The organism is Pseudogulbenkiania sp. AW2-16 (assembly GCF_056824575.1).
Genome location: NZ_CP157668.1, coordinates 1,129,464 through 1,241,567, shown reverse-complemented (window position 1 = coordinate 1,241,567; position 112,104 = coordinate 1,129,464). Strand labels below are relative to the sequence as shown.

The 112,104-nt window shown below is 67.0% G+C and carries 105 protein-coding genes and 6 pseudogenes (2 of these 111 running past the window's edge); 48 read left to right on the top strand and 63 right to left on the bottom strand.

All coding sequences use genetic code 11. The features are described 5' to 3' along the window. Positions 1–965 carry the 3' portion of a class II fructose-bisphosphate aldolase gene (gene fba, locus ABKF58_RS05940; RefSeq protein ID WP_014088755.1) on the top strand. The gene continues 100 nt to the left of window position 1, outside the view, so only the last 965 of its 1,065 coding nucleotides appear in the window; its start codon lies beyond the left edge, outside the window; it ends in the stop codon at positions 963–965. A gap of 190 nt (positions 966–1,155) precedes the next feature. Here fba and ABKF58_RS05935 read toward each other — a convergent pair whose 3' ends face one another. The 5 genes from ABKF58_RS05935 to ABKF58_RS05915 form a co-directional block, all read right to left on the bottom strand. Next, positions 1,156–3,279, bottom strand: a complete 2,124-nt coding sequence (locus tag ABKF58_RS05935; RefSeq protein ID WP_482583791.1) for a 3'-5' exonuclease — start codon at positions 3,277–3,279, stop codon at positions 1,156–1,158. A 19-nt stretch (positions 3,280–3,298) separates the two neighbouring features. Continuing rightward, entirely contained in the window at positions 3,299–3,667 is a 369-nt protein-coding gene (locus tag ABKF58_RS05930; protein ID WP_008955357.1) for a response regulator transcription factor, read from the bottom strand. 41 nt (positions 3,668–3,708) lie between these two features. Next, positions 3,709–6,342 (bottom strand): ATP-binding protein, encoded by a 2,634-nt coding sequence (locus ABKF58_RS05925; RefSeq protein WP_482583789.1) that lies wholly within the window; start codon positions 6,340–6,342, stop codon positions 3,709–3,711. 114 nt (positions 6,343–6,456) lie between these two features. Continuing rightward, the gene (locus ABKF58_RS05920) at positions 6,457–6,657 is read right to left on the bottom strand and encodes a hypothetical protein (protein WP_008955359.1); all 201 of its coding nucleotides are present in this window, start codon (positions 6,655–6,657) and stop codon (positions 6,457–6,459) included. A gap of 138 nt (positions 6,658–6,795) precedes the next feature. Further along, positions 6,796–7,959, bottom strand: coding sequence for an HPP family protein (locus tag ABKF58_RS05915; protein WP_008955360.1), 1,164 nt, complete (start codon positions 7,957–7,959; stop codon positions 6,796–6,798). A 113-nt stretch (positions 7,960–8,072) separates the two neighbouring features. Between ABKF58_RS05915 and ABKF58_RS05910 the strand changes: the two genes are divergently transcribed. Genes ABKF58_RS05910 through ABKF58_RS05890 form a run of 5 tightly spaced genes read left to right on the top strand, consistent with a single transcriptional unit; the run spans position 8,073 to position 10,332 of the window. After that, the gene (locus ABKF58_RS05910) at positions 8,073–8,210 is read left to right on the top strand and encodes a hypothetical protein (RefSeq protein ID WP_008955361.1); all 138 of its coding nucleotides are present in this window, start codon (positions 8,073–8,075) and stop codon (positions 8,208–8,210) included. Next, positions 8,211–8,462: a MoaD/ThiS family protein gene (locus ABKF58_RS05905; RefSeq protein WP_482583786.1), complete on the top strand. Its 252-nt coding sequence runs from the start codon at positions 8,211–8,213 to the stop codon at positions 8,460–8,462. Position 8,463: 1 nt separating this feature from the next. Continuing rightward, positions 8,464–8,922, top strand: a complete 459-nt coding sequence (moaE, locus tag ABKF58_RS05900) for a molybdopterin synthase catalytic subunit MoaE (RefSeq protein ID WP_008955363.1) — start codon at positions 8,464–8,466, stop codon at positions 8,920–8,922. Next, positions 8,919–9,506 (top strand): molybdenum cofactor guanylyltransferase MobA, encoded by a 588-nt coding sequence (mobA, locus tag ABKF58_RS05895; protein WP_482583785.1) that lies wholly within the window; start codon positions 8,919–8,921, stop codon positions 9,504–9,506. The genes moaE and mobA overlap by 4 nt, the downstream gene beginning before the upstream one ends. A 31-nt stretch (positions 9,507–9,537) precedes the next feature. After that, positions 9,538–10,332: a TIGR00266 family protein gene (locus ABKF58_RS05890; protein ID WP_008955365.1), complete on the top strand. Its 795-nt coding sequence runs from the start codon at positions 9,538–9,540 to the stop codon at positions 10,330–10,332. A 101-nt stretch (positions 10,333–10,433) separates the two neighbouring features. On the opposite strand, the gene aroG is transcribed toward ABKF58_RS05890, so the two are convergent. The 6 genes from aroG to ABKF58_RS05860 form a co-directional block, all read right to left on the bottom strand. Next, positions 10,434–11,510: a 3-deoxy-7-phosphoheptulonate synthase AroG gene (gene aroG, locus ABKF58_RS05885; protein ID WP_085276645.1), complete on the bottom strand. Its 1,077-nt coding sequence runs from the start codon at positions 11,508–11,510 to the stop codon at positions 10,434–10,436. 179 nt (positions 11,511–11,689) lie between these two features. Next, positions 11,690–12,100, bottom strand: a complete 411-nt coding sequence (gene dksA / locus ABKF58_RS05880; RefSeq protein ID WP_008955367.1) for an RNA polymerase-binding protein DksA — start codon at positions 12,098–12,100, stop codon at positions 11,690–11,692. A 207-nt stretch (positions 12,101–12,307) separates the two neighbouring features. Beyond that, positions 12,308–12,613: a c-type cytochrome gene (locus ABKF58_RS05875; RefSeq protein ID WP_008955368.1), complete on the bottom strand. Its 306-nt coding sequence runs from the start codon at positions 12,611–12,613 to the stop codon at positions 12,308–12,310. 73 nt (positions 12,614–12,686) lie between these two features. Continuing rightward, positions 12,687–13,268: a YggT family protein gene (locus ABKF58_RS05870; protein WP_008955369.1), complete on the bottom strand. Its 582-nt coding sequence runs from the start codon at positions 13,266–13,268 to the stop codon at positions 12,687–12,689. Between the two features lies 1 nt (position 13,269). Further along, positions 13,270–14,073 carry a pyrroline-5-carboxylate reductase gene (gene proC / locus ABKF58_RS05865; protein ID WP_482583783.1) on the bottom strand — a complete coding sequence of 268 codons (804 nt, stop codon included), beginning with the start codon at positions 14,071–14,073 and terminating at the stop codon, positions 13,270–13,272. 51 nt (positions 14,074–14,124) lie between these two features. After that, positions 14,125–14,820, bottom strand: a complete 696-nt coding sequence (locus ABKF58_RS05860; RefSeq protein WP_482583782.1) for a YggS family pyridoxal phosphate-dependent enzyme — start codon at positions 14,818–14,820, stop codon at positions 14,125–14,127. Positions 14,821–14,986: 166 nt separating this feature from the next. Between ABKF58_RS05860 and ABKF58_RS05855 the strand changes: the two genes are divergently transcribed. After that, entirely contained in the window at positions 14,987–16,024 is a 1,038-nt protein-coding gene (locus ABKF58_RS05855; protein ID WP_014088767.1) for a type IV pilus twitching motility protein PilT, read from the top strand. Positions 16,025–16,259: 235 nt separating this feature from the next. Beyond that, the gene (locus ABKF58_RS05850) at positions 16,260–17,396 is read left to right on the top strand and encodes a PilT/PilU family type 4a pilus ATPase (protein WP_008955373.1); all 1,137 of its coding nucleotides are present in this window, start codon (positions 16,260–16,262) and stop codon (positions 17,394–17,396) included. 139 nt (positions 17,397–17,535) lie between these two features. Here the strand turns inward: ABKF58_RS05850 and ABKF58_RS05845 are convergent, their stop codons facing one another. Beyond that, positions 17,536–18,750: an EAL and HDOD domain-containing protein gene (locus tag ABKF58_RS05845; protein WP_294866963.1), complete on the bottom strand. Its 1,215-nt coding sequence runs from the start codon at positions 18,748–18,750 to the stop codon at positions 17,536–17,538. 63 nt (positions 18,751–18,813) lie between these two features. Here ABKF58_RS05845 and thpR point away from each other — a divergent pair, with 63 nt between their 5' ends. Continuing rightward, positions 18,814–19,320, top strand: coding sequence for an RNA 2',3'-cyclic phosphodiesterase (thpR, locus tag ABKF58_RS05840; protein WP_482583781.1), 507 nt, complete (start codon positions 18,814–18,816; stop codon positions 19,318–19,320). Positions 19,321–19,559: 239 nt separating this feature from the next. Here thpR and ABKF58_RS05835 read toward each other — a convergent pair whose 3' ends face one another. From ABKF58_RS05835 to cyaY, 8 genes are all read right to left on the bottom strand, one after another. Beyond that, positions 19,560–20,294 (bottom strand): amino acid ABC transporter ATP-binding protein, encoded by a 735-nt coding sequence (locus ABKF58_RS05835; protein ID WP_482584334.1) that lies wholly within the window; start codon positions 20,292–20,294, stop codon positions 19,560–19,562. A gap of 5 nt (positions 20,295–20,299) precedes the next feature. Further along, a complete protein-coding gene (locus ABKF58_RS05830; protein WP_014088770.1) occupies positions 20,300–20,974 on the bottom strand; it encodes an amino acid ABC transporter permease in 675 nt (224 codons plus the stop codon). After that, on the bottom strand, positions 20,971–21,714 hold the full coding sequence (locus tag ABKF58_RS05825) for an amino acid ABC transporter permease (RefSeq protein WP_482583780.1): 744 nt from the start codon (positions 21,712–21,714) through the stop codon (positions 20,971–20,973). Before ABKF58_RS05825 ends, ABKF58_RS05830 begins: the two co-directional genes overlap by 4 nt. 243 nt (positions 21,715–21,957) lie before the next feature. After that, entirely contained in the window at positions 21,958–22,863 is a 906-nt protein-coding gene (locus ABKF58_RS05820) for a glutamate/aspartate ABC transporter substrate-binding protein (protein ID WP_482583779.1), read from the bottom strand. Between the two features lie 95 nt (positions 22,864–22,958). Further along, on the bottom strand, positions 22,959–23,693 hold the full coding sequence (locus tag ABKF58_RS05815; RefSeq protein WP_008955380.1) for an amino acid ABC transporter ATP-binding protein: 735 nt from the start codon (positions 23,691–23,693) through the stop codon (positions 22,959–22,961). Positions 23,694–23,836: 143 nt separating this feature from the next. Beyond that, on the bottom strand, positions 23,837–24,613 hold the full coding sequence (rsmA, locus tag ABKF58_RS05810; protein WP_482583777.1) for a 16S rRNA (adenine(1518)-N(6)/adenine(1519)-N(6))-dimethyltransferase RsmA: 777 nt from the start codon (positions 24,611–24,613) through the stop codon (positions 23,837–23,839). 287 nt (positions 24,614–24,900) lie between these two features. Beyond that, the gene (locus tag ABKF58_RS05805; RefSeq protein WP_482583776.1) at positions 24,901–25,317 is read right to left on the bottom strand and encodes a YqaA family protein; all 417 of its coding nucleotides are present in this window, start codon (positions 25,315–25,317) and stop codon (positions 24,901–24,903) included. Next, a complete protein-coding gene (cyaY, locus tag ABKF58_RS05800) occupies positions 25,314–25,631 on the bottom strand; it encodes an iron donor protein CyaY (RefSeq protein ID WP_482583774.1) in 318 nt (105 codons plus the stop codon). The genes ABKF58_RS05805 and cyaY overlap by 4 nt, the downstream gene beginning before the upstream one ends. 172 nt (positions 25,632–25,803) lie before the next feature. Between cyaY and lptM the strand changes: the two genes are divergently transcribed. Then, the gene (gene lptM / locus ABKF58_RS05795; RefSeq protein WP_008955384.1) at positions 25,804–25,929 is read left to right on the top strand and encodes an LPS translocon maturation chaperone LptM; all 126 of its coding nucleotides are present in this window, start codon (positions 25,804–25,806) and stop codon (positions 25,927–25,929) included. Between the two features lie 121 nt (positions 25,930–26,050). Next, a complete protein-coding gene (locus ABKF58_RS05790; RefSeq protein WP_482583772.1) occupies positions 26,051–27,619 on the top strand; it encodes an aminotransferase class I/II-fold pyridoxal phosphate-dependent enzyme in 1,569 nt (522 codons plus the stop codon). Between the two features lie 216 nt (positions 27,620–27,835). Here ABKF58_RS05790 and ABKF58_RS05785 read toward each other — a convergent pair whose 3' ends face one another. The 9 genes and pseudogenes from ABKF58_RS05785 to ABKF58_RS05745 form a co-directional block, all read right to left on the bottom strand. After that, complete coding sequence (locus tag ABKF58_RS05785; RefSeq protein ID WP_482583770.1) at positions 27,836–29,419, bottom strand: sensor domain-containing diguanylate cyclase; 1,584 nt, start codon at positions 29,417–29,419, stop codon at positions 27,836–27,838. Between the two features lie 197 nt (positions 29,420–29,616). Next, complete coding sequence (locus ABKF58_RS05780; protein WP_482584333.1) at positions 29,617–31,185, bottom strand: DEAD/DEAH box helicase; 1,569 nt, start codon at positions 31,183–31,185, stop codon at positions 29,617–29,619. A 1,756-nt stretch (positions 31,186–32,941) separates the two neighbouring features. Next, on the bottom strand, positions 32,942–33,730 hold the full coding sequence (locus tag ABKF58_RS05775; RefSeq protein ID WP_482583769.1) for a hypothetical protein: 789 nt from the start codon (positions 33,728–33,730) through the stop codon (positions 32,942–32,944). A 335-nt stretch (positions 33,731–34,065) separates the two neighbouring features. Beyond that, positions 34,066–35,344 (bottom strand): annotated as a pseudogene (gene hemL / locus ABKF58_RS05770) (glutamate-1-semialdehyde 2,1-aminomutase). Positions 35,345–35,444: 100 nt separating this feature from the next. Continuing rightward, positions 35,445–35,915, bottom strand: coding sequence for a CYTH domain-containing protein (locus ABKF58_RS05765; protein ID WP_482583768.1), 471 nt, complete (start codon positions 35,913–35,915; stop codon positions 35,445–35,447). 309 nt (positions 35,916–36,224) lie between these two features. Next, positions 36,225–36,641: a CopD family protein gene (locus tag ABKF58_RS05760; protein WP_008955391.1), complete on the bottom strand. Its 417-nt coding sequence runs from the start codon at positions 36,639–36,641 to the stop codon at positions 36,225–36,227. A 188-nt stretch (positions 36,642–36,829) separates the two neighbouring features. Next, complete coding sequence (locus tag ABKF58_RS05755) at positions 36,830–37,210, bottom strand: MmcQ/YjbR family DNA-binding protein (protein WP_482583766.1); 381 nt, start codon at positions 37,208–37,210, stop codon at positions 36,830–36,832. Positions 37,211–37,214: 4 nt separating this feature from the next. Further along, positions 37,215–38,024, bottom strand: coding sequence for a M48 family metallopeptidase (locus tag ABKF58_RS05750; protein ID WP_294866986.1), 810 nt, complete (start codon positions 38,022–38,024; stop codon positions 37,215–37,217). 32 nt (positions 38,025–38,056) lie between these two features. Beyond that, complete coding sequence (locus ABKF58_RS05745; RefSeq protein WP_014088782.1) at positions 38,057–38,209, bottom strand: rubredoxin; 153 nt, start codon at positions 38,207–38,209, stop codon at positions 38,057–38,059. Positions 38,210–38,285: 76 nt separating this feature from the next. Here ABKF58_RS05745 and thiD point away from each other — a divergent pair, with 76 nt between their 5' ends. Both thiD and thiE read left to right on the top strand, forming a co-directional pair. Next, on the top strand, positions 38,286–39,161 hold the full coding sequence (gene thiD / locus ABKF58_RS05740; protein WP_482583765.1) for a bifunctional hydroxymethylpyrimidine kinase/phosphomethylpyrimidine kinase: 876 nt from the start codon (positions 38,286–38,288) through the stop codon (positions 39,159–39,161). After that, positions 39,148–39,765, top strand: coding sequence for a thiamine phosphate synthase (gene thiE, locus ABKF58_RS05735; RefSeq protein ID WP_482583763.1), 618 nt, complete (start codon positions 39,148–39,150; stop codon positions 39,763–39,765). Before thiD ends, thiE begins: the two co-directional genes overlap by 14 nt. 254 nt (positions 39,766–40,019) lie before the next feature. Here thiE and waaA read toward each other — a convergent pair whose 3' ends face one another. Together waaA and waaC are read right to left on the bottom strand one after the other, a co-directional pair. Further along, positions 40,020–41,282, bottom strand: coding sequence for a lipid IV(A) 3-deoxy-D-manno-octulosonic acid transferase (gene waaA, locus ABKF58_RS05730; RefSeq protein WP_482583762.1), 1,263 nt, complete (start codon positions 41,280–41,282; stop codon positions 40,020–40,022). Further along, positions 41,279–42,241, bottom strand: coding sequence for a lipopolysaccharide heptosyltransferase I (gene waaC, locus ABKF58_RS05725; RefSeq protein ID WP_050773246.1), 963 nt, complete (start codon positions 42,239–42,241; stop codon positions 41,279–41,281). The genes waaA and waaC overlap by 4 nt, the downstream gene beginning before the upstream one ends. 72 nt (positions 42,242–42,313) lie before the next feature. On the opposite strand from waaC, the gene ABKF58_RS05720 reads away from it, so the two are divergent. From ABKF58_RS05720 to ABKF58_RS05695, 6 genes are all read left to right on the top strand, one after another. Then, on the top strand, positions 42,314–42,649 hold the full coding sequence (locus tag ABKF58_RS05720) for a hypothetical protein (protein ID WP_150105098.1): 336 nt from the start codon (positions 42,314–42,316) through the stop codon (positions 42,647–42,649). An 88-nt stretch (positions 42,650–42,737) separates the two neighbouring features. Further along, on the top strand, positions 42,738–43,496 hold the full coding sequence (locus ABKF58_RS05715) for a glycosyltransferase family 2 protein (protein ID WP_482583760.1): 759 nt from the start codon (positions 42,738–42,740) through the stop codon (positions 43,494–43,496). Then, positions 43,493–44,470 carry an NAD-dependent epimerase gene (locus ABKF58_RS05710; protein ID WP_482583759.1) on the top strand — a complete coding sequence of 326 codons (978 nt, stop codon included), beginning with the start codon at positions 43,493–43,495 and terminating at the stop codon, positions 44,468–44,470. The genes ABKF58_RS05715 and ABKF58_RS05710 overlap by 4 nt, the downstream gene beginning before the upstream one ends. Positions 44,471–44,828: 358 nt before the next feature. Next, on the top strand, positions 44,829–45,383 hold the full coding sequence (locus tag ABKF58_RS05705) for a hypothetical protein (protein WP_482583757.1): 555 nt from the start codon (positions 44,829–44,831) through the stop codon (positions 45,381–45,383). Between the two features lie 128 nt (positions 45,384–45,511). Further along, positions 45,512–45,979, top strand: a complete 468-nt coding sequence (locus ABKF58_RS05700) for a cupin domain-containing protein (RefSeq protein ID WP_482583755.1) — start codon at positions 45,512–45,514, stop codon at positions 45,977–45,979. 199 nt (positions 45,980–46,178) lie between these two features. Next, positions 46,179–47,159 (top strand): polysaccharide deacetylase family protein, encoded by a 981-nt coding sequence (locus ABKF58_RS05695; protein ID WP_482583754.1) that lies wholly within the window; start codon positions 46,179–46,181, stop codon positions 47,157–47,159. 59 nt (positions 47,160–47,218) lie between these two features. Here the strand turns inward: ABKF58_RS05695 and pqqD are convergent, their stop codons facing one another. The 12 genes from pqqD to ABKF58_RS05635 form a co-directional block, all read right to left on the bottom strand. Next, the gene (gene pqqD, locus ABKF58_RS05690) at positions 47,219–47,533 is read right to left on the bottom strand and encodes a pyrroloquinoline quinone biosynthesis peptide chaperone PqqD (protein WP_482583752.1); all 315 of its coding nucleotides are present in this window, start codon (positions 47,531–47,533) and stop codon (positions 47,219–47,221) included. A gap of 61 nt (positions 47,534–47,594) precedes the next feature. Then, positions 47,595–47,669 (bottom strand): pyrroloquinoline quinone precursor peptide PqqA, encoded by a 75-nt coding sequence (pqqA, locus tag ABKF58_RS05685; protein ID WP_081455968.1) that lies wholly within the window; start codon positions 47,667–47,669, stop codon positions 47,595–47,597. A gap of 107 nt (positions 47,670–47,776) precedes the next feature. Beyond that, positions 47,777–48,526, bottom strand: a complete 750-nt coding sequence (locus ABKF58_RS05680) for a dihydroorotate dehydrogenase (protein ID WP_482583751.1) — start codon at positions 48,524–48,526, stop codon at positions 47,777–47,779. Next, entirely contained in the window at positions 48,523–49,608 is a 1,086-nt protein-coding gene (gene serC, locus ABKF58_RS05675) for a 3-phosphoserine/phosphohydroxythreonine transaminase (RefSeq protein ID WP_482583749.1), read from the bottom strand. Before serC ends, ABKF58_RS05680 begins: the two co-directional genes overlap by 4 nt. A gap of 4 nt (positions 49,609–49,612) precedes the next feature. Beyond that, on the bottom strand, positions 49,613–50,119 hold the full coding sequence (locus ABKF58_RS05670; protein WP_482583748.1) for a urate hydroxylase PuuD: 507 nt from the start codon (positions 50,117–50,119) through the stop codon (positions 49,613–49,615). Positions 50,120–50,224: 105 nt separating this feature from the next. Continuing rightward, complete coding sequence (gene pqqE / locus ABKF58_RS05665; protein ID WP_008955408.1) at positions 50,225–51,370, bottom strand: pyrroloquinoline quinone biosynthesis protein PqqE; 1,146 nt, start codon at positions 51,368–51,370, stop codon at positions 50,225–50,227. A 261-nt stretch (positions 51,371–51,631) separates the two neighbouring features. Beyond that, positions 51,632–52,279 carry a response regulator gene (locus ABKF58_RS05660; protein WP_014088795.1) on the bottom strand — a complete coding sequence of 216 codons (648 nt, stop codon included), beginning with the start codon at positions 52,277–52,279 and terminating at the stop codon, positions 51,632–51,634. Positions 52,280–52,507: 228 nt separating this feature from the next. Further along, entirely contained in the window at positions 52,508–53,725 is a 1,218-nt protein-coding gene (locus tag ABKF58_RS05655) for a class I SAM-dependent methyltransferase (protein WP_482583746.1), read from the bottom strand. A 163-nt stretch (positions 53,726–53,888) separates the two neighbouring features. Further along, complete coding sequence (locus ABKF58_RS05650; RefSeq protein WP_482583745.1) at positions 53,889–55,190, bottom strand: hemolysin family protein; 1,302 nt, start codon at positions 55,188–55,190, stop codon at positions 53,889–53,891. 99 nt (positions 55,191–55,289) lie between these two features. Continuing rightward, positions 55,290–56,012 (bottom strand): uracil-DNA glycosylase, encoded by a 723-nt coding sequence (locus ABKF58_RS05645; protein ID WP_482583743.1) that lies wholly within the window; start codon positions 56,010–56,012, stop codon positions 55,290–55,292. Between the two features lie 168 nt (positions 56,013–56,180). Next, positions 56,181–56,507, bottom strand: a complete 327-nt coding sequence (locus tag ABKF58_RS05640) for a rhodanese-like domain-containing protein (RefSeq protein WP_008955413.1) — start codon at positions 56,505–56,507, stop codon at positions 56,181–56,183. Beyond that, on the bottom strand, positions 56,507–57,166 hold the full coding sequence (locus tag ABKF58_RS05635) for a protein-L-isoaspartate O-methyltransferase family protein (protein ID WP_482583741.1): 660 nt from the start codon (positions 57,164–57,166) through the stop codon (positions 56,507–56,509). Before ABKF58_RS05635 ends, ABKF58_RS05640 begins: the two co-directional genes overlap by 1 nt. A gap of 306 nt (positions 57,167–57,472) precedes the next feature. Here ABKF58_RS05635 and thiC point away from each other — a divergent pair, with 306 nt between their 5' ends. The 3 genes from thiC to ABKF58_RS05620 all read left to right on the top strand — a co-directional run bounded on the left by thiC (position 57,473) and on the right by ABKF58_RS05620 (position 60,667). Then, on the top strand, positions 57,473–59,383 hold the full coding sequence (thiC, locus tag ABKF58_RS05630; protein WP_482582427.1) for a phosphomethylpyrimidine synthase ThiC: 1,911 nt from the start codon (positions 57,473–57,475) through the stop codon (positions 59,381–59,383). Positions 59,384–59,602: 219 nt separating this feature from the next. Then, positions 59,603–60,166, top strand: a complete 564-nt coding sequence (locus ABKF58_RS05625) for a YIP1 family protein (RefSeq protein ID WP_014088801.1) — start codon at positions 59,603–59,605, stop codon at positions 60,164–60,166. A gap of 54 nt (positions 60,167–60,220) precedes the next feature. Further along, positions 60,221–60,667, top strand: coding sequence for a MarR family winged helix-turn-helix transcriptional regulator (locus ABKF58_RS05620; protein ID WP_482583740.1), 447 nt, complete (start codon positions 60,221–60,223; stop codon positions 60,665–60,667). Between the two features lie 76 nt (positions 60,668–60,743). Here the strand turns inward: ABKF58_RS05620 and ABKF58_RS05615 are convergent, their stop codons facing one another. Next, the gene (locus ABKF58_RS05615; protein WP_482583738.1) at positions 60,744–61,289 is read right to left on the bottom strand and encodes a cytochrome b; all 546 of its coding nucleotides are present in this window, start codon (positions 61,287–61,289) and stop codon (positions 60,744–60,746) included. 249 nt (positions 61,290–61,538) lie between these two features. Here ABKF58_RS05615 and ABKF58_RS05610 point away from each other — a divergent pair, with 249 nt between their 5' ends. Then, positions 61,539–61,991 carry a GNAT family N-acetyltransferase gene (locus ABKF58_RS05610; protein ID WP_482583737.1) on the top strand — a complete coding sequence of 151 codons (453 nt, stop codon included), beginning with the start codon at positions 61,539–61,541 and terminating at the stop codon, positions 61,989–61,991. A gap of 247 nt (positions 61,992–62,238) precedes the next feature. Here ABKF58_RS05610 and ABKF58_RS05605 read toward each other — a convergent pair whose 3' ends face one another. Then, positions 62,239–62,547 carry a hypothetical protein gene (locus ABKF58_RS05605; protein ID WP_482583735.1) on the bottom strand — a complete coding sequence of 103 codons (309 nt, stop codon included), beginning with the start codon at positions 62,545–62,547 and terminating at the stop codon, positions 62,239–62,241. Between the two features lie 88 nt (positions 62,548–62,635). After that, entirely contained in the window at positions 62,636–63,859 is a 1,224-nt protein-coding gene (locus ABKF58_RS05600) for a winged helix-turn-helix domain-containing protein (RefSeq protein WP_482583734.1), read from the bottom strand. Positions 63,860–64,014: 155 nt separating this feature from the next. Here ABKF58_RS05600 and ABKF58_RS05595 point away from each other — a divergent pair, with 155 nt between their 5' ends. The 6 genes from ABKF58_RS05595 (at position 64,015) to ABKF58_RS05570 (ending at position 68,193) form a co-directional block, all read left to right on the top strand. Beyond that, on the top strand, positions 64,015–64,245 hold the full coding sequence (locus ABKF58_RS05595) for a DUF2789 domain-containing protein (protein WP_085276589.1): 231 nt from the start codon (positions 64,015–64,017) through the stop codon (positions 64,243–64,245). 125 nt (positions 64,246–64,370) lie between these two features. After that, the gene (locus ABKF58_RS05590) at positions 64,371–64,685 is read left to right on the top strand and encodes a hypothetical protein (protein WP_482583732.1); all 315 of its coding nucleotides are present in this window, start codon (positions 64,371–64,373) and stop codon (positions 64,683–64,685) included. Positions 64,686–64,959: 274 nt separating this feature from the next. After that, entirely contained in the window at positions 64,960–66,945 is a 1,986-nt protein-coding gene (locus tag ABKF58_RS05585) for a peptidase U32 family protein (protein ID WP_482583730.1), read from the top strand. A 99-nt stretch (positions 66,946–67,044) separates the two neighbouring features. After that, on the top strand, positions 67,045–67,230 hold the full coding sequence (locus ABKF58_RS05580) for a hypothetical protein (protein WP_014088808.1): 186 nt from the start codon (positions 67,045–67,047) through the stop codon (positions 67,228–67,230). An 81-nt stretch (positions 67,231–67,311) separates the two neighbouring features. Further along, positions 67,312–67,674 (top strand): SpoIIAA family protein, encoded by a 363-nt coding sequence (locus ABKF58_RS05575; RefSeq protein WP_482583729.1) that lies wholly within the window; start codon positions 67,312–67,314, stop codon positions 67,672–67,674. A 189-nt stretch (positions 67,675–67,863) separates the two neighbouring features. Further along, positions 67,864–68,193 (top strand): nucleotide pyrophosphohydrolase, encoded by a 330-nt coding sequence (locus ABKF58_RS05570; protein WP_482583728.1) that lies wholly within the window; start codon positions 67,864–67,866, stop codon positions 68,191–68,193. 18 nt (positions 68,194–68,211) lie between these two features. Here ABKF58_RS05570 and ABKF58_RS05565 read toward each other — a convergent pair whose 3' ends face one another. Beyond that, complete coding sequence (locus ABKF58_RS05565; RefSeq protein ID WP_482583726.1) at positions 68,212–69,426, bottom strand: HD-GYP domain-containing protein; 1,215 nt, start codon at positions 69,424–69,426, stop codon at positions 68,212–68,214. 241 nt (positions 69,427–69,667) lie between these two features. On the opposite strand from ABKF58_RS05565, the gene ABKF58_RS05560 reads away from it, so the two are divergent. From ABKF58_RS05560 to ABKF58_RS05535, 6 genes and pseudogenes are all read left to right on the top strand, one after another. Then, complete coding sequence (locus tag ABKF58_RS05560) at positions 69,668–69,910, top strand: hypothetical protein (protein WP_482583724.1); 243 nt, start codon at positions 69,668–69,670, stop codon at positions 69,908–69,910. Further along, positions 69,868–70,839 (top strand): annotated as a pseudogene (locus ABKF58_RS05555) (HAMP domain-containing protein); the annotation flags it as partial. The gene ABKF58_RS05560 and the pseudogene ABKF58_RS05555, both read left to right, overlap by 43 nt. Before the next feature lie 214 nt (positions 70,840–71,053). Then, on the top strand, positions 71,054–71,746 hold the full coding sequence (locus tag ABKF58_RS05550) for a methyl-accepting chemotaxis protein (protein ID WP_482584332.1): 693 nt from the start codon (positions 71,054–71,056) through the stop codon (positions 71,744–71,746). A gap of 338 nt (positions 71,747–72,084) precedes the next feature. Continuing rightward, complete coding sequence (pyrB, locus tag ABKF58_RS05545; protein WP_008955431.1) at positions 72,085–73,005, top strand: aspartate carbamoyltransferase; 921 nt, start codon at positions 72,085–72,087, stop codon at positions 73,003–73,005. A 26-nt stretch (positions 73,006–73,031) separates the two neighbouring features. After that, positions 73,032–73,489 (top strand): annotated as a pseudogene (gene pyrI, locus ABKF58_RS05540) (aspartate carbamoyltransferase regulatory subunit). A gap of 339 nt (positions 73,490–73,828) precedes the next feature. Next, positions 73,829–74,836: a sodium:calcium antiporter gene (locus tag ABKF58_RS05535; protein WP_482583723.1), complete on the top strand. Its 1,008-nt coding sequence runs from the start codon at positions 73,829–73,831 to the stop codon at positions 74,834–74,836. 65 nt (positions 74,837–74,901) lie between these two features. Here ABKF58_RS05535 and ABKF58_RS05530 read toward each other — a convergent pair whose 3' ends face one another. After that, positions 74,902–75,414, bottom strand: coding sequence for a GNAT family N-acetyltransferase (locus ABKF58_RS05530; protein WP_008955434.1), 513 nt, complete (start codon positions 75,412–75,414; stop codon positions 74,902–74,904). Positions 75,415–75,587: 173 nt separating this feature from the next. Here ABKF58_RS05530 and ABKF58_RS05525 point away from each other — a divergent pair, with 173 nt between their 5' ends. After that, entirely contained in the window at positions 75,588–75,827 is a 240-nt protein-coding gene (locus tag ABKF58_RS05525; RefSeq protein ID WP_482583721.1) for a hypothetical protein, read from the top strand. Between the two features lie 302 nt (positions 75,828–76,129). Here the strand turns inward: ABKF58_RS05525 and ABKF58_RS05520 are convergent, their stop codons facing one another. After that, a complete protein-coding gene (locus ABKF58_RS05520) occupies positions 76,130–79,612 on the bottom strand; it encodes an indolepyruvate ferredoxin oxidoreductase family protein (RefSeq protein WP_482583720.1) in 3,483 nt (1,160 codons plus the stop codon). A 332-nt stretch (positions 79,613–79,944) separates the two neighbouring features. Here ABKF58_RS05520 and rarD point away from each other — a divergent pair, with 332 nt between their 5' ends. Further along, positions 79,945–80,850, top strand: a complete 906-nt coding sequence (gene rarD, locus ABKF58_RS05515) for an EamA family transporter RarD (RefSeq protein WP_008955441.1) — start codon at positions 79,945–79,947, stop codon at positions 80,848–80,850. A 260-nt stretch (positions 80,851–81,110) separates the two neighbouring features. On the opposite strand, the gene ABKF58_RS05510 is transcribed toward rarD, so the two are convergent. Then, positions 81,111–81,902, bottom strand: coding sequence for an inositol monophosphatase family protein (locus ABKF58_RS05510; RefSeq protein WP_482583719.1), 792 nt, complete (start codon positions 81,900–81,902; stop codon positions 81,111–81,113). 320 nt (positions 81,903–82,222) lie between these two features. On the opposite strand from ABKF58_RS05510, the pseudogene ABKF58_RS05505 reads away from it, so the two are divergent. Then, a pseudogene (locus ABKF58_RS05505) lies at positions 82,223–82,952 on the top strand (16S rRNA (uracil(1498)-N(3))-methyltransferase). Between the two features lie 95 nt (positions 82,953–83,047). Continuing rightward, positions 83,048–85,396, top strand: coding sequence for a sensor domain-containing diguanylate cyclase (locus tag ABKF58_RS05500; protein ID WP_482583717.1), 2,349 nt, complete (start codon positions 83,048–83,050; stop codon positions 85,394–85,396). Positions 85,397–85,454: 58 nt separating this feature from the next. Here ABKF58_RS05500 and ABKF58_RS05495 read toward each other — a convergent pair whose 3' ends face one another. The 8 genes and pseudogenes from ABKF58_RS05495 to ABKF58_RS05460 form a co-directional block, all read right to left on the bottom strand. Then, a complete protein-coding gene (locus ABKF58_RS05495) occupies positions 85,455–86,393 on the bottom strand; it encodes a hypothetical protein (protein ID WP_482583716.1) in 939 nt (312 codons plus the stop codon). Next, a complete protein-coding gene (locus tag ABKF58_RS05490) occupies positions 86,390–87,727 on the bottom strand; it encodes a glycosyltransferase family 2 protein (RefSeq protein ID WP_482583715.1) in 1,338 nt (445 codons plus the stop codon). The genes ABKF58_RS05495 and ABKF58_RS05490 overlap by 4 nt, the downstream gene beginning before the upstream one ends. A gap of 233 nt (positions 87,728–87,960) precedes the next feature. Continuing rightward, on the bottom strand, positions 87,961–88,512 hold the full coding sequence (locus tag ABKF58_RS05485; RefSeq protein WP_008955447.1) for a hypothetical protein: 552 nt from the start codon (positions 88,510–88,512) through the stop codon (positions 87,961–87,963). Between the two features lie 75 nt (positions 88,513–88,587). Further along, positions 88,588–89,442, bottom strand: a complete 855-nt coding sequence (locus ABKF58_RS05480) for a D-hexose-6-phosphate mutarotase (protein ID WP_482583714.1) — start codon at positions 89,440–89,442, stop codon at positions 88,588–88,590. Between the two features lie 318 nt (positions 89,443–89,760). Further along, positions 89,761–90,528: an ABC transporter ATP-binding protein gene (locus ABKF58_RS05475; RefSeq protein ID WP_482583713.1), complete on the bottom strand. Its 768-nt coding sequence runs from the start codon at positions 90,526–90,528 to the stop codon at positions 89,761–89,763. Between the two features lie 24 nt (positions 90,529–90,552). Beyond that, positions 90,553–91,266, bottom strand: coding sequence for an ABC transporter permease (locus tag ABKF58_RS05470; RefSeq protein ID WP_008955450.1), 714 nt, complete (start codon positions 91,264–91,266; stop codon positions 90,553–90,555). Next, a complete protein-coding gene (locus ABKF58_RS05465) occupies positions 91,263–91,952 on the bottom strand; it encodes an ABC transporter permease (protein ID WP_008955451.1) in 690 nt (229 codons plus the stop codon). Before ABKF58_RS05465 ends, ABKF58_RS05470 begins: the two co-directional genes overlap by 4 nt. Positions 91,953–92,124: 172 nt before the next feature. Then, a pseudogene (locus ABKF58_RS05460) lies at positions 92,125–92,896 on the bottom strand (ABC transporter substrate-binding protein). 553 nt (positions 92,897–93,449) lie between these two features. On the opposite strand from ABKF58_RS05460, the gene hutI reads away from it, so the two are divergent. The 8 genes and pseudogenes from hutI to ABKF58_RS05420 all read left to right on the top strand — a co-directional run bounded on the left by hutI (position 93,450) and on the right by ABKF58_RS05420 (position 105,040). Then, a complete protein-coding gene (gene hutI, locus ABKF58_RS05455; RefSeq protein ID WP_482583712.1) occupies positions 93,450–94,721 on the top strand; it encodes an imidazolonepropionase in 1,272 nt (423 codons plus the stop codon). A gap of 497 nt (positions 94,722–95,218) precedes the next feature. Beyond that, positions 95,219–96,888: pseudogene (gene hutU, locus ABKF58_RS05450) on the top strand (urocanate hydratase). Positions 96,889–97,155: 267 nt separating this feature from the next. Further along, positions 97,156–98,691 carry a histidine ammonia-lyase gene (gene hutH, locus ABKF58_RS05445; protein ID WP_008955455.1) on the top strand — a complete coding sequence of 512 codons (1,536 nt, stop codon included), beginning with the start codon at positions 97,156–97,158 and terminating at the stop codon, positions 98,689–98,691. Positions 98,692–99,634: 943 nt separating this feature from the next. Next, positions 99,635–99,832, top strand: coding sequence for a LacI family DNA-binding transcriptional regulator (locus tag ABKF58_RS05440; protein WP_482583710.1), 198 nt, complete (start codon positions 99,635–99,637; stop codon positions 99,830–99,832). 23 nt (positions 99,833–99,855) lie between these two features. Then, the gene (locus tag ABKF58_RS05435) at positions 99,856–100,650 is read left to right on the top strand and encodes a substrate-binding domain-containing protein (protein WP_482583709.1); all 795 of its coding nucleotides are present in this window, start codon (positions 99,856–99,858) and stop codon (positions 100,648–100,650) included. A gap of 308 nt (positions 100,651–100,958) precedes the next feature. Then, complete coding sequence (locus ABKF58_RS05430; RefSeq protein ID WP_482583708.1) at positions 100,959–102,662, top strand: PfkB family carbohydrate kinase; 1,704 nt, start codon at positions 100,959–100,961, stop codon at positions 102,660–102,662. 80 nt (positions 102,663–102,742) lie between these two features. After that, positions 102,743–104,026 carry an MFS transporter gene (locus ABKF58_RS05425; protein ID WP_482583707.1) on the top strand — a complete coding sequence of 428 codons (1,284 nt, stop codon included), beginning with the start codon at positions 102,743–102,745 and terminating at the stop codon, positions 104,024–104,026. A 15-nt stretch (positions 104,027–104,041) separates the two neighbouring features. Beyond that, the gene (locus ABKF58_RS05420; protein WP_482583705.1) at positions 104,042–105,040 is read left to right on the top strand and encodes a 2-hydroxyacid dehydrogenase; all 999 of its coding nucleotides are present in this window, start codon (positions 104,042–104,044) and stop codon (positions 105,038–105,040) included. 282 nt (positions 105,041–105,322) lie between these two features. Here ABKF58_RS05420 and ABKF58_RS05415 read toward each other — a convergent pair whose 3' ends face one another. Continuing rightward, positions 105,323–105,523, bottom strand: coding sequence for a DUF1059 domain-containing protein (locus tag ABKF58_RS05415; RefSeq protein ID WP_482583704.1), 201 nt, complete (start codon positions 105,521–105,523; stop codon positions 105,323–105,325). Between the two features lie 265 nt (positions 105,524–105,788). Between ABKF58_RS05415 and ABKF58_RS05410 the strand changes: the two genes are divergently transcribed. Then, positions 105,789–108,848 carry a transglycosylase domain-containing protein gene (locus tag ABKF58_RS05410; RefSeq protein ID WP_482583703.1) on the top strand — a complete coding sequence of 1,020 codons (3,060 nt, stop codon included), beginning with the start codon at positions 105,789–105,791 and terminating at the stop codon, positions 108,846–108,848. Between the two features lie 128 nt (positions 108,849–108,976). Here ABKF58_RS05410 and ABKF58_RS05405 read toward each other — a convergent pair whose 3' ends face one another. The 4 genes from ABKF58_RS05405 to ABKF58_RS05390 form a co-directional block, all read right to left on the bottom strand. Further along, positions 108,977–109,213: a hypothetical protein gene (locus tag ABKF58_RS05405; RefSeq protein ID WP_294867865.1), complete on the bottom strand. Its 237-nt coding sequence runs from the start codon at positions 109,211–109,213 to the stop codon at positions 108,977–108,979. Positions 109,214–109,480: 267 nt separating this feature from the next. Beyond that, the gene (locus ABKF58_RS05400; protein ID WP_482583702.1) at positions 109,481–110,500 is read right to left on the bottom strand and encodes a porin; all 1,020 of its coding nucleotides are present in this window, start codon (positions 110,498–110,500) and stop codon (positions 109,481–109,483) included. Positions 110,501–110,652: 152 nt separating this feature from the next. Continuing rightward, entirely contained in the window at positions 110,653–111,792 is a 1,140-nt protein-coding gene (locus ABKF58_RS05395; RefSeq protein WP_482584331.1) for an ABC transporter ATP-binding protein, read from the bottom strand. After that, positions 111,792–112,104, bottom strand: the 3' end of a protein-coding gene (locus ABKF58_RS05390; RefSeq protein WP_482583701.1) for an alpha-glucosidase family protein. The gene runs 1,316 nt beyond the window's last position; the window shows 313 of its 1,629 coding nt (coding positions 1,317–1,629); its start codon lies off the right edge, out of view; it ends in the stop codon at positions 111,792–111,794. The genes ABKF58_RS05395 and ABKF58_RS05390 overlap by 1 nt, the downstream gene beginning before the upstream one ends.

Genomic DNA, 112,104 nt, shown 5'->3' with positions numbered 1-112,104 from the left:
TCATGGAAGCCGCCGACAAGGTTGACGCCCCGGTGATCGTGCAGGCGTCGGCTGGTGCCCGCAAGTACGCCGGCGCGCCGTTCCTGCGCCACCTGATCCTGGCCGCGGTGGAAGAATTCCCGCACATCCCGGTGGTGATGCACCAGGACCACGGCACCAGCCCGGACGTATGCCAGCGCTCGATCCAGCTCGGCTTCTCCTCGGTGATGATGGACGGCTCGCTGAAGAGCGACGGCAAGACCCCGGCCGACTACGCCTACAACGTCGACGTCACCCGCACCGTGGTGAACTTCGCCCACGCCTGCGGCGTCTCGGTGGAAGGCGAGATCGGCTGCCTGGGCAGCCTGGAAACCGGCATGGCCGGCGAGGAAGACGGTGTCGGCGCCGAAGGCGTGCTGGACCACTCGCAGCTGCTGACCGACCCGGAAGAAGCCGCCCAGTTCGTCAAGGACACCGGCGTGGACGCGCTGGCCATCGCCATCGGCACCAGCCACGGCGCCTACAAGTTCAGCAAGAAGCCCACCGGCGACGTGCTGCGCATCGACCGCATCAAGGAAATCCACGCCCGCATCCCCAACACCCACCTGGTGATGCACGGTTCTTCCAGCGTGCCGCAGGAATGGCTGGCGATCATCAACGAATTCGGCGGCGAGCTGGGCGAAACCTACGGCGTGCCGGTGGAAGAGATCGTGGAAGGCATCAAGCACGGCGTGCGCAAGGTCAACATCGACACCGACCTGCGCCTGGCCTCGACCGGCGCCATCCGCCGCTTCCTGGCGCAGAACCCGAAAGAGTTCGACCCGCGCAAATACCTGGCGGCCAGCACCATCGCCATGCGCGACATCGTGATCGCCCGCTACGAAGCCTTCGGCGCCGCCGGCATGGCCAGCAAGATCAAGCCGGTGAGCCTGGACACCATGGCCAACAAGTACCTGAAGGGCGAGCTGGCGCAGATCGTCAAGTAAGCCGCTGGGAAATAAATCGGCTGCGCGGCCCCATACCGGCCCTGCGATTCTCGCCGTACCACTTGTACGGCTGTGCTTCTCGAACCGGCCTGGGGGCGCTCGCGGCGATTTCTTTCACCAGCGCCAAGCGCACGACCCGTCCAATCACACCGCCGCGGCTGAACAGCCCGGCGGTGTTTTTTATCCCCGCTCAGTAGCGGATGCGCGCGTAGTAGGTCCGCTCCGACGCCTCGCGCGCCTCGCGTAGCGTGCGGATGCCCTTTTCCGCCAGCAACGGGATCATCTTCAGGAACACCTCGCCGGTGACGATGGCGTCGCCCATCGCGGTGTGGCGCCCGATGATGCTCACCCCCAGCCGCTCGGCGATCGCCTCCAGGCGGTGCGACTCCTGGTTCGGGTGCAGCACCGCCGACAGCAGCAGCGTGTCGAGCACCGGCTGGTCGAAACGCACCCCGGTCGACGCCTCCTTCAGCTGCAGGAAGCGCATGTCGAAGGCGGCGTTGTGCGCCACCAGCACGGTGTCGGCGCAGTAGGCGCGGAACGCCGGCAGCACGGTGTCGAGGGGCGGCTGGCCCGCCAGCATCTCGGGGGTGATGCCGTGGATCTTCACCGAGTCCTCCGGCAGCGGCCGCCGCGGATCGATCAACTGCTCGAAGCCCTCGTGCTGCAGCAAGCGACGGTTGACGATGCGGGTGGCGCCGATCTGGATGATCTCGTCGCCGGCGGCGGGCTCCAGTCCGGTGGTCTCGGTATCGAACACGGTGTAGGACAGCTCCGACAGCAGGCGCTCGTCGAGGGCGTGGCCGCCCTCCGACCAGCGGAACAGGTCGAAGTCGTAGAATTCCGGCCGGCTGCCGCCGCGCAGGAAGCGCGTCTCTTCGTGACGCTCGCGGCGCGGCTCGACCAGCGGCAGCAGCAGCCGGAACAGGGCGCGGTGCGCGGCGCGCTGGCGCTCGAACCACATCTCGCCGTTGCAGCGCTCGACCACCTCGCGCACCGACGGCGCGCTGGTTCCGGCCCCCCGCATGGCGTCGAGCTCCCAGGACATCGCGGTCTCGGTGTTCATGGCGGTGCCGCTCCAGATCAGGTCGAGCTGGGCGTGGTGTTCGGCGCGCGACAGCGCCAGGCGCACCTCGCGCACGCCGTACTCGTCGTGCAGGCGGCCGGTGAGGTAGCTCAGCGCCTGCAACAGCGAGAAACTGTCGACCTTGATCCACAGCGCGTCGTCGAGCTCCTCGGCCTTGCACGGCACGCCGGTCTGCGCCGTGACCCGCTGCAGCGCGGCCGTCACCACGTCCACGCCGCGCACCACCTCCAGCGGCCAGCGCGCCTTGAGGGCGTCGCCGTAGTCGCTGGCGGCATGCTCCAGGCGCTGCGACAGCTGCTGCGCCTCGTCACGGATCACCCCGAGGAAACGGCGCCGCTCGTCTTCGCCCATGTCGCCGTAGTCCGACAACATTTCGGCGGCGGCACGCAGGCTGCCCAGCGGCCCACGCACGCCTTCGGTAAAGGCCTGGATCACGGTGTCGCGCCGCGACTCCTCGGCGAAGCTGGCGGTGATGTCGTCGAGGATCAGCACGAAGCCGGCGATCGTCGGCGCGGCCGTGGCCGCCTCCTGGACGTCGCCGCCCAGCACCGGCGCCAGGTGCACGCGCAGCAACCGGCCGGCCGCGGTGGCGGCAACGAACTCCGCCGCCGGCGCACTCTCGCGCCCGAGGCGCTGGCCCACGCTCTCCAGCGCGTAGGCGATCAGGCCATGATCGAAAATGGCGTAGATCGAGCGCCCCAAACCCAGCAACTCGTCGCCGACCTCGCTGCGCGCGTGCTGGTTGTAGAGCAGGATGCGGCCGTCGAGGTTGCACACCACCACGCTCTGGTGCAGCTCCGCCATCAGCGCCGCGAGGCGGTTCTTCTCGGCCTCGAGCGAGCGTTGCGCGGTGCGTACCTGTTCCGCCACGTCGCGCTGCAGCGCCGCGCGCGCCGCCGCCAGCTCGTTGATCGCCAGGACCAGGCCGTGCAACTCGCTGCCGCCGTCGGTCTTCACCCGGCGCGACGCGTCGGCCACCACGGTGGCAACCTGCTCGGCCAGGCGCAGCGGCGCCCGCACGTAGCGCGCCACCGCGTCGCGCAATGCCGCCACCGCGCTGCCGCACAACAGCAGGGCGAGGATCAGCAGCGCCGTCACCAGGTCGTTGAGGGCGAGCCCGGTGCCGCGGGCGGCGTGCCAGGCCAGCCACGCCGTGGCCGCCAGTGCCGCGACGAGGACGAGACAGACGGTGCCGGCAGCCAGCCCCAGTTTGCGCGACGGCGTCATCGGTTCGGCCTCCGGCAGCTCATTGACCGACCAGCTGGCGTACCTTCTCCACCAGCTCGCGGGTCGAGAACGGCTTGGTCATGTAGACGTCGGCCCCCAGCGCCAGGCCCTTGGCCACCTCGGTGTCGCGCCCCTTGGCGGTCAGCATCAGGATGCGCACCCCGGCCAGCGCCGGATCGGCGCGCACCGCCTGGCACACGTCGAAACCGTTCATCTTGGGCATCATCACGTCAAGCAGCACGATGTCCGGCCGATGCTGCCGGATCTTCGCCAGCGCTTCCTCGCCGTCGCCCGCCACCAGCACCTCGAACCCCTCGCGCTTCATCAGGTACTCGACGGAAATCACGATGTTGGGTTCGTCGTCGGCTATCAACAGTGTCTTGCTCATGCCCGGTCTCCTGTCGCAGTCTGAACGCTGCGTATGTCATGTCATTGTCCCACAGCCGCACGCGGCAGCACGAAGGAAAAGGTCGCGCCGGCCCCCGGGACGCTCTCCACCCACAGCCGGCCGCCGAAGTGCTCGATGATGTGGCGGCTGATCGGCAGGCCGAGGCCAGTGCCGGCGGGCTTGTCGGTCATGCCGCCGCCGCCCTGGCGGAAGCGCTCGAAGATCAGTTGCTGCTCCTCCGGCGCGATGCCCTTGCCGTTGTCGGCGACGTCCACGCGCAGCCCCTCCGGGGTTTCGGCGAGACGCACCGTCACCCTGCCGCCGCGGCCGACGAACTTGGCGGCGTTCGACAGCAGGTTGAGCATCACCTGGATCAGCCGGTCGCGATCGGCCAGGAGCGGTGGCACGCGGTCCGGCAGCTCGAGCGACAACGTCACCTCCTTGTCGCGGAACAGCTGCCCGGTCGCTTCGGCCGACTGCGCCACCAGTTGCTTGAGGTCGATTTCGGTGGTGTGCCACTCGGCGTTGCCCGATTCGATCTTGGCCAGATCGAGGGTCTGGTTCACCAGCCGCGTCAGGCGCTCGGTCTCGCCAACGATGATGGCATGGAAGTGCTGGCGCTCCGGCGGCGGGATGTCGGGGTCGTCGCGCAGGATTTCGGACAGGGCGCGGATCGAGGTCAGCGGCGTACGCAGCTCGTGCGTCACCGACGACATGAAATCGTCCTTGAGCCGGTCGAGTTCCTGCAGGCGCGCGTTGGCGGCGGTGAGTTCGCGCGTCGTCGCCGCCAGTTGCTGCGACTTGCGCTCCAGCTCGCGGCTGTAACGGCGCAGTTGCGAGGCCTCGTCGAGGATGTCCATCACTTCGGCCAGCGACAGCGGCTCTTCCTGCGCCACCGACGCCACCATCACCCGGGCCGAGGCGCTGCCGATGGCGCCGGCCAGCTGCGACTCGGCGAAATGCACCAGGTCGGCATCGGCCTCCAAGGCGGCGATATCCGCCACGCCACGCCGCCGGGCGTATTCGGCGAACGCGGTGCGCGCTCGCTCAGGGCCGAGAAAGCGCCCAACCAGCGTGACCAGGGCACCGCTCTCGGCGCGCCCGCGCCACAGCGCCACCCCGACCGGGCGGGTGTGCTTCAGGGCGTCGACGAACAGCCGCGCCTGACTCGCCTCGACGGCGCTCGGCGGGCGCCGCAGCGAGACCACGACGTAGGCGCCGATATTGGCGCAGAAACTCCAGAACAGGCAGTGCGAAATCTCGTCCAGCCCGGCGAGGCCGAACAGTTGCTGCGGCTTGAGCAAGGCGATGGCGAACGGCCCGTCGGCGAGGAAGCCCGCCGGCAGCCAGCCGGACTTGGCGAACGACGGCAGCAGCAGCGTGTAGCCCCAGACCAGGAAACCGGCGCTCAAGCCGGCCAGCGCCCCGTCCCGCGTGCCGCCGCGCCAGTACATGCCGCCGATCATCGCCGGGGCAAACTGGGCGACGGCGGCAAAGCTGATCAGGCCGATGCCAACCAGCGCATAGGCCTCGCCGGCAAGGCGGAAATAGAGATAGCCGAGCAGCAGGATGGCGACGATCGCGCCGCGCCGGATCGCCAGCAGCAGACCGGAAAGGTCACGCGAGGTGTCCAGCGCCAGCCCTTTCCAGCGCAGCAACAGCGGCATCACCAGGTCATTGCAGACCATGGTGGAGAGGGCGATGGTCTCGACGATGACCATGCCGGTGGCGGCCGACAGCCCGCCGATGAACACCAGCAAGGCCAGCGTTCCCTGCTGCTCGGCCACCGGCAGCGTCAGCACGAAGGTATCGGCGTCGACCCCTTGCCCGGCAAAGCGCAGCAAGCCACCGAGCGTGATCGGCAGCACGAAGATGTTGATCAGCAACAGGTAAAGCGGAAACAGCCAGATGGCACGCTTCAGATGCGCCTCGTTGACATTTTCCACCACCGCCACCTGGAACTGGCGCGGCAGGAACAGCATCGCCAGCGCCGCCAGCAGGGTCAGCGAGAACCAGGTGGCGTAGCCCTGGCTCGTCGCCAGCGACGCGGTCAGCAGGTGCAGTTGTTCCACTGCCTGGCTGCGCTGAAAAATGTCGCCGAAGCCGTCGTGGAGGCCGTAGGTGACGAACACGCCGACCGCGCTGAAGGCCACCAGCTTGACCACCGATTCCAGCGCCACCGCCGCCACCATGCCCTCGTGGCGCTCGGTGGCGTCGAGATGGCGCGTGCCGAACAGGATGGTGAAGACGGCCAGGATGAGCGCGATGTAGAGCGTGGTATCGGCAAAGAAGGGGGCGGCCGGCGCCTGCCGCGGCAGCAGCGCCTGCGGATAATGCAGCAGGATGTCGAAACTGCCGGAGACCGCCTTGAGCTGCAGCGCGATGTAGGGCACCACGCCGACCACCGCGATCACCGTCACCAGCCCGCCGAGCAGCTGGCTCTTGCCGTAGCGCGAGGCGATGAAGTCGGCGATGGAGGTGATGCGGTTGGCCTTGGCACTGCGGATCATCTTCAACAGCAGGAACCAGCCCAGCGCCATCACCAGGGTGGGGCCGAGGTAGATCGGAAGGAAGCCGACCCCTGAGCCGGCGGCGCGGCCGACGCTGCCGTAGAAGGTCCAGGTGGTGCAATACACCGCCATCGACAGGGCGTACACGGTGGGGTTGGCGATCACCGAGCGCTGCTGGTCGGCCCGCCGGTCCGCCCACCAGGCGACCGCGAACAGCAGCCCCAGGTAGAGCAGGGCGACGACGGCGAGGAGGGGGCCGGGATCAAGGTCGGTTCCGCCTCAGTCGCGCCGACGCTCGATGATCCACGCCATCAGCGCGATCAGGCCGAACCAGGCGGCGAACAGGTAGACGAACAGCAGGGGCAGGCCGAACAGCTCGGCCGGGCGATCGAACAGCGCCAACACGGGGTAGTTGAACAGCAGGCAACCGGCGAGAAACAACGCGACCAGGCGCGGTCCCCTGAGAATGCTGCCCTGCATGGCCCTCTCCCTGATATGGTTATGCTTGCATTATAAGCACAAGCCACCGGCCGCAGGCAGAGGGCAGCCGCCGGCGGGGATCCGTAGCGATGGGCGGGTGCGGCGGCGGATGTCGCCACACCCCGCGGCCACGTCGCCTCAGGCGGCCAGCTTGCCCTGGTACAAGGCGGCGATCAGATCGGACTGGCTGATCATGCCGGTGAGCGTGCCGTCCGCCCCCACCACCGGCACGTGGTGCAGGCCGCGGTCGGCGAACAGCGGCACCAGCTCGACCAGGTGCAGCGTCTCGCGCACGCTCACCACCGGCGTGCTCATGATCGCCGCCACGCGGTTGTCGGCACCGCGCCCGCCCAACAGCTTCGCCACGCGCTCGCGCAGGCCCTGCGGCGTGCCGTCCAGGCGCTTGAGGAAGTCCACCAGCGACACCATGCCCAGCACCTGGCCAAACTCGCCGAGCACCGGCAGCGCGCGCACCTTGTGCCGGCGCAGCAGGCGCCACGCCTCCTGCAGGCTGGCGTCCGGGCGCAGGCTGATCAGGTCGCGCGACATGATGTCGCGGCAGCGGATGTCGCCGAGCCGGCGCCGGTAGGAGTGCATCTCGGCCAGGGTCATCACCTGTTCCAGGTCGCTGCGGCTGATGTCGAGCAGGTGGTTGAAACCGGCCAGCGCGGCTTCGACGTCCTCGTCGCGGATGCCCATGCGTTCCAGCGGCTTGGGATCGCTGATCAGGTGGCGGTTGGGTTGCGGCAGCGGGCGCGGGTACGGGCGGCGCAGCACGCGGTTATTGAGCAGCAGCGCCAGCGCCAGCATGGCGAGCGCGTTGAGCAGTACCGGCCACAGCACGAAGCCGAAGCCCATGGCGTGGATCGCCGGGCCGCCGATCACGGCGTTGAGCGCGATCGCGCCGCCCGGCGGGTGCAGGCAGCGCAGCGAGATCATCGCAAAGATGGCGAGCCCGACCGCCATCCCGGCGGCGAGCCAGGGATTCGGCACCCAGCGCGCGCAGACGACGCCGATGGCGGCCGACAGCACATGGCCGCCGACCAGCGGCCAGGGCTGCGCCAGCGGGCTGCTCGGCAAGGCGAACAGCAGCACCGCGGCGGCGCCCATCGACGCCACCAGCCACGGCGCGTCGCCGACGGTCAGGTGGGTGATCAGCGCGGTCAAGGCGATGGCCGCCAGCGCGGCCACGGCCACCGCCAGCTGCTCGCGCCGGCTGATGACCAGGGGTTCGGGCCACCAGCGGCCGAGGCGGCGACGCAGGGTGGCGGACAAGGGGAGGGTGGGGGCGAAGGTAGTCATCCCGCTATTGTAAAGAACATGTATTCCAGATACCACTTCTACTACTTTCGGCCAGCCGGCCCTCTGCCACCCGGCGCATTGGCCTGGGCCGCCGGCTTGCGTACACTGGCACCATGAGCGAACTGCTATCTCCCCTGGAATGGGTTTTCGTCGTCATCATGGCGCTGGTACCACTGGCCGGGCTGGCCTTTCACCTGTGGGTGATGCTGGCCGGGCGCGGCAAGCCGGATGCCGACCCGGAGTCGAAATAGATGAAACTGAAGCTGTTGTATTTTGCGCGACTGAAGGACGCCTTCGGCCGTGATCACGAAACCCTGGAGAGCGATGCCGCCAGCGTCGGCGCGCTGCTCGCCGAGCTGCGCGCGCGCGGCGGCGCCTGGGCCGACGAGTTGGCCGAAGGCCGCGTGTTCCGCGTCGCGCTCAACCAGGAGCTGGCGACCGTGGATAGCGGACTCGCCGCCGGCGACGAAGTGGCGATCTTCCCGCCGGTCACCGGAGGCTGACATGGACGCCTTCACCATCCGCGTCGACGCCGCCACCTTCGACGCCGGCCAGGAAATCGCCCGGCTGTCGGCCGATCCCGGCGTCGGCGCCGTGGTCAGCTTCGTCGGCGTGGTGCGCCGCCATGGCGATGGCGACAACGTCGCCGCGCTGGAACTGGAACACTATCCCGGTATGACCGAGAAGTCGCTCGCCGCCATCGTCGCCGAGGCGCGTGCGCGCTGGCCGCTCTCCGCCGCGCTGATCCACCATCGCGTCGGCCGGATGGCGCTGGGCGAACCGATCGTGCTGGTGGTCACCGCCAGCGCGCACCGTGCCGCCGCGTTCGCCGCCTGCGAATTCCTGATGGACTTCCTGAAGACGCAGGCACCGTTCTGGAAAAAGGAAATCGACGCCGACGGCCACAGCCGCTGGGTCGAGGCCAAGTCCAGCGACGAGGGCGCCGCCGGACGCTGGCAATGAGCTACAGCGCGCTGATCCTGGCCGGCGGGCGCGCCACGCGCATGGGCGGCCAGGACAAGGGGCTGCTCGAGCTGTTCGGCCAACCCCTGATCGCCCATACCTTGGCCGCGCTGGCGGCGCAGACTCCCCCGGCGCGCATCCTGATCTCCGCCAACCGCCACCTAGACATCTACCGCGCCTTCGGCCACCCGGTACTGCCGGACACGCTGCCGGACTACCCCGGTCCGCTCGCCGGCCTGCTGGCGGGTCTTGCCGCCGCCCCGCACGACACCCTGCTGATGCTGCCCTGCGACGCGGTGCGGCTGCCGGCCGAGCTGGCGTCACGGCTGCTGGAGGCGCTGGAGGGCGGCCTCGCCGCCGCCTCGGCAAGCGATCCGGAACACTGGCATCCCACCTTGCTGGCGCTGCGTCCCGGGCTGCAGGGGGCGCTCGAAACCTACCTCGTCGGCGGCGGCCGCTCCATCCGCGGCTGGCTCGCCACGCTCGAACACCGCATCGTGCCGTTCGACCAGGCCCTGCCCAACCTCAACACCCCCGACGCGCTGGCGGCACTGGCCGCGGCCGGACCCGCTGGGCTAGCATGATGGAACAGCCACCCCAGTCAGGAGAATGCGCATGGCGATGGACGTGATCGATTACGAGATCTTCGGCGACGACATGCAGTACGTCGAAGTGGAGCTGGACCCGGGCGAGGCCGCCGTCGGCGAGGCCGGTACCATGTACTACATGGAGGACGGCATCAGCATGGACACCGTGTTCGGCGACGGCTCGGCGGCGCAGGGCGGTCTGCTCGGCAAACTGATGGGCGCCGGCAAGCGCCTGCTCACCGGCGAGTCGCTGTTCACCACGGTGTTCGTCAACCAGGCGCCGGGCAAGAAACGCGTCGCCTTCGCCGCCTCCTACCCCGGCAAGATCGTGCCGGTGCACCTGCTGGAACTGGGCGGCACGCTGTACGCGCAGAAGGACAGCTTCCTCGCCGCCGCCAAGGGCGTCAGCCTCGGCATCGCCTTGCAGAAGAAGATCGGCACCGGGCTGTTCGGCGGCGAAGGCTTCATCATGCAGCGCCTGGACGGCGACGGCTATGCCTTCCTGCACGCCGGCGGCACCCTGACCGAACGCCAGCTGGCGCCGGGCGAGACGCTGCGCGTCGACACCGGCTGCGTGGTGGCCTACCAGCCCTCGGTCGATTTCGACATCCAGTACGTCGGCAAGCTCAAGAGCGCGCTGTTCGCCGGCGAGGGGCTGTTCCTCGCCACCCTCACCGGGCCGGGGAGGGTATGGCTGCAATCGTTGCCGCTGTCGCGCCTGGCCGACCGGCTGATCGCCGCCAGCCCGAAAGCCGGCGGGCGCTCCAGCGAGCAGGGCTCGGTGCTGGGCGGGCTGGGCGACCTGCTCGACGGCCGGGACTGAACCTCAAGGTTGGCCGAAGCCCGCTGCGCCACAGCGGGCGCTCGTCCAGAAAAACAAAAAACCCGGCCTGAGCCGGGTTTTGTCATGCCGCGTAGCAGGGCTCACTTGCCCGCCGGCACGCCCACCTTGGCACGGCGCGCCTTGACCGCGTCGGCCAGGATCTGCACCAGATCCTCGGTATCCTGCCAGCCGATGCAGGCGTCGGTGATGCTCTGGCCATAGGTCAGCTCGCAGCCCGGCTTCAGGTCCTGGCGACCTTCCACCAAGTGGCTTTCCACCATCACACCGAAGATGTGGGTGTCGCCGGCGGCGAGTTGTCCCGCCACGTCGCGCGCCACTTCCATCTGGCGCTTGTAGTCCTTGCGGCTGTTGGCGTGGCTGAAGTCCACCATCAGCTTCTGCGCCAGGCCGACGCCGGCCAGCTCGGCCGCGGCGGCGCGCACGTGCTCGGCCGAGTAGTTCGGTTCCTTGCCGCCGCGCAGGATCACGTGGCAATCCGGGTTGCCGCCGGTGGAGACGATGGCGGAATGGCCGGTCTTGGTCACCGACAGGAAGTGGTGCGGCTGGCTCGCGGCACGGATGGCGTCGACGGCGATCTTCAGGTTGCCGTCGGTACCGTTCTTGAAGCCCACCGGGCAGGACAGCCCCGACGCCAGCTCGCGGTGCACCTGCGACTCGGTGGTGCGCGCACCGATGGCGCCCCACGAGATCAGGTCGGCGAAGTACTGCGGCGTGATCATGTCGAGGAATTCGGTGGCCGCCGGCATGCCCGCGTTGTTCAGGTTCAACAGCAGACGACGCGCCAGGCGCAGACCGGAGTTGATGTCGTACGACTCATCCAGGTGCGGATCGTTGATCAGCCCCTTCCAGCCCACCGTGGTGCGCGGCTTCTCGAAGTACACGCGCATCACCACGATCAGCTCGCGGGCATGCTCGTGGCGCAACTTCATCAGGCGTTCGGCGTACTCCTCGGCCATGGCCGGATCGTGGATCGAACACGGGCCGATCACCACCAGCATGCGATCGTCCTCGCCACGCAGCAGCGCGGCGATTTCGCGGCGGGTGTTGTAGATCAGCTCGGAGGCGGTTTCGGTGATCGGCAGCTCGTAGAGGTGCGCAATCGGAGGCAGGAGTTCCTTGATTTCGCGGATTCGGACGTCGTCGGTCTGTCGTTGCATGGTGATGTGCCTCGGGGCATTTTTCTGTGTATTGACTGCATCACACAATACCTGCATTTTGCGCACTGCGACAAGTCCCGCGCCCACCCGGCCGCATCTTGGCAGCGCCGCGCCAACCCGGATAAAAAACAAAAAAAGCGCCCTTTTGGGACGCTTTTTTCATTCACCCTCGCCGCGGATTAGTCGGCGTACTGGCGCTTCATGCGTTCGCGGCGCTCCTGTGCCTCCACCGACAGCGTGGCGGTCGGACGCGCCATCAGGCGCTTGAGCCCGATCGGCTCGCCGGTGTCTTCGCAGAAGCCGTAGGAACCGTCTTCGATATCGCGCAGGGACGACTGAATCTTCTGCAACAGCTTGCGCTCGCGGTCGCGGGTACGCAGTTCCAGCGCGTATTCCTCCTCGAGCGTGGCCCGGTCGGCCGGGTCGGGAGTGGCCTCCTGCTCCTGCAGATGGTTCGCCGTCGCGTTGGCGTTGCTCAACAACTCCTGCTGCATCTGCAACAGCCGCTCTTTGAAGAACTCAAGGTGGTCGGCGTTCATGTAATCCTCGCCTTCCCAGTTGAGGATATCCTGTTCGGTCAGCTTGGCCATAATTTAGTGCTTCCAGCATAGAGTTGGCAGACAAGCGCTGAAGATTACCGGTGGCATGGTCTTTGTGCAACTATATTGGACAGACGACTCGCCGGGAAAATCCCTCCTCATGTGCCCCGGTATAGTGCGATTCGCACACAATGACAAGCCTTATTACACGACAAAGGGCAGCCGAGGCCGCCCTTTGCGAATTCCGAGCCCGGCCGCTTATTTCAGCGACAGCACCCACTTCACCAGGGTTTTCAGGTCGGCATCGCTGACCTGCGGGTTCGGCGGCATCGGCACCGCGCCCCACACCCCGGAACCACCGGCCTTGACCTTGGCCATCAGCTTGGCTTCGGCGCCCTTGTCACCAGCATATTTCTTGGCGACATCCTTGTAGGCCGGACCCACTACCTTCTTGTCCACCGAGTGACAGGCCAGACAATTGTATTTCTGGGCAAGTTGCAGGTTGGCCATGGCCGGCGTGGCGACTACGCCCAGCATGACCGCAGCCAGCAGCGTCTTTTTCATACCTCTCTCCTTAAAGATTTGGATAGGACACACCCGTAATGTCGGGATTCAACCCGACAGCAAACCATAACAGCTATAACGCGACCTTGAGTTGCATCAGAAAAACGCTTTCCAGCGCCCGCACCGGCAGCATCAGGATCACCTGGATGATCAGGAACAGGATCAGCGGCGACAAATCCACCCCGCCGATGACCGCCCGGCGGAACGGCCGCAGGAACGGCCGGGTCAGCGCGTCCAGGATCGGTGTCAGCGGATTGTACGGATTCACCCAGCTCAGGATGGCCTGGACGATGACCGCCCCCATCAAAAGGTACAGCGACTGGCGGAACACGTCCAGCAGCGACAGGCACAACAGCCCTAGCCAGGTTTCCGGCGCGGCGAAACTGTACGGCAGGGGATTGAGCGCCAGCATCAGCACGTTGCTGAAGAGGCCGACCAGCAGCGCCAGCAGCAGCGTGGCCGTGTCATAGCCGTGCACGCTCGGCACCAGTTTGCGCATCGGCAGCACCGCGAAATTGCTCACCGCCATCACGAACTGCGACAGCGGGTGCTTGAACGGCGCGCGCGCCACCTGCAGGTAGAAGCGCAGCAGCAGCACCAGCACGAACAGGTCGGCCAGCGTCTTGATCAGGAATTGCAGGGTCTCGGCGATCATCTCAGTCCTGGCTCAGTAGCTGGCCCAACTCCACCGAACGCGCCCGGCAATCCTGCATCCCGGCCTGGATCGCCGCCTTGACGCCGTCGGCCTCGAAACGGGCGACGGCCCGCTCGGTGGTGCCGCCCTTGGAGGTGACGTTGGCGCGCAGGGTGGCCACGTCGAGATCGCTTTGCTTTGCCAGCTCGACGGCGCCATCAAAGGTGCCCAGCACCAGCTGACGAGCGGTGGCGTCGTCAAAACCGAGTTCACGCGCCGCCGCAATCATCGACTCGATGAAGTAGAACACGTAGGCCGGGCCGCTGCCGGATACTGCGGTGATGTCGTCGATGCCGCTCTCGTTCTCGAGCCAGAACACCTTGCCCACCGCCGCCATGATGGCGGCGGCGTTGTTGCGATCGCCTTCGGCCAGGCCGAGCGGAGCGAACAGCCCCGAGACACCCTTGCCGACCATGGCCGGAGTATTGGGCATCACGCGCACGATGCGCCCGGAACCGAGCCAGCGCGCCAGCGCCGCAATGCCGACGCCAGCGGCGATCGACACCACCAGGGCATTGCCCAGCACCGGGGCCAGGGCCAGGCACACGTCCTTCAGCTGCTGCGGCTTGACCGCCAGCACCACCACATCGTCGGCTGACAGGTGTTGCGGCGGCTGTTCCAACGCGGTCACGCCGTAGGCCTGTTCCAACTGGTTACGCTTGTCGGCGCTGGGCTCCACCACGCTGATGCGGTGGCCGCCCTGTTTGGCCAGGCCGCTGATGATGGCGGAGGCCATGTTGCCGCCGCCGATGAAGGTGATCTGCATGCTGAGTCCTCTATTTGTCGATTGTATATCGTAGCCAATTTGGCAAAACCATTATGATGGATACGTCCGGGAGCCGAAAATGGCCGTGCCGACCCGTACCAGCGTCGAGCCTTCCCGCACCGCCAGCTCCAGGTCGGCCGACATCCCCATCGACAGGGTGTCGAGCGCCGGGCCTTGTGCCGCCATCTCGTCGCGCAGCCGGCGCAACAGCGCAAACTGGCCCGTCAGCCGTGCCTGATCGGCGGTCGGCTCGGGGATGCACATCAGGCCGCGTAAGGTCAGACGCGGCAGGGCGGCGACGGCACGCGCCAGCGCCAGCACCTCGTGCGGTTCGCAACCGCTCTTGCTCTCCTCGCCCGAGACGTTCACCTGCAGGCAGACATTGAGCGGCGGCAAGGATGCGGGACGCTGCGACGACAAGCGTTCGGCGATTTTCAGACGCTCCACCGAATGCACCCAGTGCGCCAGCTCGGCCACCGGGCGCGTCTTGTTGGATTGCAGCGGCCCGATGAAGTGCCACTCGATGTCCAGCCCGCCCAGCACAGCGCCCTTGGCTTGCAGCTCCTGCACGTAGTTTTCGCCGAAAGCGCGCTGCCCGGCGGCGTACGCCTCCTGGATGGCGTCGGCCGGAAACGTCTTGCTGACCGCCAGCAGGCATACCGAGCCGGATGCACGCCCGGCGGCGGCCTCGGCCGCGGCCAGCCGCTGGCGGACCGCGGCCAGAGAGGATGAAATAGCTGAAGTCATGATGTCCTTGGTACAACCGCAACACTGCCGCCGCCCCACGTCGGGACGGCTCCCACTGCATCAGCATACCAAGTCCCGGCGCTTATGCTTACAATCAGGAAAGGTCATGCCGGTGGTCTGGCGCTGACGGCCCGCCGTAGCGGTATCGAATTGGGGAGAATTATAAATGGAAATTTCCGAGCTCTTGGCCTTCACCGTCAAGAACAAGGCGTCCGACCTGCACCTGTCGGCCGGCCTGCCGCCGATGATCCGGGTCAACGGCGACGTGCGCCGCATCAACCTGCCGCCGCTGGAGCACCACGAAGTGCACGACAAGGTGTACGACATCATGAACGACTTCCAGCGCAAGGCGTTCGAAGAAATGATGGAGTGCGACTTCTCGTTCGAGCTGCCCGGCATCGCCCGCTTCCGGGTCAACGCCTTCATGCAGAACCGCGGCATGGGCGCCGTGTTCCGGGTGATTCCGTCCAAGGTGCTGACGCTGGAGGAGCTGTCGGCGCCGAAGATCTTCCAGGAGATCGCCAGCTACCCGCGCGGCCTGGTGCTGGTGACCGGACCGACCGGCTCCGGCAAGTCCACCACGCTGGCGGCGATGATCGACTATATCAACGATAATGAATTCTCCCACATCCTGACCGTGGAAGACCCGATCGAATTCGTGCACCAGAGCAAGCGCTGCATGATCAACCAGCGCGAACTGGGGCAGCAGACCCACAGTTTCGCCAACGCCTTGCGCTCGGCGCTGCGCGAAGACCCGGACGTGATCCTGGTGGGGGAAATGCGCGACCTGGAAACCATCCGCCTCGCCATGACCGCGGCGGAAACCGGCCACCTGGTGTTCGGCACCTTGCACACCAGCTCAGCCGCCAAGACCGTCGACCGTATCGTCGACGTGTTCCCGGCCGGCGAGAAGGAGATGGTGCGCTCGATGCTGTCGGAGAGCCTGCGCGCGGTGATCTCGCAGACCCTGCTGAAGACCAAAGACGGCAGCGGACGGGTGGCGGCGCACGAGATCATGGTCGGCACGGCGGCGATCCGCAACCTGATCCGTGAGAACAAGATCGCCCAGATCAACTCGATGATCCAGACCGGCCAGCAGTACGGCATGCAGACGCTCGACCAGTGCCTGCAGGAACTGGTACGCCGCAACATCGCGTCACCGGCCGAGGCACGGCTGAAGGCCAGCAACAAGGATTTGTTCTAAGCGCCCCTTTCACGAGACGGCAACCCCTTGTCCCGGTGAGCGGCCGCGTGCCGCGCTCATCCCACCGAGCGAGTCGACGATTGGCCCGGCACAATGGGCGCCGCGACGCGGAATCTTCATGTGCTCCCGCTACCGTAAGATTCCGCCACTCCGGCGCCGCGCAACCGGCCGGGGACTCGCCTCGTGAGAAAGGCCTGACACCGGCGTTCAGCGCCGGCAACGATGGAAAACGATCATGGAAAGAGACCAGGCCTCGAAGTTCATCCACGACCTGCTCAAGCACGCCGTAGGCAAGAACGCTTCGGACATCTTCATTTCGGCCGACTTCCCGCCGGCCATGAAGATCGACGGCAAGATCATCCCGGTGTCGCCGCAGCCACTGTCGGCGCAGCACACCAAGGAGCTGGTGCGTTCGGTGATGAACGACCGCCAGATGGAAGAGTTCGAATCCTCGATGGAGGCGAACTTCGCCATCAGCCCGCCGGGCATCGGCCGCTTCCGCGTCAGCGCCTTCATCCAGCAGGGCATGGCCGGCATGGTGCTGCGCAAGATCAATACCGAGATCCCCACCTTCGACCAGCTACGCCTGCCGGAAGTGCTGAAGGACGTGGCCTTGATCAAGCGCGGCCTGGTGATCTTCGTCGGCGGCACCGGCTCGGGCAAGTCCACCTCGCTGGCCGCACTGGTGGACTGGCGCAACAGCCACAGCCAGGACCACATCATCACCATCGAGGACCCGATCGAATACGTGCACCCGCACAAGAAATCGATCGTGACCCAGCGCGAGGTCGGGGTCGATACCGACAGCTGGGACATTGCACTGAAGAACACCCTGCGCCAGGCGCCGGACGTGATCCTGATGGGCGAGATCCGCGACCGCGAGACCATGGGCTATGGCCTGCAGTTCGCCGAAACCGGCCACCTCTGCCTCGCCACCCTGCACGCCAACAACGCCAACCAGGCGCTCGACCGCATCCTGAACTTCTTCCCGGAAGAGCGTCACCAGCAGGTGCTGATGGACCTGTCGCTGAACATGCGCGCCATCATCTCGCAGCGGCTGGTTCCGCTCGCCACCGGGCGCGGCCGGGTGGCTGCGGTGGAGGTGATGCTCAACAGCCCGCTGATGGCGGACCTGATCTTCAAGGGCGAGATCGCCTCGATGAAGGAGGTGATCGGCAAGTCGCGCGAGAGCGGCATGCAAACCTTCGACCAGGCGCTGTTCGATCTCTACGAGGGTGGTCTGATCAGCTACGAGGATGCGCTACGCAATGCCGACTCGGTCAACGACCTGCGCCTGAAGATCAAGCTGTACGGCGAGGGCGCCAAGGATCGCGACCTGCTCGAGGGCATCGACCACCTCGACATCATCTGAACACCCGCCCACTCCCGGCCACGGAACGCAGACCGGGAAGGGCGACCTCGCTGGAGCGGGCTTAGCAAAGCGGCCGACGTGGAGCGTGACCGGGTCCACGGGAAGGGTGGGCACGGGCGGGGTAAAGGCCCGGGCCGGCTTACGCCCACATGCGTTTGACCCAGTCCAGCGACTCGGTTTCGATTCGGGTGAGGAGTTCGGCATCGTAGCCGGCGGGCTGTACCGTGTTTTCGTCTTCCAGCGACACGGTGACCTTGAGCCATTCGCCGAGGATGTGCCGGCCATCGAGTACGGCGTCCTTGATGATCTGATCGACCGGCAGCTGCGGAATCAGCTCGGTCTTGGGGCGCAGCATCAGGGCGTCGACCAGCGACAGGATGCCGACCATGAAGGCCTGTTCGGCCAACTGCGGCGCTTCCGGCCGCAGGCTCTGGGCCAGCCGCTCCATGATGCGGCCGCGCATGGCCGCCAGTTCGAGCAGGGGATTGTGGCGAACCTTGTCGCCTTGGGGCGTGGCGGTGGCAAACATCAAGAGTAGGGTCCAGCGTTTGATCTTGTCCCGTCCCAGGAGCAGGATGGCCTGGCGGATCGAGGTGACCGCCGACTTGTCGGCCATGACCGCGGTGGAGGTGAGCCGGAGCAACATCAGCGCGATATCGGGCGCGCTCTTGAACGCTTCCTCCAGGGCATCGGTTTCGGCGTCACTCAGGATCAACCCCAGCAAGCGCAGCAGTACCGACACCTTGGGCCGGACTTGGCGCGAGTGGATCACCGTGGGATGGGCGAAGAAGTAGCCCTGGAACAATTTGAAGCCGAACTCGCGACAGGTTTCGAACTGCTCGGGGTTGTCGACCTTTTCCGCCAGCAAGCTACCGCGGAAACCTTCCAGCGCTTGCAGCAGCGCCGGCAATGCGCTCAGCTCGACCTGGCTGAGGTCGATCTTGACGATGTCGACATAATCGAGCAGGGCGCGCTTGTCGCTGGTCAGCGATACCAGGTCGTCCATCGCCATGCGGAAGCCGCGCTGGCGCAGCTCGGCCAGCCGCACCAGCAGGGCGGGCGTCGCCCGGACCGTTTCCAGAATTTCCAGCACCACGGTGTCGTGCGGCAGCACGTTGACGAGGTCGCTCATCAACAGCTGTTCGTCGACGTTGATGTAGCCCAGCCGGTCGCCCAGCACCTCGGCGACGCCGAGGTCGACGAAGGCATGGCGGATTACCGTGGCGGTGGCGGCGAAATCGTCGACGACATGCGCGGCGTTGACCGGGCTGGAACGGAACAACAATTCATACCCCACCAGGTTTTCCCTGGCATCGACAATCGGCTGCCGCCCCAGATAGTGCGTTGAGTACATGAAGAAACCTGTGTCGTCCCTGAAAAGCGTCGAGTGATCAGTTTAGGGGAAAGGAATCGGGTCTTGAGACTCTTTTTTGCCATCATACCGGACAAGTCGACTTCCGTGTCATTGCATGCCAATGGCAACTTATTGGCCAAACACAGCCGTGGCCATGTCGTCGCCGCCGAGCGACTGCACCTGACCCTGGCCTTTCTAGGCGAGGTCGCTCCCGAGCGGCTGGACGAGCTCCTGACGATCGGGGAGAGCCTGCCGCGTCTGGCCGGGGAGGTGTGGACGATAGACCGCGTCGGCGGCTGGCCCAACGGCATCGTCTGGGCCGGCAGTTCTCAGCCATGCCTCGTGCTGAGCGAACTGGTGGCCGCCTTGCAGCAAGGACTGGCACAGGCCGGGTTCCCGACCGAGACGCGTCCATACGTGCCGCACGTGACGCTGCTGCGCCGGGCGCGCCACCGGCTGCCGCCCCAGGAGATCTCCCCCTTACCGTTCGTCTTGCGGCGCGTGTCGCTGATGCAATCCACACTAACGCCGCAGGGGCCGCAGTACCGCGAGCTGCGGCACTGGCCATGACAGGCGGCTTGCTCGAGGACAGGAAGGCCAGCGCCACCCTTACCGGCAGAACAGGTTTCACGTGAAACATCGTCCACCCCGACGGCCTCCCGTCTCCCGGACAAGGCCGGCGGATACCATCGGCCCTGCTGCAGGCTGCCTTTTCCCACGGCAGCGGATATGGAAAACGCCACCGGGTTGCGGTGGCGTTGCTCAGACAAGGCGGGCGGAAGATCGTTCGGCTCGCCGGCATCGCTGGCTCAGTGCTGCAGAATCTTCGACAGGAAGTGCTGGGCACGCTCGGAGCGGGCCTGGATGTCGCCAAAGAACTCTTCCTTGGCGCAATCCTCGACGATGGCGCCCTTGTCCATGAAGATGACGCGGTTGGCCACCTTGCGCGCGAAGCCCATCTCGTGGGTCACACACATCATGGTCATACCCTCGTGCGCCAGTTCCACCATCACGTCCAGCACCTCGTTGACCATTTCAGGGTCGAGCGCCGAGGTCGGTTCGTCGAACAGCATGGCGATCGGGTCCATCGACAGTGCGCGGGCGATCGCCACGCGCTGCTGCTGACCGCCGGAGAGCTGGCCCGGAAACTTCGCGGCGTGCGCCTTGAGGCCGACGCGATCGAGATAGTGCAGGCCTTTCTGGCGCGCCTCGTCCTTGCTGCGCCCCAGCACCTTTTCCTGGGCAATGGTCAGGTTGTCGGTGATCGACAGGTGCGGGAACAGCTCGAAGTTCTGGAACACCATGCCGATCCGCGCGCGCAGCTTGGGCAGGTCGGTCTTCGGGTCGCCCACCGACAGGCCGTCGACGATGATCTCGCCCTTCTGGAACGGCTCCAGCGCGTTGACGGTCTTGATCAGGGTGGATTTGCCGGAGCCGGACGGGCCGCACACCACCACCACTTCGCCCTTTTCCACGGCGGTCGAGCAATCGGTGAGCACCTGGAAGTCACCGTACCATTTGCTGACGTTCTTGAGAGTAATCATCGCGCTCATACTGCCAACCTCTTTTGCAGACGCTTCACCACGGTGGAGGCGCCGAAACTGATAACAAAATAAACCACCCCGGCCAGGATCAGGAACTCATTCGGCTGACCGACGATGTCCCCCTTGGAGCGGGCGGTGTTGAGGAAGTCCATCAGGCCCACGGCGTACACCAGCGAGGTGTCCTGGAACAGGATGATGGACTGCTGCAGCAGCAGCGGCATCATCTTGCGGAAGGCCTGCGGCAGGATGATCAGCCGCATTGCCTGGCCGTAGGTCATGCCCAGCGCGTAGGCGGCATTGAGCTGGCCCTTGGAAATGGACTGGACGCCGGCACGCACAATCTCAGCATAGTAGGCCGCTTCGAACATCATGAAGGCCACCAGGCAGGAGGTGAAGGCGCCGACCGCGACGAACTCGCCGGAAATCCACTTGAAGATCAGCGGCACCACGAAGTAGAACCAGGTGATCACCAGCAGCAGCGGAATCGAGCGGAAATAATTGACGTAGAACTTGGAGGCACCGGACAGCAGGCGGTTACTGGACAGGCGCATCAGCGCCAGCACCGTCCCCAACGCCACGCCGCCGCTTACTGCCAGGAGCAGCAGCTTGAGCGTCAGCGCCATGCCGTCGATCAGGCCGGGCAGGGCCGGGCCGATCTGGCTGAAATCGAAACCCATCATTTGGCACCTCCCATCATGCCCGGCACCCGCAGACGGGTTTCCACCCAGCCCATGAACTTCATCAGGCTCATGTTGAGCACGAAGTAGATCACCGTGGCGAGCGTGAACGCTTCAAACAGGTTGGCCGAAAACTCGGCGGTCTGCTTGGTCTGCGCCAAGAGTTCCATCAGGCCGATCAGCGAGGCCACCGAGGAGTTCTTGAAGATGTTCAGGAACTCGCTGGTGAGCGGCGGGATGATGATGCGGAAAGCCTGCGGCAGCAGCACATAGCGGTAGATCTGCCCCTGCTGGAAACCCATCGCCATGGCGGCGTAGTTCTGCCCCTTGGGCAGCGCCTGGACGCCGGTGCGCACCTGTTCGCACACCCGCGCCGCGGTAAACAGGCCGAGGCAGACCACCACCGACAGGTAGGCCGAGGTCGCCGGGCTCAGGTCCTGCTTGAACCAGATCTGCGCGCGTTCCGGCAGCAGGTCGGGCACCAGGAAGTACCAGACGAACAGCTGCACCAGCAGCGGCACGTTGCGGAACAGTTCGACGTAAGCGGTGGCAATGCCCGAGGCGGTCTTGTTGGGGAGCGTGCGCATCACGCCCAATACCGACCCCAGGATCAGCGCGATGATCCAGCCGGCCAGCGCCACGGCGATGGTCCAGCCCAGACCGGAAATGAACCAGTCGAGGTAGATTTCCGTGCCGATGCCGGTGGACTTGAAGAAGACGTTCCAGTCCCAGTTGTAATTCATACCCAATCTCCAAACAAAAAGGGAGACGACCTCCCCCGGAGCCTGGCATGTTCCTGTTCGTCAGCCATACCGGGAGGAGGGTATGGCGCGGGCAGCAGCACCCCTCACGACCAATGCGGGATTGGCTGTGAATCGTCCCGCCACAGGCGGCGGGCTAGCGCTGCGAGCCGGCGCGTGGCGGCGGCAATGCCGCCGGTCCGCGCCGGGAACAGGGTCATGACAGGCTCGAGTCGCCCGTCAGGATTACATCTGCTCGGCAGACTTGTCGGTCGGGTTCTTAATCAGAGCCTTGAGTTCGGCCGACATCGGGAAATTCAGGTTGAGGTTTTTCGGCGGAACCGGGCTGGTGAACCACTTGGCGTAGATCTTGTTGATCTCGCCGGACTTGTAGGTGGCCTTGATGGCGTCGTCGACGACTTTCTTGAAGGCCGGGTCGCCCTTGCGCATCATGCAGCCGTAGATTTCGAACGACTGCGGCTTGCCGGTCACCACCCACTCGGCCGGGTTCCTGGCTTTCACCATTTCGCCGTACAGCAGCACGTCGTCCATCATGAAGGCGACGGCACGGCCGGATTCGGCCATCAGGAACGATTCGCCGTGGTCCTTGGCCGAGATGATGTTCATGCCCATCTGCTTCTCGGCGTTCATGGCCTTGATCAGGCGCTCGGAGGTGGTGCCGGCGGTGGTCACCACGTTCTTGCCCTTCAGATCGGCGAAGTCCTTCACGCCGGAGGTCTTCTTGGTCAGGAGACGGGTGCCGATCTCGAAGATGCCGACCGAGAAGTCGACCTGCTTCTGGCGCTCCAGGTTGTTGGTGGTGGAACCGCATTCGATGTCGACGGTGCCGTTCTGGACCAGCGGAATGCGCGTCTGCGAGGTCACCAGGTTGTACTGGACCTTCAGGCCCGGCATCTTCAGGTCTTTCTTGACGGCTTCGACCACCTTGTTGGCGATGTCCATCGAGTAGCCGATCGGCTGCTGGTTGTTGTCGAGGTAGGAGAAGGGAATGGAGGCATCACGGTGACCGATGACGATGGTCCCGGAGTCCTTGATCTTTTTCAGGGTGCCGGTCAGCTCGGCGGACATGGCCGGAGCAGCGAGCAGGGCGCCAACGGTGGCGGTGCAGATGAGTCGAGTGGTAAAGCGCATGCAAGTTTCTCCTGTTCTATTGATCTCGGCGCCCCCGTTATTCGGGGGTCGCTGTGCTGACAGCGTGCCCCGCCCCCGTTGCCTGCTTTGCCGGCTTATTGCATCGGCGTCAGCAACTGGCGCAGGAACTGCTTGGCCCGATCGTGCTGGGGGTTCATGAAAAACTCCTCAGGCTGGGCTTCTTCGATGATCTGGCCATGATCGACAAACACCACCCGGTCGGCCACTTCGCGAGCGAAGCCCATTTCATGGGTCACCACCATCATGGTCATGCCCGATTCCGCCAGGTCTTTCATCACGCGCAGCACTTCACCGATCATTTCCGGATCCAGCGCCGACGTGGGCTCGTCGAACAGCATTACCTGAGGCTGCATGGCCAGGCCGCGGGCGATAGCCACACGCTGCTGCTGCCCACCGGAAAGCTGCGCCGGGAAGGCGTCTTTCTTGTGGGCCAGTCCCACGCGTTCTAGCAATTGCAATGCCAGCTTCTCGGCGGCCGCCCGTTCCATCTTCTTAACCATTAGAGGTGACAATGTGATGTTGTCAAGTACAGACAGGTGCGGGTAGAGGTTGAAGTGCTGGAACACGAAGCCCACTTCGGCGCGCAGGGCGTTGAGATCGGTCTTGGGGTCGACCACGTTCTTGCCGTCCACCCAGATCTCGCCGGAGTTGATCGATTCGAGCTGGTTGACGGTGCGAATCAGCGTGGACTTGCCCGAGCCGGACGGGCCGCACACCACCACCACCTCGCCGGCCGCGACGTTCAGGCTGACGTCGTTGAGGACATGCAGGTCCTTGAACCACTTGTGCACGTTCATGAATCGGATCATCGTTACCGCTCTTTCTGTTTACTGATTTTCATTTATATTTCAAGACGTTGCCTTTGCCTGCCGGCAGCAGGCCGGCGTGCCGCCGCCACGATTTTCGGGGCAGGCCGCGGCCGGCGCAAGCTGCAACGCAGCAAGGGCCGGGGTCAGCGCCGGCTGCTCAGCAGGTTGGCCATGGCCACGTACTGCTCCACCGTCAGGTTCTCCGGGCGCAACCCCGAGTCGATGCCGAGCGCGGCGAAGTCCGCCTCGTCCAGTACGCCCTTGAGGTTGTTGCGTAGCGTCTTGCGGCGCTGCGAGAAGGCCAGGGTGACCAGGGCCTCGAGCTCGGCTTCGTCGGTCGCCACACCGCAGCGGCCGGGCGCCGGGATCATGCGCACCACGGCCGATTCCACCTTGGGCGGCGGCCAGAAGGCGCCCGGCGGCACATGCAGAATCTGTTCCATTTCAAAGCGATACTGCAGCATCACCGTGAGCCGGCCGTAATCGGCGGTGGACGGTTCGGCCACCATGCGCTCGATGACTTCCTTCTGCAACATGAAGTGCATGTCGACCACGCGGTCGCCGTAGCTCGCCAGGTGGAACAGCAGCGGCGTGGAGATGTTGTAGGGCAGGTTGCCGATCAGCTTGAAACGCGTGCCGATGCTGGAAAAATCGAAGGCCAGCGCGTCGCCTTCGTGGATGGTGAGGCGCTCGGGCGGGAACTCGCTTTTCAGCCGGCTGATGATGTCGCGGTCGATCTCGACCACGTGCAGGTGCGGCAGACGCGCCAAGAGCGGGCGGGTCAGCGCGCCAAGGCCCGGGCCGATCTCGACCACGATGTCGCCGAGCTGCGGGTTGACCGCGTGCACGATGCTTGCGATCACGCTGGCGTCCTGCAGGAAGTTCTGGCCGAAGCGTTTACGGGGTATGTGTTTTGTCATGGGCTTTCGTCATGAAGCGCTCATCCGATCCATGACGGATGGCGAAAAAAAGAGTGGCCGGTGTAGCTTTTTTTGTCTCACTGGCGTGGCAAAACGACATGAAAATCAATCGACATCAAAATACCCATAGAAAAATTTTCTATCGCCACGCCGATTTTGCCACCCTGACCGTGCCCGGCCGGACCGTCCCGGCGCCGGGGCGGGGTGGGCAACGCGGCATTTCGTTCGGAAAACCGAACAACATTGCCGGCATCGGAACGGATTTCCGAACCCGTCGGCGTCAGCGGTCAGCGTGTCAGTACCTGCAGCGTCAGCGCGATGGCGGCGTAGCGCAGCCCCTTGCCGGCGGTCAGCCACAGCACGCTCGGCAGCAGCGGCAGGCGCAGCCAGCCCGCCGCCAGCGGCAGCGCGTCGCCGATCAACGGCACCCAGGCCAAGAGCAGGGTGGCCGGGCCGAAACGCTCGAACCAGCGCGCGATCCTGGGCGACAGCTCCTTCCTCGGCGCGAGCCGCCCCAGCCACAGGCTGCTGACGCTGCCGGCGCTGTTGGCCAGCGTCGCCAACAGCAGGGCCGGCCACAACCAGTCGGGCCACTTGTAGAGGAAGGCGGTGAGCGCGAGCTCGGAATTGCCGGGCAGCAGCGTGGCGGAGAGGAAGGCCGAGGCGGCCAGCCCGGCCAGCGCCAGCGCCGCCGTGTCCATCATTCGGCGAGCTCGAAGTCCTGGCCGGAGGCTTCGCGTATGGCCTGCGACAGGGTGGCGAAGAATTCGGCGCCGTCGCGCGCGGCAAGCCACTGACCGTCGCTCAGGGCGAAGTGGTAGCCCCCGCTCTTGGCGGCGATCCACAGTTCGTGGTTGCTGCTGTGGCGGTTGACCACGATCTTGGCGCCGCTGTCGAACTCGATTTCCAGCACGTTGCCGTTGGTGCGGAAGTCGGCGTCGAGGCCGGCATCGTCGATGGCGTTCTCGATGCGGGCGAAGATGCCGTCGGTCAGGATGAGGAATTCGCTGTCGGTCATGTCGTCTTGTCCAGTTGGGTCGGCGCGCCGCCGTATGCCGGTTTCGCCGGGCGGACGGGCCAGGACAGCCCGGATGGGCTGCGCGGGGAGGACCGCCGGAAGAAACGGGCGCTATGTATCGGCACGGCGCGCTTTGCTAGTATCGTAATTTTGCCACATCGGACCCGCCTCCATGCGAACCATGATCTCCCTCGTGGCCTTGTGCCTTATCGTCACGGCCTGCGGCTACAAGGGCCCGCTCTATCTACCCAAAGACGCGCCGGCGAAACACCGGCACCACGATGCCTCGGCGCCATGACCCCGGCCCGCTGCCATGCCCCGCCTGCCGGGGCATTTTTCATCGGGCCCGCCGCTGCGGTGGCGGACCCTGCCGCCGCCATGGCCTAGAATGATCCGCACTGCGTTTGTGGAGTGACCCCATGACCCGTTTTGCCCGCCATCTCGCGCATCACCCCATCGTCAATCCGTTTCCCGGCATCGTGAAGCTGGAAGCGGCGCTCGGCCACCCGATCCGGGCGCGCATCGGCTCCAACGAGAGCATGCCGCAGCCGGCGTCGCCGCTGCTGCAGTTGCTCGGCGCCGCCGGGGCCGAGCTGGCACGGCTCTACCCCGACCCCTACGCCCACGCGCTGCGCGCGCGCGCCGCGGCGCTCAACGGCGTGACGGCAGACGAGGTGCTGTTCGACACCGGCGCCGACAGCCTGATCCTGCTGACGCTGCGCCTGTTCTGCAACGTCGGCGATACCGTGGTGAGCACGGCGGGGACGTACCCGACCTTGCGCTACTTCGCCGAGGGCGTCGGCGCGCAGGTGGTCGAGGTCGACTACGCCCGCGGCGACAACCTGCTGGCGCCCGATCTGGCGGCGCTGGCCGAGGCCGCCCAGCGGCACCGGGCGGCGCTGGTCTACCTCGCCAACCCGGACAACCCGAGCGGCCACTACCACCGCGCCGACGCCATCGCGCGGCTGCGCGCGGCGCTGCCGGCCGACTGCGTGCTGCTGCTGGACGAGGCCTACGTCGACTTCTGCGTGGACGAGGACGACGCGCCGCCGGCCGGGGTGCTGCCGAACACGGTGCGGCTGCGCACGCTGTCCAAGGCCTACGCGCTGGCCGGGCTGCGCGTGGGCTACGCCATCGCCGCCGCCGAGATCGTCGCCAAGGCCGACCAGATCCGCCCGCAGTACGCGCTGTCGGCGCTCGCCCAGGCGGCGGCGCAGGCGGTGCTGGACGAGCCGGACTACGCGCGCCGGCTGATCGCCGACACGCTGGCGCTGCGGGCCAGTGCTGGCCGAAGCGCTGCGAGAGCGCGGCCTGACCGTGCTGCCCAGCCGCACCAACTTCGTCGCCATCGCCTACCCGGACGCCGCCGTGGCGGAGCGCATCCAGCGCGCGCTGCTGGCCGACGGCGTGGCGGTGCATCGTCCGCCGCATGCGGCGATGAAGCATCTGCTGCGCGTCACCGCCCATCCGCAGGCGCTCGACGCCGCGGTGCTGGACGCGCTGGCAGGCTCCGCCTAGCCATTACCAGCCGCCTTCGCAACCACGACGCGAAGGTTCGTGAGCAGGGCCGCCGACCGTTCAGGGAGCACGGCAAGCGCTCGCTGAGCGGGTCTCTGCGGGCCAATCCATCGTTGAGCCAATCGAAAGACCGGCACGCAGGGATTTGCCCAGCGCCAGCGGCGCAGGCTGGCAGCGCAACGCCGCCGACGAAGTCAGCGCGGCTATGGCACATGGGAATAATGCACCGCCAGCCAGACCGTGGGCTGCTCGGGGTCGGTCCAGTCGACGCGGTGGCGGCGGTGCGGCGCGATGTCGAGCCAATCGCCCGGGCGCAGGTCGCGCGGCACGCCTTCGTCCTCGAACAGCAGCTTGGCCTCGCCGGCGAGCAGCAGCACCCACTCGCCATCGGGCTGATCGAACCAGTAGCCGGGTGGGCTGGCCTGGCCGAACGAGACGATGCGTTCGATCTTGACGCCGGGCTGGCGTAGCAGGGTGTGGAACACTTCCTCGGCGCCGGCGGCGGGGAGGTCGTTGAGCAGGTTGTGGATCGGCATCGGCGTGCTCCCGTGAGCGGCCCGGACGGCCCAGGGGCGGGCCGTCCCCTGACTGGATCATAGCCAAGCCGCCAGCGCTTGCCGGCACGGTGGCGGCGACCGCTTCGGGCACGCGGCCGCGCTCGAGGTTGGCCGAAGCCCGCAGCGGCGTCACACGGCGGCCAGCACCACGCGGTTGCGGCCCTGCTGCTTGGCCTGGTAGAGCGCGTCGTCGGCTTCCCGCAGCAGCGCCTCCGGGGTTTCGTCGGCGATGCCGGCGGCCACGCCGATCGACACCGTCAAGGCCGGCAGCCCGGGCACGCGGTACGCTTCGACGCGGGAGCACAGGCGTTCGGCCACGCGTTCCGCGCCGATGGCGTCGGCCCCCGGCAGCAGCATGACGAATTCCTCGCCGCCCATGCGGCACACCACGTCGCCCTCGCGCGCGCTGTCGCGCATCAGCTGCGCCAGCGCGGTGAGCGCCTGGTCGCCGGTATCGTGGCCGTAGCTGTCGTTGACCGACTTGAAGAAGTCGATGTCGATCATCAGCACCGCGAAGGGCTGGCGGCTGTATTTCCAGTCGTCCAGCACGCTGTCCAGTTCGCGCCGGTTGCCAAGGCCGGTGAGGGCATCGGTATTCGATTCCTGGCGGAAGCGGTTGAGCTGCTGCTGCATGGCGCGCATCCCCACCAGCAGCGCCTGTTTCAGCTGCTGCGCCTCGAAGTACCACGAGCGCACCGCCTCGATGCGCGGCGTGGCGCCGTGGCTGTCCATGGCAGCGGCTTCGCGCGCCAGTTGCCGCAGCGGCCGCGCGATCTGCAGCGACAGCCACCACACCACCACGATGATGATCAGCAGCAGCGGCGCGGCGTACTGGGCCATGGTCAGCATGAGCTGGTCGAGCTCGGCCAGCGCCTGCGCCCTGGGGCGCTGCGATACCACGCCCCAGTGCGCGCTCGGCACGTAGGCGTAGCCGGCGAGCATCGCCACGCCCTGGGTGTTGGTCACCGGCCGGGCACCGCTCTGCCCGCGCATGACGGCCGCCACCACCGGGTTGCCCGAGGCGTCCTGCATGATGCGGGCGGGGTCATGGTGGTAGATCAGCCGTCCCTTGCCGTCCACCACGTAGAGGTAGGAGCCGTCGCGGTAGTAGTGCTCGCCCAGCAGGCCGTGCAGGATGTTCTTCTCGCGCAGCCGGATCGAGCCGCCGACGTAGCCCCGGTAGCGGCTGGCACGGTCGAACAGCGGTTGCGAGATCATCACCACCAGTTGCCCGGTGACGGCACGGTAGGGTTCGGAGATCAGCGGGCTCTGCACGGCCAGGGCCTCGTGCGCGCCGGGGCTCTCCGGGCGCCGGCCGACGAGCTGGGGCAGGGCGGTGGCGGCGCGCACCACGCCGCGTTCGTCGAACACCACCAGGGTGTTGAAGCTGTCGGAGGAGCGCTGCTGCAGGTCGAGCTCGCGTTGCAGCGCGGCGGCGTCGTCCATGTGCTCGACCAGCCGCTCGGCGTTGACGCGCAGGTTCTGCTGGGTGGCGCGCAGAAAGACCTCGGTGTTGTAGGCCACCTTGGCGGCGTAGACCCGGTGTGCTTCGAGCGTGTTGCGGATCAGGATGTCGCGCTGCACCTGATAACCGGAGTAAAAGCCGTTGATCACGGCGAGCAACACCGCGGTCAGGGCCAACAGCAGGATCAGGCGGCGCAGGTCGAAACGGAGCATGACGGTTTCCCAGCGCGAGAACAGGGGGGTGAACATGCCGACGCCGCCTAGTCGCGGTGTCGGGCTGCGAGGCTAGCCATCGCCGTGTCGGGGCATGCTACTGATGCTGAAAGAATAGGAAAAGTCGGCGCGGTTTGGCAGCAAAAAACCGCACGGCAAGGAGGACGGGCACCCTGGCCGATGCCGGGCGCCTCCCGCGGAGGGGCCGCCCGGCCCCCTCCGGCGAAACCCGCTCAGCCACCCTTGAGCAGTTGCAGCAGCGCGTCGGCGTCGAGCTTGGCGCTCAGTTCGCCGCCTTCCAGCAGGCTGTCGGCCAGGTCGCGCTTGGCGGCGTGCAGCGCCACGATCTGTTCCTCGATGGTGTGCTCGGCCACCAGCCGGTAGACGGTGACCGGGCGCTGCTGGCCCATGCGGTGGGCGCGGTCCGAGGCTTGGTCTTCCACCGCCGGGTTCCACCACGGGTCGAGGTGGATGACGTAGTCGGCGGCGGTGAGGTTGAGGCCGGTGCCGCCGGCCTTGAGGCTGATCAGGAACAGGTCGCCCTGGCCGGCCTGGAAGGCGTCGACGCGCGCCTTGCGTTCCCGCGCCGGGGTGGAGCCGTCGAGGTACTGGTAGGCGATGCCGTGCTCGTCGAGCCAGGCGCGCACGATGGCGAGGTGATCGACGAACTGGCTGAACACCAGCGCCTTGTGACGGTTGTCGAGCAGCTCGTCGGCGATCTCGGCGAACGCCTTGAGCTTGCTGCCGGCGAGCTCGCTGTCCGGCAGCGCCAGGCGCGGGTGGCAGCAGAAGCGGCGCAGCCGGGTGATTTCGGCCAGCACCTTGAACGGCTTGTTGTCCTCCTCGCCCAGCGCGTCGAGCTTGTCCACCGCCTGCTGGCGCAGCGCTTCGTAGAGATGCAGCTCGTCGCCGGACAGCGCCACCTTGAAGGTGATCTCGGTGCGCGGCGGCAGCTCGTCCAGTACCTGGCTCTTGGTGCGGCGCAGGATGAAGGGCTGGATCAGCGCCTTTAGCGCCTTGCGCGCATTCTTGTCGCCGCGCTCGACCGGGACGGCGAAGCGCTGGTTGAAGCGTTCCTGGCTGCCCAACAGGCCGGGGTTGAGGAAACGGAACAGGCTCCACAGCTCGCCCAGGTGGTTTTCCACCGGCGTGCCGCTGGCGGCGAGCTTGAAGCCGGCCTGCAGGCCAAGCACCGCCTGGGCGCGCTTGGTGCCGGCGTTCTTGATCGCCTGCGCCTCGTCCAGCACCACGCTGGTCCACGGCACCGCGGCGAAGGCGTCGGCGTCCTGCTGCAGCAGGCCGTAGCTCACCACCACCAGGTCGAACGGCGCCAGCGTGTCGAGCGCGCGCTGCTGCTGGTAGGAACGCACCTTCAGGGTCGGCGCGAAGCGCGCGGCTTCGGCCAACCAGTTGAGCGCCACCGAGGTCGGCGCCACCACCAGTTGCGGCCCGGCCGGGGCGCGTTCCAGCAGCAGCGCCAGGGTCTGCACCGTCTTGCCGAGCCCCATGTCGTCGGCAAGGCAGGCGCCCACGCCCCAGCGCGCCAGCCGCGCCAGCCAGGCGTAGCCTTCCAGCTGGTAGTCGCGCAGCTCGGCCTGCAGCGTGGAAGGCGGCGTGGGCTGGTAGTCGCCGAGGCTGGCCAGCGCGGCGAGCTGCTCGCGCCAGGCGGCGTCGGCCTCGAACTGGCCGGCTTCCCGTTCCAGCTCGGCCAAGAGCGGCGCGGTCAGCGCGGAGAGGCGGATGGCGCCGTCCTTGCCGACGTGGTCGGCCACCAGCGCCAGCTCGTCGAGGCGGCGGCGCATGGCGTCGGTGAGCGCCAGCCAGTCCTGCTCGCCCAGCTTGAGGAAGCGCCCGGGGTTGGCCTGCAACAGTTCCAGCAGCTGGCGCAGCTGCAGCACGCGGCCGTCGTCGAGTTCGAGATCGCCGGACAGCACGAACCAGTCGCCCTGCTTTTGCAGGCCGAACTTCATCTGCGCCAGGCCGCGCCGCGCCTTGATGCGCATGCGCTCGCCCTCGGGCCAGACGCATTCCAGCGTGGCCGGGTCGACCGCCTGCAGTTCGGACAGCACTTCCAGCGCCGCCTGCGGCTCGGCGAGCTGCCATTCCTGGCCGTCGCCGTCGGCCTGGGCGAGCGCCGGGCAGGCGTCCAGCACCGCCTGCAGGGCCTGCTTTTCCGCTTTCAGCTGGCGCCGCGTCTGCAGCGCCTTGCCGTCCACCTCGCCCACCAGGTTTTCCAGCCCCTGGCCGGGCTTGCACCAGGCGCCGCCGGGCAGAGGACGCATCAGCAGCTGCAGGCGCAGGCCCTGCTCGAGCGGCAGGAGGTGGGCGTAGAGCCGGGCGTCGGCCGGCACGGTGTCGATGTGCGCCGCCAGCTCGGGCAGGTCGGAGTGGATCGGCACCAAGGGCGCGATGCTGGTGATGGCCTCCATCAGCTGCGCCTTGGCCGCCAGCGGCACGGTCAGTTCCTTGCCGACGATGGCGGCGATCTGGCGGATTTCCTTGCTCACCGGGTAGACCACCAGCCGCGTCGGCGTGTCCTTCTCCCACACCACCTCGCTGTCGGCGCCGACCCGCGCCGGCGTCAGCTTGAGCTGGATGTGGGCGCCGCTTTCCTTGAGCTGCAGCGCCACCTGGCCGGCGGCGACGTCGATGCGCACGTCGGGGGCGTCGGCCCAGAACAGCGCCGGGTGGCCGACCAGCGCCGGCAACGCCTTTTCGCCGTCGAGCTCGTAGCTGGAGCCGCCGTAGTAGCCGTCGTAGCTGCGCTGGATGTGGCGCATGACGTTGCGGTCCTGCTCCAGCAGGTAGTCGGCGCTGTCGGCCTCGTCCAGCAGGCGCTTGAGCGCCACCGCGCGGCCCTTGCTCCACTGCCCCTTGGCGCCGAGCTTCTGCTCGCGCGGTTCGAGCAGCACGCCGTGGCGGCCGGCGCTGACGAACCAGGCGAGCCGGGTCGGATTCGGCGCCGCCTGGCGCGCCTCGGCGACCTTGCCGGGGGCCAGCGAGGAGAGCGCGGTGAGCGCGTGCTGCCAGGCCTCGCGGCGCTGGTAGAGCTCGAGCAGCGGACGTGCACCGTGCCGGCTGTGCCAGTCCGGCGTGCTGCGCGGCTCGCCGAATTGCCGTTCCAGCAGCGTCTCCAGTTCTTCGACCACGCGCTGGTAGCCTTCCTGCTGCATGCGCTCGCGGAAGGCGTGCAGCGTGGCTTGCCACGCCGTTGAGGTGGCCTGGCGGGCGTCGAGCCAGTAGAGCGCCAGCGCCAGCATCAGGCCGTCCAGCCCGGCCAGGTGGATCTGCTCGGGCAGGCCGAGGTAGGCCGGCACCGCCACGCCTTCCTGCAGCGCCACCAGGTGCTGCAGCAGGCCGTAGCTCTGGCCGAGGTTGTGCTTGATGCCGTGCTGGATCGCCTGCTTCAGCTCGGCCTGGCGCGCCGGATCGGCGGCACCGAGCAGGGCCAGGCAGTAGAGCGCGTGCAGTTCGGCCGGCAGGTCGAGCTTGCGTTGCCGGGTCTCGGCCTTGCGCTCGTCGCGCCAGGCGTCGAGATGCGCCAGCGCCGCGCCGTAGCTACCCTGCAGCAGCAGCGCGCTGAGGGCGCCGCCGAGGCTGTTGCCGAGGCGGCCGAACAGCGCCACGCGCTCGCCATCGCCGCGCCACAGCGCCTGGCGCAGCAGCCATTCGGCCAATTCGTCCCACTCGCTGTAGCCGCTGTCCCAGCGCGACAGCGCGTAGTCGTAGCCGTGACGGAAGCCGTCGAAGCGCCAGCAGGCCTCCGGCAGGTAGTCGAGCAGCAGCGTCACCTGCACGTCGTCGGCCAGGCCGTCGAACAGGGCGCGCCCGGCGGCGTCGGCGAACAGCCGCTTGGCCGGCGCCGGCGGCGTCTGCCCGGTGCGTTGCTGCAGCTCGTGCAACTGCGCGAGCCAGCGCTGCGCGGGCACTGGCCTGGCCCGCGAGCACGGCGAGCCACAGCTGCAGCTGGCACTGCGCCGGGTCCGCGGCGCCCCAGTTCGCCTGGCGGCTGCCGAGGTGCTCCGGCAGCAGCTTGCTCCAGCGCGCCAGTTCGCGCCGGTCCTGCAGCAAGGGCAGCAAGGCGGCGTTGCGCGCCGCCGGCACCAGGCGGTAGGGCAGGCCGGGGGTGCGCACGATCCACTGCCGGTTCTCCAGCTCGGCCAGCAGGGTGCCGAGGCGCACGCTGTCGAGCTCCTTGCCGTGGGCGTCGTGTACTTCGGCGCGGTGCAGCAGCGTCAGCAGGTTGGCCTTGGTCTCGCCGCCGGGCAGCAGCGCCAGCACGGCCAGCAGCGCCTGGTGGGCAGGGGTGAGCGCAGGCTCGATGTGGTGGGAAAACGAGTCGGTCATGGTCGGTGGGGCAGAACGGCGAAACGACAGGGTTGGCCGAAGACCCGGTACCGGGGCGACGGCCAAGCTGTTCTAAAAGGAAGGTATTCCCAAAAGCATTAGGACCGAGAAAACGCAGCCTGGCAAGGCGAGCGTCTGCGAGGCTAAGGCGAAAGCCAGTAAGCGGGGCCGCAGCCCCTGCACAGAGGACGGCAAGCGCTCGCCGAGCGAATCTCCGCGTGCCAATCTATCGCTGAGCAAATCAAGGATTTGCACGCAGAATTGGCCAGCGAGAGATTCGCACGCAGCCCGCGCAACGCCGCTGACAACGTTACCGGTTCTAAGGCGAAGTGGAACTACAGCCGCGCCAAGGCGCGGCGCGCGGCGGCGATGGTGTCGTCGATCAGCGCGTCGCTATGGGCGATCGACACGAAACCGGCCTCGTAGGCGGACGGCGCCAGGTAGATGCCTTCGTCCAGCATGGCGTGGAAGAAGGCCTTGAAGCGGGCGATGTCGCAGCGCGTGGCCTCGGCGTAGCTGGTCGGCACGGCGTCGCTGAAGTAGAAGCCGAACATGCCGCCGACGCTGTCGGTGCTCATCGCCACGCCGGCGTCGCGCGCGGCGTCGGCCAGACCCGCCGCCAGCTTGGCGCTGCGGGCGCCGAGGGTGTCGTGGAAGCCCGGCTGTTGGATCAGCTTGAGCGTGGTCAGCCCGGCCGCCACCGCCAGCGGGTTGCCGGACAGCGTGCCGGCCTGGTAGACGTTACCCAGCGGCGCGATCTTGGCCATGACGTCGGCGCGGCCGCCGAACGCCGCCAGCGGCATGCCGCCGCCCACCACCTTGCCCAGCGTGGTGAGGTCCGGGGTGATGCCGTGCAGGCCCTGGGCGCAGTTCAGCGCCACGCGGAAGCCGGTCATCACCTCGTCGTAGATCAGCAGCGCGCCGTGCTGTTCGGTGAGCGCGCGCAAGGCCTGCACGAACTCGACGGACGGCTTGATCAGGTTCATGTTGCCGGCGATCGGCTCGAGGATCACGCAGGCGATCTGGTCGCCGACTTCCTTGAAGGTCTCGGCGAGCTGCGCCACGTCGTTGTACTGCAGCACCAGGGTGTGCTTGGTGCAGTCGGCCGGCACGCCGCCCGAAGACGGGTTGCCGAAGGTCAGCAGGCCGGAGCCGGCCTTCACCAGCAGGCTGTCGGAATGGCCGTGGTAGCAGCCCTCGAACTTGACGATCAGGTCGCGCCCGGTGAAGCCGCGCGCCAGGCGGATCGCGCTCATGGTGGCCTCGGTGCCGGAGCTCACCAGGCGCAGCTGCTCGACGGACGGCAGCAGCTTGCAGATTTCCTCGGCAATCTCGACTTCGCCCTCGGTCGGCGCGCCAAACGACAGGCCGCCGACGGCGGCGTCCTGCACCGCCTTGACCACTTCCGGATGGGCGTGGCCGAGGATGGCCGGGCCCCAGGAGCCGACGTAGTCGAGGTACTGCTTGTCGTCGGCGTCCCAGAAATAGGCGCCTTCGGCGCGCTTGACGAAACGCGGCGTGCCGCCGACCTCGGCCAAAGGCACGCACCGGCGAGTTGACGCCGCCGGGGATCACTTGCTTGCCACGTTCAAACAGTTCGAGATTGCGGGACATGATGGTTTCCTGATGAAAACTGACTATGCAGAGATTGGCCGAAGCACCAGAGTCTAGTGCAGCGGGCGGGCGAACCCAAGCCGCGCGAGGAAATAGACGCTCACGCCTTCGGCCAACGGGTGTACGGGTTCTTCGACAGGTGCGCGTTGGTGTAGCGCCCGTCGTGGGTGACTTCCTCGCCCAGCCACGCCGGCTTGGCGAACGGCGTGTCTTCCGCCGGCAGCTCGATCTCGGCCATCACCAGGCCGGCGTTTTCGCCGAAGAATTTGTCGACTTCCCAGACGAAGCCGCCGTGTTCGATGCGGTAGCGCAGCTTGTCGACCACCATCGGGCACATGCTGTCGAGGATGGTCTGGGCGTCGGCGAGCGGGATGGCGTATTCGAACTCGTGGCGCGACACGTCGGTGACGTGGCCCTTCAGCGTGAGCCAGGCCTGTTCGCCCACCACGCGCACGCGCACCGTGCGTTCCTTTTCCACCGACAGGTAGCCCTGACGGTAGCGCACGCCCTCGGCCAGTCCGCGCCAGCCGTCGTTGGCGACGCGAAAGCGCCGCTCGATTTCCATTGCCATATCGTTTCCTAGATCAATAAATACACAGGGCGCCGCATGCTGGCAGGCCTCGTCCCTGTTCGGCGTGGTCCGGTTCGCAGCGATGGGCTGCGCTACGCTTCACCCATCCTACCCCTACGCTCTATCGAGGGGCCGGAGTCTATCCCAGTAGGCGAGCGAGCCAAGGCAGGTTGAGTGCCGCCAGCGCACAGGAACCGGAATGGACACGGAGTCCATGAGGATTCCTGATCGCTGAGCCAATCAAAGATTGGCACGCAGTACTGCCGGCGCTCAAGATGCGAAGGCGCAGCCGCCTAATGGGATGGACTCTCAGAAGGGCTTGACCACCACCAGTATCACCACCGCCAGCAACACCAGCACCGGCAGTTCGTTGAACACCCGGAACCAGGTGTGGCTGCGCGTGTTGCGGCGCGCCGCGAAGGCCTGGCAGAAGCGGCCGCAGACGCCGTGGTAGAGCACCAGCCCGGCCACCAGCGCCAGCTTAGCGTGCAGCCAGCCGCCGCTGACGCCGTAGCCGAACATCAGCCACAGGCCCAGCGCCAGCGCCAGCACGCCGAGCGGGGTCATGAAGCGGTACAGCTTGTGCATCATCAGCAGCAGCCGGTCGTACTCGGCCGGGTGCTCGGCCATCGCCAGGTTGACGAAGATGCGCGGCAGGTAGAACAAGCCGGCGAACCACGCCACCACGAAGAAGATGTGGAACGCCTTGAGGTAGAGGTAGGTCATTTACAGTCCGTTATTCCCATTCCATTTCATTCGTATCACTTTGTCGGCATCGCGGCGCGGACTGCGTGCGAATCTATCGCTGGGCCAATCACTGCGTGCAAATCTTTAGATTTGCTCAGCGATGGATTGGCACGCAGTGATTCGCTCAGCGAGCACTCGCCGTACTCAATGTACTGTCTCGTCGCTGCTCACTCGCCTTCGCGTTCTGCTTCTGAACTGGAAAGGGAATAAAAGGCGCGGCGCGCGCGCGGCAGCTTTTGCACCACCAGTTTCCACGACGTGGCCAGCCCTGCCTTGAGGTCGGTCATGGTCAGGGCGGAACAGTCGCTCACCGCGATCCAGCGCGCCCGCGCCAGGTAGGGGGCGGGGCGCACGCCGGGCAGGCCGCTCAGGGCGAGAAAATCGTCCGGCGCCACCTTGTACGCCACCACCTCGCGGTGAAAGGTGGCGAACATCTTGCCGTCCACGCTGGCCACCCGCACGTCGCCCCATTTGACGTCGAGCGTGGCGCCGGGCAGGGCCAGGGCGCAGTGCTCCAGGTCGGCGAGGTCCGGTTTCACGTGAAACATCGGCTCAGCGCCGACGCGCGGCTTCGTACAGCGGCATCACGCGCGGGATGCGCGCCGACAGCTCCTGCAGGCGGCTGCTGTCCGACGGGTGGGTGGAGAGGAATTCCGGGCCGTTGCCGTTGCCCGTGGCCATCATCTTGCGCCACACGCTGAGCGCGGCGTTGGGGTTGTAGCCGGCGCGCGCCATCAGCTCCAGACCGATGACGTCGGCCTCGCTCTCCATGGTGCGGCTCTTGGGCTTGGTCAGCGCCAGATCGCCGGCCAGCGAGGCGAGATCCATCGCGCCCTGTCCCAGACCGGCCAGCGCGCCGACCACCGACAGCCCCATCTGCTGGGCGTAGGCCTGGCTCATCTGTTCGCGCGAGTGCTCGCGCAGCGCGTGCGCCATCTCGTGGCCGATCACCGCCGCCAGTTCGTCGTCGGTCAGCGCCAGCTTGGTGATCAGGCCGGAATAGACCATAACCTTGCCGCCCGCCATGGCGTAGGCGTTGAGTTCGGGGGAATCGGCAACGTTGACCTCCCAGCGCCAGTTGCGCGCGTCGGGGCGGAACACCGGGGTCTGCGCGATCAGGCGGTTGGCGACGGTGCGCACGCGCGCGGTCAGCGCGGCGTTGTTGTTGAGCTTGCCGGTGCCGCGCACCTTGCTCACTTCCTGCGCGTAGGACTTGGCGGAGGCCTGCTCCACCTCCTGCGACGACAGCAGCATGGTCTGCTTGCGCTGGATGCCCACCGCCCCGGACTGGGTGGTGGAGACCTCAGCGCAGCCGGTCACGGCGACCAGCGTCGCCGCCATGAACGACAGTTTCCACGACATCTCGATTTTCCTTCGCATTGACGCGGCCGGGTTCAGAACTCGACCATTTCGAAATCTTCCTTGCGGGCGTCGCAGTCCGGGCAGGTCCAGTTCACCGGCACGTCTTCCCAGCGGGTACCCGGCGCGATGCCGTCTTCGGGGCGGCCCGCCTCTTCCTCGTAAATGAAACCACAAATAAGACACATCCAGCTGCGCATCGCCTTTGGCCCCAGCTCAGTTAAAATACCGATTCTAAATCCTGACCGACAAAGAGGCTAAGCTTTGAGCACTCCATCCCCTCTGCCCGCCGTATTGACGCTGGCCGGCTCCGACCCGTCCGGGGGCGCCGGCATCCAGGCCGACATTCTGACGCTGGCGAGCCTCGGTTGCCACCCCCTGTCGGTCATCACCGCCATCACCGTGCAGGACACCGCCGGGGTCAGCGACTTCCTGGTCATGGAGGCCGACTGGGTCAACGACCAGGCGCGCTGCCTGCTGGAGGACATCCCGGTGGCCGCGTTCAAGATCGGCATGATCGGCAGCGTCGAAAACGTCGCGGTGATCGCCCAGTTGATGGCCGATTACCCCGATATCCCGTTGGTGTACGACCCGGTGCTGGCCAGTGACGGCGGCGACGACCTCGCCGACGACGACCTGATCGCCGCGCTGCGCGACATGCTGCTGCCGCAGGTCAGCGTGCTCACCCCCAACAGCATCGAGGCGCGCCGGCTCGCCGCCAACGACCCGGACGAGGAAGACAGCCTGACGCTCGACGACTGCGCCAAGCGGCTGCTGGCGCTGGGCTGCGAGCACGTGCTGATCACCGGCACCCACGAGAACACGCGTGAGGTGATCAACTCCCACTACAGCAAGGACCTCAAGGTGCGCCAGCACCATTGGGAGCGGCTGCCCGAGCGCTACCACGGCTCCGGCTGCACGCTGGCCTCGGCCATCGCCGGCATGCTGGCCGCCGGCGCACCGGTAGACGAGGCCATCACCGATGCCCAGGAGTACACCTACCAGACCCTGCTCAACGCCTTCCGCCCCGGCATGGGCCAGTACATCCCGGACCGGCTGTTCTGGGCGCGCGAAGTGGCGGAGGAAGAGGGCGAAGAGACGGAACAGGACGGCGAAGGAGACGACGTTGGCCACGCTTGAGGGACTGTACGCCATCACCCCGGACACCGACGACAGCGAGCGCCTGATCGAGCTGGTGAGCGACGTGCTGCCGCACGGCGTGCGCCTGCTACAGTACCGCAACAAGAGCCAGGACCCGGTGCGGCGGCTGTGGCAGGCCAACCTGTTGGCGAGCCTGTGCCACAGCCACGGCGTCACCTTCATCGTCAACGACGATGTCGAGCTGGCGCTGGCGGTCGGCGCCGACGGCGTGCACCTGGGCCGTGACGACGCCGCCATCGCCGCGGCGCGCGCCCGGCTGGGAGCGGACGCCATCATCGGTGCCTCCTGCTACGACGACATCAAACTGGCCGAGGCGACGGTGGCGGCCGGCGCCAGCTACGTCGCCTTCGGCGCGGTGTTTCCGTCCGGTACCAAGCCGCACGCGGTGCGCGCGCCGCTCGAGCTGTTCGCCCAGGCCAAGCGGCTCGGCGTGCCGAGCGCGGCGATCGGCGGCATCACCCCGGACAATGCCGGAGAGGTGGTTCGTGCCGGCGCCGACATGCTGGCGGTGATCGGCGCGCTGTTCGACGCCGTCGACCCGGCGACGACCTCCGAACAGCTGGCGGCAGCATTCCGACGTTGAACCGGATCAGCACCGCTGGTTTCACGTGAAACCAGAAGACCACAACGCCAAAAGGCGGGAGACTCTCTCCCGCCTTTTTTCATGTATCGATACCGGGGTGGCCATATCCCGACGCGAGCAACGATAGCCCTGCCGCTTCATTCCCAGAAACGATAAAAATTCAGTTTGAATGTCAGAAAAAGAATAGCGGGGAGGAGGTCGTGCCACGGCAGTGGCAGCGCGACGCCGCAGCAAAACCCGAGGGGAAAGGGAACTCAGCGGCGCTCGAGGCCGTGCGCGATCAGCGCCACGATGCGCTCGCTGGCACCGCGATGGGCGGCGGAGAAACCCAGCGCCGCCTGGCGCATGCTCTGGCGACGGGCCGGGTCGGCCAGCAGCGCCAGCGCTTGCTGCACCAGCGCCGCGGCGTCGGCCACCTGCAGTGCGGCACCGGCTGCCAGCGCCTTGGCGCTGGCATCGGCGAAGTTGAACATGGACGGCCCGAACAGCACCGGCACGCCGACGCTGGCCGGTTCGATCAGGTTCTGCCCGCCCAAGGGCAGCAGGCTGCCGCCGACGAAGGCGACATCGGCGGCGGCGTAGTAGCCGAACAGCTCGCCCATGCTGTCGCCGATCCAGACCTGGGTGGTGTCGCGTAGCGCGGCATCGTCGCTGCGGCGCTGCACCGCGAAGCCCGCGGCTTCGGCCAACCCCGCCACGCTGGCGAAGCGTTCCGGATGGCGCGGCACGATCACCAGCAGGGCATCCGCCACGGCGCGGCCGGCGGCGCGCCAGGCGTCCAGGATCAGCGCTTCCTCGCCGTCGCGCGTGCTGGCGCACACCAGCACCGGGCGCGTGCCGATGCGCCGGCGGAACGCCGCGCCCAGCTCCAGCGCCGCCTCGGGCGCGGTGAAATCGTACTTGGTGTTGCCGCAGACGGCGACATCGACTGCGCCCAACTGCTGCAAACGGCCGGCATCGTCGGCGGTCTGGGCGGCAATGGCGCGGAATTGGCGTAGCGCCGGCGCCATCAGCCGGGCCACCTTGCGGTAGCCCCTGAGCGATTTTTCCGACAGCCGGGCGTTGGCGAGGAACAACGGCACCCGCTGCGCGTGCGCGGCGTGGATCAGGTTGGGCCACAGCTCGGTTTCCATCAGCACGCCGAAGCGCGGACGGTAGCTCTGCAGGAAGGCGCGCACGGCGCGCGGGTAGTCGTAGGGCAGGTAACGCACTTCGGCGTCGGGGTAGAGCGCCTCGGCGGTGGCGCGGCCGGTCGGCGTCATCTGGGTGACGAGCAGCGGCGCGTCGGGCCAGCGCCGGCGCAAGGCCGCCACCAGCGGCAGCGCGGCGCGCGTCTCGCCCACCGACACCGCGTGCACCCAGATCGCCCCGGTGGCGGCGGGTACGACACGTTGGCCGAAGCGTTCGTCCCAGTGCTCGAGGTAGGCCGGCGCCTTCTTTGCGCGCTTTCTCAGGTAGCGGCGGATCAGCGGCGTGGCCAGCGTCCACAGCGCGCTATACAAGGTACGCCAGATCACGCCGCGCTCCGCACCCGCACCAGCGCCGCCAGCACCTCGTCCACCGTCGGGCACTGCCCGGCGTTGCCCAGGTTGAGCGCGCGCGGACCTTCCACCACGCCGGTTCGGGCCGGATCGGTATCGGTATAGAGCGCCACCAGCGGCACGTTCACGGCGTTGGCCATGTGGGTCAGCCCGGTGTCGACACCCACCACCGCCTCGGCGTGGCCGAGCAGGCCGGCCGCCTCCCTCAGCGACAGCTTGGGCGCCACCACCCCGGCGTGCATCTTGGCAGCCAGGCGTTCGGCGCGCTCCTTCTCCTTGGCCGAGCCCCACGGCAGCACCGCCACCATGCCGTCCTGGCGCGCCAGGGTGTCGGCCAGCTGCACCCAGCGCTCCTCCGGCCATTCCTTGGAAGCACGGCTGGTGGCGTGCAGCAGCACGGCGTAGTCGCCCGGCAGCAGCCAAGCCGGCCGGGGGCCGGCGTGGATGCCGAAATCCGGTGCGCCTTCCGGCTGGTAGCCGAAGGTCAGGCCGAACAGGCGGCGGTTGCGCTCGATCGCGGAAAGCTGGCGGCTGACACGGTGCTTCTTGTCGTAGAACAGGCTGGCCAGCGGCTCGCGGATGCTCGACCAGCCGTAGCCGGCGAGCGGCGCGCGTGCCAGCTTGGCGGGCAGCGCGCTCTTGACCAGTCCCTGGGCGTCCAGCACCAGATCCCAGTGACGCGCCCGCAGCTGTTCGCGAAACACGCGCATTTCGGCCCAGGTGGAAGGGGACAGCAGGGATTTGCGCCAGCGCCGCCAGGCGATCGGAATCACCGCGCGTACCCCGGGATGCAGCGCGGCGATATCGGCGAAGTTTTCTTCGGCCAGCCAGGCCAGACGCAGATTGGGGTAATGCGCAAGCAGGTCGGTCACGGCAGGCCAGGTGTGGATAAGGTCGCCCATCGACGAGGTGCGCACGATCAGCACATTCATCATGGCCGGCATTGTACGAGCGGCCCTGTGGTTAACCAAGTAAAATCCACCGGCACGAACTGTGGATAACCGCCTGTGGACAAGTTCTGGCGGATTTATCCACAATCTGTCCGTGAGTTGCCAGCTGAAACAATCCCATGCTCATCAACAGGGCAAGTAACTGAGTTAGCACGTCGTTTTTCAGCTTATCCACAAACTGAGGGCCCCTTCATCTGTTGTTTCATTCTATATAAGGGCGTCAATGAAAAGACCGATGGCGAGCAGAACACGCTGTCCACCACACGACACGCACAAGCTGCCGACAAGCTGTGGGTAAAGCGCTCAGGACAGACCGCTCACTATTTATCCACAACTGATGAAGGTGCTGACAAGGCAGTTGGCAACAGCCTTTCAAGCAAGATAATGCACTGATTTATAAAATGGAAAAGCACTTGTCCACAGGGGAAGGGCGACTTCTACAGTTTCTTCGGTTTTTATATAAAAGGGCTAATAAGAAACTATGAGCTCAGCACTGAGCGTCGTATTGATCACCAAGAATGCGGCACAACAGATTGCGGCCTGCCTGGAAAGCTGCCGTTTTGCCGACGAGATCGTGGTGGTGGATTCCGGCAGCAGCGACGACACCATTGCCATTGCCAAAAGCTATAACGCCAAAGTTATCCACCAGGATTGGCTGGGATTCGGTCCGCAGAAGCAGTTTGCGGTGCAGCAGGCACGCCACGATTGGGTGCTGTGCCTCGATGCTGACGAATGGCTGTCACCCGGATTGGCCAGTGAAATCAAAGCCTTGCCGGACAATCCACAAGCGGCGGCCTACCGTTTTCCGCGCAGCAACAAATTCATGGGTCGTTTCCTGCGGCACGGCGAGGGCTACCCGGACCTCAGCCTGCGGCTGTTCGACCGGCGCCGGGCGCGCTGGTCGGACCACGCGGTGCACGAGTACGTCATCGCCGACGGGCCTGTGGAAAACCTCAAGGGCGACCTGATGCACGAGTCGGGCGAAGACATCGCGCTCTATCTCACCAAGCAGAACCGTTACACCGATCTGCAGGCAAAGGCGTTGTTCGCGCGCGGCAAGCGCGTGGGTTGGCCGAAGCTGGTGTTCAGCCCGCTGCTGCGCTTCTTCAAGTTCTACCTGCTGCGCCAGGGCTTTCGCGACGGCGTGCCGGGCCTGGTGCACATCAGCATCGGCTGCTTCAACAGCTACATCAAATACGCGAAGCTGATCGAGCTTCATCGTCTGGAGAACACGCAATGAAAGTATTGGTCACCGGCGCCGCCGGTTTCATCGGTCGCGCCGTGTGCGAAAAACTGCTGGACAAGGGCGGGGTCGACGTCGTGGCTGTGGATAACCTCAACGACTACTACGCCGTCGAGCTCAAGCACGCCCGGCTCGGCACGCTGCAGAGCCGGCCGGGTTTCGCCTTCCACCGGCTCGACATCGCCGATTGGCCGGCGCTGGAGGCGCTGTTCGCCGCCGAGTGCGTCGACTACGTGATCCACCTCGCCGCCCAGGCCGGGGTGCGCTACAGCATCCAGAACCCGCACGCCTACGCCCAGAGCAACCTCACTGGCTTCACCAACGTGCTGGAAGCCTGCCGCCACCACCCGGTCAAGCACCTGGTGTACGCCAGCTCCAGCAGCGTCTACGGCCAGAACGCCAAGGTGCCGTTTTCGGAGGACGACCGCGTCGACGCCCCGGTCAGTTTCTACGCCGCCACCAAGAAGGCCAACGAGGTGATGGCGCACAGCTACGCCCACCTCTACGCGCTGCCCACCACCGGGCTCAGGTTCTTCACCGTGTACGGCCCGTGGGGCCGCCCGGACATGGCGCCGTGGCTGTTCACCGAGGCCATTCTCAAGGGCGAGACCATCAAGGTGTTCAACCACGGCAAGATGCAGCGCGATTTCACCTACATCGACGACATCGTCGAAGGCGTGCTGCGCGTGATGGAGCATGTGCCGCAGGGCGTCGACGGCCAGCCGCCGTACCGGCTGTTCAACATCGGCAACCACAACCCGGTCGAGCTGATGGAATTCATCCGCGCCACCGAAGCCGCCTGCGGGCGCGAGGCGGTGAAGGACTACTACCCGATGCAGGACGGCGACGTGCCGGTGACCTACGCCGACACCGCCAGGCTGCGCGCCGCGGTCGGCTTCTCGCCCGACACGCCGCTGGCCGACGGCATGCAGCATTTCGTCGCCTGGTACCGTGGCTACCACGGCGTGTGAACCAGACCGCCGTGGCGACGCCGTAGAGGCCCGCCACGGCATTTTTGTTCTGCCGAGCGGTTCCGGCGTCCAAAATCAGGAAAACCGCGCAGCGGCCGTTTACGGGCCAGAAAATGGCCCTGTTTTAAAGCTGTTCTTTTTGGATTTGTTAGCCATACTGCATGGTATGGACCGGGTGTTCATGCCGAATCGACCCCGTTGACCAGCTTCGCGATTGCTCCCTCGAACCCATTTGCGTGCGCGCCGCTTGCAGGGTTCCCCGCCCATTGCCGCTGTCTGGCGTCCTGGCTTCGGCCAACGTCGTACTGCCTGGCGACCTTGACCGACCCGCTAGCAATCAGGCAGTGGGAGGACATGTATGGATAACAAGGTGGTGCCCCGGTGGCTGCTGGCGGTTGTGCTGGCGGCGCTGGGGCCGGCCGCTGGAGCCGCGCAATACCTGGTGATCGGCTCGGGCGCACCGGACTACGCGACGCCGTCGGAAGCGGTGGAGGCGGTGGAGGAAGAACTGCTGCCGACCTTCGACGCGCTGATGAAGCTGGAGGCCGCCAAGAAGATCGTGGGCGGCATGCCGGTAGGCGATCGAACATTTGCCTTCATCCTCGATGCCGAATCCAACGACGAAGCCGACCGCCTGCTGCGCGACCTGCCGGCCTGGGGGCAGCTCAAGTGGGAGATCAAGCCGTTGCAGAGCTTCCAGGCGCGGGCCGAGAAGGAACGTAGCATTGCCGATGCGCTGATGAAGAAGGTGACCGACCCGGCGGTGCAACCGGCCGCCGCGCCACCTGCACCATCTGCACCACCATCCCCGGCGGCGGCTCAGACGCCCGGCACCCCGGTGCCGCAGGCTCCGGCCACGCCACCGCCACCCGCCGCCAGCCCGGCCCCGGTCCAGGCTGCCATCACCCTGTGAGCACCTAGCGCGTCGGCGCACGGAAGGGCAAGCGGCTGCGTACCGCTTTTGCCACCGCCTCCCGGCTACTCCTGCCTGACTGGAACCGTGCGCCGATCCCTTTAGGTCATGATTGTTAGGAGTTAGACATGAACAACAAGCTTCTTGCCGTTTTCCTGCTGCTTGCCGCCACCGTCTGTGCCCCGCTGGCATCGGCCGGAAAGAGCGGCGTGGTCATCGTCACGCCGGACGACCTCAAATGGGTCGATGTCACGAGCCTGCCGCCCGGCGCCAAGCTGGCGATCATCGAAGGGAAGATGGACCAGAAAGGCCCGATCACCGCCCGCCTCAAACTGCCTGCCGACTACAAGATTCCCCCGCACTGGCACCCTGGGGTGGAACGGGTGACCGTGCTCTCGGGAATGTTCAACTACGGCGTCGGAGACAAACTGGATCCGCAGATGACCAAGGCCCTGGGACCGGGCAGCGTCGTCATCATGCCGCCCAAGACCAAGCATTTCGCCTGGACCAAGGAAGAAACGGTCATCCAGTTGAACACCATGGGGCCGTGGGGAATTTCCTACGTCAAGCCAGCCGATAAGCCCAGCAAGCCTTGACCTTGCGCCGCAAGTGGCGCCAGCTAGTTCCCCGCCGAAAGTGGTTGATGCCATCCGGTGGGGATAGCCCATGTCGTGTGAGTAAGTTCGGGCCAGCTGACCAAGAAATGGCATCGAGGCCGACGCGGTTCACGGCAAGGCTCGCCGGAATGGTCGCGAGCCGCTACAGTAGTGGCCGTTCGTCATCGATTGCTTGCCCATGTTGCCCAAACTCCCCCTACTCGGCGCCGTACTGGCGTCTTTTGCCCTCAACTGCGCGGCCACCCCGCTGACGCGCTGCCTCGGTTATCCCGACGACGCCAAGCTGGCGATCGTCAACGCCGACGACGTCGGCATGCACCCCGACCTCGACCGCGCGGCGTTCCGTCTGCTCGACGAGGGCAAGATCCAGGATCTGTCGCTGATGGTGCCGGCGCCGCATTTTGCCGCGGCCGCGGCGGAGGTGCGCCAGCGTCACAAGGCGGTCGGGCTGCACCTGACGCTGACCGACGAATGGCAGGAGGATTACGGCTGGGGCGCGGTGCTGCCGCGCGAGCAGGTGCCCTCGTTGTACAACCCGGAAGGCCGGCTGTGGGGCAGCATCGAAGAACTGGCAGCGCACGCCGACATCGACGACGTGCGGCGCGAACTCCTGGCGCAGATCCAGAAGGCGCGCGACGCGGGTCTCACCATCACCCACCTCGACACCCACATGGTGTTCTGGCGCATCCGCAACGACTTCATCAACCTCTACCTGTCGCTGCCCAAGCTCACCGGCATCCCGGTGGTGCTGCAACTGCTGTGGCATCCGGTGGCGCAGCAACTGCCGCTGAGCCGTGGCGAGCAGCTGCGCGGCAACGTGGTGGCCGACAGCTACATCATGCAGTACAACCCGGAAATCCGGCCGCAGAACCTCGAAGTGCGCTACGACGGCTACGACTTCGCGGTGCGCAACTTGCCGCCCGGCCTGCACCAGTTCGCCATCCACCCGGCCGAGGACACCCCGGACGCGCGCCAGCGCATCGGCGACATCATGCTGCGCCTGAGCGATTTCCAGGTGTGGGAAGGGCCGGAAATCCACCGCCTGATGCAGGAAAAGGGTATCCAGACCACCGACTACCAGCGGCTCCAGGCGCTGCAGGAAGCCATCAACCGGCAACCCCGCAACTGCCTCAACGAGACGCCGGCCGCCAGCCGTTGATCGGCCAACAATGAACAGCGACGGGCGCTGATCAAGCGCCCATTGCCGGTAGGGGGAGTTCAGTCGCGCGCGGGTTGCGCGCCGGCTACCATGAGCTGCAGCCAGCCCTTGACGCAGGCGGTGTCGACGAATGCCCGGGTGCCGCTCTCGATCTGTGCCGCGCTGTCGGGAAAGGCGACCTGCAGGTCGGCGACGATATCGTCCACGCTGCGCTGGCCGTCGCAGCGTTTCAGGATTTCCCCGGCCGACACGTTGAGTTTGATCAGGCCTTCGGGGTAAAGCAGGATGTAGGCCTGCTGGCTCGCCTCCCAGCGAAACATGAAGTGCGGTGCCAGCCGGGGGCGCGCGTGGTCGAGCGGGTGGGATGGGGTCATGGCGGTAGCTCCTGATCGGCGCAAGGGGGCGGCAGCGCTGTTGCCGCTGCCGCCCCGTGGCTCAGCGCACGTAGACGTAGGCGGTCACTTCGAAGCCAAGGCGGATTTCGCAGTAGGCGGGGGTTTCCCAGGTCATGACGGTCTCCTTCGGTTGCGGTGCGGCCCCATGCCGCTCCAGTAACGATTATTCGGCCCGGCCCGGACGCCAGCCAGCGGCAGCGGGCCAAAAACGGCTCGTGAAAATCATGAGACGGGCCGCGCCGGCCGCTCCTCGCACAACATGGCGAGGCAGGCCGGGCCGTGCTCGGCGAACAGGCGATGCACCTGCACCCCGTGCGCCCCCGCCGCCAGCGCGGCACGCACGTCGGCGGCGCGGCGGATGCCGCCCACCGCGATCAGCGCCGGACCGCCATGCAGCTGGTGTGCCAGGCCGCGCAGCGTCATGCCGTCCGGCGTGGCGTCGGGCTGGACCAGGATCAGGGCGTCGAACCCCGCCGTGGCGGCGGCGACGGCGAGGCGGACCGACGCCAGCGGCAGCTTGAGCGCGAGCGCCAGGCGGCGCCCGGAGGCCGCGGCGAGCCGGTCGCGTTCCCGCACCATGGCCGCCAGCGCCTGCCGCAGCAGCGCGTCGTGCTCCGCCGCCAGCAGCGGACGGTAGGCCCGGGCGCTGAGATTGCAGCTCAGGTAATCCGCCACCGGCGCCGCCTGCTGCAGGCCGTACAGCCAGTCGTCGTGCAGCGCTGGCGGCGCGGCGCCCGGTGTCATGCCCAGGCCGATGCCGATGGCGCTGTCGCCACGTGCCCCGAGGCGGGCCAGCGTCGCGGCCAGCGCCGCCACGCCGGGCTGCTGCCCCGGCACCGGCTGCGGCGTCACGGTGCCGAACTCCACCGCGGCAAAGCCGGCCGCGAGCAGTGCCGCCGCCTGCGCCCCGCTCTTGTCGATGCCGCCCGCCAGCCCGGGGCGGCGGCCCCAATGAAACGGCGCCGTGTTCACCCCCGTCCCCGCGCAAAGTCCGCCATGAACGCCACCAGGGCGGCGACACCGGCTTCCGGCATGGCGTTGTAGAGGCTGGCGCGCAGCCCGCCGACGTGACAGTGGCCGCGCAGATGCGTCAGCCCGGCCGCCTCGGCTTGCTGCAGAAAGGGCTCGGTGAGGCGCTCGTCCGCCAGCTGGAAACGCACGTTGCTCGGCGAGCGGTGGCCGTGCGCCACCGGCGCCCGGTAGAAGCCGCCGCTGGTGTCGATGGCGTGGTACAGCCGCTCGGCCTTGCGGCGGTTGGCCTCTGCCATTGCCGCCAGACCGCCCGATTCCGCGATCCAGTCGAACACCAGCGCCGCCAGCTCGATGGCCCAGCCCACCGGGGTGTTGACGGTGTTGTTCTCGGCCAGCTGCTGGCGATAGCAATAAGGGGCGGGGGCGTAGCGCGCCTCCCGTTGCAGCAGGTCCTCGCGCACGATCACCACGGTCAGCCCGGCCGGGCCGATGTTCTTCTGGGCGCCGGCGTAGATCAGCCCGAAGCGCGATATATCCAGCGGGGCGGCGAGGAAGCAGGAGGTGGCGTCGGCCACCAGCGGCACGGCGCCGGTGTCGGGCAGGGCGGGGTAGGCGATGCCTTCGCCGGTTTCGTTGGGGGTGATGTGGCAGTAGGCGCAGTCGTCCGGCAGCCGCCAGTTCTCCAGCGGCGGCGCGGCGAGCGGGGTGTCGCCCTGGTAGCGCGCCACCACCGCCACCTCGGCGAAACGGCGCGCCTCGCGGATGGCGCGGCCGGCCCAGTAGCCGGAGTCGGCGTAGGCGGCGCAACGCGACGGGCCGAGCAGGTTGAGCGGCACCATGGAAAACTGCTGCATCGCGCCGCCGGCGAGGAACAGCACGCGGTAGCCCGCAGGCAGGTCGAGCAGCGCCGCCAGACGCTGCCGGGCGCGCTCCAGCGTGGCGCGGAACGCCGGGCTGGTGAACGGGCGCTCCAGCGCGCAGGCGCCGTCGGCGCCGCGTAGCAGCAGGGTGTCGCGCGCCCGCTCCAGCACGGCGTCCGGCAGGCGCGCCGGGCCGGAGGCGAAGTTGTAGGCCGGGCTCATGGTCTCAGCCGAACAGGAAGCCGCCGTGCGTGCCCGCCGCCATGAAGAACAGCAGCGGCAGCGACAGCATGGTGTTGGTGCGCGAGGAGAGATGGGTGATGCGCGAGCAGCGCAGCCGCTCCTCGACGCTGGCCGGCACCAGCCCCAGCACCTTCTTCTGGTGCGGCCACAGCACGAACCAGACGTTGAGCATCATCAGCGTGCCGAGGTACAGGCCGACGCCGATCGGCGCCTGCGCCCCGTGCAGGGTCAGCGCCGACGCCAGGATGCCGCGCTGCCACAGCATCAGCAGGCCGGCGCACCAGGTCAGCACCGCCGCCCAGCGGAAGGTGCCGTGCTCGCGGTTGAGCAGCGCCTGGAAGCGCGGGCTCTGGTCGTCGGTCAGGTCCGCGGCGCTGAGCGGGCGCCAGTTCGGCCGCTGCACCACGCTGGAGTAGTTGTGGCCGACCCAGACGATGCCGGCGAGAAAATGCACCCAGCGCACCAGCAGGTCGAGTGTCATTGCGTCCATGGTGTCTCCTCAGCCGGCCAGCAGGCGCACCAGCAGGAACAGCAGCAGTGTGAGCAGCGCGCCCAGCAGCAGGGTGCCGCCGGCGCTGTCGTAGGGATGGCGCATTCACTCCTCCATGAAGCTGGTGCAGACGCCGTTGGCGGAACGCTTGATCAGCGGCTTGCGGAAGCGCTGTGGCGCCACCGCCTGCGTCACCGCCGCCTGCACCAGGACATGCTGCGGCGAGCGGCTGCAGGCCGGGTCGGTGTTGCCGGCGTCGCCGGTGAGCAGGAAGGCCTGGCAGCGGCAGCCGCCGAAATCTTTTTCCTTTTCGGAACAGGAACGGCACGGTTCCGGCAGCCAGTCGAGCCCGCGGTATTTGCGGAACAGCGGCGAGTCGTGCCAGATCCAGGCCAGGGATTGATCCCGCACCGAATGGAATTCCAGCCCGGGAATCACCCGCGCCTCCTGGCACGGCATCGCCACGCCGTCGGGGGCGATGGTGAGGTGGATGGCGCCCCAGCCGTTCATGCACGCCTTGGGGCGGTCTTCGAAATAGTCGGGGATGACGAAATAGATCGTCATGGCGCCGTCGAGCCGTTCGCGCCAGCGCTGGATCACCGCCTCGGCCCGCTGGATCTGCTCGCGCGTCGGCATCAGCTCGTCGCGGTTGAGCAGCGCCCAGTTGTAGTACTGGATGTTGGCGAATTCGATGTACTCGACGCCGAGCTCGGCGGCCCACGCTACCATCTCGTCGATCAGGTCGATGTTGTGGCGGAATACCGGCATGTTGAGCACCATCGGGAAGCCGTACGCCTTGATCAGGCGTGCCGCTTCCAGCTTGCGGGCGTGGGCGCGGGTGCCCACCAGCTGGTCGGTGAGCGCGGCGCGGGTCGCTTGCAGCGACAGCTGCACCTGCTTCAGGCCGGCCTGCTTGAGCGCCGCCATGCGCGCCTCGTTGAGCCCGACCCCCGAGGTGATCAGGTTGGTGTAGAAGCCCAGCTCGTCGGCGTAGGCCACCAGCTCTTCCAGGTCGGGACGCTGCAACGGTTCGCCGCCGGTGAAGCCCAGCTGCAGCGCGCCCAGCTCGCGCGCTTCGGCGAGCACGCGTTTCCATTCTTCGGTGCTGAGTTCGTGTTCGGTGTACTTGTCGAAATCCAGCGGGTTGTTGCACCACGAGCATTTCAGCGGGCAGCGGTAGGTCAGTTCCAGCGACAGCCACAGCGGTTTGCCCTGGCCATCCAGGCTGAGCCCGGTCGATTCTTTCGGCATGGTGCGCTCCTCTTTCCTCGGCAGGCCGGTGCGGGACGCCCGGCTCCTGTAGACCGGCGGACGGCCGTACAGCGCCGCCTGGCGAGGGCGTGCGACGGTTTCGTGCAGCGGTATCTAGGATCATTGTCGGCACGGTCACGCGCGCGCGCGTCGGCGATGCCGGGAACGCGGCCTCACGGCATCCCGGCGCCGGGCCTCATGATTTTCGCTAGGGCGGAGGGGGGCGGCTGCCTGCGGCGGCCATGTTGTAATCGGTCTCGATCAGACGTCGATCAGGCCGCAACGCACCGCGATCAGCGCCAGCTCGGCGGCGTTCTGCACGTTGAGCTTCTGCTTGATGTGGTAGAGGTGGGTGCCGACGGTGCTCGGGCTCAGGTGCAGTTCCTCCGCCACTTCGTTGACCGAGTGTCCCTGGGCGAGCTGCAGGAAGATGGCGAATTCCTTGTCGGTGAGCGCCTCGGAGGGGTCGGCGGCGCCGCCCAGCTGGGCCAGCGCCACCTGCTGCGCCAGCTGCGGATCGAGATAGCGCTGGTTGTTGCCGATCTGGCGCACCGCCTTGACGAACTCCTGCGGGGCGCTGCGCTTGCACAGGTAGCCCAGGGCGCCGATGCGCAGCGCGCGTACCGGCATCGCCACTTCATGGTGCGCCGAGAGGATCAGCACGCGCGCCGCGGGATGGCGCGCGCGCAGCCGTTCGAGAGTGGCGAAGCCGCCCATGCCGGGCATGTAGAGGTCGAGGATCAGCACGTCGGGCCGGGTTTCGTCGTACAGGCGCAAGGCCTCCTCGCCGTTGTCGGCTTCGCCCAGCACCTGGGCCCCGGCGCTTTCCAGCAGCGTGCGCAGGCCCATGCGTACCAGCGCGTGATCGTCGACGAGCAGGATGCTCAAGCCGGCCAGCGATTGTTTCATCGTGGACTCTCCCATAGGCGCTTGCCGAGGCGGGCGCGGCGGCGGCGCGGCCTCGGCAACGTACCGTGCCGTGAGCGGGACGGTTTCCGTCACCCTGCATGGTAGGGAGCGCGGCGGCGAGGCACTATTCGCCGGATGGGGTGGCGCGCCGGGAAAGAGGCACTACGCGCCTAGTCCTTTCAGACTAGGCGCGGTCTTCGGCCAACCTTTGACGATGCAGACGCCACCTCAGCGGCCGCGGTACATGTAGTCGCGCGACCACGCCAGCGTGGCGGCGTCCTGGCCGGCCTTCTGGCACAGCACCTGGAAGATCGACACCTTGTCGGTGCGGAAGGCGTAGGCGCAGCCGGCGAGGTAGAGGCGCCAGATGCGCCAGGTCTTTTCGTCCACTTCCTGGCGGATCGCCTCGCGGGCGGCCTCGAAGCGGCCGGCCCAGGCCGCCAGCGTGACGGCGTAGTGGCGGCGCAGGCTCTCCACGTCGATCGGCTCCAGCCCGCCTTCCTGCAGCGTGCGCAACACCAGCGAGATATGCGGCAGCTCGCCGTGCGGGAACACGTACCTTTCGATGAAGTCGCCGCCGCCGCCGGCGGTGCCGTCGCTGGCCGCCGAGGTGGTGGTGATGCCGTGGTTGAGGGCGAGGCCGCCGTCGGCGAGCAGGCGGTTCAGCGTGCCGAAGTAGTCCACCAGGTTGGAGAGGCCGACGTGCTCGAACATGCCGACGCTGGTGAGGCGGTCGAAGCGGCCGTCGACGTCGCGGTAGTCCTGCAGGCGGATTTCCACCTGCCGCTGCAGCCCTTCCTGGCGCACGCGTTCCACGGCGTGCTCGTACTGCGCCTCGGACAGCGTGATGCCGACGCAGCGCGCGCCGAATTCGCGCGCCGCCAGCCGTACCAGCGCGCCCCAGCCGCAGCCGATGTCGAGCAGGGTGTGGCCGGGCTGCAGCCGGATCTTGGTGAGGATGTGGCGGATCTTGGCGTGCTGGGCCTCCTCCAGCGTCTCGTTGCCGTGCGCGAAGTAGGCGCAGGAGTAGACCATGTCGCGGTCCAGCCAGTGCGCGTAGAAGCGGTTGGAGACGTTGTAGTGGAAACGGATCGCCTCGCGGTCGAGCTCGCGCGTGTGGCGCACGTGGCCGGGCTGGAAGCTGGCGCCGGGCACAGGGTTCTCGGCCAGGGCGAAGGCGTAGCCCAGCTCGATGATGTCGTCCAGGGTGCCGTCCAGATCGAGCTCGCCCTCGACGTAGGCGGCGGCGAGGTGGTCCACCGACGGCGACAGCAACAGTGGCAGCGACTTCCAGGAGCGCACGCGGATGGCCAGCCGGGGCTGTTCGAAGTCGCCCAGCGCCAGGCTCTGGCCGGAGGGCAGCACGATGGCGACGGGCAGGTTGAGATGGTGGCGGAACGACTTGACCCACGCTTCGACGGGGGCGGCCAGGGTGTGTTCGAGCATGCTGCGGTCCTCATATCGCTGAAGCCCGGTGCCTGCCGGCAACCAGGCTGGTCAATTTCAGCGTAGTGCGCTTTTGCCAAGCGTGCCATGACGGGCGACGACCAGACAGCAAAACGCCGCCCTAGGGCGGCGTTGCAGGAAGATGCGGCACGATGCCGACGGCTTACGCTGCCGGCGGCTCTTCCTCCGGCGCCGACGGTGCCTGCAGGCGGCTGACCATGACCTTGTCGACGCGGGTCTTGTCCATGTCCACCACCTCGAAGGCGAAGCCGTTCCACTCGAAACGGTCGGCCGCCACCGGCACCCGGCCCAGCTGGAACATCACCACGCCGCCCAGGGTATGGATGTTGCCGGTGTCCTCGCCGGGCAGCAGGCTGTCGATGGCGAAGTGCTCGCGCAGCTCGTCCGGCGCCACCATGCCGTCCACCAGCCAGCTGTGTTCGTCGCGCTGGATGATCAGCTGTTCGTCTTCCTGCGGACCGGCCGGCAGCCCGCCGACGATCGACTCCAGCACGTCATGCAGTGTCACCAGGCCTTCCAGCTCGCCGTACTCGTCCACCACCAGCGCCATGTGGATGCGCGCGCGCTTGAACTGCTCCAGCAGCTGCATCAGCGACACCGTGGCCGGCACGTAGAGCGGCGGGTGCATGCCGGCGGTGAAGTCGACGTTGCCGCCGGAGAGCAGGCGGTCGAGCAGATGCTTGGCGTCGACGATGCCGATCAGCTGGTCCATGCCGCCCTTGCACACCGGGTAGCGCGAGTAGGGGTGCGACTGCATCAGCTGGCAATTGCTGGTGTGGTCGTCCTCGATGTCGAGCGAGATGATGTCCTTGCGCGGCGTCATGATCGACGCCACCTTGCGATCGTCGAGGCGGAAGATGTTTTCCACCAGCTCCTGCTCGGCGCGGTCGAACACGCCTTCGTCGGCGCCCTGTTCCATCAGCACCTTGATCTCTTCCTCGGTGATCGAGGGCTCCTTGCTCTTCTTGGCGCCCATCAGGCGCAGGATGGCGTCGGTGAACAGGCTCAGCACGCGCACCAGCGGCGCGGTGGCGCGCGACAGCAGCTTCATCGGCCGCGCCAGCACGGCGGCGAAGAGTTCCGGGTTGTGCATGGCGAGGCGCTTGGGCACCAGCTCGCCGAACAGCAGCGACAGGGTGGTGATGGTCACCACCATCACGCCGAACGCCAGCGGGTCGCTATACGGTGCGATCAACGGGTACTGCTTGAGCCAGGCGGCCAGGTGCTGGGCGATGGCTTCTTCGCCGAACACGCCGGACATGATGCCGATCGAGGTGATGCCGATCTGGATGGTGGAGAGAAAGCGGGTGGGCTCTTCGACCAGCTTGAGCGCGGCCTGCGCGCCCTTGTCGCCGTCGTCGGCCCATTGCTGAAGACGGACCTTGCGCGACGACACCAGCGCCAGTTCGGACATGGCGAACACGCCGTTGAGCAGGATCAGCAACAGTAATATGAATATGTCCACGGTGGGGAAAAAGAGTTGCGGGACTCCAAGCTTAGGGCAAGGCCGGCCCGCTGGGAAGCGGGCCGCTGAGGGACCGGGTCAAAACAGCAGCGATTGTTCGGCGGCGGGTGCCCACTCGATCACGCCGCGCCCGGCGGCGGCGAGCCGGGCGTTGGCCTGCGAGAAGTGGCGGCAGCCGTGAAAGCCGCGGCTGGCCGACAGCGGCGAGGGGTGGGCGGCGCACAGCACCTTGTGGCGGTGCGTGTCGATGCGCTCCGCCTTGCCCTGCGCCCAGTTGCCCCACAACAGGAACACGCAGCCGGGGTTCTCGGCGTTGACGGCGTCGATCAGCGCGTCGCTGACGTGCTGCCAGCCCAGCTTGCCGTGGCTGCCGGCCTTGTCGGCCTCCACCGTCAGCACGCTGTTGAGCAGCAGCACGCCCTGCCGTGCCCAAGGCGTCAGGTCGCCCGAAGCCGGCAGGCCGGTGCCGAGATCGGCGGCGATTTCCTTGTAGACGTTGCGCAGGCTGGGCGGGATGCGCACGCCCGGCGGTACCGAGAACGACAGCCCCATCGCCTCGCCGGCACCGTGGTAGGGGTCCTGGCCGAGGATGACGACGCGCACGTCGGCCGGGGCGGCGTAGCTCAGGGCGTGGAAGATCTGCTCGCGCGGCGGGTAGAGGGTCTTGCCGGCGGCGGCTTCGCTGGCGAGGGTGCGGTCGATCTGGCTCAGGGCCTTGAAACACGCAGGCGACCTCAGCACGGTCTCCCAGGCGGGATGGACGCGGGCGAGGGTGGGGGCGAGATAGTCGAGTTGCGGCATGGCGTTAGTTGTTGTCGCAGAAGAACGGGGGGCTTGGCACGCTTGCAAGCGGCTCGGCGTCGGCCCGGGGCCGGCTGGCGAGCGCGCTCCGATGCTAAGACCGGTCAGCAAAAAGGCCGTTCCCGCACGGCGTGAGGGAAAGGCCTTGAGGCAGGAAATGGCGCGGTTTCAGTAGTGCGCCATGGTCGGATCGACGTCGCAGGCCCAGGCCTCGACGCCGCCACGCAGGCTGATCACCGGCTCGAAACCGGCATTGGCGAGGTAGAGCCCCACCTGGAAGCTGCGCACGCCGTGGTGGCAGACGGTGACGATGGGCTGGTCGTCCGGCAGCTCGCTCATGCGCAGCGGGATCAGGTTCATCGGGATGTGCAGCGAACCGGGAATGCGGCACAGCTGCACTTCCCAGTCCTCGCGCACGTCCAGCAGCACCGGCTGCTCGGCGCTGGCGTCGGCCAGCCACTGTGCCAGCTCGCCGGCGCTGATTTCCTTGACCATCAGAAGCTGAACCGTTCCGGCTCGACCGCCTCGGAGTGGGCCAGGCGCGGGATGCAGATTTCGAACAGATTGGTCTCGCGGAAGACGGTTTCGCTCTCGCGCTCGATCAGCTTGGCGGTCATCACCGGCTCGTCGCCGACCACCAGGATCATGCGGCCGCCGACGGCCAGCTGTTGCTTCAGGCTGTCCGGCACCACCGGCAGCGAGCCGCCGACCAGGATGGCGTCGAACGGCGCCTGTGCGGCGTAGCCGTCGACACCGTTGCCTTCGACCAGAGTGGCGTTGCTGATGCCGGCCTTCTTCAGGTTCTTGGTCGCCATTTCCTTCATCACCGGGTCGAGGTCGACGCTGTAGACGTGACGCGACAGGCTGGCCAGCAGGGCGGTGACGTGACCGCTGCCGGTACCGATTTCCAGCACCTTGTCTTCCGGCTTCAGGCCGAGGTCCTGCACCAGGCGGGCTTCCACCTTCGGCTGCAGCATCTTGTGGCCGTTGACGAGCGGCAGTTCGGTGTCGACGAAGGCCAGCGTGCGCTTGTCGTCCGGCACGAAATCCTCACGTTTCACGTGAAACAGCAGATCGAGTACTTTGGGGTCAAGCACATCCCACGGACGAATTTGCTGTTCGACCAGGTTGAAGCGGGCATTCTCAAAATCCATCAGTTCACTCCGGAAGGGCTTTGTCGACAATAACTTGCGATTATCCCATATTTACCGTACCTTCACAGCATCGCTAGGGGTCCTGCCCCCGTTTTTTATGATCCAGTCCCCATCGAAGGATTGGTTTTTTTACATAAACACGGGGCGCCGGTGAGAAACACCCTTGGAACCTGACCCGGATAATACCGGCGTAGGGAAGCGTCTTTAATTGAAGTCCGGCTTCCGCCGTACTTCCCGCCCATGGCCCCGTCGTCCGGCGTTCCGCTCCCTGCGCTGTTTCATCGAAGCAACCACGGAGACCGACCGATGAACGCGCCGACCAACCTGAATACCGAAATGGTGGTGGACCAAGCCGCCATCCAGCCGCTGCCCAACTCCCGCAAGATCTACGTCGAAGGCTCCCGCCCCGACATCCGCGTGCCGATGCGCGAGATCAGCCAGGCCGACACCCCGACCCAGTTCGGCGGCGAGCAGAACCCGCCGATCTACGTCTACGACTGTTCCGGCCCCTACACCGACCCGGCCGCCCAGATCGACATCCGTTCCGGCCTGGCGCCGATCCGCGCCGCCTGGATCGAGGAGCGCGGCGACACCGAGCAGCTGGCCGGTCTGTCCTCCGAGTACGGCCGCGCCCGCGAGGCCGACGCCAAGCTCGACGAGCTGCGCTTCAACCTGACGCGCCAGCCGCGCCGCGCGCTGCCGGGCAAGAACGTCACCCAGATGCACTACGCGCGCCAGGGCATCATCACGCCGGAGATGGAATACATCGCCATCCGCGAGAACCAGAACCGCGCCGCCTACATCGAGTCGCTCAAGACAGCCGGCGGCAAGGACGCGCGCCTCGTCGAGCTGATGACGCGCCAGCACCCGGGCCAGAACTATGGTGCCGGCATGGTCGACACCATCACCCCGGAATTCGTGCGCCAGGAAGTGGCCGCCGGCCGCGCCATCATCCCGAACAACATCAACCACCCGGAATCCGAGCCGATGATCATCGGCCGCAATTTCCTGGTGAAGATCAACGGCAACATCGGCAACTCCGCCGTCACCTCGTCGATCAGCGAGGAAGTCGACAAGATGACCTGGGGTATCCGCTGGGGCGCCGACACCATCATGGACCTGTCCACCGGCAAGAACATCCACGAGACGCGCGAGTGGATCCTGCGCAACAGCCCGGTTCCCATTGGCACGGTCCCGATCTACCAGGCGCTGGAAAAGGTCAACGGCAAGGCCGAAGACCTGACCTGGGACATCTTCAAGGACACGCTGATCGAGCAGGCCGAGCAGGGGGTGGACTACTTCACCATCCACGCCGGCGTGCTGCTGCGCTACGTGCCGATGACCGCCAACCGCATGACCGGCATCGTCAGCCGCGGCGGTTCGATCATGGCCAAGTGGTGCCTGGCGCATCACAAGGAAAACTTCCTCTACACGCACTTCGAAGAAATCTGCGACATCATGAAGGCCTACGACGTGGCCTTCAGCCTCGGCGACGGCCTGCGTCCGGGTTCGGTGTGGGACGCCAACGACGACGCGCAGCTGGGCGAACTGAAGACCCTGGGCGAACTGACCCAGATCGCCTGGCAGCACGACGTGCAGGTGATGATCGAAGGCCCGGGCCACGTGCCGATGCAGCTGATCAAGGAGAACATGGACAAGGAACTGGAGTGGTGCCACGAAGCGCCGTTCTATACCCTCGGCCCCTTGACCACCGACATCGCCCCCGGCTACGACCACATCACCTCGGCCATCGGCGCGGCGCAGATCGGCTGGTACGGCACCGCGATGCTGTGCTACGTCACGCCGAAGGAGCACCTCGGCCTGCCGAACAAGGACGACGTCAAGGAAGGCATCATCACCTACAAGCTGGCCGCGCACGCCGCCGACCTGGCCAAGGGCCACCCGGGTGCGCAGATCCGCGACAACGCGCTCAGTAAGGCGCGCTTCGAGTTCCGCTGGGAAGACCAGTTCAACCTCGGGCTCGACCCGGACCGCGCGCGCAGCTTCCACGACGAGACGCTGCCGAAGGATTCCGCCAAGGTGGCGCACTTCTGCTCGATGTGCGGCCCGCACTTCTGCTCGATGAAGATCACCCAGGACGTGCGCGACTTCGCCGCGCAGCAAGGGTTGGCCGAAGAGGAGGCGCTGGCCAAGGGCATGGAGGTGAAGTCGATCGAGTTCGTCAAGGGCGGCGCCAAGCTGTACGACAAGATCTGAGCCGAGGCCGGTTAGTGCCGACGTGAACGGACCGCCGAGGCGGTCCGTTTTTTTGCACGGCGGACAGGGGCGTGGCGGCAGAGGGGAGGGACGCCGCTTTGCCTCAGCGCCGGCCAACGTTGGCAAAGCTGCTTGTACGGCGAATCAAAGGATGGCTTGTAAATATATCGCAATGCGATATATTAGAGAGGCCATCGCCGTAAACCAAGGAGCTTTGCCATGAGTCTGCTTACGCCCGTTCGCATGCTGATATCGTCGGAAGACGGCTGGGATGAACTGGCCAGGAGCCATCCCTCGCCGGCGGCCAGCTTCGGCAAGGTGGTGCTGCCGGCGTCGCTGCTCAGCAGCGCGATGATCGTGTACGCCGCGTACTTTCACGGCGAGGTGTACGCGCCCGCGGTGCCCTTCCGTCAGTGGTGCTACGTCGCGCTGCTGTTCCTGCTGGTGAGCTGGCTGTGCGTGCCCCTGATGGGTTACGTGATCCGGCACTCGGTGCGCAGCACCCGGCCGCTGGCGTACCGCGACTGCTACCGTCTGGCGGCGATCGCTCCGCTGCCGATCTGGCTGTCCGCCCTGACGCTGATGGTGCCGAGCCCGCTGTTCAACCTGTTGGCGGGGGTCACCGGGCTGTTCGCCTCGGCCGGGCTGATCCTGCACGGGCTGGACGCCTTGTTCGAGCACGATCACTGGGTGCGGACGCTGTCGGTCACCTACACGGTGTTTTCGGTCGGGGCGCTGCTGTGGGCGCTGGTGATCGGGCTGCTGGTGCTGCCGCTGCTGTAGGGCGGGAGGGCGATTTGTGCTAGGGTGCCCCAGAATTCAGCCCGCGATCCAGCCATGACCTTCCATTCCTCCCTGTCGAAACGCGATTTCGAGCACTTGGCCGATTTCCGTTACCGTTTGCGCCTGTTTCTGCGTTTCAGCGAGGAGCTGGCGCAACAGCACGGTCTGACCCCGCAGCAATACCAGCTGCTGCTGCAATTGCGCGGCTATCCGGGGCAGGACTGGGCCTCCGTGGCCGAGCTGGCCGAACGGCTGCAGTCGCATCATCACAGTGTGGTGGGGCTGGTGTCGCGCTGCGAGGCGCAAGGCCTGGTGCAGCGCCGCCCGGGAAGGGAAGACCGCCGCTGCGTCGAGGTGAGCCTGCTGGCCAAGGGTGAGGAACTGGTGGAAACGCTGGCGCAGGCGCATCGCGACGAGCTGATCCTGCTCCGGCAGGGTGGAGGGCTTGCGTCGCTCGACCTGCTGCTGCTGACGCAGCAGGGGCTGGGCGAGGGCGCCTGAGCGGCGCTCAGGCGATCGGGCAAAGAAAAGGTTGGCTTCGGCCAACCTTTTTTGTTGCGGCATCCCCATTGCCCGGTCAGCGCAGCGGGCCGGTGAGGCGGGTGAGGGTGTTGTCCTTGACGAAGCGGTGGTGCCATACCGCGGCGGCGGCGTGCCCGATCACCAGCCACAACAGCACGTTGCCGAGCGTTTCGTGCACTTCTTTCAGGTCGTGGGCGGTGGCGCGGTCCAGCGTGAACAGCACCGGCAGGGGTTGGCCGAAGAACGCCAGTTCGTGACCGCTGCCCTGCACGATCGCGATCCCCAACAGCGGCAGGGCCAGCATCAGCGCGTACAGCACCCAGTGCGCAAGCTTGGCCAGCGCCGCGCTGTGCCTGTGCGGCGCCGGGGTGATCTCGGGCACGCGGTTGCCGAGACGCCACAGCAGGCGCGGCAGCACCAGCAGCAACACGATCAGACCGGCCTGGAAATGGCCGAATTTCATGGCGTCGCGCAGCGGCGTGCCCTTGGGAAAGACATCCTTGAATTCGATGAAGGCCAGGGCGGCGATGACGGCCAGGGCGGACAGCCAGTGCAGGGCACGGGCCAGCCAGCCATAACTGTGCTGGGAATTTTTCAACATGATGTACTCCTGTTTACTTGCTGCCGTTCAGGGTAGGAGCGCCGTCTTAATGCAGACTTAACTCCACCGATCGCGGCAGATGATCGAAAAATCGGGCTCATTTGTTGCCTTGGCGCAACGGTACCGTTCCTGAGCCGGTGCCCCGGGCGTACCGTGCCAGTGGTTCCCTGGCGGCGGTGGCGAGTGGCTCTGTCGCCGCGGCGCGGCCTGCGGCATGCTGTGGCGATCGTCCCCGGCAGGAGCCAACCTTTGAGCACCGAACTGCACATCCGCGCCGCGAGCGCCGCCGACCACGCCGCCTGGCTGCCGCTCTGGCTGGGCTACCAGGCGTTCTACAAAACCACGATTGCCGAGGCCACCAGCGCCGTCACCTGGCAGCGCCTGCTCGATCCGGCCGAACCGATGGCCGCCTATCTGGCCTGGCAGGGCGACGAGGCCGTCGGGCTGGTGCACACCGTCTACCACCGTTCGTGCTGGACCGTGGGCGACTACTGCTACCTGCAGGACCTGTACGTGGCCGAGGGGGTGCGTGGCCGCGGCGTCGGACGCCGGCTGATCGAGCACGTCTACCGTCAGGCGGCGGCGGATGGCTGCTCGCGTGTGCACTGGCTGACGCACGAGACCAACCGTGACGCCATGCAGCTGTACGACCGCATCGCCGAGCGTTCCGGCTTCGTGCAGTACCGCCGGTTGCTGGGCTGAACCCGCATCAGGGTTGGCCGAAGCCGGCGTTCCCCACTGTGAAGGAGGGGCAGACGGCTTGCTTCGCATCCGTCCGTTCGGTACCGGGTGAGGTCATGCTAGGTGAGGAGTGGGGAGAAAAAATGGAGCAATTCGGGAGTAATTGGTGAGGCGCTGCCCGTCATGGCCACGTCGTCGCCCGTGAGCCATCGGCGTGTCGCCATGAAAAACGGCAGCCTTAGGCTGCCGTTTTGTCGGGCCGGCGGGCTTAATGCTCCTGTAGCCCCTTGACCGCTTCCTTCACCGCCGAAGCTTGCTGCTTCAGCTTGTTCATCTGCTGTTTCAGTTCGGGTTTGAGGGCCGCCGCGGCGCTCCCGACCTTGTTGGCCGCCGTGCCTAGCGCGGCGCTGGCTTCCTGTTTCAGCTCGCCCACCGGGGCGCTTGCTGCCTCGACGGTGCTATGCACTGCGCCGATCGCGTCCGAGGCCGACTGCTGCAGCTTGGTCGTCTGTTTGTCGCTGCAGGCGGCAAGCCCCAGCGCCAGCGCGATTGCGAGGGGAAGGTAAGACTTCGGCATAGAGATTTCTCCGCGTCATCTGGAATAGGTCAGAGGCGATTCGCGCGGCGGAAGTTCCTCAGTGTGGCCCGGGAGGGCACGACCTCCTTCAGGCGCCTCCCGTTCCCGCCAGCGCGGCGGCCAGCCCGTGCGGTGCCTGTTGGACCGCCAGCTGCGGCGTGCCGTGCCAGGCGGCCAGCTTGGCGAGGGCGGCGCGCAGGTCGGCGGTCAGGCGCTGCGTCACGCGCACCCCCGGCTCCAGGTACAGCGCCTTGACCTCGAACACCCCCAGCGCGCGGTGTGCCTTGGCGTCCAGCCGCCCCACCAGCCGGCCGCGCTGCAGGATGGGCAGCACGAAGTAGCCGTACTGGCGCTGCGGCGCCGGGGTGTAGCACTCCAGCCGGTAGTCGAAGCCGAACAGCTCGGCGGCGCGGCGGCGGTCCCACACCACCGGGTCGAACGGCGACAGCAGCGCCGTGGCGCTGGCCTTGAGCCGCTCGTCCGCCGCCAAGGCGAGCTCGTCGGCCAGGCTGGCGTGTACGAAGGCGTCGTGCTGCCAGCCCTCGATGCGCACCGGCAGCAGCTCGCCGGCGTCGGCCAGCGCGTGCAGCGCGGCGTCGTAGCGGCCGCGCTTGAGGCGGTAGTAGTCCGCCACCCAGCCCGCCTTGACCACCCCCAGCGCGCGGCAGCTATGGCGGATCAATTCGTGCCGCGCGGCTTCCGGCGGGGGCAGGTCGCGCGCGTCGTCCCAGTCCGGGCGCACCCGTTCCGCCAGGTCGTAGACGCGCTGGAAGCGCTGGCGCGCCGCCACCATCAGCCGCCCGGCGGTGAACAGCACCTCGAGGTGGCGCTTTTCCGGCTTCCAGTCCCACCAGCCGTCGCCCTTGCCGCCCTGCCGTGCGAAATCCGCCGAGCGCACCGGGCCGTTTACGCGGATGTGTTGGACCAGCTGTTCGATCTCGGCGCGGTGCTTGTCCATCCACGCCACCGAGTACTTCCAGCCCATGCCCGCCGGGTCGAGCATGCGGTGGCGCAGCAGGCGGTAGTCCTCAGACGGCACGAAGCAGGCCTCGTGAGCCCAGTACTCGAACAACGCCCCTTCGGCCAGCAATTCGTCCAGCCAGGCCGGGTCGTAGTGGCCGAGCCGGCTGAACAGCACCAGGTAGGGGCTCCTGGCCAGCACGTGGATGGTGTCGATCTGCAACAAGGCCATGCGCCGGATCGCCGCCAGCACGTCGCCCTTGCCGGCTCGGCGCCTGGGCGGCGTCAACAGGCCCTGGGCGGCCAGATGCAGGTGGCGGGCGGCGCTGGGCGAGAGGTGAACCGTGGTCATGGCGATGGCATGGTGAGGGGGAAGGCATGACTATAGCAAATGGGGGAGGGGAGCTTGGCGCTGTTTGCGCGTTTTGGCCTTCCCCCTGCCGGCGCAGCGACTAAGCTGTCTGTGTGAGTCCTTATTCCCTATTTCATCACCACAAGGAGAACGACATGGATACCGGTAAGCACGAACTGCCGCAGCTGTTCCAGCAACTCGGCCTGGGCGGCGACGCCGCGGCGATCGACGCGTTTCTGGCCAAGCATCGGCTGGAGCACGGCATGGAGGTGGCCGATGCGCCGTTCTGGAGCGCGGCGCAGGCCGATTTTCTGCGCCAGGCGCTGGAAAGCGACGCCGAGTGGGCCGAGGCGGTGGACGAGCTGGCGACCTTGCTGAGCCAATAGCGTTTGGCCGGCGCGATGGCGCTGGCGCGGTGGGTGGCATGGCCTATGCTGGGGGTGAGCCTGACGGCGGCGGGTGCTGGTGCCGGCGCAAACGGGCTCTCGACAGCTAGGTAAGGAGACCCATCATGATGATCGCCCGCTGGAGTATCGAGGCCAAGTTCGGCCACAAGCCCGAGGTGGTGGCGGAGATGCAGCGCTGGTTGCGCGAGATCGGTTCGCAGGTCGGCTGGACCCCCGAGCGGGTGCGGCTGTTGAACGGCTCGATCGGCGCCAGGGAGTCCACCATCCAGTCCGAGGTCGAGATCGCCGATCTGGCCGAACTCGACGCGGTATGGCGCAAGCTCGCCACCCTTGACGCGCACGCGGCGTGGAGCCGCGCGCTGGAGCCGCACGTGGTGTCCGGCACGCAGCGCTGGGACATCTTCCGCGTCATCGGCTAGAGGGAGGCCCCGGCGCGAGGCGGAAGGCTGCCAGGGAGTGGCTTTCCGGCTGCACCGATGTGGGTCGTCCCATGTCGGGCGGCCCCCCGGCATAAGCCGGGGGGCCGCCACCGGTTCCATCATCGTCGCTGATGGCGGAACGCCGTTCCTTCGCAACGCTGTGCTACCTTGCTCAGTCAGGCTTCCGACCTACACCTAAATCCCTGATTCCGCTATACTTCCGCCCCTGTCGCGTGCCCGCGCGCACCCCCACCCCCAGCAAGGAAGCCGTCGCATGAGTCTGTTGCCGCATCAAGTCGAACTGTTGTCCCCCGCCAAGAGCGCCGAGATCGGGCGCGAGGCGATCCTGCACGGGGCGGATGCGGTGTACATCGGCGGGCCCTCCTTCGGCGCGCGCCACAACGCCTGCAACAGCGTGGAGGACATCGCCGGGCTGGTGCAATTCGCGCACCGCTACCACGCGCGCATCTTCGCCACGCTCAACACCATCCTGCACGACGCCGAGCTGGAGCCGGCGCGCAAGCTGATCTGGCAACTGTACGACGCCGGCGTCGACGCGCTGATCGTGCAGGACATGGGCATCCTGCAGATGGACCTGCCGCCAATCCAGCTGCACGCCTCGACCCAGTGCGACATCCGCGACGCCGACAAGGCGCGTTTCCTGTCCGACGCCGGCTTCAGCCAGATCGTGCTGGCGCGCGAACTGACCATCCCGCAGATCGCCAAGATCGCACAGACCGTGGCAGAGAGCGCCGACCCCGCCACCATCGAGTACTTCATCCACGGCGCGCTGTGCGTGGCGTTCTCCGGGCAGTGCTACATCAGCCACGCCGACACCGGGCGCAGCGCCAACCGCGGCGACTGCTCGCAGGCCTGCCGCCTGCCGTACACCCTGACCGACGAGAAGGGCGGCGTGGTGGCGTTCGACAAGCACCTGCTGTCGATGAAGGACAACAACCAGAGCGCCAACCTGGAAGCGCTGCTGGACGCCGGGGTACGCTCGCTGAAGATCGAGGGGCGCTACAAGGACGTCAGCTACGTCAAGAACATCACCGCGCACTACCGCCTGCTGCTGGATGAGATCATCGAGCGCCGCCCGGAGCTGGCACCGGCCTCGAGCGGCAGCAGCGAGATCTTCTTCGCACCGGACCCGGACAAGACCTTCCACCGCGGCGCCACCGACTACTTCGCCACCGGCCGCAAGCAGGACATCGGCGCCTTCGATTCGCCCAAGTTCGTCGGCGTGGCGCTGGGCACGGTGCACCAGGTGGGCGAGACCTGGCTGGAGATCGCCACCCCCGAGACCATGAGCAACGGCGACGGCATCAACTTCATGAAGAAGCGCGAGGTGGTGGGCATGCAGCTCAACACCGTGAAACAGGTCGGCAAGGTGCCCGGCGGCGACCTGCTGTGGCGCTGCGAGCCGAACGACCCGAGCGTGCTGGCCGGCCTCAAGCCCGGCACCGACCTCAGCCGCAACCGCGACCACGCCTGGGAGCTGGCGCTGCTGAAGAAGTCGGCCGAGCGCCGCGTCGGGGTGTGGCTGACCTTGGCCGAGAGCGCCGACGGCACGGCGCTGACCGTGACCGACGAGGACGGCTGCAGCGCCACGGCCAGCGTCCCGATGGCGCTGGAGCCCGCCAAGGACGCCGCCCGCGCCGAGGCGGGGCTGCGCGACAATCTCGCCAAGCTCGGCAACACCATGTTCCAGGCGCACGACGTGGCGCTGCAGATCAGCCAGCCCTGGTTCGTGCCGGCCTCGGTGGTCAACGGCCTGCGCCGCGACGCCATCGAGCGGCTGGAAGCGGCGCGCCTCGCCGCCTGGCCGCGCCAGCCGCGCAAGGCGCCGGTGGAGCCGCCGGTGCCGTACCCGGAAAAGAACCTGAGCTATCTGGCCAACGTCTACAACGCGCTGGCGTGGGATTTCTACAAAAAGCACGGCGTCGAGGTGATCGAACCGGCCTACGAGGCGCACCAGGAGGAGGGCGAGGTGAGCCTGATGATCACCAAGCACTGCCTGCGCTTCTCCTACAACCTGTGCCCCAAGCAGGCCAAGGGGGTGAAGGGGGTGATGGGGCAGGTGCGCGCCGACCCGATGGTGCTCAAGTCCGGCAATGAGACCTACACCCTGAAATTCGAATGCCGTCCGTGCGAGATGCACGTCATGGGCAAGATGAAGAAGCACGTCCTCAAGTCGCCGCCGCCGTCCGAAATCCCCGCCAGCGCGCCGATCACCTTCTTCAAGCAGCGCCCGGCGTAATCCCCCGTCCTTCGGCCAACCTTTTCGGTTGGCCGTTTTGCCATGGCGGCCTCTCCGGCCTACAACGGAAGCTGACCCGCTCACCGTTCAGGAGCCGCCATGCGTCCTTCCTCCGTCCTGCTGTTGCTGGCGCTCGCCGCCTGCGAACCGCCGCCGCCCGCCAAGATCGCCGCGCCGCAACGCGAGATGCTGGACCAGGCCAAGGCGGTGCAGCACACCGTCGACAGCCAGAACCAGCAGCTGCAGCAGCAGATCGACGCCGCCGAAGGCAAGACCACGCCGTAGCCGGCGCGGCCGTCATTTGCGTCCCCTTTGCGCCGCCGGGCGAGCCATACTGCAAACAGGGTATGGCGCAAGGAGACGACGATGATCGAAACGCTGACAAGTCCCTCGTCCCGGGTGGTGGCCATCAAGCTGCGCGGCACGCTGCACGACGTCGATTACCGCACGCTGGAGCCGCTGGTGGAAGCGGCGCTGCACGGCGGCAACAAGGCGCGGCTGTACGCCCAGTTCGACGACTTTCACGGCTGGGACCTGCACGCGGTGTGGGACGACATGAAGTTCGGCACCCGCCACTACGCCGATTTCGAGCGCATCGCCGTGGTCGGCGACGAGACCTGGCAGGAATGGATGGTGAAGCTGGTGCGGCCGTTCACGCTGGCCTCGCTGCGTTATTTCCCGAGCGAGGAGACCCCGGCCGCCTGGGCCTGGATCCACGAGGAGTTGTGACGGCCGGGCCGGGCGGCGGGCCTTGCTCGCGGCGGTGCGGCGCTACCCCTGCCGGGGCCAACGGGCCGGGCTGGCGCTGCACACCGGCCGGTTTCGCGGTGCGTGCCACGGCGTGACGACACGGCCGGGTTTTGCCAACGCCGGTTTCACGTGAAACACTGTCGCTCCATTCCCAAGGAGCCGCCTCGTATGACCCACCCCCTGATCGACAGCAGCGGCCTCGCCGCCGCCCTGGAGCAGTTCGCCCTCGAACGCGACTGGCCGCGCTACCACACCGCGCGCAACCTGGTGCTGGCGCTGACCGGCGAGGTGGGGGAACTGGCGGAAATCTTCCAGTGGCTCTCCGACGACGAGGCGGCCGGGTTGGCCGAAGACCCGGCGCGCTTCACCCATCTGCAGGAGGAACTGGCCGACGTGCTGATGTACCTGGTGCGGCTGGCCAGCGTCACCGGCGTCGACCTCGACGCGGCGGTGCGCGACAAGCTGGTGAAGAATGCGCGCAAGTACCCGGCGCCCTGAGCGCGCCGGCACGGTACCTTACAGAAAGCGCAGCGGGTCGACGCCCCACTGCTCCGGCGATTCGTGGCGCACGATGCGGTCGCCGCCGCCCTGGCCCAGGCCGCGCGCCAGGTCGATCAGCAGCGGCGTGATGTAGCTGTTGCTCTTGGTGCTGAAGAAGGCCTTGACCTTGGGGGTGAGCATATTGCTCTCGCTCTGCTCCACCACCACCGCCAGCTTGCCGCTTTCCAGCCGCACCAGCGTGCCCACCGGGTAGATGCCGGTGCTGCGCATGAACGCCTGCACCAGCGTCGGGTTGAAGTGGAACTTCGACCATTCGTAGATCTTGCGCAAGGCGTCGGTCGGGGTCATGCCGCGGTGGTAGCAGCGGTCCGAGGTGAGCGCGTCGTAGACGTCGACGATCGCCGCCATCTGCCCCAGCTCGGAAATCTCGTCGCCCTTGAGGCCGCGCGGGTAGCCGCTGCCGTCGTGGCGTTCGTGGTGCTGCGCCGCCACTTCGATCGCGATGGCGGAGATGCCCGGAGTCTGGCGCAGGATCTTCTCGCTGGCCACCACGTGGCACTTCATCACGGCGAACTCGCTCTCGTTCAGCTTGCCCGGCTTGTTGAGGATGGCGTCGGGCACCGTCATCTTGCCGATGTCGTGCAGCATGCCGCCCACGCCGGCGTGGTGCAGCGTCCCGTGCTCCAGTTCCATGGCGCGCGAAAAGCTGACCATCAGCGCACCCACGCTGACCGAATGCAGGAAGGTGTAGTCATCCTTGTTCTTGATGCGGCACAGCGCCAGCAGGGCGTCGTTATTGCGCAGGATCGAGGTGGTCATCTTCTCCACCGTCGGTTCCACCCGCTCCAGCTGCACCTGCCGCCCCAGCCGCACGTCCTGCATGATGTCGCGCACGATCTGGTGCGCCTCGGCGTGGATGCGCCGCGCCTGGCCGAACTCCTCGGCCGCGTCCACCCGGCGCGGCAACTGGCTCTTGCCCTCGGCAAAGGTGCGGATTTCCTGTTCCAGCTGCTGTTTCACCTCGGCCACGGTGGGCGCGTGCGCCACGTCCAGCCCCTTGCCGGTATCGATGTAGAGCTGATGGATGCCGGCCTGGCGGATCTTGTCGATCTCGCCCTCGCTGCCGATGACGAAGCGGTTGCGCAGAAAGGGATGGCTCATCCAGTCGCAGTTGAGGTCGTGGATGAACATGCCCGGCTTCAAGTCGGCGATATCGATGCACTTGATCATGGCAAAAAACCGCAGTGGTATGTCGTTTTCATTCAATTGGCACCGAGGCAGAGGGACTAGGATCGCGGCGCCGGGAGAGTGGCGTCGTGATCATTAACCCGTCACGACGGATTTGATAAGAAATTATTGAAAATAAAGCGCATTTCTTGCCTGCATTCTGCGGTAATCGCCGAGTCGAGGGCAAGCCTGCGAGCACAGGGCCGGCAACAGGCCCACAACCCAAGCAGGGGAAACGTCAGCCATGAGAACGAAAGAGAAGTGGGGAAAACTCAGCCGCAAGATCACCCTGATCGGCGGCTTGTCGGTGGCGCTGGGCTTTGCCGTGATGGTGGGGCTGATCGCCAAGATCAGCTACGACAGCGCGCTGGAGCAGGGCTACCAGCTGGCGTCGGAGCAGGCGCAGGGTTACGCGCGCCGGTCGAGGCCGAACTGGGGCAGAACATGGCCCTGCCGCATCACCTCGCCGAGGCGGTGCTGGGGCTGAAGAAGACGGCGCCGCCCGAGCGCAAGGTGGTCGACGGCATGATCGTCACGATGCTCGATCACTCGCCGCAGAACATCGGGCTGTGGATGCTGTGGGAGCCCAACGCGCTGGACGGCCGCGACGACGCCTATCGCCTCGACTGGCCGCGTCACGACCCCACCGGGCGCTACACCCCCTACGTCACGCGTGACGCCTCCGGCCACGCCAAGATGGACGTGATGCTGGACGCCGAGCGGGTCAAGGCCTTCCCGAAGTACAAGGACAACCCGCAGAGCTACCAGCCCGACTACGAGAAGCCGGGCTGGGGCGATTACTACTACGTGCCCAAGCAGCGCGGCCGCGACACCATCACCGAACCGTTCTTCTACGAGGTGCAGGGCAAGAAGGTGCTGGAGAGCTCGCTGGTGACGATGATCAAGGACCAGGACGACAAGTTTATCGGCGTCTCCGCCACCGACCTCGCGCTCGACGCGCTGCAGCAGCGCTACGGTTTCATCCGGCTGTACCAGACCGGTTACGTGCGGCTGGTGTCCGAGGGCGGCATGTACGTGGCCAACCCCGATCCGGCCAAGGTGGGCAAGCCGGTCGGCAAGGACGAGGCGCTGGGCGAGAAGCTGCTGCAGATCCGCCAGGGCGAGAACTTCGTGTTCGAGGCCGACGGTTTCACCCACTTCTTCTTCCCGGTCAAGATCGGCGACACCGGCCAGTTCTGGTCGCTCGGCGTCAGCATTCCCAGCGCCGCCATCACCGCGCCGGCGCTCAAGCTGCGCAACAGCGCGATCCTGATCGGCGTGCTGGCGCTGATTGCCATCATCGCCATCCTGGCGCTGGTGGTCGGCGCGCTGACCCGACCGCTCAACCAGCTGGCCGACACCATGGAGCAGCTGGCGTCGGGTGAAGGCGACCTCACCGCGCGCATCGCCATCGCCAACCGCGACGAGATCGGCCGCACCGCCACCGCCTTCAACCGCTTCATCGACAGCCTGCACGGGATGTTCGTCGGGGTGCGCGAGCAGAGCCACGCCGTGGCCGAGGCGGCGGCGCGGCTCACCGCGTCGGCGGGCCGAGGTCGAGCAGGCCTCGGCGGCGCAGTCGGACACCGCCAGCGCCACCGCCGCCGGGGTGGAACAGGTCAGCACCAGCGTGCAGCACATCGCCGATTCGGCCGGCCGCGCCGAGGAACTGGCGCGCCAGACCGGCTCCATCACCGACCAGAGCGTGGCCACGGTCAAGCGGGTGGCGGCCGAGATCGATTCCATGACCGGCGACATGCACGCGCTGGCCGAGCGCATGGGGGCGCTGGGCAGCCGCTCGGAAGAGGTCAGCAGCATCGTGCGCGTGATCCGCGACATCGCCGACCAGACCAACCTCCTGGCGCTCAACGCCGCGATCGAGGCGGCGCGCGCCGGCGAGCAGGGGCGCGGCTTCGCCGTGGTGGCCGACGAGGTGCGCAACCTCGCCGGGCGCACCGCCGAGGCGACGCTGGAGATCGGCCGCATCGTCGAGGCCATCGGCCGCGAGACGCGCGACGCGGTGCGCGAGGTGGACGGCAGCCGCGAACGCGCGGTGAGCAGCGTCGGCGTCGCCCAGGCCGCCGACGGCAGCATGCAGCAGGTGTCCCACTGCAGCCAGCAGCTGGTCGGCAACATCGTCGACATCGCCGCCGCCACCCGCGAGCAGTCCTCGGCCAGCGCCGAGATCGCGCGCCATGTCGAGCAGATCAGCGCCATGGCGCAGTCCAACCGCGACGTGGTGCAGGAGGTCTCGGCCGCGGCGGAGCAGCTGCACGCGCTTTCGGCCAACCTCGAGCAACTGGTGGGCCATTTCCGCCTCTGAGCGGGCCGGGTGCGGTGGCGCGGCGCCACCGCACCAAACGGGTGCTTATCAGCCGGCCGGTTTCGGCTTATAATTCGACGGTTTTGTTCGGATCAACCCCATGTGCCGCGTACGCTTTCTGTTCTGCGATGCCGCCTCCGCCCGCCAGGGCGGGAAAGACGCGTTGGCGTGCGCCGGGGAACCCGGGCGAGGCGTGTTGTCAAAATCAGCTCCTGAGCCGTCAGGAGCTTTTTTTATCTGTGAGAGACCCGTTATCGCGTTTCCAGAGCAAAACTGCCCGCCCAGGCGGGCGGCAGGTTTGCTCTGTAAATGGAATCACACCGCGAGGAACCCGCACCATGGCCAATCCCCTGTACCGGAAGCACATCATTTCCATCCCCGATTTCACCCGCGAGGAGCTCGAGCTGGTGGTGGAAACCGCCGGTCGCCTCAAGGCGGCGCCGCGACATGACCTGCTCGCCGGCAAGGTGGTGGCCAGCTGCTTCTTCGAACCGTCCACCCGTACCCGGCTGTCGTTCGAGACCTCGATCCAGCGCCTGGGCGGCACCGTGATCGGCTTCGCCGACGGCGCCAACACCTCGGCCAAGAAAGGCGAGACGCTGGCCGACACCATCCGCATCATCAGCTCCTACACCGACGCGGTGGTGATGCGCCATCCCCAGGAGGGCGCGGCGCGCCTGGCCAGCGAATTCTCGGCGGTGCCGGTGATCAACGGCGGCGACGGCGCCAACCAGCACCCGTCGCAGACCCTGCTCGACCTGTTCACCATCAAGGAATCGCAGGGCCGCCTGGAAAACCTGGCGCTGGCCTTCGTCGGCGACCTCAAGTACGGCCGCACCGTGCACTCGCTGACGCAGGCGCTGTCGCTGTTCAACTGCCACTTCTACTTCGTGGCGCCGGAAGTGCTGGCGATGCCGGATTACATCTGCGAGGAGCTGGACGAGCGCGGCATCTCCTACACCCTGGCCGAGTCGCTGGAAGAGGTGATCCCGCACGTCGACATCCTGTACATGACGCGCATCCAGCGCGAACGCTTCGACGAGGCCGAATTCAAGCAGATCCAGGGCCAGTACATCCTCAAGGCCGAGATGCTGAACCACGCCCGCCCCAACATGAAGGTGATGCACCCGCTGCCGCGCGTCGACGAGATCGAGGTGGCGGTGGATGACACCCCGCACGCCTACTACTTCGAACAGGCGCGTAACGGCGTCTTCGCGCGCCAGGCGCTGCTGGCGCTGGTGCTGAACGAAACCGTGTGAGCCGATCGAGCAAGGAAAGGACGACCATGCAATACACCCGCAACGTAGAAGCCCTGAAAGAGGGCACCGTGATCGACCACATCCCGGCCGGTCAGGGCCTGAAGATCCTGCGCCTGTTCCAGCTGGTGGAAACCGGCGAGCGCGTCACCGTCGGCCTCAACCTGCAAAGCCGCCACATGGGCAGCAAGGACGTGGTCAAGGTCGAGAACATCGCGCTCACCGAGGAGCAGGCCAACGAACTGGCGCTGTTCGCGCCCAAGGCCACGGTCAACGTGATTTCCAACTTCGAGGTGGTGAAAAAGCACAAGCTGGAGCTGCCGGAAGAGATCGAAGGCGTGTTCGCCTGCCCGAACTCCAATTGCATTTCGCATAAAGAGCCGGTAAAGAGCTTTTTTACGTCAGAACAGTGAAGAACGACACGAAAATGAAATGCAAGTATTGCGAAAAAGTCTTCACTAAGGATATCGTAGTCGAAGTGCGCTAAGTCGTACTCAGGAGTGGAGAAACTACAAGTAAGCGCTGCAAAACGACAGTGCAACAAAACCAAACAGGAAAGCGCCGCGGATGACCGCGGCGCTTTTTTATGGCCCGCGCCGGTGGCGGCGCCGATCTCGTGCCGCGCCACGTCGGGTGGCGGTCAGCGGCCGCCGTGTGCGCCAAGCGCGTCACGCTCGCGGGACAGAGCAGCGCGACGGCGCCGGGCGACCCGGACAAGCGGCGCCGGCCGGCTGTCCAGCTGCGCCACGCCGGCCTATAACGGGCAGGGAAGGCGCTGCGAAGCGGGGCGGGGGCCACGTGCAGCAGAAAATGGGGAGCGCGGACGATGGTGTCGGAACTGGCCGGCCTGGGCCTGATGCTGCTGGTGATCCTGGTGGCGGCGGAGGTGTTCACCAACGCGCTGGAGCATCTGGGCGAGAAGCTGAGGATTTCCGAGGGGGTGACCGGGTCGCTGTTCGCCGCGGTGGGCACCGCCATGCCGGAGACGCTGGTGCCGCTGCTGGCGATTTTCGGCGGAACCGCCAGCGGCGACGTCATGGTCAGCGAGGAGATCGGCGTCGGCGCCATTCTCGGCGCGCCGCTGATGCTGTCGACGCTGTCGACCTGCCTGATGACGCTGTTCGCCTGGCAGAAACGGGGCGCGCAGGGCGCGCTGCGGCCGGAAAAGAGCGGCCTCAAGCGCGACCTCGATACCTTCCTCGGCGCCTTTTCCCTGGCGGCGCTGGCGATGTTCGTGCCGCATGAACAGCCCTTCGTGCGCGCCGCCATCAGCGCCGTGCTGGTGCTGCTGTATTTCCTCTACATCCTGCGCACGCTGAAGGCCTCGGCGGCGCTGGTCGGCGAGGGGCACGCCACCCAGGCGGGCGATACGATGTTCCTGGCGCGTGCCGGTCTGCCGACCAACTGGCTGACCATCCTGCTGCAGCTGGGGCTGGGGCTGGGCTTGCTGGTGTACGGTGCCGACGGCTTCATCCAGCATGTCGACCGCGCCTCGCACCGGCTGGGTATCTCGGCGCTGCTGCTGGCGCTGATGGTGGTGCCGATCGCCACCGAGCTGCCGGAAAAGATCAATTCCATCCTGTGGATCCGCAAGCGCAAGGACACCCTGGCGTTCGGTAACATCACCGGCGCCATGGTGTTCCAGGGTACGCTGCTGCCGGCCATCGGCATCGCGCTGACGCCGTGGGCGCCGCAGAAGGAAGTCTTCGCCGGCATCGCCATCACCCTGCTGGCGGCGGGCTGGCTGCGCTACCTGGCCGGCCGCATCCGGGTGTGGCACCTGCTGTTCAACGGCGTGCTGTACGCGGTCTACCTCGCCATCGGGCTGAGCTGAAGGACGGCGAGGCCGACGGAAAACCGGCCGGGCGTCCGGTTTTCCGTCGCAAGCGGGGAGGGCGCTCAGTCGCGCGGGCTGTCCGGGGCGTCGAGGTAGCGCTGCAGGAACACCAGGTCGAGCCAGCGGCCGAACTTGTAGCCGACCTGCGGCATGTGGCCGACCTGGGTGAAGCCGAGGCGCTCGTGGAAACGCACCGAGCCCTCGTTGGCGGCGTCCACCCCGCCCACCATGACGTGCTTGCCCAGGGCCAGGGCGCGCGGCAACAGCGCCAGCAGCAGGTGCTCGCCGATGCCGCGGCCGCGGTGGTCGCGGTGGATGTGCACGCTGTGCTCCACGGTGTAGCGGAAGCCGGGAAAGGCGCGAAAATCGCCGAAGCTGGCGAAACCGACCACTTCGTCGCCGTATTCCGCCACCAGCACCGGGTAGCCCTGCGCCCGCCGTCCCTCGAACCAGGCCTGGCGCTCTTCCAGCGTGCTGGGGAGGTCGCAGTACACCGCGGTCGAGGTGGCGATGACGTCGTTGTAGATGGCGAGAATCGGCGGCAGGTCGGCGAGGCGCGCGTCACGGATGTGCATGCTGGAGGTCTCCTCTGGGCGGGCGGCAGTGCTCTCTCGAGCCGTGCCGTTCTGGTGCGGAGTCGATGCTTGAGGATTCATGCTAGGTGTTGGTTCCACGGCTGTCAAAAGGAGCCGGAAACTGGCACGAGGATTGCATTGTATCCAGCCGGATCGAGATTCCCGGAGTCAACATGTTCAAGTTCAAGTCGAAAGCCAAGCCGGAGGCCGTGGCCGGTACCACCAGCGAGCTGGTGATGTTCAACTATTGCCGTCCGGCGCGGGCGCGCCGGGTGGCGCTGGGCAGCGGCGGACGCGTCTGGCTGGTGGAGACGCTGGACCGGGTGCACGGGGTCTGGGTGTGGGAGGACGAGTGCAGCCAGGGCGACCAGGCGCTGGAGCAGGCGCGCCGGCTGAGCCTGATGCTGTCCTGAGGTGCCGCGCTGGTGCGCGTGTGCCCCGCCCGGGACGAAAAAAGGCGCGGAACCGGTCCGCGCCCAACACTCCTCGAAATACTCTTTTGTGCTTTGCTCGGCACCTATTTCAGTGGTGCGAGCGAGCCAAAGCAGGTTGAGTGCCGCCAGCGCACAGGAACCGGAATGTACATGGAGTACATGAGGATTCCTGATCGCTGAGCGAATTACTGCGTGCCAATCTCTGATTTGCTCAGCGATGGATTCGCACGCAGTACTGCCGGCGCTCAAGATGCGCAGGCACAGCCGCCTAATGGAGCCGGTTAGGCCGCCACCACGCCCTTGACGACCTTCCCCTTGCCGGCGAAGGCAGTCAGCAGTTCCTGCTGCTTCTGCTGCGCGAAGGCGTAGCTGCGGTCCTTGATCGGGCCGAAGCCGCGGATGCCTTCGGCCAACTTGGCCAGCTCCACCGCGCTGGCGAGGTTGTCGGCCTTGAGCCCCTGGAGCAGGGTGTCGACCAGCGTTTCGAACTCGCCGATCAGGCGGCGTTCGAGTTTCCGGTCGGCCTGCCAGCCGAAGACGTCGAGCGGGGTGCCGCGCAGGAAGCGCAGCTTGGCCAGCACCTTCATCGCCGGCAGCATCCACGGCCCGACGCTGATCTTCTTGGCCTTGCCGCCGGTCATCCAACTGGCGCCGAGCTGGAAGTGCAGCGTGTAGTCGCCCTCGAAGGTGCCGTCCAGCGCACGCAGGAACTCGCCGTCGCTGTAGAGCCGCGCCACCTCGTACTCGTCCTTGTAGGCCAGCACGTGGTAGTAGCTCTTGGCCACCGCCAGCGTCAGCGCCTGGCTGCCCGGCTTGACGCCGTCCTCGGCCGCCTTCACGCGTTGCACCAGCGCCTTGTAGCGTTCGGCCAGGCCGGCGTTCTGGTAGGCGGTGAGCAGCTGGGCGCGGTGGTGCAGCACGGCGTCCGGTGTTTCACGTGGAACGAACTGCACCACGGCGTTGGGGGTGACCAGCGCCTCGACGCGCGCCGGGTCGTGCGCGGCGTGGCGGCCCCAGAAGAAGGCCTGCTGGTTGAAGGTCACCGCGGCGCCGTTGAGGCGGATCGCTTCCATGATCGCTTCCTCGCTCACCGGCACCAGCCCCTTCTGCCAGGCGTAGCCCAGCATGAACATGTTGCTGGCGATGGCGTCGCCGAGCAGGGAGGTGGCGAGCCGGGTGGCGTTGACCTCGGAGTAGTGGCCGGCGCCGACCGATTCAATGATGGCGTCCTTCATGCTGCGCGCCGGGAAGCGCTGGTCCGGGTTCTTCAGGAAGGCGCTGGTCGGCGACTCGAAGCTGTTGATGATGGCGTGGCTGAAGCCCTCGCGCATCTTGGCCAGCGCCTCTTCGGCGGCGGTCACCACCAGGTCGCAGCCGAGGATCAGGTTGGCGTCGCCGGCGGCGATGCGTACCGCGTGCAGCTGCTCCTTGTTGTCGGCGATGCGCACGTGCGACCACACCGAGCCGCCCTTCTGCGCCAGGCCGGCCATGTCGAGCACGGTGACACCCTTGCCGTCGAGGTAGGCCGCCATGCCCAGCACCTGGCCGATGGTGACCACGCCGGTGCCGCCGACGCCGGTGACCATGATGCCGTAAGGGTGGTGCGCCGACGGCACCAGCGGCGCCGGCAGCGGCGGCAGGCTGCCGAGGTTGGCCGAAGCCGCCGCCGGCTTGTGCAGCTTGCCGCCTTCGACGGTGACGAAGCTCGGGCAGAAGCCTTCCAGGCAGGAGTAGTCCTTGTTGCAGCTCGACTGGTCGATCTTGCGCTTGCGTCCCAGCGGCGTTTCCACCGGCATCACCGACAGGCAGCCCGACTTGACGCTGCAGTCGCCGCAGCCTTCGCACACGCGTTCGTTGATGAACACGCGCTTGGCCGGGTCGGGGTAGTCGCCGCGCTTGCGGCGGCGGCGCTTCTCGGCGGCGCAGGTCTGGTCGTGGATCAGGATGGTGGTGCCTTCGGTCTCGCGCAGTTCCTTTTGCAGACGGTCGAGCTCGCGGCGGTGGAACACCTCGACGCCTTCGGCCAACCCTTTCACGTTCTGGTACTTCTCCGGCTCGTCGCTGGTGATGACGATGCGCTTGACGCCCTCGGCAGCGAGCTGGCGCGTGATCATCGGCACGTTGAGCGGGCCGTCGACGTGCTGGCCGCCGGTCATCGCCACGGCGTCGTTGTAGAGGATCTTGTAGGTGATGTTGACCTTGCCGGCGATGGCGGCGCGGATCGCCAAGAGACCGGAGTGGAAGTAGGTGCCGTCGCCCAGGTTGGCGAACACGTGGCGGGTATTGGTGAACGGTGCCTGGCCGAGCCAGGCCACACCTTCGCCGCCCATCTGGCTGAAGGTCTTGGTGTGCGGCTCGATCCAGGTCGCCATGTAGTGGCAGCCGATGCCGGCCAGCGCGCGGCTGCCGTCGGGCACCTTGGTGCTGGTGTTGTGCGGACAGCCCGAGCAGTAGTGCGGCACGCGTGCGATCGCTTCGCGCGGCTGTACTAGCTGCGCTTCCTTGTCATCGTAGAACTTGAGGCGGTCGTGGATTACCGGGCTGTCGAAGATCAGCGCCAGGCGGCTGGCGATGGCGCGCGCGATCATGGCCGGGGTCAGCTCGCCCGCCGCCGGCAGCAGCCAGTCGCCGTGCGGCAGCGCCCATTCGCCCTTCTCGGCGAACTTGCCGACCACGCGCGGACGCACGTCGTCGCGCCAGTTGTACAGCTGCTCCTTGAGCTGGTATTCGATGATCTGGCGCTTCTCTTCCACCACCAGGATCTCGTCCAGCCCTTCGGCGAAGTGGCGCACGCCTTCCGGCTCGAGCGGCCAGGTCATGCCGACCTTGAAGATCCTGAGGCCGATCTCGGCCGCCAGCGCCTCGTCGATGCCGAGGTCGTCGAGCGCCTGCATCACGTCGAGGTAGCTCTTGCCGGTGGTGATGATGCCGAGGCGCGGCTGCGGCGAATCGAGCACGATCCTGTTGAGGTGGTTGGCGCGGGCGTAGGCCAGCGCGGCGTACAGGCGGTGGTGCAGCACGCGCTTTTCCTGCGCCAGCGGGGTGTCCGGCCAGCGGATGTTGAGGCCGTCCGGCGGCAGCGGGAAATCGTCCGGGATCACCACGTTGATGCGCTCGGGCGAGACGTCGACGATGGCGGCGCTCTCCACGGTGTCGGTGATGGCCTTGATCGACACCCAGCAGCCCGAGTAGCGGCTCATCGCCCAGCCGTGCAGGCCGAAGTCGAGCACTTCCTGCACCCCGGACGGGTTGAGCACCGGGATCATGCTGGCGGCGAGGATGTGGTCGGACTGGTGCGGGAAGGTGGAGGACTTGGCGGCATGGTCGTCGCCCGCCACCAGCAGCACCCCGCCGAATTGGCTGGTGCCGGCCACGTTGCCGTGCTTGATGACGTCGCCGGAGCGGTCCACGCCCGGGCCCTTGCCGTACCACATCGCGTACACGCCGTCGTACTTGGCGCCATCGAACAGGTTGACCTGCTGCGTGCCCCACACCGCGGTGGCGGCGAGGTCTTCGTTGATGCCGGGGTGGAACACCACGTTGTGCTGCTTGAGGTACGGCTCGGCCTTCTGCATCGACAGGTCGACGTTGCCGAGCGGCGAGCCGCGGTAGCCGGTGACGTAGCCGGCGGTGTTCAGCCCGGCGGCGCGGTCGCGCTCCTGTTGCATCATCGGCAGGCGCACCAGCGCCTGGATGCCGGTCATGAATACCTGCCCGGTGGGCGCGGTGTACTTTTCTTCCAGATCGACATGGCGGATCGACATGTGGGTTCTCCTCCTGTGCTCGCTTGTGGCGTCAGCGGCAACCCGCCTTGTGGGCAGGCCTTCTCCTCTTACTGTTTTAGTTCAAGGATGCCGCGCGGTAGTTTCAGCGGACTATAGGTAACGTTAACGTAAACGTCAAAGAGATTGACGGATCGGCATGACCCGCGTTGCGTCTGTGCCAGTGCAGCAAGTGCTAACGCAGGTGACGATTGTTCGGCCACTTGAACAGTCTTGTCTGCCAGAGCCGATTGAAGGCAGAGCTGGCGGGCGTTAGGCTACAGGGATAAAAACGGCGTGTTGCGCCGATGACCCTCCCACATCGAGATTTTCCCATGTCTTCATCCCATGAAACCGGGCGCGGCGTGCTGTTCGTGTTCGGTGCCTTCCTCATCTGGGGGCTGTTCCCGCTCTACTGGAAGCCGCTGCACGACGTGCCGGCGCTGCAGATTCTGTGCCACCGCATCGCCTGGTCGGCGCTGTTCGTGGCGCTGCTGCTGCTGGTGCAGCGCCAGTGGGGCTGGCTGGTTCCGTTCGTGCGCGAGCCGAAAAGGCTCGGCATCTTCGCCTTGTCCTCGGCGCTGTTGTCGACCAACTGGCTGATCTACATCTGGGCGGTGAACGCCGACCGCGTGCTGGACGCCAGCCTGGGCTACTTCATCAACCCGCTCATCAACGTGCTGCTGGGGCGCTTGTTCCTCAGCGAGCGGCTGGTGCCGGTGCAAAAGGCGGCGGTGGGGCTGGCGGCGCTCGGCGTGCTGTGGCTCACCATCCTGGCCGGCACGCCGCCGTGGGTGGCGCTGGGCCTGGGGCTGTCGTTCGGCTGCTACGGGCTGTTGCGCAAGCAGGCGCCGCTGGCCTCGCTGCCGGGGCTGGCGCTGGAAACCTTTCTGATGCTGCCCTTGGCGCTGGGCGCGCTGCTGTGGTTCGAATGGCAGGGGCAGGGATCGTTCGGCCACGTCGACGGCCTGCACGACGCGATGCTGGCCGGGGCCGGGGTGGTGACGGCGATTCCGCTGCTGTTGTTCGCCGCCGGCGCGCGCCGCCTCAAGCTGGCCACGGTGGGGGTGATCCAGTACACCAGTCCGATCATGCAGCTGTTGCTCGGCGCCTGGCTGTTCCACGAGCCGTTCGGCGCCGGCCGGCTGGTCGGCTTCGGCTTCATCTGGGCCGGGCTGGCGCTGTATTCCGGCGCCGGGCTGCTGGACTACCTGCGCACCCGTAGCGTGAAGCCGGCCTGATCGGGGTTCATGGCGCAAAAAGGTTGGCTTCGGCCAACCTTTTTTGTTTCCTGGGAGAGATGGGGCTGAGCCTGCCCAAGTGGGCGAGCGAGTCAAGGCAGGTTGAGTGCCGCCAGCGCACAGGAACCGCAATGTACATACAGCCCATGAGGATTCCTGATCGCTGAGCGAATGACTGCGTGCCAATCTCTGATTTGCTCAGCGATAGATTCGCACGCAGCACCGCCGGCGCTCAAGATGCCAAGGCGCCGCCGCCTACTTTACTGGTTGGCGCGCACCCAGCGCAGCCACTGCGCGAACAGTTCCGGGTCGAGCGCGGCGATGGCGGAGCGGCTCCACGGCTGGTCGGCCCAGTAGTCGTCGGTGTTGAGCGTGGCGGCCTGGCCGCCGGCTTCTTCCAGGATCACCACGCCGGCGGCGTAATCCCACAGGCGCTGGCCGCCGTGCAGGTAGAGGTCGTAGCGGCCGGCGGCGAGGAAGCACCAGTCCAGCGTCGAGGCGCCCATATTGCGCTGGCTGCCGCACGGCGCCAGGCTGTTGAGGCGCGCTGCCAGCTTGCCCGAGCGCAGGTACTTCACCTCGACCCCGGCGATGGCGTCGCCCATGCAATTGGGCACCTTCTTCAGCGGCAGCGGGATGCCGTTCATGTGGGCGCCCTGGCCACGGCGGGCGTAGAACATCTCGTCGGACACCGGGTTGTAGATCACGCCCAGCTCGCTCTTGCCGTCGATCATCAGCGCCACCGAGATGGCGAAATACGGCAGGCCGTTGATGAAGTTGGTGGTGCCGTCGATCGGGTCGACCACCCACAGGCCGTCGCGGTGGGCCTGCCACAGCGCCTCCTGCTGGGCGCGGTCCATCTCCTCGCCCAGCACCGGATGCGGCAGGATGGTCGGCAGCAGCCGCACGAGCGCCTGCTGGCAGGCGAGATCGGCCTCGGTAAACAGCGTGCCGTCGACCTTGCGGCTGGAGCCCACGCGCAGGAAACGCGGCATCACTTCGGTCTGGGCGACTTCGCGCAGGGCTCGTATTACCTGGTCGACCACCTGCATCCGTTTCTCCTTAACGATGAGCTGAGAGCTTGTGAATAAATCTACTGCGCGTCCCTGATCGGGGCTCATGCGCGGCTCTGCGCGGGCGAATCGCTCGTGGAGATTCGCTCAGCCACGATCCTCATGTACTTTATGTACAGTCCGGTTCCTGCGCTGCTCTTTAACCCCGCCGAGGGCCGCTCGCGACGATTGCTTTCGCACGCTACGCGTCGGTGCTGTGGCCGAGTGAGCCGGGGCAGGGCCGGCGACGGCAAGAGGAGTATTGTTGCAACCGCAGCAAACAAAGCAAAATACCGGTATCGCCAAGGACTTTCAAGACAATGCCACGCTTTTTTCTCGACGGGGAACTTGCCCCCGGCATGACCCTCGCGCTGCCCGACAGCGTGCTGCGCCACGTTCAGGTGCTGCGCCTCAATCCCGGTGACGCCATCACGCTGTTCAACGGCCGCGGCGGGGAATATCCCGCCACCCTGAGCCGGGTGCTGAAGCGCGACGCCGAGTGCGTGCTGGGCGAGTTCGCCGACGTCGCGCGCGAGTCGCCGGTGTGGCTCGGGCTGGCGCAGGCCATCTCCGGCGGCGACAAGATGGAATTCACGCTGCAGAAGGGCGTGGAGATGGGGGTCAGCGTGTTCCAGCCGCTGACCGCCGAGCGCTCGGTGGTGCGGCTCTCGGGCGAGCGCGCCGACAAGCGCGTGGCGCGCTGGCAGGAGATCGTCATCGCCGCCTGCGAACAGTGCGGCCGCAACAGCGTGCCCGAGGTGCGGCCGATCCTGACGCTGGCGGAATGGCTGCGCGAGCTGCCCGAGGCCGACGCCCGGCTGGTGCTGTCGCCGCTCGGCACGCAACGGCTGGCCGACATCGCCGCCGCCCCGGCCTCGGCCTCGGCTGATGGCGGGCCCCGAGGGTGGGTTGTCGGCGCGCGAGGAAGGCGCGGCGATCGAGGCCGGCTGGACCCCGCTCAAGCTCGGCCCGCGCATCCTGCGCACCGAGACCGCGGCGCTGGCGGCGGTGGCGGCGATCCAGACGGTGTGGGGCGACTACCGCGGCTGAGGCCGGACGGCCCCGTTTCCGGACAAAAATCGGTCCCATCCCGCACCGCTGGCGATTAAGATGAAGAGTATGCCAGTGGCCGGGGGGGCCATGACGTGCCGAAGCAGACTGTGCCAACGCCAGGGCGACCGTTGTTCCGCGCGCTGCCCTGGCTGATTCTCATCGTCGGTGTTGCGCTCACCGCTTTGCAGGCGCAGCACATGCGCACGCGCGAGGCGGCGCTGGCGCGGGCCAAGTTCGAGATTCGCGTCACCGAGCTGGTCAGTGGCTTCGAGCACCGCATGATAGTGCAGGCGCAGATCCTGCGCGGCGTGGCCGGGCTGTTTGCCGCCAGCGCCGAGGTCGAGCGCGACGAGTTCCGGCGCTACGTCCAGGGGCTCGAGCTGCCGCGCTACTACCCCGGCATCACCGGCATCGGCTACGTCGCCATCGTGCCGGCGCGCGACAAGGCGCGCCACGTCGCCGCGATGCGCGCCCAGGGTTTTGCCGACTACGATATCCGCCCGCCCGGGCCGCGCGACCCCTACACCGCGGTGATCTACGTCGAGCCCTTCGACTGGCGCAACCGGCGCGCGCTGGGGTTCGACATGTCGCTGGAGCCGACGCGCTTCGCCGTCGCCCGCCGCGCCGCCGACGAGGGGCGGGCGCTGATGACCGGCAAGCTCACCCTGTTGCAGGAAACCCGGCAGGATGCCCAGCCCGGCGTGCTGCTGTTCCAGCCGGTGTACCGCGCCGGGGCGCCGCTGGCCAGCGTGGCCGAGCGGCGCGCGGCGCTGCTCGGCTGGGCCTACTCGCCACTGCGCGTGAGGCAGCTGCTGGAACGCTACCTGCAAAGCGAATACCCGCAGCTGTCGTCGCAAATCGCGCTGCAGGTGTACGCCGGCGACACGCTGCAGCCCGCCGCGCAGATGTACCAGCTGCACCCCGGCGCCGCGGCGCAGGGCGAGGCGGTGGTGCGGCGCGCCAGCCTGCATGGCAGCACCTGGACCTTCCGCGTCGAGCCCCTGGCGGGCTACTGGGGCGGCGAGGCATTCGACGGCAACGCCCGCATCGTGCTGGCGAGCGGCATCGTGCTGACCCTGCTGCTGGTGGCCGCCAGCCAGCTGCTCGGCCGCAGCCACCTGCGGCTGGCCGCCGCGCTGCGCGAAGCCTCGCTCGCCAACCGCCATCTGGCCGAGCAGCAGTCGCTGCTGCGCGCCATCTACGACAGTTCCAGCGTCGCCCTGTTCCTGATGAAGCCCGACGGCAAGATCGCCCACGCCAACCAGCGCATGGCGGCGATGTTCCATACCCTGCTGCCGGAGCTGATCGGCCGCGATTACGATACCTTGCTGCCGCCCGCCGAGCAGGACGGCGCGCGCGACTGGCAGGCTCGGGTGAGCGCGCAGCAGGGTACCCCGGCCAGCATCGAGCGCTGCTACCGGCGCTTCGACGGCGGCGAGTTCTGGGGCGTGACCACCGGCTGCGCCCTGCACGATGCCGGGGGCAAGGTGCTCGGCATCGTCGGCGTCATCGAGGACGTCACCGAGCGGCACAAGAACGAGGCGGGCATGCGCCTGGCCAGCACCGTGTTCATGGCGAGCCCGACCGGCATCATGGTGACCGACGCCGAGGAGCGCATCGTCTCGGTGAACCCGGCGTTTACCCTCATCACCGGCTACAGCGCCGCGGAAATCATCGGCCAGACGCCGAAGATCCTGGCCTCCGGGCAGCACGACGCGGACTTCTATCAGGAGCTGTGGCGCAGCATCGGGCAGGACGGGTTCTGGGAAGGGGAATTGCTGAACCGGCACAAGCAGGGCCACTTGTACCTGGAGATGATCTCGATCAGCCGGGTGGTGGACGGCCAGGGCCGGGTGGTCAATTACGTGGGCATGTTCCAGGACGTCACCGAGCGGCGCCAGGCGGAAGAGCGCATCCGTCACCTGGCGCATCACGACTACCTCACCGGGCTGCCCAACCGCGCCCACCTGCTGGAGCGCGCCAGCCAGGCGCTGGCGTTGGCGCGGCGCTACCAGCGCCGGCTCGCCATCCTGTTCCTCGACCTCGACCGCTTCAAGCCGATCAACGACTGCTACGGCCACGACGTCGGCGACGTGGTGCTGCGCACAGTGGCCGATCGCCTGCTGGCGCTGGTGCGCGAGTCGGACACGGTGTGCCGCCTGGGCGGCGACGAGTTCGTCATCCTGCTGGCGGAATACCATGACTTCGCCAGCGTCGAGCAGCTGGCGCACACCCTGCGCACGGCGATCGAACAACCTTGCGAGGTGGGCGCGCTGCGGCTCGCGGTCTCCGCCAGTATCGGCATCGCCACCTACCCGGAGCATGGCGACAGCGTCGGGGCCCTGATCCAGCGCGCCGACGCCGCGATGTACCGCGCCAAGACCGGCGCGGCGCCGCCGATCTGCGTCGCCGGCGAGCCGCTGGACTCCGCCGACGCCTGAGCGCATGGCCGGTGCCGCGCTCAGGCCGGCAGCGCGCTTCGGCCAACCTCGCAGCGGCTCAGAAGCGCGCGATCCATTCCCCCTGCAGGTAACGGTAGCGGTAATCCGGGCCGTTGAACGAGGCGCTCTGGCTGTAGCCGCCGCGCAGCCGCAGCGACTGCTGGGCGCGCAACGGGCTTTGCAGGCCGAGTTCGAGCAGGCGGGTGTTGCTGCGCGGGTCGTCGTTGACCTGCTGGCGGCCGAGCCCGGCGGTGAGCGTGCCGGTCCAGCCCTGCAGGCGTTTGCGCCAGCCCACGGCGAGCATCGACTCGTCGTAGTTCTTGGGGTTGAAGTAGGCGCCGTCGACGTCGTCGCTGCTGCTGTGGTAGGTGCGGTAGCGCGCCTGCAGCGTCAGCCCGAGGTCGAGCCAGGGCTGGTAGATCAGCTTGAGGCGGCCGTGGCTGCGCTCGTTGCCGTCGGAGAAGTCCTGGCGCGCCGCCAGGCCCACCAGCGTCAGGTGTTCCCCCAGGCCCTGGTCCAGGCTGGCACCCCAGTAGTTGAAGTGCACGCCGCGGTCGAGCGAGTTCTGGGTTTCCACCCAGTCGCGGTTGACGAACAGCTCCAGCCCGGTGCGCTGCGCCAGGGCCCGACGGTAGCTGCCGTCCAGCGTCACCAGGTCGTGGCCGCCCTGGCGGAACAGGCCGGTGTCGATCTGCCAGCCGTTGGCGGTGGCCGGGTCGATCTGGCGGTGCAGCAGGGCGATTTGCTGGCCGTCGCGCTGCCAGTCGTGCTGGCTGTAGTGATGGTCGGTGTAGCGCACCCCGGTGAGGGCGTCGGCGTGCTGGTAGTCGGGCAGGTATTCCAGCGCCAGGCGGCGCGTGGTGAAGCCCTCGTTGTCGCGCGACAGGAAGAACGCCGCGCCGGCGCCCTGGTCGTCGTTGGTGGTCTCGGCGGCCTGGCCGAACGGGCTCGCGGCCAGCAGCAGGGCGAGCAGGGTGGGTTGCAGCAGCTTGTTCATTTGCCCTCCGGCTGTACTTTGACGGGTGCGGTGTCCTTGGTGCCCCAGTGCTTGCGGGCATTGAACAGTTCGGCGAGGTAGCCCAGCAGGCAGGCCGGCTGCAGCAGCAGGCTGTAGCACAGGGTGTAGATCAGGAAACCCCGCGTATTGCGCCGCACCTTGAGGCCGTGCAGGTCGAACATTTTGCGTTCCACCGAGAACATGATGAAGTTCATCAGCAGCGCCACCGGCAGCAGGGCCAGCGTCATCGGGCCGACGATCCAGTAGTGGCCGAACAGCGCCAGCACCAGCCCGGGGATGAAGCCGATGGTGAAGGCCAGGTCGAGCCAGGGGAACAGCAGGTTCCAGTAGATGAAGAAGGTCGGCAGTTGCGGCTTCAGCAGCAGGCTGGGGTGCTGCTTGAAGGCCTCGACCATGCCGCGCGACCAGCGCTTGCGCTGGCGCAGGAACTGGCGCGCCGTGCTCGGGGCGTTGGTGAACAGACAGGCGTCCTCGCTGTGGCCGACGCGGTGGCCGGCCTTGAGGATGGCCCAGGTCAGCACGATGTCCTCGCCGACGTTCTCCGGCCAGCCGCCCACCTCGATCAGCGTGGCGCGGTCGTACAGCGAGAAGGCGCCCTGCGCCACCAGCGTGCCCTGGTACAGCGACTGCACGCGCTTGATGGCGGCGATGCCGTGGAAGTAGTCCCACTCCTGGCAGCGCGTCACCCAGTTCTCGCGCGAATTGCGCACCAGCACCGTGCCCGCCACGGCGCGCGTGTTGGGCGGGTCCTGGCGATAGCGTTCGACGATGGCGCACAGCGCATTGCGGTACAGGTAGGAGTCGGCGTCGACCGTCAGCACCAGCTCGTGGCGCGCCTGGGCCAGCCCCAGGTTGAGCGCGTTGGCCTTGCCGCCGTTCTTTTCCAGGTGCAGCAGGTGCAGCCACGGGTAGCGCGGCAGGCAGCGGCGCACGATGGCGGCGGTGTCGTCCTGCGAGCCGTCGTTGATCACGATCACCTGCAGTTCGCCCGGGTAGTCCTGGCGCTCGATGCTGACCAGCGTCTCCTCGATCGAGGCGGCCTCGTTGTAGGCGGCGATCAGGATGCTCAGCGGCGGGTAGCTCTCCAGCGGCTGGCGGCGCGGGCGTTTGTCGAGCGCCAGGCTGAGTAGCAGGAAGGCGTTCATGAAGCCCGGCACGATGGCGATGCCGCCGATCAGGAACCACGCCAGGTAACGGCCGAGGTGAGTGCTCAGTTCGGCAAACCAGGGTTGTGCCAGCCAGGCGGACAACGCGGTCCAGACGACCGCACCGCTGGTGGCCAGGGCGAATTTGCTGCGTACGGAAAGATACATGGAGGGGATGTTCGACTGGATTGACGACCGGCGGGCACGCCGGCCCGCCACCCGGACCCGCCGCCTGCCGTAGCCGGCGCGAGTCGCTCAGCCGGGCATGGTATGTTATATGAAAAACAACATCCAGTTTAAAATGCGTTTGCGCTAACTGGGCGGCATGAATGGCGCGAAAGGTGTCGTTTTTTTGTTGCCGCGTGAAGAGGCCGCCGCCGGTCGGCAGCGGCCGGGGAGCATCAGGCCAGGCGGTACACCAGCTTGCCTTCGAACAGCAGTTCGCTGTCGGTCAGGCACAGCTGGCCGGCCGGCGGCAGGGCGCGCTCGAACACGAAGTGGCGGCCGTCGATGTCGAGCCAGGCGTTGATCGGCGTGCCGTCGAACTGGCCCAGCACGTCGGGGGAGCGGGTGACGACGGCGTTGTCGGGCAGGCGGATGCCGGCCGGCGGCGTTTCTTCCGGCACCGACCAGTCTTCCTGCAGCTGCGGCTCGGGCAGGTTGCGCAGCGCCAGCTTGAGCCAGAGGCGGAACAGCCACAGCGGCAGGCGCACGCGGTGCACGCGCTTGTCGTCGCTGATGACGCAGGCGACCGGGAAGCGGCGGTGGCATTCCGGGCACTCGGCCTCGGCCGCCAGCACGATCTTGTCGTGCAGCAGGCGGGCGATGCCTTCCATGTCGCGCGCCGTCACCATGCTGTGGCAGTGCGGGCAGGCCTTGGCGAAACGGCTGATGCGGTTGCCGTTGGGAAAGGCCAGGGGCAGGAAGCGGGAAAGTTTCTGGGGCGTCGTCATGGGTCTCGGGGTCCGGCTCGGCCGCCGCGCTGGATGCGGCGGCAGCCGGCCATTATAGCGCGTCGCGGCGCGCTGTCAGGAGATCGGCTGCGCCTGCAGGCGGGTGCGCAGGGTATGGCTTTCGCCCGGCGCCAGGAGGCGCGCGTCGCGTCCGGCGTTGGCGGTCTCGACGCACACGAAGTGGCGGTAGCCGTCGTCCGGCAGGTCGGCCAGGCGGGCCGACTTGGCGACCCACGGGTTCCACACCACGCTGCTGGCGGAGCCCGCGGCGCTGAGGGTGACGGTGCGTCCCCAGGCGGCGTCGTGCAGCGTGAGTGGGCCCTCGGGGTAGACGATGGCGTCGATCTCGCGCTCGAAGCGCAGCGGCTCGCTGCCGAAGCGCGACGGCTGTCCCTGCAGCTGGTCGAGGTAGCTGGCGCCGGCGAGGCCGGTGAGGGTGGCGCCGTCGATGTCGCCCAGCGCCAGATAGCTGTGCAGCGCGGCGGAGAGCGTGGCCGGCGCGCTGCCGTGGTTGCGGGTGGTCAGCGCCAGCTCGACGGCGTCGTCGAGGCGTAGCTCGAGGCTGGCCTCCAGCGCGTCGTGGAGTGGGCCGGCCAGCCGCACGCTGAAGCCGTCGGCGTCGCGCGACACCTGCTGCAACACCCACGGCTGCTGGCGCGCCACGCCGTGCGCCGGCGCGCCGGCGTCGTCGGGATGGGCGCCGAACCACGGCCAGCACAGCGGAATGCCGCCGCGGATCGCCTTGCCGGGCTGGAACACGGCGGCGGGCGACAGGTACAGCAGCGGCGGCTCGCCGTGGCGGGTGTAGTCGAGCAGCTGACCGCCCAACAGCGAGAGCCGGGCGTCGAAGCGGTCGTGGGCGAGGGTGAGCAGGGTGACGCCGGGAGCGAGCTCGCTCAGGCTGGCGCCGTCGGGCAGGGTGAGGGACATGGCGACTCCGGGGAAAAACGGGCGGGTACGATGGTAGCGTAGCGGCGGCGTAGCCGCAGCGCTACATCGCCCGCCTCTCCCCGGGGTGGGCTTAAAACCTGTTTACGATCTGCTGCGCTTCGGCGATACGGCGTTAAAACCGACTTCGGAATGCTCATTTATACCTTGTAAACTCCGCTTCCTCAGCCGTTTTTGCCTCGTCTCGCTCTAGCTCGCGAGATCGTAAACAGGTTCTTAGAACCGGTTCACGCTCTTTTGGCGGTGGCGGCCGAGCACCACCGGCCCCGCGCGGCCCGTGAAAAGAGCGTGTGCCGCTGCTTACTTCAGGCTGCCGGCGAGGAACTGCTGGAGGCGCTCGCTCTTGGGCTGGTTGAGCACCTCGCGCGGGTGCCCTTCCTCCTCCACCCGGCCCTGGTGCAGGAAGATCACGTGGTTGGACACCTCGCGTGCGAAGCCCATCTCGTGCGTCACCACCAGCATGGTGCGGCCTTCTTCGGCCAACGTCTGCATCACCTTCAGCACCTCGCCCACCAGCTCGGGGTCGAGCGCCGAGGTCGGCTCGTCGAACAGCATCACCTCCGGCTCCATCGCCAGCGCGCGCGCGATCGCCACGCGCTGCTGCTGCCCGCCCGACATGTGCGACGGGTACTTGCCCTCAACGCTCTCCGGCAGCCCGACCTTGGCCAGATACTTGCGCGCGCGCGCCTCGGCCTCGGCGCGGCTCACCCCGAGCACGTGCATCGGCGCCTCGATGATGTTCTCCAGCACCGTCATGTGGCCCCACAGGTTGAAGTGCTGGAACACCATGGCAAGCCGGGTGCGCATCTGCTGCAGCTGCCCGGCGTCGCTCACGCGCAGCGCCCCGGTCTTGTCCGGCGCGGTGCGGATCGCCTCGCCGTTGAGCGTGATGCTACCGGCGCAGGGCTGCTCGAGGAAGTTGATGCAGCGCAGGAAGGTGCTCTTGCCCGAACCCGAGGAGCCGATGATGCTGATCACGTCGCCGGCCTTGGCCTTGAGCGACACGCCCTTGAGCACTTCGTGGTTGCCGTACTTCTTGTGCAGGTCGTCCACGGTCAGTTTGTACATTTCAATCTCTCCCAATACGGCGAATCAATGCGCCTGTGGCTTGAGGAAGGCGAGCCAGCGCTGCTCGCCGCGGCGGAACAGCCAGACCAGCGCGAACACGATCACGGCGTACAGCGCGCCGGCGATGCCGAAGGCCTCGAACGAGGCGTAGGTGGCGGAGTTGACGTCGCGCGCCACCTTGAGGATGTCCGGCACCGTGGCGGTGAACGCCAGCGTGGTGGAATGCAGCATCAGGATCACCTCGTTGCTGTAGTACGGCAGCGCGCGGCGCAGCGCCGAGGGCAGGATGACGCGGCGGTACAGCGTGAAGCTCGACATGCCGTAGGCGCGCGCCGCCTCGATCTCGCCGTACGGCGTGGCGCGGATCGCGCCGGCGAAGATTTCCACGGTGTAGGCGCAGGTGTTGAGCGCGAACGCCAGCAGCGTGCAGTTGATGCCCTCGCGGAAGAAGGCGTCGAGCAAGGGCTGGGCGCGCACCGACTCGATGCTGTAGATGCCTGTGTAGAACACCAGCAGCTGGATGTAGAGCGGCGTGCCGCGGAACACGTAGGTGTAGAACCACACCGGGCCACGGATCAGCGGATTGGGCGACACGCGCGCCACCGCCAGCGGCACCGCCAGCACGAAGCCGATGCCGATCGACGCCACCAGCAGCCACAGGGTCATGGCGACCCCGGACAGGTGGTAGCCGTCGCTCCACAAATAGGCCTGCCAGTATTGCTGCAAAATCTCGTTCATAGTGCGGCCTTTCTGACGCCGACCGAGTAGCGCCGCTCCAGCCAGAGCAGGGCGCCGTTCGATACCGTGGTGATGGCGAGGTAGATCAGCCCGCCTACCACGCAGAAATAGAACAGTTGCATCGAGCTCTTGCCGGCGTCCTGGGTCGCCTTGACGATGTCGGACAGGCCGATGATGGACACCAGGGCGGTGGCCTTGATCATCACCTGCCAGTTGTTGCCGATGCCCGGCAGTGCGAAGCGCATCATCTGCGGGAACAGCACGCGGCGGAATACCTGCCACGGCTTCATGCCGTAGGCCACCGCCGCCTCGAGCTGGCCGCGCGGCACGGCCTGGAAGGCGCCGCGGAAGGTCTCGGTGAAATAGGCGCCGTAGATGAAGCCCAGCGTCACCACCCCGGCGAGGAAGGGGTCGATGTCGATCTGCTCGACGCCGGCCCACTCGGTGGCCTGGTTGAGCAGCATCTGCAGGCTGTAGAACAGCAGCAGCATGATCACCAGGTCGGGCACGCTGCGGATCAGCGTGGTGTAGCCGGTGGCAAGGCCGCGCAACAGGCGGCTGCCGGACAACTTGGAACTGGCGCCGACGAGTCCGATCAGCACCGACGCCAGCATCGACAACAGCGCCAGCTTGATCGTCATCCAGGTGCCGCTCGCAATCAGCGGGCCAAAGCCTTGCAGCAGCATGGCTTACTCCTTTACATGGTTAGCGATGGCGCGGCGGCCGCCGCCCATCCGCCATGGTGGTCATCACGCCGCAATGGCTCGACCCCGGTCAGGGGCGCCATCGCGCCCCTGACCGGGTCGATCGGCCCCGCCCGTGTGGGGCGGCGCCGCACTCGCAGCCGCGTGGAACCGCTCAGTGATAGATGTCGAAGGTGAAGTACTTCTTGGCCAGGCGCTGGTAGGTGCCGTCCTGGTGGATCGCGGCGAGTGCCTGGTTGATCTGCTGGCGCAGGTCGGCGTCGTCCTTGCGCAGGCCGATCGCGGTGCCGGTGCCGAGGATCTTGGCGTCGTTCACTTCCGGTCCGGCGAAGGCGAAGCCGTTACCGCGCGCGGTTCTCCAGGAAGCCGACGTCGGCCTGCACCGCGTCCTGCAGCGAGGCGTCGAGGCGGCCCGACACCAGGTCGGACAGCACCAGGTCCTGGTTCTGGTACGGCACCACGTTCACGCCCTTGGGCTCCCAGTGCGCCTTGGCGTAGGCTTCCTGGGTCGAGCCCTGCTCGACGCCGATGCGCTTGCCGCGCAGCGATTCCGGGGTCGGCTGCAGCGGCGCGCCCTTCTTGGCGATCATGCGCACCGGCGAGTTGTACATCTTGTCGGAGAAGGCGATCTGCTCGGCGCGCTTCTCGGTGACCGACAGCGCCGACAGGATGCCGTCGAACTTCTTGGCCTTGAGCGCCGGGATCATGCCGTCGAAGTCGTTCTCGACCCACACGCATTTGGCTTTCAGTTTCTCGCAGATGGCGTTGCCCAGGTCGACGTCGAAGCCGGTCAGCTTGCCGTCGGCGGCTTTCGATTCGAACGGGGCGTAACTGGCATCGACGCCGAAGCGAATGACCTTCCAGTCCTTGGCGAACACGCCGCTGGAGGCCAGGGCGAGGCAAACGGTGAGGGCGAGTTTCTTCATGGGCTATGTCTCCGTAGACAGCTGAGTGCAATGGGCCGAGGCGGGCGGCCAGGGCCGGGATAAGGCCATCCGGCGCGTGCCGCGCGGCTGGCCATCATGCCGCCACTCTTGCGTTGGATCGGCTAAATGTATAGACAAATCTAAGAGCGAAGCCGGCACGGCGCAATCGCTTTTTGCAGAGACCCTGCTCAGCGCCAGGAGAAAAAGTGGGGGGAACGCCGCCGCTGCAGGCCGCGGCTTGGCCGAAAAATTCAGACGGCATGGCGTTGGTATGTGTTGTTTATCCTTCTGTATCAAATGTTTGACGGCGTTTTGGCCATGGTGTGGCGAGTGCGGGCTCGCCGTGCCTGCCGCGGCGGCGAAAATCGCGCATCCCTTTGTGGCTTATCTACGACAGCGCGGCCCGGCGCGGCCACCGCGTCGGGTGAAATATTGTATAGACATAATCGGATTCGACCCGGGCGGCGCCGCGGGGCGGGACAACGTGGCCCGGAATCCGGTCGCAGAGGGTGACGGCCACCTTCGCGGGGCTTGACTTGGAGCGCGGCTGTGATTGAATGTATATACAACTATCGGAGCCTTTCGCCATGACCCGTCCCCTCTGCACGGTGACAGCCTGTGGATCAACGTCCGCCTGGCCACCCTCGACCCGCGCCACCCCGCGCCCTACGGCGCGCTGGACGCGCACGCCCTGCTGGTGCGCGACGGCCGCATCGCCGCCATCGTGCCGCAGGCCGGGATCGACCTGGCCGCCTTCGCCGGCGAGGTGATCGACGGCGCGGGGCGCTGGCTGACGCCGGGGTTGATCGACTGCCACACTCATCTCGTCTACGGCGGCAACCGCGCCGCCGAGTGGGAAAAGCGTCTCACCGGCGTGCCCTACCAGCAGATCGCCGCCGAGGGCGGCGGCATCGTCTCCACGGTGCGCGCCACGCGCGCGCTGGACGAGGAGGCGCTGGCCGCGCTGAGCCTGCCGCGCCTGAAGGCGCTGATGCAGGAGGGGGTGACCACGGTCGAGATCAAGTCGGGTTACGGCCTGACGCTGGCGGACGAGCTGAAGCAGCTCGGCGCGGCGCGCCGGCTGGCGGCGGGGCTGCCGGTGGAGGTGGCGCCGACCCTGCTGGCGGCGCACGCGGTGCCGCCGGAGTTCGCCGGCGACGCCGACGGCTACATCGAGCACGTGGTGGACGTGATCCTGCCGGCCGCGGCGCAACAAGGGTTGGCCGAAGCGGTGGACGTGTTCTGCGAGGGGGTGGGCTTCAGCCCGGCGCAGGCGCGGCGCGTGTTCGACGCCGCGCGGCAGCACGGTCTCAAGGTGAAGGGCCACGTCGAGCAGCTCTCCAATTTGCACGGCGCGGCGCTGGTGGCGGAATACCACGGGCTGTCGGCCGACCACATCGAATACCTCGACGACGCCGGGGTGGACGCGCTCAAGGCCGCCGGCACCGTCGCGGTGCTGCTGCCGGGTGCCTACTACTTCCTGCGCGAAACGCAGCAGCCGCCGGTGGCCAAGCTGCGCGCCGCCGGCGTGCCGATGGCAGTGTCCACCGACCTCAACCCCGGCACCAGCCCGTTCGCCTCGCTGCGGCTGGCGCTGAACCAGGCCTGCGTGCTGTTCGGCCTGACCCCGGAAGAGGCGCTCGCCGGCGCCACCCGCCACGCCGCGCAGGCGCTGGGGCGGGGCGCCACGCACGGCAGGTTGGCCGAAGGCTGCGTCGCCGACCTGCTGCTGTGGGACATCGAACACCCGGCCGAGATCGTCTACGGCCTCGGCACCAATCCGCTGCAACTGCGCGTGTTCCGCGGTGTAATCCAGCACGAATAGGGCCCAAGCGGCGGGTCGTCGCCCGCCTCCGGCCGCCTCAGGGCGGGTATTTCGTTGGTTCGTGGCGGCCGACGGGATGCCCGCCCTGAGCGTTTTCTGCCGGTCTTCCGGTGAGACCGGCACGGCGCGTCGCTCCGCACCAGGGTGGCGCAGCTACGCCAAACCCGCCGCACGGTGCGGGGCGCACGACGCCCGTTCTGCGCTTGCTGCGTCTCTCGATTCCCTTTCCGGATTCTCTGCGCCCCGCCGTAACCCGCGCCCCGTCTGGCTTGGCGGCGGATGGCGACGGGGGCTGTCGGGTTCCGGCAACATTTTTCGCCGAAATCGCGATTTTCCACTTGTATAGACAATATGATCTCGCTACACTGAGCTCACTTGTATAGACATTTGCCGATCGCAGAGAAAACCGGACGCTGACAGAGCGCCCCCTCTGCGATGGACAGCGACCCGTTTCATACCGCGCCTGCCGGAGCAGGCCATTAGGAGGAGTCCCTACCATGACTGACCCGCGCTTTGACGCTTCCCGTGTCATCCACGCCCCCCGCGGCAGCGAAAAGACCTGCAAGAGCTGGCTCACCGAAGCCGCCTACCGCATGATCCAGAACAACCTCGACCCGGAAGTGGCCGAGCACCCGCAGAGCCTGGTGGTGTACGGTGGTATCGGTCGCGCGGCGCGCAACTGGGAGTGCTACGACAAGATTCTGGAAGTGCTGCAGCGTCTGGAAGACGACGAAACCCTGCTGGTGCAGTCCGGCAAGCCGGTGGGCGTGTTCAAGACCCACGCCGACGCCCCGCGCGTGCTGATCGCCAACTCCAACCTAGTGCCGCACTGGGCCAACTGGGACCACTTCAACGAGCTGGATAAGAAGGGCCTGATGATGTACGGCCAGATGACCGCCGGCTCGTGGATCTACATCGGCTCGCAAGGCATCGTGCAGGGCACCTACGAGACCTTCTTCTCGGTCGCCAAGCAGCATTTCGACAACAACCCGAAAGGCCGCTGGATCCTCACCGGTGGTCTGGGTGGCATGGGCGGCGCCCAGCCCTGGCCGCCACCATGGCCGGCTTCAGCATGATCGCCGTCGAGTGCGACGAGACCCGCATCGACTTCCGCCTCAAGACCCGCTACGTCGACCGCAAGGCCACCACGCTGGATGAAGCGCTGGCCATCGTCGAAGACGCCAAGCAATCCGGCAAGGCCGTCTCGGTGGGCCTGCTGGGCAACGCCGCCGACGTGTTCGCCGAACTGGTGGAACGTGGCATCACCCCGGACGTGGTCACCGACCAGACTTCCGCGCACGACCCGATCAACGGCTACCTGCCGCAGGGCTGGACCATGGAGCAGTGGCGTGCCGCGCGTCAGAACGACCCGCAATCGATCGTGCTGCCGGCCAAGCAGACCATGGCCAAGCAGGTGCAGGCGATGCTGACGCTGCAAAGCCGCGGCGCCGCCACGCTGGACTACGGCAACAACATTCGCCAGATGGCGCTGGAAATGGGCGTCGAGAACGCCTTCGACTTCCCGGGCTTCGTGCCGGCCTACGTCCGTCCGCTGTTCTGCGAGGGCATCGGCCCGTTCCGCTGGGTGGCGCTGTCCGGCGACCCGGAAGACATCTACAAGACCGACGCCAAGGTCAAGGAACTGATCCCGGACGATCCGCACCTGCACAACTGGCTCGACATGGCGCGTGAGCGCATCAGCTTCCAGGGTCTGCCGGCGCGCATCTGCTGGGTCGGCCTGAAAGACCGCGCCCGCTTGGGCCTCGCCTTCAACGAAATGGTGAAGAACGGCGAGCTCAAGGCCCCGATCGTGATCGGCCGCGACCACCTCGATTCCGGCTCCGTCGCCAGCCCGAACCGCGAAACCGAAAGCATGCTGGACGGGTCTGATGCAGTATCCGACTGGCCGCTGCTCAACGCGCTGTTGAACACCGCCGGTGGCGCCACCTGGGTGTCGCTGCACCACGGCGGCGGCGTGGGCATGGGCTTCAGCCAGCACTCCGGCGTGGTAATCGTGTGCGACGGTACTGACGAAGCCGCCAAGCGCGTCGGCCGCGTGCTGCGTAACGACCCGGGTACTGGTGTAATGCGCCACGCTGACGCCGGCTACGACATCGCCAAGAACTGCGCCAAGGCGCAGGGCCTCGACCTGCCGATGTTGAAGTAAGCGTCACACACACAACCCTTCTGGCGGCGTTGCGCGGCCTTGCCGTACGACTTGTACTGTCTGCGGCCGCGCACCTAGCCAGAACCGCTACGCTGAGTTGTGTGCGCAACGCATTATGCTGAGACCGTAGGATGGGTGAAGGGCTGGCCCCTCACCCGTCACAATGATTGCCCCGTATCGATGGGTTGTGCCGCGAGCCACCCATCCTGCGAATGCACGCTGCGGCCGATACGGACCGCCACGGCAGACAAGACACAAGGAATACCCATGACCACCATCACCATCACCCCGGGCAAGCTGACGCTGGCCCAACTGCGCCTGATTGCCCGTGACGCTTCCGTGCAGCTGGCGCTGGACCCGGCCGCTCACGCCGCCATCGACGCCTCCGCCGCCACCGTGGCGCGCGTGCTGGCCGAGAACCGCACCGTGTACGGCATCAACACCGGCTTCGGCTTGCTGGCCAACACCAAGATCGCCCCGGAAGAACTGGAACTGCTGCAGCGCTCCATCGTGCTGTCGCACGCCGCCGGCATCGGCGAGCCGATGAAGGACAGCACCGTGCGCCTGGTCATGGCGCTCAAGATCAACTCGCTGGCGCGCGGCTTCTCCGGCATCCGCCGCCTGGTGCTGGAGGCGATGATCACCCTGTTCAACAAGGGCATCTACCCGGTGATCCCGCAGAAGGGTTCCGTCGGCGCCTCCGGCGACCTGGCTCCGCTGTCGCACATGAGCGCGGTGCTGATCGGCGAAGGCGAAGCCTTCGTGAACGGCCAGCGCGTGCACGGCCGCGAAGCGATGCACGCCGCCGGCCTGGACCCGATCACCCTGGCCCCGAAAGAAGGCCTGGCGCTGCTGAACGGTACCCAGGCGTCGACCGCCTTCGCGCTGGAAGGCCTGTTCGCCGCCGAAGACCTGTACGTTGCCGCCGCCGTGGCCGGTGCCATGTCGGTGGAAGCCGCGCAGGGCAGCCGCCGTCCGTTCGACGACCGCATCCACCAGGTGCGCGGTCACAAGGGCCAGATCGACGCCGCCCGCCAATACCGCGCACTGCTGGGTGATGCCAGCGACATCTCCCACTCGCACGAGAACTGCGGCAAGGTGCAGGACCCGTACTCCCTGCGCTGCCAGCCGCAGGTGATGGGCGCCTGCCTGACCCAGATCCGCCAGTCGTCCGAAGTGCTGCTGACCGAAGCCAACGCCGTGTCCGACAACCCGCTGGTGTTCGCCGACGACAACGACATCATCTCCGGCGGCAACTTCCACGCCGAGCCGGTGGCCTTCGCCGCCGACAACCTGGCGCTGGCCATCGCCGAGATCGGCTCGCTGTCCGAGCGCCGCATGGCGCTGTTGATCGACAGCAACCTGTCCAAGCTGCCGCCGTTCCTGGTCAACAACGGCGGGGTGAACTCCGGCTTCATGATCGCCCAGGTCACCTCGGCCGCGCTCGCTTCCGAGAACAAGTCGCTGGCGCACCCGGCCTCGGTGGACAGCCTGCCGACTTCGGCCAACCAGGAAGACCACGTGTCGATGGCCACCTTCGCCGGCCGTCGCCTGCGCGACATGGCCGACAACACCGCCGGCATCCTCGCGGTGGAACTGCTGGCGGCCTGCCAGGGCGTGGATTTCCGCGCGCCGAACAAGGCGGCTGAGCAACTGGAATCCGCCAAGGCGCTGCTGCGTGCCGAAGTGCCGTTCTACGACAAGGACCGTTACTTCGCACCGGACATCCAGAAGGCCGCCGCGCTGATCCAGCGTGCCGACTACAACCGCTTCGCCATCGACGGCCTGCTGCCGTCGCTGTAAGCCGTCTTTGATCTCATTCCTGTCTGGACCGTCTGGTTCGTTACATGGCCCCGCAAGGGGCCATTTTTTTGTTGGGGTGCTGATTCAGGCACCAAGCACGTCCGGGCTACTATCAAGGAGGGTATAAAAGCAGAAGGAATAATAAACGTTGCACAAGCCAATATCCCTTCAAAATCGTTCCGCCGCGCGTACCTGATTTGCCGTAAGCAGCGACCGGTTCCTGATAGAATTGAAGGCCTATCGTTCCTGCGCTTGCCGAAGACGTTTTTTTCCGACGAGTTGGGATTAAAAGCTTCGATTCTTCGAGAATACGGAAAACCGCACGGCCAAGATCTATCCGGTTTATTTGGGTCGTCGAATCAATCCGCACCAGCAAGCCTCGTTCTGGCTGCAGGGTGAGCAGCGTGCAATTTCCATCAGAAGTTTCAGCGATGGCGCATGGCTTGGATGAGTCACGGGGTGGTTCTCAGCCGCCCGGCCGCGCGATATGTCGGCAATGCCGGCCCACTGCTCCTCATTGAGTCAGCGACGGCGTATGTTGTGCACCACAAAAAGGTTAAATCAGGATACAAATCCGCTACCACGCACACACCCTAATGAATCGTTGGCAGGTCAAACCCGATCTTTTGAGACCTGTACGGGATTACCTGGGCCGCGCTCAATCCATCGAGAAAATACACGGAGGGGACGCAATTGAAGAAACCCTATTCCGCCATTTTGCCTTTCCTCCAAACCTGATTTGGCCAATCATCACCATCGTTGCAGTGCGATGAGGGGAAAATGCAAGATGTTTTCATAACCGACCACGGCGCTTGCCGGGTTGGCGAAGGCTATCTTAAAATTATTTTTGATTTTTGCTTCCCGAATCCCTTTTCTAAAAGCCTTCCAGATCCCACCAAACCACCGAATGAAAAGCGCCGACAAGCATCATCGCAATGGATCCATGCGCGACTCCCGCGCCACCATCATGGACGTGGCGCGCGACGCCGGAGTCTCCAAGACCAGTGTGTCCCGCTATCTGTCCGGCGAGTTCAAGGTCCTGTCGGACGACATCCGCCAGCGCATCGAGGCTTCGATCGCGCGCCTCGGCTACCGCCCGAGCCAGATGGCACGCGGGCTCAAGGGGGGCGCACGCGTCTGATCGGCCTGGTGGTGGCCGACGTGATGAACCCCTATTCGGTGGCCATCCTGCACGGCGCCGAAGCGGTGTGCCAGCAGCATGGCTACACGCTGATGCTGTGCAACACCGGCAACGACGAAGCGCGCGAGAAGCAGGCGCTCACCATGCTGCGCTCGTACGACGTCGAAGGGCTGATCGTGCACTCGCAGGGGCGCCCGAGCCGCTTCATGTACGACCTGCTGGAATCGAACCTGCCGGTGGTGCTGGTGGACCGGCGCGTGTCCGGCATCGAGGTGGACCTGGTCGGCCTCGACAACCGCCAGGCCTGCCGCGCCGCCACGGTGCATCTGATCGAGCGCGGCTTTACCGACATCCTGTACGTGACGCAGCCGATCCGCGCGGTCAGCTCGCGCGAGGAGCGTCATACCGCCTTCCTGGAGACGCTGGCGGCGCGGCCGGACTGCCGCGGCGAAACGCTCGAACTGACCGCATTGGAAGACGAAGCGGCGCTCGACCATGCGCTGGCCGCCTTCATGTCGCACGCGGGCACCCAGCGCAAGGCCCTGCTGGCCGCCAGCGGCGTCGTCACGCTGCAACTGGTGCTGGCACTGCGCCGGCTCGGCATCACGGTGCCGCAGCAGGTGGGCCTGCTCGGCTTTGACGAGCTCTCTTGGTCCAAGCTGGTCGAGCCCGGTATCAGCACGCTGGCGCAACCGACCGACGAGATCGGCTTTCAGGCCGCCACCCGCCTGCTCCAACGCATCGCCTCCCCCGGCCACGACCACCACGAACTGCTGCTGCCCGGCACGCTGATCGTGCGCGGCTCGACCTCCGCCTGACCCGGCGCGCGTTCCGCGCCGTCTCTCCCGTCCTTGTCGATGACCTGCCCTCGGCGGGGCGCCATCCATCACGATGGAACCGAGTCCATTTTGTGATGCAAAGGCCGTGTATTACGCGCAACACAGCCACTGTCATTTTTATCCAAGCGATAAAATTCTTGTTGTTTTGCGCAAGTCTGGTGCTATATTCGCCGTAACAAAATAACAGGAACGATGGCTCGCCTCGGCGCGCCATGTTTTTTCGCTGTTTATGGAACCGGTTCCATAAATCGGTCCGAGACAGCCGAATGAGCAAGAGGAAAACCCACATGCACGCAGTCAACGTGGTGACGTCCGCCTACGGCGCAAGCCTGGTGCAGACGCACGGCCAACAGCATTTCATCGCGCTCGCCGCTGCGGCCGGCGCCGCCGGCATCGAGATCCGGCGCGAGCTCTTCCCCACCTCACCGCCGCTGCTCGGCCCGCTTGCCGACGCGCTGGCCGCTTCGCATCTGGACGTGGTCTACTCCGTGCCACTGGAGCTGTTCGGCACGGACGGCCAGCTCGATCTGGCCCGCCTGGAGCTGGCACTCGCCGAAGCCGTCGAACTCGGCGCCAGCACGCTCAAGCTGCCGCTCGGCCACTACGGCGCCGTCTCCGATCTTGCCCCGCTCGCGCCGCGCCTGGCCGGCAGCCCGGTCCGCCTGCTGGTGGAAAACGACCAGACCCCCCACGGCGGCACGCTGGCACCGCTCGTGGCCTTCTTTACCGCCTGCCGTGCCGCTGGTGTGCCGGTCGGCATGACCTTCGACATCGGCAACTGGCACTGGACTGGCACCGACCCGCTGGCGGCGGCCGTGGCGCTCGCCCCTTACGTCGACTATCTCCACGGCAAGGGCGTCGAAGCACGCGGCGGCAAGCTGCACGCGGTGCCGCTATCCGAGAGCGATGCCGGCTGGCGCCGGTTGTTTGCGCACTTTCGCGCCGACATCCCGCGCGCGATCGAATTCCCGCTCAGCGGCGGCGACCTGGCCGCGCTCACCGCGCGTTATGTCGCGCTGCTCGCCGAGCCCCAAGCGCCAGACGCGGTCGACACGCTCGACGTGGTCACCTTCGGCGAGGCGATGGCGATGTTCGTGGCCGACGAGCCGGGCGAGCTGGCCGCGGTGGCACACTTCAGCCGTCGCCTGGCCGGGGCGGAGACCAACTTCTGCATCGGCATGGCGCGCCTCGGCTACCGGGTGGGCTGGGTGAGCCGGCTCGGCCAGGATGCGTTCGGTCGCTTTGTGCGCGCCACGCTGGCCGCGGAGGGGGTCGACTGCCGCTGCGTCGCCACCGACCCGCGCTACCCGACCGGTTTTCAGCTCAAGTCACGCTGCGTCGACGGTTCCGACCCCGTCGTCGAATATTTTCGCAAGGGCTCGGCCGCCAGCCGGCTGTCGCGTGCCGACTTCGACCCGGCCTATTTCTCCGCCGCACGCCATTTCCACTGCACCGGCGTGGCGCCGGCGCTGTCCGACGGCACCTGGCAATTCGCCCTGCACGCGCTCGATTTCATGCGTGGCGCCGGCAAGACCATCTCGTTCGACCCCAACCTGCGCCCGAGCCTGTGGCCATCCGAAGCCGAGATGATCCGCCGCATCAACGCGCTGGCGGCCAAGGCCGACTGGGTGCTGCCCGGTATCGCCGAAGGACGCCTGCTCACCGGCTGCCGCACCCCGGAGGACATCGCCGCCTTCTACCTCGTACAGGGCGCGCGCCTGGTAGTGATCAAGCTCGGTGCCGAGGGCGCCTACTACCGCAGCGCCTCCGAGCAGGGCTACGTCGCCGCTGTTCCGGTGGGCGAGGTGATCGACACGGTCGGCGCCGGCGACGGCTTTGCCGCCGGGGTGGTGAGCGCGCTGCTCGAAGGCCTGCCGCTCGCCGCCGCGGTGGTACGCGGCAATCGGGTCGGCGCCTTCGCGATCCAATCGGTCGGCGACATGGAAGGACTGCCCACGCGCGCCGAGCTCGAGGCGGCCAGCCCCGCCTGACCTGGACACGATTTCAACACACAAGAAAAACGGTTCGAGCCGTCATGTAGCACTACATAAATCATATAAAGGAGACAAACATGGAGTCGCGTACCGCCGCCAGCCGCCGCTGGTTATTCGTTCTGCCCATGGTGTTCATCACCTACAGCCCGGCCTACCTCGACCGCGCCAACTACGGCTTCGCCGCCGCCGCGCACATGTCGACCGACCTCAGCATCAGCAAGAGCATGGCCTCGCTGATCGGGGCGCTGTTCTTTCTCGGCTACTTTTTCTTCCAGATCCCGGCGGCGTATTACGCGCAGCAGCGCAACGTCAAGAAACTGATCTTCTGGAGCCTGATCCTGTGGGGCGGCTGCGCCACGCTCACCGGCATGGTGCACAACGCTTACTGGCTATTGGCGATCCGCTTCCTGCTCGGCGCGGTCGAGGCCGCGGTGATGCCGGCCATGCTGATTTACCTCAGCAACTGGTTCACCCGCGGCGAACGCTCGCGCGCCAACACGGTGCTGATCCTCGGCAACCCGGTGACCGTGCTGTGGATGTCGATCCTGTCCGGCTACCTGGTGCAGGCGTTCGGCTGGCGCCTGATGTTCATCATCGAAGGGCTGCCGGCGGTACTCTGGGCGGTGGTATGGGCGCTGACGGCAAAGGAACGCCCAGCGGATGCCAGCTGGCTCGACGAGCAGGAGAAAACCGCGCTCGCCGCCGCGCTGGCGCAGGAGCAGGTCGGGCTCAAGGCGGTGAAGAACTACCGCGAGGCGTTCCGCCAGCCCAAGGTGATCCTGCTGTGTCTGCAGTACTTCTGCTGGAGCATCGGCGTGTACGGCTTCGTGTTGTGGCTGCCGTCGATCCTGCGCGAAGCGTCCAAGCTCGACATGGTGGCCACCGGCTGGCTGTCGGCGCTGCCGTATCTTGCCGCGGTGCTGGCCATGCTGGCGGTCTCGCACTTCTCCGACAAGCTGCGCAACCGCAAGCTGTTCGTGTGGCCGCCGCTGCTGATCGGCGCGCTCGCCTTCCTTGGCTCCTACCTGGCCGGCAGTAGCCACCTGTGGCTCGCCTATGCGCTGCTGACCGTGGCGGGTGCGGCAATGTACGCTCCCTACGGCCCGTTCTTCGCCATCGTGCCGGAAATGCTGCCGAAGAACGTGGCCGGCGGCGCCATGGCGCTGATCAACAGCACCGGCGCGCTCGGCGGCTTCCTCGGCTCCTACCTGGTCGGCTACCTGAACAGCGCCACCGGCAGCCCGGACGCTTCCTACATCTTCATGGCGGGCTCGCTGTTCGTGTCCGCGCTGGTCACCCTGCTGGTGCGCCCCGAGGCGCAGCCGGACATCGTGGTGGCCGCCCGCCATGCCAACCCCTGAGACGGAATGCTTGCCATGAAAAAACGTGTAGTCGCCTACAAGAAACTGCCGCCGGCGCTGCTGGCGCGGTTGGCCGAACAGTTCGAGGTGGTCGGCTTCGACGGCGTCAACGATAGCAACCGCGCCGCCTTTGCCGAGGCGGTCGCCGGGGCGCACGGGCTGATCGGCTCCAGCGTCAGGATCGACGCGGCGCTGCTCGACCCGGCGCGCGAGCTCGAGGTGATCTCGACCATTTCGGTCGGCTACGACACCTTCGACGTTGACTACCTGACCCGGCGCGGCATCCTGCTCGCCAACACGCCGGACGTGCTGACCGAGACCACCGCCGACACCCTGTTCGCGCTGATCCTGGCGACGGCGCGGCGCGTGGTGGAGCTGGCCGAATTCGTCAAGGCCGGCCACTGGCAGCGTAGCATCGGCCCGGCGCATTTCGGCGTGGACGTGCACCACAAGACGCTCGGCCTGATCGGCCTCGGCCGCATCGGCCGGGCGGTGGCGCGGCGCGCAAACCTGGGCTTCGGCATGGACGTGGTCTATTACAGCCGCCACGCCGTGCCGGAGGCGGAAGCGGCCTACGGCGCGCGCCGCGTCGGGCTGAACGAGCTCTATGCCAGTGCCGACTTCGTGTGCGTGGTGCTGCCGCTGACGGCGGAAACGGACAAGCTGATCGACGCCGATGCCTTCGCGCGCATGCGTCCGGAAACCATCTTCATCAACGGCTCGCGCGGGCCCATCGTGGACGAGGCCGCGCTGATCCAGGCGCTCAAGAGCGGCGCCATCCACGGCGCCGGCCTCGACGTGTTCGAGCACGAACCGCTGCCGGCCGATTCGCCCTTGCTGCAGTTGCCGAATGTGGTGGCGCTGCCGCACATCGGCTCGGCCACGCACGAAACCCGCTTCGCCATGGCGGAGATGGCGGTCGATAATTTGATCGCCGGCCTGAATGGACAGCGCCCCCGGGCCGTGGTGAACCCGTCGTCCCGGCCCTTTGCCACCTTGGGGGAAGCCAGCTGATGGCCTTGAGCTGTTCTTAACCGGGTCTGCGCTTGTTTCGGGCGACGGTGAACCCGTTCCCAACGTCACATCCGCTCAAACCGGCGGCGGCCTGAAACCTTGGCGGCTCGCGCCATCAGGATGGGCGTGGTGCCGGTTCGGTTATGGCTGCCGGCAACCAAGCCGGCAGTCCGCTAGGTTAATGACATGGGTGCCTCTCCCGACGGCCGGTCCGGCCGGCTGCACCAACGACAACGGCTCCCGCGGGAGCCGTTTTTTGTTGCCTGCCCTCCGGGCGGTGTTTCAGTGTGCTGCCTCGACGTGTTCTTCCTTGAACATCTGGCGCAATTGCTCGCGCAGCTGCGGGCTATCCTGGTAACCGTGTACTGCGACCGCGTGCTGCACCGCGGCGCTCAACAGCTCGTCCTCGCTGTCCGCGGCGATCGACACGGTGCATTGCGGGGTACCCGGATGCTCCCGGCAGTCTATGAATTTCCTGGCCATGGTCCGTTCCTTTGCCCCTTGGGGACGTGCGCGTCATCCTGGTGGCGACACCCCTGCTGCTGCGAATTGATTTTCACCTGTTTGCACCTGATTTATAGCACTTTTCCCATCTTCTCCCGCCTCTGCTGCGTGTCGGGGTGGCCTTTGGGCGCAAAGAGGCGAATAGTGTAGATAAGCGGAGCGGGACGATCGTGTCTGGAGAAATCTGCGCAGGGAGTAGCCTACTATGAAAGAAAAGGATTCAGAGGCAGGAAAGGGGGAGCTTATGTCGAATGGCATGAATCCTGCGCTGCGCGGGGTAAGAGCCGTCATCCGTCGTCCCTGGGTGATCGTGGCCTTGGTGGTGCTGGCGTTGATCGCCGTCGCCGCCTACCTGATCTCCGAGGAAGTCACCAGTTCGCGTTGGCAGGCGCGCTTCCTGAGCGAACTGAACCATCGCCTCACCTTCAAACTCCAGCCCGGAGCGGCGCCCGCGCGCGAGCTGCGCTATCCCAAGACCGGCCCGTACGACCAGCTGCTGGGCTATACCGCGCTGCCGGGCTTCCTGCAGCGGCTGCAAGGCCAGGGCTATGTCGTGGAGCAGCAGGCGCGCATGTCGCTCAGCCAGCGCGAGCTGATCGACTTCGGGCTGTACCCGAGCTACCGCGAGAAGATGCAGGCCGGCCTCAACGTGTCCGACTGCAGCGGCGAGCCGCTGTTTGCGGCGCGCTACCCGGAACGCACCTACCACAGCTTCGAGTCCATTCCGCCGATCCTGATGCAGTCGCTGCTGTTCATCGAGAACCGCGAGCTGCTCGACGACCGCAACCCGACACGCAACCCGGCGGTGGACTGGGGACGCTTCTCCAAGGCGGTGATCGAGCGGGTGCAGAGCGTCTTCATGTCCGACGTCGATACCTCCGGTGGCAGCACGCTCGCCACCCAGATCGAGAAGTACCGTCATTCCGAGGGTGGGCGTACCGGCAGTCCCAAGGACAAGCTGCGGCAGATGGCTTCGGCCTCGGTGCGCGCCTACCGCAACGGCGAGGACACCACGGCCGAGCGCCGCCAGATCGCGCTGAACTACGTCAATACCGTGCCGCTCAGTGCCAAGAGCGGCTACGGCGCGGTCAACGGCCTGGGCGACGGGCTGTGGGCTTGGTACGGCCGCGACATGGCCGACGTCAACCGGCTGCTGGCCGGCGACACCACGGCGCCGCTGGCCGAGCGCGCGCTGGCCTACAAGCAGGCGCTGAGCCTGATGATCGCGCAGCGCCGCCCGTCGTATTACCTGAGCGGTTCGCCGCAGCCCTTGGAGGAGCTCACCGACAGCTACCTGCGCCTGCTCGCCTCGACCGGCGTGATCGCGCCGGCCTGGCGCGACGCGGCGCTGGCCCAGCCGCTCGCGCTGCGCGCGGGGGCGATCAGCGCGCCGCCGGTGTCGTTCCTCGAGCGCAAGGCCGCCAACGCCACGCGCACCCGCATCGCCGGCCTGCTCGGCTTGCCGCGCCTGTACGATCTGGACCACCTCGACCTGAGCGCCCAGAGCACGCTGGACCAGCCGCTGCAGCAGGTGGCGAGCACCACGCTGTACGGCCTGCGCGACCCGGACAAGGCGCGCGACGCCGGCCTGATCGCGCCGCGCCTGCTCGATACCGGCGACCCGGCCAAGGTCATCTACAGCTTCACGCTGTTCGAGCGCACGCCGGGGGTCAACCTGGTGCGGGTGCAGACCGACAACTACGACCAGCCTTTCGACATCAACCGCGGCACCAAGCTCGACCTGGGCTCCACCGCCAAGCTGCGCACCCTGGTGAGCTACCTGGAAATCGTCGCCGGGCTGCACCAGCGTTACGTCGGGATGAGCCCGGAGGAGTTGAAGAAAGTCCCGGTGGCGGAGCTCGACTTCATCACGCGCTGGGCGGTCGACTACCTGAAAACGGCGCAGGACCGCAGCCTCAAGGCGATGCTGGAAGCGGCGATGGAGCGCAAGTATTCGGCCAACCCTGGCGAGGCGTTCTTCACCGGCGGCGGCATCCACACCTTCGTCAACTTCAACCCGCTCGACAACTACCGCATCCTCACGGTGCGCGAGGGCCTGCGCAATTCGGTCAACCTGGTGTTTGTGCGCCTGATGCGCGACGTGGTGCGCCATTACATGTACCAGGTGCCGGGGTCCAGCACCATGCTGCTGTCCGATCCCAACGACCCGCGCCGCATGGCTTACCTGCAGCGCTTCGCCGACCGCGAGGGGAAGGTGTACCTGCACGGCTTCTGGCAGAAATACCACGGCAAGAGCCCGGCCGAGGCGGAGGAGCTGCTGGTGCAGGGCATCCGGCCGAGCCCGGTGCGGCTGGCGGTGATCTACCGCTCGCTGCATCCCGAGGCCGGGGTGGACGCCTTCCGCCGCTTCCTGACGACGCACCTGCCCAACTCGTCGCTGGACGACAAGGACATCGCCAAGCTCTACGCCAACTACGCGATCGATCGCTTCAACCTCAACGACCGCGGCTACCTGGCCCGGGTGCACCCGCTGGAACTGTGGCTGCTGGGCTACCCGGCGCGCGAGCCCAAGGCCACGCTGTCGCAGGCGCTCGCGGCGAGCCGCGAGCAGCGCCAGGAGGTGTACGGCTGGCTGTTCAAGTCGCACAACAAGGTCGGGCAGGACCGGCGTATCCGCCAGCTGCTGGAAGAAGACGCCTTCCGCGAGATCCACAAGGGCTGGAAACGGCTGGGCTATCCGTTCGATTCGCTGGTGCCGTCCTACGCCACCACGCTTGGCGCGTCGGCCGACCGGCCGGCGGCGCTGGCCGAACTGATGGGGGTGCTGGTGAACGATGGCGTCCGCCAGCCCAGCATCCTGATCGACCGCCTGCACTTCGCCGCCGACACCCCGTACGAAGTGGCGCTGGCGTACCGGCGCAGCCAGGGCGAACGGCTGCTGCCGGTGGAAGTGGCGCAGGTGGCGCGCGAGGCGCTGACCGAGGTGGTCGAGCAGGGCACCGCCGCCCGGCTCAAGGGCGCCTTCACCGCCCAGGACGGCACGCCGCTGCCGGTGGGCGGCAAGACCGGGACCGGCGACCACCGCTTCGACACCTTCGGCAGGGGCGGGGTGCTGTTGTCGTCGCGCGTGGTGAGCCGCTCGGGCACCTTCGTGTTCTTCATCGGCGACCGCTACTTCGGCACCCTGACCGCCTACGTGGAGGGACCGGAAGCTGCCAAGTACGGCTTCACCAGCGGCCTGCCGGTGCAGATCATGAAGGTGCTGGCGCCGACGCTGACCCGGCTCACCGGGCTCAACGTGCCGCTCGGTCAGTCGCCGGCCTGCCGCCACGCGCCGGCCTGAACGGAGCAAGGGCTGGCTAGCGGCGGGGCGTGGGGTTGCGGGAGATGGCCGGGCGCCGTGCGGGCAGCTATTCCATCGGCGCAGGACGCCGGCGCAGCGCCACGGCGCTCGTCACGGGCAAGCGGCGTTTAGCCGGCTTGTTTGGCTTGCTGGTATTTTTCCTCGGCATCGCGCAGGCACAGGTCCTTGCGGTATTGACTCATGTTGTCGCAATCCAGCTTGGTCGAAATGTAGATCTCGGTAGCCTGTTGCAGGCTGGTGGCGGGCTTGCCCTGTTCTTGCTGCGGCTGGGCCGGGCTGGCGGCCAGTGCCGGCCCGGCGAGCAGGGCGGCGGAGACGAGGGCGGCGGATGCATACCTGATCATGATCGGACTCCTTGTTGTTGTGACGGCCATCGGGCGCAAGACACGCCGTGACGCCAAGAGCGGCGGGCGGCGTAGACCATCCGGTGCCCCGAGAGCCATTCTCATTATTGACCCGATTTTCTGCCAAATCAGGGAGAGATTGTGAAGGAGACCTCTCATGCTGTCGCGCCAGCAGGCGGGTGCCTCGGAGAGGGGAAAACGGCCGCAGAGGGCGGCCGGGAAGGAGGCCGCAGGAGCCTGCGGCCGAGGTGAGCGTGTGTTCGGAACTCAGAACTCGGTGTGCAGCCCGATCACCAGTTCGCTGCTGGCGCGCTCGTCGGTACTGACCTTGCTGTGCAGGTACTCGGCGAGCAGCGCGGTGCGCTTGGACAGGTTGTAGCTGGTGCCCAGTACGAACTCGTTGCGCTTCTGGTCGGAAACGTACTTGTAATTGTCGGTGTGGGTGACCGAGAGGCGCAGCGCAAACCGGTCCGGCTTGTACTCGGCGTGCAGCGCCACGCTCTTCATGGCGGCCGGATCGGCCGGCACCACCAGGGAGGAGCCGGTCAGGGCGCCGGCGGTGGCCGACAGCGTGGCGTGGTTGTACTCCAGGCCCATGGTCAGCCCGTAGAACGGGGTCAGCTTGCCGGACATCACCCAGTCGGTGGCGTGGCCGACGGCGCTGTAGGCCCCGGCCGCGCCATTGACTAGGTCCTGGCGGCTGTAGCCGGCGTGCAGGCCGTAGTTGGCGCCCTCGAAGTTGCCCCCGAGCGCCCAGGCGTTGCCGGCCGCGCTGCCGTTGCCTTTTTCGCCGGCCGCCCAGCTGGCCGCGGCGTTGAAGTGGCCGAACTTCGGCGTTTCGTACTTGATCGCGCCCTTCTGGCCGCCGGCGTCGCCCAGCCCCAGTACGCCGCCGATGCCGCGGTCCGCGCCGTGGTCGCCAACGTCGTAGAAGTTGGCGCCGTAGTAGTTGTCGCCGTAGGCGTTGACGCCGTGGCCGAGCTTGACCGCGCCGAACGCGCCGGAGAGGCCGACGAAGGTGTCGCCGGAGGCGAAGGTGTCACCGGCCTGGCCGCCGTCCAGGTGCACGTTGTTGTTCATCTGCCAGATCGCCTTCATGCCGTCGCCCAGGTCCTCGCTGCCGACGAAGTCGATTTCCGAGCCGAAGTCCTTGACGCCGTTCACATACGTGCCGTCGACGTTGCTCTTGCGTTGCAGGCCGCCTTCCATTTTGCCGATGAGGCTGACGTCGGCGTACGCGGTGGCGGACAGACCGGCCAGTGCCACGATCAGGTAGTTCAGTTTCATGTCTCCATTCCCTCTCTGCTGGTGATAGACGGCGGTCGCCCTTCCTTACCGTGCAATGGGCAAGGGGGTGCCGCCGTTTTTTTGCTTGTGGTGATTCGGAGTGGCTAACAAAACCCGGTGCAACGACGCCAAGAGGGTTCTGTTAGCGGCCCTCAGTGGGCGGCCAGGGCGGCCGGTGTCACGTCGTGCCGGCTCAGCCGCGGCAGCGCGTCGCCCTCGGCGTCGAACACGTGCAGGCGCGGCGCCGGCAGCGCGAACGGCAGCGTGTCGCCGATGGCGGCCTGCTGCTCGCTCAGCTTGGCGATCAGCGGCGTGGCGCCGAGCGGGGTCTCGAGGTAGGCGTAGCTGTGTTCGCCCAGGTGCTCGAGGTGGATGACGCGGCCCTTGAGCGGGCCTTGGCCGACGGCGATGTGCTCGGGGCGGATGCCCAGCGTCACGCTGCTGCCGGCCGGGAGCGCGCTGGCGTCGGCGGCGGCGGGCAGGGTGATGCCGCCGGCGCTGCAGGCGAGACCATCGGCGCCGGCGTGTTGCAGCGTGGCGTCGATGAAGTTCATCGACGGCGAGCCGATGAAGCTGGCGACGAAGCGGTTGCGCGGATGGTGGTAGAGCTCGAGCGGATGACCGACCTGGGCGATGCTGGGCACGCCGTCCTTCCCGGCCAGGGGCTTGAGTAGCACGATCTTGTCGGCCAGCGTCATCGCTTCGGTCTGGTCGTGCGTGACGTAGATCATGCTGGCGCGGCCCAGGGAGCGGTGCAGGCGGGCGATCTCGACGCGTGTCTTGACGCGCAGCGAGGCGTCGAGGTTGGAGAGCGGCTCGTCGAACAGGAACACCTTGGGCTGGCGCACGATGGCGCGGCCGATCGCCACGCGCTGGCGCTGGCCGCCGGACAGCGCGCCCGGCTTGCGCTCGAGCAGCGCGGCCAGGTGCAGCGATTCGGCCGCGGCGCGCACGCGGCGGTCGATCTCTGCCGGGCCGAGCTTGAGGTGGCGCAGGCCGAAGGCCATGTTGTCGTACACCGTCATGTGCGGGTAGAGCGCGTAGCTCTGGAACACCATGGCGACGTCGCGCTTGGCCGGCGCCAGGTCGTTGACGCGCACGCCGTCGATGTGGATGTTGCCGGCGCTGGTGTCTTCCAGCCCGGCGATCAGGCGCAGCAGGGTGGACTTGCCGCAGCCGGAGGGGCCGATGAAGACGCAGAACTCGCCGGCTTCCACGGTCAGCTGGATGTCGGCCAGGATAGGGGTGTCGCCGAAGCGTTTCTGGACATTATCGAGACGAATCTGGCACATCATGCTTCTCCTGCAGAGAGACGGAGGAAGGCGGCGGAAAGCGGCGGCAAGGTCAATTCCGTGCCCGCGAGGTCGGCGTCGAAGCCGTTGCCAGCGAGCAACTGGGCGTGGCCGGCCAGCGGCAGCGTGGCGGGGCGGTCAGACAGGTTGAACACGCACTGGATGCGGTCGCCGTCGAGTTCGCGCACCAGGGCCAGAACCTGCTCATGCGGCGCCAGCAGCGTCATGCTGCCAAGCCGCAGCGCCGGATACGCGCGGCGCCATTCGATCAGATGACGGTAAAACGCCAGCGTCGAGTCAGCACGGGCTTCT

Excerpts from the sequence above, each read along its gene's own strand:
- ABKF58_RS05620 (WP_482583740.1), top strand. The coding sequence starts at position 60,221 with ATGACCTTCCATTCCTCCCTGTCGAAACGCGATTTCGAGCACTTGGCC.
- ABKF58_RS05640 (WP_008955413.1), bottom strand. The coding sequence starts at position 56,507 with ATGGTCAAGGAAATCAGCGCCGGCGAGCTGGCACAGTGGCTGGCCGAC.
- ABKF58_RS05870 (WP_008955369.1), bottom strand. The coding sequence starts at position 13,268 with ATGATCGCCGAGACCCTGCAATTCCTGATCAAGACGCTGGCCGACCTG.
- ABKF58_RS05760 (WP_008955391.1), bottom strand. The coding sequence starts at position 36,641 with ATGACCTACCTCTACCTCAAGGCGTTCCACATCTTCTTCGTGGTGGCG.
- ABKF58_RS05845 (WP_294866963.1), bottom strand. The coding sequence starts at position 18,750 with ATGTACTCAACGCACTATCTGGGGCGGCAGCCGATTGTCGATGCCAGG.
- ABKF58_RS05915 (WP_008955360.1), bottom strand. The coding sequence starts at position 7,959 with ATGACTACCTTCGCCCCCACCCTCCCCTTGTCCGCCACCCTGCGTCGC.
- moaE (WP_008955363.1), top strand. The coding sequence starts at position 8,464 with ATGGACGCCTTCACCATCCGCGTCGACGCCGCCACCTTCGACGCCGGC.
- ABKF58_RS05655 (WP_482583746.1), bottom strand. The coding sequence starts at position 53,725 with ATGCTCGAACACACCCTGGCCGCCCCCGTCGAAGCGTGGGTCAAGTCG.
- ABKF58_RS05575 (WP_482583729.1), top strand. The coding sequence starts at position 67,312 with ATGATCGAAACGCTGACAAGTCCCTCGTCCCGGGTGGTGGCCATCAAG.
- ABKF58_RS05420 (WP_482583705.1), top strand. The coding sequence starts at position 104,042 with ATGAAAAAACGTGTAGTCGCCTACAAGAAACTGCCGCCGGCGCTGCTG.
- ABKF58_RS05785 (WP_482583770.1), bottom strand. The coding sequence starts at position 29,419 with ATGTTCACCCCCCTGTTCTCGCGCTGGGAAACCGTCATGCTCCGTTTC.
- ABKF58_RS05470 (WP_008955450.1), bottom strand. The coding sequence starts at position 91,266 with ATGAACGAGATTTTGCAGCAATACTGGCAGGCCTATTTGTGGAGCGAC.
- ABKF58_RS05475 (WP_482583713.1), bottom strand. The coding sequence starts at position 90,528 with ATGTACAAACTGACCGTGGACGACCTGCACAAGAAGTACGGCAACCAC.
- rarD (WP_008955441.1), top strand. The coding sequence starts at position 79,945 with ATGTCTTCATCCCATGAAACCGGGCGCGGCGTGCTGTTCGTGTTCGGT.
- ABKF58_RS05565 (WP_482583726.1), bottom strand. The coding sequence starts at position 69,426 with ATGATCAAGTGCATCGATATCGCCGACTTGAAGCCGGGCATGTTCATC.
- thiC (WP_482582427.1), top strand. The coding sequence starts at position 57,473 with ATGAACGCGCCGACCAACCTGAATACCGAAATGGTGGTGGACCAAGCC.
- ABKF58_RS05465 (WP_008955451.1), bottom strand. The coding sequence starts at position 91,952 with ATGCTGCTGCAAGGCTTTGGCCCGCTGATTGCGAGCGGCACCTGGATG.
- ABKF58_RS05745 (WP_014088782.1), bottom strand. The coding sequence starts at position 38,209 with ATGTGTCTTATTTGTGGTTTCATTTACGAGGAAGAGGCGGGCCGCCCC.
- ABKF58_RS05700 (WP_482583755.1), top strand. The coding sequence starts at position 45,512 with ATGAACAACAAGCTTCTTGCCGTTTTCCTGCTGCTTGCCGCCACCGTC.
- ABKF58_RS05405 (WP_294867865.1), bottom strand. The coding sequence starts at position 109,213 with ATGATCAGGTATGCATCCGCCGCCCTCGTCTCCGCCGCCCTGCTCGCC.
- ABKF58_RS05905 (WP_482583786.1), top strand. The coding sequence starts at position 8,211 with ATGAAACTGAAGCTGTTGTATTTTGCGCGACTGAAGGACGCCTTCGGC.
- hutH (WP_008955455.1), top strand. The coding sequence starts at position 97,156 with ATGACCACCATCACCATCACCCCGGGCAAGCTGACGCTGGCCCAACTG.
- ABKF58_RS05510 (WP_482583719.1), bottom strand. The coding sequence starts at position 81,902 with ATGCAGGTGGTCGACCAGGTAATACGAGCCCTGCGCGAAGTCGCCCAG.
- ABKF58_RS05605 (WP_482583735.1), bottom strand. The coding sequence starts at position 62,547 with ATGCCGAAGTCTTACCTTCCCCTCGCAATCGCGCTGGCGCTGGGGCTT.
- ABKF58_RS05410 (WP_482583703.1), top strand. The coding sequence starts at position 105,789 with ATGTCGAATGGCATGAATCCTGCGCTGCGCGGGGTAAGAGCCGTCATC.
- ABKF58_RS05670 (WP_482583748.1), bottom strand. The coding sequence starts at position 50,119 with ATGGACGCAATGACACTCGACCTGCTGGTGCGCTGGGTGCATTTTCTC.
- ABKF58_RS05635 (WP_482583741.1), bottom strand. The coding sequence starts at position 57,166 with ATGGATTTTGAGAATGCCCGCTTCAACCTGGTCGAACAGCAAATTCGT.
- ABKF58_RS05660 (WP_014088795.1), bottom strand. The coding sequence starts at position 52,279 with ATGAAACAATCGCTGGCCGGCTTGAGCATCCTGCTCGTCGACGATCAC.
- ABKF58_RS05615 (WP_482583738.1), bottom strand. The coding sequence starts at position 61,289 with ATGTTGAAAAATTCCCAGCACAGTTATGGCTGGCTGGCCCGTGCCCTG.
- ABKF58_RS05520 (WP_482583720.1), bottom strand. The coding sequence starts at position 79,612 with ATGTCGATCCGCCATGTCGATCTGGAAGAAAAGTACACCGCGCCCACC.
- serC (WP_482583749.1), bottom strand. The coding sequence starts at position 49,608 with ATGAGCCCGGCCTACAACTTCGCCTCCGGCCCGGCGCGCCTGCCGGAC.
- ABKF58_RS05600 (WP_482583734.1), bottom strand. The coding sequence starts at position 63,859 with ATGACCACGGTTCACCTCTCGCCCAGCGCCGCCCGCCACCTGCATCTG.
- ABKF58_RS05850 (WP_008955373.1), top strand. The coding sequence starts at position 16,260 with ATGGAAAGAGACCAGGCCTCGAAGTTCATCCACGACCTGCTCAAGCAC.
- ABKF58_RS05715 (WP_482583760.1), top strand. The coding sequence starts at position 42,738 with ATGAGCTCAGCACTGAGCGTCGTATTGATCACCAAGAATGCGGCACAA.
- ABKF58_RS05790 (WP_482583772.1), top strand. The coding sequence starts at position 26,051 with ATGACCCGTTTTGCCCGCCATCTCGCGCATCACCCCATCGTCAATCCG.
- pqqD (WP_482583752.1), bottom strand. The coding sequence starts at position 47,533 with ATGACCCCATCCCACCCGCTCGACCACGCGCGCCCCCGGCTGGCACCG.
- ABKF58_RS05910 (WP_008955361.1), top strand. The coding sequence starts at position 8,073 with ATGAGCGAACTGCTATCTCCCCTGGAATGGGTTTTCGTCGTCATCATG.
- ABKF58_RS05400 (WP_482583702.1), bottom strand. The coding sequence starts at position 110,500 with ATGAAACTGAACTACCTGATCGTGGCACTGGCCGGTCTGTCCGCCACC.
- lptM (WP_008955384.1), top strand. The coding sequence starts at position 25,804 with ATGCGAACCATGATCTCCCTCGTGGCCTTGTGCCTTATCGTCACGGCC.
- ABKF58_RS05395 (WP_482584331.1), bottom strand. The coding sequence starts at position 111,792 with ATGTGCCAGATTCGTCTCGATAATGTCCAGAAACGCTTCGGCGACACC.
- ABKF58_RS05765 (WP_482583768.1), bottom strand. The coding sequence starts at position 35,915 with ATGGCAATGGAAATCGAGCGGCGCTTTCGCGTCGCCAACGACGGCTGG.
- rsmA (WP_482583777.1), bottom strand. The coding sequence starts at position 24,613 with ATGACAAAACACATACCCCGTAAACGCTTCGGCCAGAACTTCCTGCAG.
- ABKF58_RS05835 (WP_482584334.1), bottom strand. The coding sequence starts at position 20,294 with ATGATTACTCTCAAGAACGTCAGCAAATGGTACGGTGACTTCCAGGTG.
- ABKF58_RS05855 (WP_014088767.1), top strand. The coding sequence starts at position 14,987 with ATGGAAATTTCCGAGCTCTTGGCCTTCACCGTCAAGAACAAGGCGTCC.
- ABKF58_RS05535 (WP_482583723.1), top strand. The coding sequence starts at position 73,829 with ATGGTGTCGGAACTGGCCGGCCTGGGCCTGATGCTGCTGGTGATCCTG.
- ABKF58_RS05825 (WP_482583780.1), bottom strand. The coding sequence starts at position 21,714 with ATGAATTACAACTGGGACTGGAACGTCTTCTTCAAGTCCACCGGCATC.
- ABKF58_RS05750 (WP_294866986.1), bottom strand. The coding sequence starts at position 38,024 with ATGTCGTGGAAACTGTCGTTCATGGCGGCGACGCTGGTCGCCGTGACC.
- pqqE (WP_008955408.1), bottom strand. The coding sequence starts at position 51,370 with ATGCCGAAAGAATCGACCGGGCTCAGCCTGGATGGCCAGGGCAAACCG.
- ABKF58_RS05830 (WP_014088770.1), bottom strand. The coding sequence starts at position 20,974 with ATGATGGGTTTCGATTTCAGCCAGATCGGCCCGGCCCTGCCCGGCCTG.
- ABKF58_RS05805 (WP_482583776.1), bottom strand. The coding sequence starts at position 25,317 with ATGATGGACACGGCGGCGCTGGCGCTGGCCGGGCTGGCCGCCTCGGCC.
- ABKF58_RS05935 (WP_482583791.1), bottom strand. The coding sequence starts at position 3,279 with ATGACGCCGTCGCGCAAACTGGGGCTGGCTGCCGGCACCGTCTGTCTC.
- ABKF58_RS05780 (WP_482584333.1), bottom strand. The coding sequence starts at position 31,185 with ATGCGCCGCCGCCTCGACGAGCTGGCGCTGGTGGCCGACCACGTCGGC.
- ABKF58_RS05490 (WP_482583715.1), bottom strand. The coding sequence starts at position 87,727 with ATGTATCTTTCCGTACGCAGCAAATTCGCCCTGGCCACCAGCGGTGCG.
- ABKF58_RS05625 (WP_014088801.1), top strand. The coding sequence starts at position 59,603 with ATGAGTCTGCTTACGCCCGTTCGCATGCTGATATCGTCGGAAGACGGC.
- waaC (WP_050773246.1), bottom strand. The coding sequence starts at position 42,241 with ATGATGAATGTGCTGATCGTGCGCACCTCGTCGATGGGCGACCTTATC.
- ABKF58_RS05485 (WP_008955447.1), bottom strand. The coding sequence starts at position 88,512 with ATGACGACGCCCCAGAAACTTTCCCGCTTCCTGCCCCTGGCCTTTCCC.
- ABKF58_RS05920 (WP_008955359.1), bottom strand. The coding sequence starts at position 6,657 with ATGCAGGGCAGCATTCTCAGGGGACCGCGCCTGGTCGCGTTGTTTCTC.
- proC (WP_482583783.1), bottom strand. The coding sequence starts at position 14,073 with ATGCAGATCACCTTCATCGGCGGCGGCAACATGGCCTCCGCCATCATC.
- ABKF58_RS05875 (WP_008955368.1), bottom strand. The coding sequence starts at position 12,613 with ATGAAAAAGACGCTGCTGGCTGCGGTCATGCTGGGCGTAGTCGCCACG.
- ABKF58_RS05930 (WP_008955357.1), bottom strand. The coding sequence starts at position 3,667 with ATGAGCAAGACACTGTTGATAGCCGACGACGAACCCAACATCGTGATT.
- ABKF58_RS05815 (WP_008955380.1), bottom strand. The coding sequence starts at position 23,693 with ATGATCCGATTCATGAACGTGCACAAGTGGTTCAAGGACCTGCATGTC.
- ABKF58_RS05525 (WP_482583721.1), top strand. The coding sequence starts at position 75,588 with ATGTTCAAGTTCAAGTCGAAAGCCAAGCCGGAGGCCGTGGCCGGTACC.
- ABKF58_RS05440 (WP_482583710.1), top strand. The coding sequence starts at position 99,635 with ATGCGCGACTCCCGCGCCACCATCATGGACGTGGCGCGCGACGCCGGA.
- ABKF58_RS05710 (WP_482583759.1), top strand. The coding sequence starts at position 43,493 with ATGAAAGTATTGGTCACCGGCGCCGCCGGTTTCATCGGTCGCGCCGTG.
- dksA (WP_008955367.1), bottom strand. The coding sequence starts at position 12,100 with ATGGCCAAGCTGACCGAACAGGATATCCTCAACTGGGAAGGCGAGGAT.
- ABKF58_RS05860 (WP_482583782.1), bottom strand. The coding sequence starts at position 14,820 with ATGACTTCAGCTATTTCATCCTCTCTGGCCGCGGTCCGCCAGCGGCTG.
- ABKF58_RS05570 (WP_482583728.1), top strand. The coding sequence starts at position 67,864 with ATGACCCACCCCCTGATCGACAGCAGCGGCCTCGCCGCCGCCCTGGAG.
- ABKF58_RS05595 (WP_085276589.1), top strand. The coding sequence starts at position 64,015 with ATGGATACCGGTAAGCACGAACTGCCGCAGCTGTTCCAGCAACTCGGC.
- ABKF58_RS05425 (WP_482583707.1), top strand. The coding sequence starts at position 102,743 with ATGGAGTCGCGTACCGCCGCCAGCCGCCGCTGGTTATTCGTTCTGCCC.
- ABKF58_RS05560 (WP_482583724.1), top strand. The coding sequence starts at position 69,668 with ATGAGAACGAAAGAGAAGTGGGGAAAACTCAGCCGCAAGATCACCCTG.
- ABKF58_RS05495 (WP_482583716.1), bottom strand. The coding sequence starts at position 86,393 with ATGAACAAGCTGCTGCAACCCACCCTGCTCGCCCTGCTGCTGGCCGCG.
- ABKF58_RS05590 (WP_482583732.1), top strand. The coding sequence starts at position 64,371 with ATGATGATCGCCCGCTGGAGTATCGAGGCCAAGTTCGGCCACAAGCCC.
- ABKF58_RS05435 (WP_482583709.1), top strand. The coding sequence starts at position 99,856 with ATGAACCCCTATTCGGTGGCCATCCTGCACGGCGCCGAAGCGGTGTGC.
- ABKF58_RS05645 (WP_482583743.1), bottom strand. The coding sequence starts at position 56,012 with ATGCCGCAACTCGACTATCTCGCCCCCACCCTCGCCCGCGTCCATCCC.
- ABKF58_RS05585 (WP_482583730.1), top strand. The coding sequence starts at position 64,960 with ATGAGTCTGTTGCCGCATCAAGTCGAACTGTTGTCCCCCGCCAAGAGC.
- ABKF58_RS05430 (WP_482583708.1), top strand. The coding sequence starts at position 100,959 with ATGCACGCAGTCAACGTGGTGACGTCCGCCTACGGCGCAAGCCTGGTG.
- ABKF58_RS05580 (WP_014088808.1), top strand. The coding sequence starts at position 67,045 with ATGCGTCCTTCCTCCGTCCTGCTGTTGCTGGCGCTCGCCGCCTGCGAA.
- ABKF58_RS05820 (WP_482583779.1), bottom strand. The coding sequence starts at position 22,863 with ATGCGCTTTACCACTCGACTCATCTGCACCGCCACCGTTGGCGCCCTG.
- pyrB (WP_008955431.1), top strand. The coding sequence starts at position 72,085 with ATGGCCAATCCCCTGTACCGGAAGCACATCATTTCCATCCCCGATTTC.
- ABKF58_RS05755 (WP_482583766.1), bottom strand. The coding sequence starts at position 37,210 with ATGTTTCACGTGAAACCGGACCTCGCCGACCTGGAGCACTGCGCCCTG.
- ABKF58_RS05695 (WP_482583754.1), top strand. The coding sequence starts at position 46,179 with ATGTTGCCCAAACTCCCCCTACTCGGCGCCGTACTGGCGTCTTTTGCC.
- ABKF58_RS05890 (WP_008955365.1), top strand. The coding sequence starts at position 9,538 with ATGGCGATGGACGTGATCGATTACGAGATCTTCGGCGACGACATGCAG.
- aroG (WP_085276645.1), bottom strand. The coding sequence starts at position 11,510 with ATGCAACGACAGACCGACGACGTCCGAATCCGCGAAATCAAGGAACTC.
- ABKF58_RS05415 (WP_482583704.1), bottom strand. The coding sequence starts at position 105,523 with ATGGCCAGGAAATTCATAGACTGCCGGGAGCATCCGGGTACCCCGCAA.
- cyaY (WP_482583774.1), bottom strand. The coding sequence starts at position 25,631 with ATGACCGACAGCGAATTCCTCATCCTGACCGACGGCATCTTCGCCCGC.
- ABKF58_RS05530 (WP_008955434.1), bottom strand. The coding sequence starts at position 75,414 with ATGCACATCCGTGACGCGCGCCTCGCCGACCTGCCGCCGATTCTCGCC.
- mobA (WP_482583785.1), top strand. The coding sequence starts at position 8,919 with ATGAGCTACAGCGCGCTGATCCTGGCCGGCGGGCGCGCCACGCGCATG.
- ABKF58_RS05775 (WP_482583769.1), bottom strand. The coding sequence starts at position 33,730 with ATGACCGACTCGTTTTCCCACCACATCGAGCCTGCGCTCACCCCTGCC.
- ABKF58_RS05480 (WP_482583714.1), bottom strand. The coding sequence starts at position 89,442 with ATGTCCCTCACCCTGCCCGACGGCGCCAGCCTGAGCGAGCTCGCTCCC.
- ABKF58_RS05705 (WP_482583757.1), top strand. The coding sequence starts at position 44,829 with ATGGATAACAAGGTGGTGCCCCGGTGGCTGCTGGCGGTTGTGCTGGCG.